Annotated in this window: 97 protein-coding genes, 1 pseudogene and 3 riboswitches (1 of these 101 only partly in view); of the genes and pseudogenes, 56 read left to right on the top strand and 42 right to left on the bottom strand. The window is 46.2% G+C overall.

What is annotated here, in order from left to right:
* Positions 1–79 precede the first annotated feature (79 nt).
* From AC58U0_RS02625 to AC58U0_RS02615, 3 genes are read left to right on the top strand one after another with little or no spacing between them, the layout of a single operon-like run.
* The gene (locus tag AC58U0_RS02625; RefSeq protein WP_497377493.1) at positions 80–1,030 is read left to right on the top strand and encodes an ABC transporter permease; all 951 of its coding nucleotides are present in this window, start codon (positions 80–82) and stop codon (positions 1,028–1,030) included.
* A gap of 49 nt (positions 1,031–1,079) precedes the next feature.
* A complete protein-coding gene (locus tag AC58U0_RS02620) occupies positions 1,080–1,955 on the top strand; it encodes a carbohydrate ABC transporter permease (RefSeq protein ID WP_497377492.1) in 876 nt (291 codons plus the stop codon).
* Positions 1,956–2,011: 56 nt separating this feature from the next.
* Positions 2,012–3,109: a glycoside hydrolase family 88/105 protein gene (locus AC58U0_RS02615; RefSeq protein ID WP_497377491.1), complete on the top strand. Its 1,098-nt coding sequence runs from the start codon at positions 2,012–2,014 to the stop codon at positions 3,107–3,109.
* A 68-nt stretch (positions 3,110–3,177) separates the two neighbouring features.
* Here AC58U0_RS02615 and AC58U0_RS02610 read toward each other — a convergent pair whose 3' ends face one another.
* Positions 3,178–4,302, bottom strand: a complete 1,125-nt coding sequence (locus AC58U0_RS02610) for a GerAB/ArcD/ProY family transporter (RefSeq protein WP_497377490.1) — start codon at positions 4,300–4,302, stop codon at positions 3,178–3,180.
* 416 nt (positions 4,303–4,718) lie between these two features.
* Here AC58U0_RS02610 and AC58U0_RS02605 point away from each other — a divergent pair, with 416 nt between their 5' ends.
* From AC58U0_RS02605 to AC58U0_RS02570, 8 genes and pseudogenes are all read left to right on the top strand, one after another.
* Positions 4,719–6,335 (top strand): spore germination protein, encoded by a 1,617-nt coding sequence (locus AC58U0_RS02605; RefSeq protein ID WP_497377489.1) that lies wholly within the window; start codon positions 4,719–4,721, stop codon positions 6,333–6,335.
* A gap of 26 nt (positions 6,336–6,361) precedes the next feature.
* Complete coding sequence (locus tag AC58U0_RS02600) at positions 6,362–7,588, top strand: Ger(x)C family spore germination protein (protein ID WP_497377487.1); 1,227 nt, start codon at positions 6,362–6,364, stop codon at positions 7,586–7,588.
* Positions 7,589–7,981: 393 nt separating this feature from the next.
* Positions 7,982–8,692, top strand: coding sequence for a metallophosphoesterase family protein (locus AC58U0_RS02595; protein WP_497377485.1), 711 nt, complete (start codon positions 7,982–7,984; stop codon positions 8,690–8,692).
* 129 nt (positions 8,693–8,821) lie between these two features.
* Positions 8,822–9,565 (top strand): annotated as a pseudogene (locus tag AC58U0_RS02590) (effector binding domain-containing protein); the annotation flags it as partial.
* 389 nt (positions 9,566–9,954) lie between these two features.
* On the top strand, positions 9,955–10,932 hold the full coding sequence (locus AC58U0_RS02585) for an ABC transporter permease (protein WP_497377484.1): 978 nt from the start codon (positions 9,955–9,957) through the stop codon (positions 10,930–10,932).
* A 3-nt stretch (positions 10,933–10,935) separates the two neighbouring features.
* A complete protein-coding gene (locus AC58U0_RS02580) occupies positions 10,936–11,832 on the top strand; it encodes a carbohydrate ABC transporter permease (protein WP_497377482.1) in 897 nt (298 codons plus the stop codon).
* Between the two features lie 64 nt (positions 11,833–11,896).
* Positions 11,897–13,495: an extracellular solute-binding protein gene (locus AC58U0_RS02575; protein ID WP_497377678.1), complete on the top strand. Its 1,599-nt coding sequence runs from the start codon at positions 11,897–11,899 to the stop codon at positions 13,493–13,495.
* Between the two features lie 17 nt (positions 13,496–13,512).
* On the top strand, positions 13,513–15,276 hold the full coding sequence (locus AC58U0_RS02570) for a DUF8769 domain-containing protein (RefSeq protein ID WP_497377481.1): 1,764 nt from the start codon (positions 13,513–13,515) through the stop codon (positions 15,274–15,276).
* A 25-nt stretch (positions 15,277–15,301) separates the two neighbouring features.
* Here the strand turns inward: AC58U0_RS02570 and AC58U0_RS02565 are convergent, their stop codons facing one another.
* Positions 15,302–16,369, bottom strand: a complete 1,068-nt coding sequence (locus AC58U0_RS02565) for a glycoside hydrolase family 88/105 protein (protein WP_497377480.1) — start codon at positions 16,367–16,369, stop codon at positions 15,302–15,304.
* A 130-nt stretch (positions 16,370–16,499) separates the two neighbouring features.
* Here AC58U0_RS02565 and AC58U0_RS02560 point away from each other — a divergent pair, with 130 nt between their 5' ends.
* Together AC58U0_RS02560 and AC58U0_RS02555 are read left to right on the top strand one after the other, a co-directional pair.
* Complete coding sequence (locus AC58U0_RS02560) at positions 16,500–17,423, top strand: AraC family transcriptional regulator (protein WP_497377479.1); 924 nt, start codon at positions 16,500–16,502, stop codon at positions 17,421–17,423.
* 177 nt (positions 17,424–17,600) lie between these two features.
* Positions 17,601–19,904, top strand: a complete 2,304-nt coding sequence (locus AC58U0_RS02555; RefSeq protein ID WP_497377478.1) for a helix-turn-helix domain-containing protein — start codon at positions 17,601–17,603, stop codon at positions 19,902–19,904.
* 49 nt (positions 19,905–19,953) lie between these two features.
* Here the strand turns inward: AC58U0_RS02555 and AC58U0_RS02550 are convergent, their stop codons facing one another.
* Positions 19,954–20,310: a DoxX family protein gene (locus AC58U0_RS02550; protein WP_497377477.1), complete on the bottom strand. Its 357-nt coding sequence runs from the start codon at positions 20,308–20,310 to the stop codon at positions 19,954–19,956.
* Position 20,311: 1 nt separating this feature from the next.
* The gene (locus AC58U0_RS02545) at positions 20,312–21,079 is read right to left on the bottom strand and encodes a DODA-type extradiol aromatic ring-opening family dioxygenase (protein ID WP_497377476.1); all 768 of its coding nucleotides are present in this window, start codon (positions 21,077–21,079) and stop codon (positions 20,312–20,314) included.
* Positions 21,080–21,258: 179 nt separating this feature from the next.
* Here AC58U0_RS02545 and catR point away from each other — a divergent pair, with 179 nt between their 5' ends.
* Positions 21,259–21,579, top strand: a complete 321-nt coding sequence (gene catR, locus AC58U0_RS02540; protein WP_057304017.1) for a catDE operon transcriptional regulator CatR — start codon at positions 21,259–21,261, stop codon at positions 21,577–21,579.
* A gap of 393 nt (positions 21,580–21,972) precedes the next feature.
* Here the strand turns inward: catR and AC58U0_RS02535 are convergent, their stop codons facing one another.
* Genes AC58U0_RS02535 through AC58U0_RS02525 form a run of 3 tightly spaced genes read right to left on the bottom strand, consistent with a single transcriptional unit; the run spans position 21,973 to position 23,190 of the window.
* Entirely contained in the window at positions 21,973–22,353 is a 381-nt protein-coding gene (locus AC58U0_RS02535; RefSeq protein WP_261302958.1) for an ArsR/SmtB family transcription factor, read from the bottom strand.
* 1 nt (position 22,354) lies between these two features.
* On the bottom strand, positions 22,355–22,780 hold the full coding sequence (locus AC58U0_RS02530; protein ID WP_497377475.1) for an SRPBCC family protein: 426 nt from the start codon (positions 22,778–22,780) through the stop codon (positions 22,355–22,357).
* 29 nt (positions 22,781–22,809) lie between these two features.
* Positions 22,810–23,190: a hypothetical protein gene (locus AC58U0_RS02525; RefSeq protein ID WP_497377474.1), complete on the bottom strand. Its 381-nt coding sequence runs from the start codon at positions 23,188–23,190 to the stop codon at positions 22,810–22,812.
* A 238-nt stretch (positions 23,191–23,428) separates the two neighbouring features.
* Here AC58U0_RS02525 and AC58U0_RS02520 point away from each other — a divergent pair, with 238 nt between their 5' ends.
* Together AC58U0_RS02520 and AC58U0_RS02515 are read left to right on the top strand one after the other, a co-directional pair.
* Positions 23,429–24,430, top strand: coding sequence for a Gfo/Idh/MocA family protein (locus AC58U0_RS02520; RefSeq protein WP_497377472.1), 1,002 nt, complete (start codon positions 23,429–23,431; stop codon positions 24,428–24,430).
* Positions 24,431–25,581: 1,151 nt separating this feature from the next.
* Positions 25,582–25,881, top strand: a complete 300-nt coding sequence (locus tag AC58U0_RS02515) for a hypothetical protein (protein ID WP_497377471.1) — start codon at positions 25,582–25,584, stop codon at positions 25,879–25,881.
* On the opposite strand, the gene AC58U0_RS02510 is transcribed toward AC58U0_RS02515, so the two are convergent.
* Positions 25,831–27,177 (bottom strand): APC family permease, encoded by a 1,347-nt coding sequence (locus AC58U0_RS02510; RefSeq protein ID WP_497377470.1) that lies wholly within the window; start codon positions 27,175–27,177, stop codon positions 25,831–25,833. The genes AC58U0_RS02515 and AC58U0_RS02510 overlap by 51 nt on opposite strands.
* Positions 27,178–27,269: 92 nt before the next feature.
* Positions 27,270–27,372: riboswitch (guanidine-I (ykkC/yxkD leader) on the bottom strand.
* A 191-nt stretch (positions 27,373–27,563) separates the two neighbouring features.
* Positions 27,564–27,662, top strand: a riboswitch (guanidine-I (ykkC/yxkD leader).
* A gap of 70 nt (positions 27,663–27,732) precedes the next feature.
* Here AC58U0_RS02510 and AC58U0_RS02505 point away from each other — a divergent pair.
* From AC58U0_RS02505 to AC58U0_RS02485, 5 genes are all read left to right on the top strand, one after another.
* Positions 27,733–28,455, top strand: coding sequence for an urea amidolyase associated protein UAAP1 (locus AC58U0_RS02505; protein WP_497377469.1), 723 nt, complete (start codon positions 27,733–27,735; stop codon positions 28,453–28,455).
* Positions 28,456–29,109 (top strand): urea amidolyase associated protein UAAP2, encoded by a 654-nt coding sequence (locus AC58U0_RS02500; RefSeq protein ID WP_497377468.1) that lies wholly within the window; start codon positions 28,456–28,458, stop codon positions 29,107–29,109. It abuts the gene before it with no gap.
* A gap of 57 nt (positions 29,110–29,166) precedes the next feature.
* Positions 29,167–32,787, top strand: coding sequence for an urea carboxylase (uca, locus tag AC58U0_RS02495; RefSeq protein WP_497377467.1), 3,621 nt, complete (start codon positions 29,167–29,169; stop codon positions 32,785–32,787).
* Positions 32,788–33,009: 222 nt separating this feature from the next.
* The gene (gene atzF / locus AC58U0_RS02490; protein ID WP_497377677.1) at positions 33,010–34,833 is read left to right on the top strand and encodes an allophanate hydrolase; all 1,824 of its coding nucleotides are present in this window, start codon (positions 33,010–33,012) and stop codon (positions 34,831–34,833) included.
* A gap of 665 nt (positions 34,834–35,498) precedes the next feature.
* Complete coding sequence (locus AC58U0_RS02485; protein WP_497377465.1) at positions 35,499–35,897, top strand: nucleoside hydrolase; 399 nt, start codon at positions 35,499–35,501, stop codon at positions 35,895–35,897.
* A 63-nt stretch (positions 35,898–35,960) separates the two neighbouring features.
* On the opposite strand, the gene AC58U0_RS02480 is transcribed toward AC58U0_RS02485, so the two are convergent.
* The 6 genes from AC58U0_RS02480 to AC58U0_RS02455 all read right to left on the bottom strand — a co-directional run bounded on the left by AC58U0_RS02480 (position 35,961) and on the right by AC58U0_RS02455 (position 43,079).
* Positions 35,961–37,157: an MFS transporter gene (locus AC58U0_RS02480; RefSeq protein WP_497377464.1), complete on the bottom strand. Its 1,197-nt coding sequence runs from the start codon at positions 37,155–37,157 to the stop codon at positions 35,961–35,963.
* Between the two features lie 133 nt (positions 37,158–37,290).
* Positions 37,291–37,572, bottom strand: coding sequence for an ArsR/SmtB family transcription factor (locus tag AC58U0_RS02475; protein WP_497377463.1), 282 nt, complete (start codon positions 37,570–37,572; stop codon positions 37,291–37,293).
* 286 nt (positions 37,573–37,858) lie between these two features.
* Positions 37,859–38,968 (bottom strand): ABC transporter substrate-binding protein, encoded by a 1,110-nt coding sequence (locus AC58U0_RS02470; protein WP_497377462.1) that lies wholly within the window; start codon positions 38,966–38,968, stop codon positions 37,859–37,861.
* A gap of 49 nt (positions 38,969–39,017) precedes the next feature.
* Complete coding sequence (locus AC58U0_RS02465; protein ID WP_497377460.1) at positions 39,018–40,181, bottom strand: amidohydrolase family protein; 1,164 nt, start codon at positions 40,179–40,181, stop codon at positions 39,018–39,020.
* 34 nt (positions 40,182–40,215) lie between these two features.
* Positions 40,216–41,808 carry a PucR family transcriptional regulator gene (locus AC58U0_RS02460; protein ID WP_497377459.1) on the bottom strand — a complete coding sequence of 531 codons (1,593 nt, stop codon included), beginning with the start codon at positions 41,806–41,808 and terminating at the stop codon, positions 40,216–40,218.
* A 17-nt stretch (positions 41,809–41,825) separates the two neighbouring features.
* On the bottom strand, positions 41,826–43,079 hold the full coding sequence (locus AC58U0_RS02455) for an amidohydrolase family protein (RefSeq protein WP_497377458.1): 1,254 nt from the start codon (positions 43,077–43,079) through the stop codon (positions 41,826–41,828).
* A gap of 578 nt (positions 43,080–43,657) precedes the next feature.
* On the opposite strand from AC58U0_RS02455, the gene AC58U0_RS02450 reads away from it, so the two are divergent.
* The 4 genes from AC58U0_RS02450 (at position 43,658) to AC58U0_RS02435 (ending at position 48,681) form a co-directional block, all read left to right on the top strand.
* Positions 43,658–46,333 (top strand): YhgE/Pip family protein, encoded by a 2,676-nt coding sequence (locus AC58U0_RS02450; RefSeq protein WP_497377457.1) that lies wholly within the window; start codon positions 43,658–43,660, stop codon positions 46,331–46,333.
* Positions 46,330–46,620, top strand: coding sequence for a hypothetical protein (locus AC58U0_RS02445; RefSeq protein WP_497377456.1), 291 nt, complete (start codon positions 46,330–46,332; stop codon positions 46,618–46,620). Before AC58U0_RS02450 ends, AC58U0_RS02445 begins: the two co-directional genes overlap by 4 nt.
* 208 nt (positions 46,621–46,828) lie before the next feature.
* Positions 46,829–47,503: a phosphatase PAP2 family protein gene (locus AC58U0_RS02440; protein ID WP_497377454.1), complete on the top strand. Its 675-nt coding sequence runs from the start codon at positions 46,829–46,831 to the stop codon at positions 47,501–47,503.
* Positions 47,500–48,681, top strand: coding sequence for an MGDG synthase family glycosyltransferase (locus AC58U0_RS02435; RefSeq protein ID WP_497377453.1), 1,182 nt, complete (start codon positions 47,500–47,502; stop codon positions 48,679–48,681). The genes AC58U0_RS02440 and AC58U0_RS02435 overlap by 4 nt, the downstream gene beginning before the upstream one ends.
* A 451-nt stretch (positions 48,682–49,132) precedes the next feature.
* Here AC58U0_RS02435 and AC58U0_RS02430 read toward each other — a convergent pair whose 3' ends face one another.
* A complete protein-coding gene (locus tag AC58U0_RS02430; RefSeq protein ID WP_497377452.1) occupies positions 49,133–50,041 on the bottom strand; it encodes an ArsR/SmtB family transcription factor in 909 nt (302 codons plus the stop codon).
* An 852-nt stretch (positions 50,042–50,893) separates the two neighbouring features.
* On the opposite strand from AC58U0_RS02430, the gene AC58U0_RS02425 reads away from it, so the two are divergent.
* Positions 50,894–51,118: a hypothetical protein gene (locus AC58U0_RS02425; protein WP_497377451.1), complete on the top strand. Its 225-nt coding sequence runs from the start codon at positions 50,894–50,896 to the stop codon at positions 51,116–51,118.
* 139 nt (positions 51,119–51,257) lie between these two features.
* Here the strand turns inward: AC58U0_RS02425 and AC58U0_RS02420 are convergent, their stop codons facing one another.
* Both AC58U0_RS02420 and AC58U0_RS02415 read right to left on the bottom strand, forming a co-directional pair.
* The gene (locus AC58U0_RS02420; protein ID WP_497377450.1) at positions 51,258–52,271 is read right to left on the bottom strand and encodes a LacI family DNA-binding transcriptional regulator; all 1,014 of its coding nucleotides are present in this window, start codon (positions 52,269–52,271) and stop codon (positions 51,258–51,260) included.
* Positions 52,272–52,401: 130 nt separating this feature from the next.
* Positions 52,402–52,989 (bottom strand): P-loop nucleotide/nucleoside kinase family protein, encoded by a 588-nt coding sequence (locus AC58U0_RS02415; protein WP_497377449.1) that lies wholly within the window; start codon positions 52,987–52,989, stop codon positions 52,402–52,404.
* Positions 52,990–53,188: 199 nt separating this feature from the next.
* Here AC58U0_RS02415 and AC58U0_RS02410 point away from each other — a divergent pair, with 199 nt between their 5' ends.
* The 10 genes from AC58U0_RS02410 to AC58U0_RS02365 all read left to right on the top strand — a co-directional run bounded on the left by AC58U0_RS02410 (position 53,189) and on the right by AC58U0_RS02365 (position 69,089).
* Complete coding sequence (locus tag AC58U0_RS02410; protein WP_497377447.1) at positions 53,189–54,415, top strand: serine hydrolase domain-containing protein; 1,227 nt, start codon at positions 53,189–53,191, stop codon at positions 54,413–54,415.
* 202 nt (positions 54,416–54,617) lie between these two features.
* Positions 54,618–55,250: an MSMEG_1061 family FMN-dependent PPOX-type flavoprotein gene (locus AC58U0_RS02405; RefSeq protein WP_497377446.1), complete on the top strand. Its 633-nt coding sequence runs from the start codon at positions 54,618–54,620 to the stop codon at positions 55,248–55,250.
* A 180-nt stretch (positions 55,251–55,430) separates the two neighbouring features.
* Positions 55,431–55,883, top strand: a complete 453-nt coding sequence (locus AC58U0_RS02400; protein WP_497377444.1) for a DUF4362 domain-containing protein — start codon at positions 55,431–55,433, stop codon at positions 55,881–55,883.
* Positions 55,884–55,991: 108 nt separating this feature from the next.
* Positions 55,992–57,437, top strand: a complete 1,446-nt coding sequence (locus tag AC58U0_RS02395; protein ID WP_497377443.1) for a DEAD/DEAH box helicase — start codon at positions 55,992–55,994, stop codon at positions 57,435–57,437.
* Between the two features lie 638 nt (positions 57,438–58,075).
* A complete protein-coding gene (locus AC58U0_RS02390) occupies positions 58,076–59,020 on the top strand; it encodes a carbohydrate ABC transporter permease (RefSeq protein WP_497377442.1) in 945 nt (314 codons plus the stop codon).
* Between the two features lie 20 nt (positions 59,021–59,040).
* Complete coding sequence (locus tag AC58U0_RS02385) at positions 59,041–59,868, top strand: carbohydrate ABC transporter permease (protein WP_497377440.1); 828 nt, start codon at positions 59,041–59,043, stop codon at positions 59,866–59,868.
* Positions 59,869–59,992: 124 nt separating this feature from the next.
* Positions 59,993–61,339, top strand: coding sequence for an ABC transporter substrate-binding protein (locus tag AC58U0_RS02380; protein WP_497377439.1), 1,347 nt, complete (start codon positions 59,993–59,995; stop codon positions 61,337–61,339).
* A 102-nt stretch (positions 61,340–61,441) separates the two neighbouring features.
* Positions 61,442–63,229, top strand: coding sequence for a cache domain-containing sensor histidine kinase (locus AC58U0_RS02375; protein ID WP_497377437.1), 1,788 nt, complete (start codon positions 61,442–61,444; stop codon positions 63,227–63,229).
* A 2-nt stretch (positions 63,230–63,231) separates the two neighbouring features.
* Complete coding sequence (locus AC58U0_RS02370; RefSeq protein WP_497377436.1) at positions 63,232–64,863, top strand: response regulator transcription factor; 1,632 nt, start codon at positions 63,232–63,234, stop codon at positions 64,861–64,863.
* 653 nt (positions 64,864–65,516) lie between these two features.
* On the top strand, positions 65,517–69,089 hold the full coding sequence (locus AC58U0_RS02365) for an OmpL47-type beta-barrel domain-containing protein (protein WP_497377435.1): 3,573 nt from the start codon (positions 65,517–65,519) through the stop codon (positions 69,087–69,089).
* A gap of 823 nt (positions 69,090–69,912) precedes the next feature.
* Here AC58U0_RS02365 and AC58U0_RS02360 read toward each other — a convergent pair.
* Positions 69,913–70,473, bottom strand: coding sequence for a hypothetical protein (locus tag AC58U0_RS02360; protein ID WP_497377434.1), 561 nt, complete (start codon positions 70,471–70,473; stop codon positions 69,913–69,915).
* A 353-nt stretch (positions 70,474–70,826) separates the two neighbouring features.
* On the opposite strand from AC58U0_RS02360, the gene AC58U0_RS02355 reads away from it, so the two are divergent.
* Positions 70,827–72,050, top strand: coding sequence for a multidrug effflux MFS transporter (locus AC58U0_RS02355; RefSeq protein WP_497377433.1), 1,224 nt, complete (start codon positions 70,827–70,829; stop codon positions 72,048–72,050).
* A gap of 84 nt (positions 72,051–72,134) precedes the next feature.
* Here AC58U0_RS02355 and AC58U0_RS02350 read toward each other — a convergent pair whose 3' ends face one another.
* The 3 genes from AC58U0_RS02350 to AC58U0_RS02340 all read right to left on the bottom strand — a co-directional run bounded on the left by AC58U0_RS02350 (position 72,135) and on the right by AC58U0_RS02340 (position 74,537).
* A complete protein-coding gene (locus AC58U0_RS02350; RefSeq protein WP_497377432.1) occupies positions 72,135–72,758 on the bottom strand; it encodes a DedA family protein in 624 nt (207 codons plus the stop codon).
* Between the two features lie 221 nt (positions 72,759–72,979).
* Complete coding sequence (locus AC58U0_RS02345) at positions 72,980–73,441, bottom strand: GNAT family N-acetyltransferase (protein ID WP_497377430.1); 462 nt, start codon at positions 73,439–73,441, stop codon at positions 72,980–72,982.
* Positions 73,442–73,586: 145 nt separating this feature from the next.
* Positions 73,587–74,537 carry a DNA-3-methyladenine glycosylase family protein gene (locus AC58U0_RS02340; protein ID WP_497377429.1) on the bottom strand — a complete coding sequence of 317 codons (951 nt, stop codon included), beginning with the start codon at positions 74,535–74,537 and terminating at the stop codon, positions 73,587–73,589.
* A gap of 155 nt (positions 74,538–74,692) precedes the next feature.
* On the opposite strand from AC58U0_RS02340, the gene AC58U0_RS02335 reads away from it, so the two are divergent.
* The 3 genes from AC58U0_RS02335 (at position 74,693) to AC58U0_RS02325 (ending at position 77,095) form a co-directional block, all read left to right on the top strand.
* Positions 74,693–75,235 (top strand): bifunctional transcriptional activator/DNA repair enzyme AdaA, encoded by a 543-nt coding sequence (locus AC58U0_RS02335; RefSeq protein ID WP_497377428.1) that lies wholly within the window; start codon positions 74,693–74,695, stop codon positions 75,233–75,235.
* Between the two features lie 23 nt (positions 75,236–75,258).
* Positions 75,259–75,996 carry a methylated-DNA--[protein]-cysteine S-methyltransferase gene (locus AC58U0_RS02330; protein ID WP_497377426.1) on the top strand — a complete coding sequence of 246 codons (738 nt, stop codon included), beginning with the start codon at positions 75,259–75,261 and terminating at the stop codon, positions 75,994–75,996.
* A 280-nt stretch (positions 75,997–76,276) separates the two neighbouring features.
* A complete protein-coding gene (locus AC58U0_RS02325) occupies positions 76,277–77,095 on the top strand; it encodes an SPL family radical SAM protein (protein WP_497377425.1) in 819 nt (272 codons plus the stop codon).
* 49 nt (positions 77,096–77,144) lie between these two features.
* Here AC58U0_RS02325 and AC58U0_RS02320 read toward each other — a convergent pair whose 3' ends face one another.
* A complete protein-coding gene (locus AC58U0_RS02320) occupies positions 77,145–78,086 on the bottom strand; it encodes a helix-turn-helix domain-containing protein (RefSeq protein WP_497377424.1) in 942 nt (313 codons plus the stop codon).
* A gap of 209 nt (positions 78,087–78,295) precedes the next feature.
* Here AC58U0_RS02320 and AC58U0_RS02315 point away from each other — a divergent pair, with 209 nt between their 5' ends.
* Positions 78,296–79,033, top strand: coding sequence for a ThuA domain-containing protein (locus AC58U0_RS02315; RefSeq protein WP_497377423.1), 738 nt, complete (start codon positions 78,296–78,298; stop codon positions 79,031–79,033).
* Between the two features lie 423 nt (positions 79,034–79,456).
* Here AC58U0_RS02315 and AC58U0_RS02310 read toward each other — a convergent pair whose 3' ends face one another.
* The 5 genes from AC58U0_RS02310 to AC58U0_RS02290 form a co-directional block, all read right to left on the bottom strand.
* Positions 79,457–79,615: a hypothetical protein gene (locus AC58U0_RS02310; RefSeq protein WP_171645050.1), complete on the bottom strand. Its 159-nt coding sequence runs from the start codon at positions 79,613–79,615 to the stop codon at positions 79,457–79,459.
* A 53-nt stretch (positions 79,616–79,668) separates the two neighbouring features.
* Complete coding sequence (locus AC58U0_RS02305; protein WP_047678053.1) at positions 79,669–80,001, bottom strand: winged helix-turn-helix transcriptional regulator; 333 nt, start codon at positions 79,999–80,001, stop codon at positions 79,669–79,671.
* 306 nt (positions 80,002–80,307) lie between these two features.
* A complete protein-coding gene (locus tag AC58U0_RS02300; RefSeq protein WP_497377422.1) occupies positions 80,308–81,876 on the bottom strand; it encodes a HAMP domain-containing sensor histidine kinase in 1,569 nt (522 codons plus the stop codon).
* Positions 81,873–82,568, bottom strand: a complete 696-nt coding sequence (locus tag AC58U0_RS02295; RefSeq protein ID WP_307563566.1) for a response regulator transcription factor — start codon at positions 82,566–82,568, stop codon at positions 81,873–81,875. The genes AC58U0_RS02300 and AC58U0_RS02295 overlap by 4 nt, the downstream gene beginning before the upstream one ends.
* Before the next feature lie 100 nt (positions 82,569–82,668).
* Positions 82,669–83,427, bottom strand: a complete 759-nt coding sequence (locus tag AC58U0_RS02290; RefSeq protein ID WP_497377421.1) for a hypothetical protein — start codon at positions 83,425–83,427, stop codon at positions 82,669–82,671.
* A gap of 302 nt (positions 83,428–83,729) precedes the next feature.
* Here AC58U0_RS02290 and AC58U0_RS02285 point away from each other — a divergent pair, with 302 nt between their 5' ends.
* On the top strand, positions 83,730–83,909 hold the full coding sequence (locus AC58U0_RS02285) for a Rieske (2Fe-2S) protein (protein ID WP_497377420.1): 180 nt from the start codon (positions 83,730–83,732) through the stop codon (positions 83,907–83,909).
* Between the two features lie 6 nt (positions 83,910–83,915).
* Here the strand turns inward: AC58U0_RS02285 and AC58U0_RS02280 are convergent, their stop codons facing one another.
* The 3 genes from AC58U0_RS02280 to AC58U0_RS02270 all read right to left on the bottom strand — a co-directional run bounded on the left by AC58U0_RS02280 (position 83,916) and on the right by AC58U0_RS02270 (position 85,916).
* Entirely contained in the window at positions 83,916–84,257 is a 342-nt protein-coding gene (locus tag AC58U0_RS02280) for a YrdB family protein (RefSeq protein WP_497377419.1), read from the bottom strand.
* A 141-nt stretch (positions 84,258–84,398) separates the two neighbouring features.
* Positions 84,399–85,241, bottom strand: coding sequence for an SDR family oxidoreductase (locus tag AC58U0_RS02275; RefSeq protein ID WP_497377418.1), 843 nt, complete (start codon positions 85,239–85,241; stop codon positions 84,399–84,401).
* A 261-nt stretch (positions 85,242–85,502) separates the two neighbouring features.
* Positions 85,503–85,916 carry a MarR family winged helix-turn-helix transcriptional regulator gene (locus tag AC58U0_RS02270; RefSeq protein WP_497377416.1) on the bottom strand — a complete coding sequence of 138 codons (414 nt, stop codon included), beginning with the start codon at positions 85,914–85,916 and terminating at the stop codon, positions 85,503–85,505.
* A 233-nt stretch (positions 85,917–86,149) separates the two neighbouring features.
* Between AC58U0_RS02270 and AC58U0_RS02265 the strand changes: the two genes are divergently transcribed.
* Positions 86,150–88,366: an ATP-binding protein gene (locus AC58U0_RS02265; protein WP_497377415.1), complete on the top strand. Its 2,217-nt coding sequence runs from the start codon at positions 86,150–86,152 to the stop codon at positions 88,364–88,366.
* Between the two features lie 2 nt (positions 88,367–88,368).
* Complete coding sequence (locus AC58U0_RS02260; RefSeq protein WP_497377413.1) at positions 88,369–89,073, top strand: response regulator transcription factor; 705 nt, start codon at positions 88,369–88,371, stop codon at positions 89,071–89,073.
* Between the two features lie 489 nt (positions 89,074–89,562).
* On the opposite strand, the gene AC58U0_RS02255 is transcribed toward AC58U0_RS02260, so the two are convergent.
* The 3 genes from AC58U0_RS02255 to AC58U0_RS02245 form a co-directional block, all read right to left on the bottom strand.
* The gene (locus AC58U0_RS02255) at positions 89,563–90,735 is read right to left on the bottom strand and encodes a YncE family protein (protein ID WP_497377412.1); all 1,173 of its coding nucleotides are present in this window, start codon (positions 90,733–90,735) and stop codon (positions 89,563–89,565) included.
* 97 nt (positions 90,736–90,832) lie between these two features.
* A complete protein-coding gene (locus AC58U0_RS02250; protein WP_497377410.1) occupies positions 90,833–92,308 on the bottom strand; it encodes an S-layer homology domain-containing protein in 1,476 nt (491 codons plus the stop codon).
* 248 nt (positions 92,309–92,556) lie between these two features.
* Positions 92,557–93,168 carry a biotin transporter BioY gene (locus AC58U0_RS02245; protein ID WP_497377409.1) on the bottom strand — a complete coding sequence of 204 codons (612 nt, stop codon included), beginning with the start codon at positions 93,166–93,168 and terminating at the stop codon, positions 92,557–92,559.
* Positions 93,169–93,286: 118 nt separating this feature from the next.
* Here AC58U0_RS02245 and AC58U0_RS02240 point away from each other — a divergent pair, with 118 nt between their 5' ends.
* The 4 genes from AC58U0_RS02240 to AC58U0_RS02225 all read left to right on the top strand — a co-directional run bounded on the left by AC58U0_RS02240 (position 93,287) and on the right by AC58U0_RS02225 (position 98,770).
* Positions 93,287–94,126, top strand: a complete 840-nt coding sequence (locus tag AC58U0_RS02240) for an ATP-binding cassette domain-containing protein (RefSeq protein WP_497377408.1) — start codon at positions 93,287–93,289, stop codon at positions 94,124–94,126.
* Positions 94,117–95,790 carry an ATP-binding cassette domain-containing protein gene (locus AC58U0_RS02235; RefSeq protein WP_497377407.1) on the top strand — a complete coding sequence of 558 codons (1,674 nt, stop codon included), beginning with the start codon at positions 94,117–94,119 and terminating at the stop codon, positions 95,788–95,790. The genes AC58U0_RS02240 and AC58U0_RS02235 overlap by 10 nt, the downstream gene beginning before the upstream one ends.
* A gap of 816 nt (positions 95,791–96,606) precedes the next feature.
* Positions 96,607–97,380: an EcsC family protein gene (locus tag AC58U0_RS02230; protein WP_497377406.1), complete on the top strand. Its 774-nt coding sequence runs from the start codon at positions 96,607–96,609 to the stop codon at positions 97,378–97,380.
* Between the two features lie 160 nt (positions 97,381–97,540).
* Positions 97,541–98,770 carry an NAD(P)/FAD-dependent oxidoreductase gene (locus tag AC58U0_RS02225; protein WP_497377405.1) on the top strand — a complete coding sequence of 410 codons (1,230 nt, stop codon included), beginning with the start codon at positions 97,541–97,543 and terminating at the stop codon, positions 98,768–98,770.
* A 424-nt stretch (positions 98,771–99,194) separates the two neighbouring features.
* Here the strand turns inward: AC58U0_RS02225 and AC58U0_RS02220 are convergent, their stop codons facing one another.
* Positions 99,195–100,766 (bottom strand): MDR family MFS transporter, encoded by a 1,572-nt coding sequence (locus AC58U0_RS02220; protein ID WP_497377403.1) that lies wholly within the window; start codon positions 100,764–100,766, stop codon positions 99,195–99,197.
* Positions 100,767–100,937: 171 nt separating this feature from the next.
* The gene (locus AC58U0_RS02215; RefSeq protein ID WP_497377402.1) at positions 100,938–101,966 is read right to left on the bottom strand and encodes an AraC family transcriptional regulator; all 1,029 of its coding nucleotides are present in this window, start codon (positions 101,964–101,966) and stop codon (positions 100,938–100,940) included.
* A 140-nt stretch (positions 101,967–102,106) separates the two neighbouring features.
* On the opposite strand from AC58U0_RS02215, the gene AC58U0_RS02210 reads away from it, so the two are divergent.
* Complete coding sequence (locus AC58U0_RS02210) at positions 102,107–102,688, top strand: NAD(P)H-dependent oxidoreductase (RefSeq protein WP_497377401.1); 582 nt, start codon at positions 102,107–102,109, stop codon at positions 102,686–102,688.
* A 154-nt stretch (positions 102,689–102,842) separates the two neighbouring features.
* Here the strand turns inward: AC58U0_RS02210 and AC58U0_RS02205 are convergent, their stop codons facing one another.
* From AC58U0_RS02205 to AC58U0_RS02195, 3 genes are read right to left on the bottom strand one after another with little or no spacing between them, the layout of a single operon-like run.
* Positions 102,843–103,919 carry a Ger(x)C family spore germination protein gene (locus tag AC58U0_RS02205; RefSeq protein WP_497377400.1) on the bottom strand — a complete coding sequence of 359 codons (1,077 nt, stop codon included), beginning with the start codon at positions 103,917–103,919 and terminating at the stop codon, positions 102,843–102,845.
* On the bottom strand, positions 103,916–104,995 hold the full coding sequence (locus AC58U0_RS02200; protein ID WP_497377399.1) for a GerAB/ArcD/ProY family transporter: 1,080 nt from the start codon (positions 104,993–104,995) through the stop codon (positions 103,916–103,918). The genes AC58U0_RS02205 and AC58U0_RS02200 overlap by 4 nt, the downstream gene beginning before the upstream one ends.
* Positions 104,988–106,325, bottom strand: a complete 1,338-nt coding sequence (locus AC58U0_RS02195) for a spore germination protein (RefSeq protein ID WP_497377398.1) — start codon at positions 106,323–106,325, stop codon at positions 104,988–104,990. The genes AC58U0_RS02200 and AC58U0_RS02195 overlap by 8 nt, the downstream gene beginning before the upstream one ends.
* Before the next feature lie 239 nt (positions 106,326–106,564).
* Here AC58U0_RS02195 and AC58U0_RS02190 point away from each other — a divergent pair, with 239 nt between their 5' ends.
* Positions 106,565–106,897: a hypothetical protein gene (locus AC58U0_RS02190; protein WP_497377397.1), complete on the top strand. Its 333-nt coding sequence runs from the start codon at positions 106,565–106,567 to the stop codon at positions 106,895–106,897.
* Between the two features lie 253 nt (positions 106,898–107,150).
* On the opposite strand, the gene AC58U0_RS02185 is transcribed toward AC58U0_RS02190, so the two are convergent.
* Both AC58U0_RS02185 and AC58U0_RS02180 read right to left on the bottom strand, forming a co-directional pair.
* Positions 107,151–107,486, bottom strand: a complete 336-nt coding sequence (locus AC58U0_RS02185; RefSeq protein WP_497377395.1) for a type II toxin-antitoxin system PemK/MazF family toxin — start codon at positions 107,484–107,486, stop codon at positions 107,151–107,153.
* Positions 107,483–107,752, bottom strand: coding sequence for an AbrB/MazE/SpoVT family DNA-binding domain-containing protein (locus AC58U0_RS02180; RefSeq protein WP_497377676.1), 270 nt, complete (start codon positions 107,750–107,752; stop codon positions 107,483–107,485). Before AC58U0_RS02180 ends, AC58U0_RS02185 begins: the two co-directional genes overlap by 4 nt.
* 298 nt (positions 107,753–108,050) lie before the next feature.
* Positions 108,051–108,200, top strand: a riboswitch (cyclic di-AMP (ydaO/yuaA leader).
* A 97-nt stretch (positions 108,201–108,297) separates the two neighbouring features.
* Here AC58U0_RS02180 and AC58U0_RS02175 point away from each other — a divergent pair.
* The 3 genes from AC58U0_RS02175 to AC58U0_RS02165 all read left to right on the top strand — a co-directional run bounded on the left by AC58U0_RS02175 (position 108,298) and on the right by AC58U0_RS02165 (position 111,463).
* The gene (locus AC58U0_RS02175; RefSeq protein ID WP_497377394.1) at positions 108,298–110,133 is read left to right on the top strand and encodes an APC family permease; all 1,836 of its coding nucleotides are present in this window, start codon (positions 108,298–108,300) and stop codon (positions 110,131–110,133) included.
* A 44-nt stretch (positions 110,134–110,177) separates the two neighbouring features.
* On the top strand, positions 110,178–110,438 hold the full coding sequence (locus AC58U0_RS02170; RefSeq protein ID WP_497377393.1) for a YqkE family protein: 261 nt from the start codon (positions 110,178–110,180) through the stop codon (positions 110,436–110,438).
* 116 nt (positions 110,439–110,554) lie between these two features.
* Entirely contained in the window at positions 110,555–111,463 is a 909-nt protein-coding gene (locus AC58U0_RS02165) for a polysaccharide deacetylase family protein (protein WP_497377391.1), read from the top strand.
* Between the two features lie 16 nt (positions 111,464–111,479).
* Here AC58U0_RS02165 and AC58U0_RS02160 read toward each other — a convergent pair whose 3' ends face one another.
* The gene (locus AC58U0_RS02160; protein WP_057304084.1) at positions 111,480–111,695 is read right to left on the bottom strand and encodes a hypothetical protein; all 216 of its coding nucleotides are present in this window, start codon (positions 111,693–111,695) and stop codon (positions 111,480–111,482) included.
* Between the two features lie 148 nt (positions 111,696–111,843).
* On the opposite strand from AC58U0_RS02160, the gene AC58U0_RS02155 reads away from it, so the two are divergent.
* From AC58U0_RS02155 to AC58U0_RS02145, 3 genes are all read left to right on the top strand, one after another.
* Entirely contained in the window at positions 111,844–113,256 is a 1,413-nt protein-coding gene (locus AC58U0_RS02155) for a hypothetical protein (RefSeq protein ID WP_497377389.1), read from the top strand.
* A gap of 593 nt (positions 113,257–113,849) precedes the next feature.
* Entirely contained in the window at positions 113,850–114,416 is a 567-nt protein-coding gene (locus tag AC58U0_RS02150; protein ID WP_497377388.1) for an NUDIX domain-containing protein, read from the top strand.
* Positions 114,417–114,472: 56 nt separating this feature from the next.
* On the top strand, positions 114,473–114,844 hold the full coding sequence (locus AC58U0_RS02145) for a DUF1284 domain-containing protein (RefSeq protein WP_497377386.1): 372 nt from the start codon (positions 114,473–114,475) through the stop codon (positions 114,842–114,844).
* 33 nt (positions 114,845–114,877) lie between these two features.
* Here the strand turns inward: AC58U0_RS02145 and AC58U0_RS02140 are convergent, their stop codons facing one another.
* Positions 114,878–115,343, bottom strand: partial view of an SOS response-associated peptidase gene (locus tag AC58U0_RS02140; RefSeq protein ID WP_497377385.1) — the 3' portion only. It continues 182 nt past the right edge of the window; only the last 466 of its 648 coding nucleotides appear in the window; the start codon falls outside the window, past its right edge; the stop codon is at positions 114,878–114,880.

The raw sequence follows: 115,343 nt of genomic DNA, 5'->3' as shown, positions 1-115,343 counted from the left end.
GTTGAATGCGGGAAGACTGCTGTGTCATCAGTAGCAGTCTTCTTGGTTTGAATGAATCGTTCGGAAAGGAAGAAACCGTATGCAGGAAGTGAATGTAGCACAACGTGTGGTGGCTAGGAAACAAAGCAGCGAACTGGGTAGACGACTCTGGAAAAACAAATGGATCTACGTCATGCTGCTGCCGGGAGTCTTATACTTTCTCGTTTTCAAATATATTCCCATGTACGGATTGATCATTTCATTTCAGAATTATAAACCGTTTAAAGGGATTAGCGGGAGTGAATGGGTTGGTTTAGAGCATTTTCGGCGTTTGTTTACAGAGCCCGATTTCTTGATTATTTTAAGCAATACGTTAATTTTATTTGTCATGAATCTCTTGTTTTATTTCCCGATTCCGATTCTTCTGGCGCTCATGCTGAATGAAGTCAAAGGGGATCTTTTCAAAAAAGTATTTCAAACGATCGTCTATCTGCCACACTTTATGTCCTGGGTTATTATTGTCTCGATCAGTTTCGTTATGCTGACGATGGACGGCGGAATTATCAACGATATTATTGAGTTTTTTGGATTTGAAAAGATCAATTTCTTGTTAGCTCCGGAATGGTTCAGACCGATCTATATTCTTCAAGTGATTTGGAGAGAAGCGGGTTGGGGTACGATTATTTATCTGGCGGCGATTGCTTCTATCGATCCTGGGTTGTATGAGGCTGCGCGTATGGATGGTGCAGGACGGATTAGACAAATGTGGCATATTACATTGCCTGCCATTCGAAGTGTCATCATTGTTTTGTTAATTTTGAAAATTGGTGCGGTTCTCGAACTCGGTTTTGAACATGTCTACTTGCTTCTCAACTCCATGAACCGAGATGTTGCTGAGATCATTGATACTTATGTATATACAGCAGGGTTAAAACAAGGGCAGTTCAGTTACAGTGCTGCTATCGGATTGTTCAAATCGTTTATTGGACTTGTGCTGGTTATGTTAGTTAACCGAATTGCCAAGAAGATGGGCGAAGAGGGCGTTTATTAATGCTTACGAAGTAAGTTTTGCTAAAGCAAAACTCTTAGGAGGTTCTACCATGGTAGAAGACACTACGCTAGGCGGCAGAATGTTTGGCATCATCAATTATTTGTTACTAACGATCATTGGTCTCATTACGCTTATTCCCTTTGTACACGTTGTAGCGGGTTCGTTTACGACCAGTGCGGAAATGGCTGCCAAGAAATTTGTCATTATTCCGACGGATTGGAGTTTAGAGGCCTATCGATTCATTTTCTCAACGAATACGATATTTAAAGCCATGGGTGTTTCGATTGGTACCACGCTTGCGGGAACGATCATCAGTATGTTTATCACAGCCTTGATGGCCTACGGTTTGTCCCGTAAAGACGTGGATGGAAGAAAAATCATTATGTTTCTTGTTGTGTTTACGATGTTGTTTCACGGCGGATTGGTTCCGACCTTCCTAGTTGTGAAGGAACTGGGGATGATCGACAGCTATGCGTCGTTGATTCTTCCTTCTGCGATTAGTGCCTTTAATTTAATTATTTTGAAAAATTTCTTTCAAAACATCCCAGAGGGACTCGAAGAGTCTGCTAAGATCGATGGCTGCAGTGACTTTGGTATTTTGTTCCGAATTGTACTGCCATTATCGATGCCTGCTATTGCAACCATCTCTTTGTTCTACGCCGTGACGTATTGGAACACTTACCTCAGCGCGATTCTTTACTTGAATGAGAGTGCGAAGTGGCCGATTCAGGTCCTCCTCAGACAAATTGTCGTGCTTGCCAGCGGGATGGATGTCAGTGCGGATTTGGATAGTGTCACACCGCCTCCTGCACAATCGATTAAGATGGCAGTTATCGTCGTTGCGACTTTACCGATCTTGTGTGTGTATCCGTTCTTGCAAAAGCACTTTGCTAAAGGGGCTATGATTGGCTCCATTAAGGGATAAGGAAGGAATTTCAATTAATCCGAAAATTTATTTAGACATAGAGAGGAAAATTCAATATGACTCATCATTTTGTAAAATCACCCATTGAATGGGCACGAGCTGCCTGCGATTCAATTATGAGCACGTACACGCCGATGGAGCTCCCGCCTGCTGAGCGCTGGCATTACCACCAAGGTGTTTTCTTATGTGGCATGGAAATGCTGTGGGAAGCTGAACAAGATGAACGCTATGACGCCTATATTCAGGCATATGTCGATGGTTTGATCGATGAACACGGCAATCTATATTTCGCACGGGATGAGCTGGATGCGGTTCAAGCGGGGCTTTTGTTGTTCCGATTGGAAAAACGGAACGGACAAAGCAAATACCGTATCGCTGCGGGTAAGCTGAGAAGCTTGCTGAATACGCTGAATCTCACTTCGGAGGGCGGTTACTGGCATAAAGATAAATATGCCTACAACATGTGGTTGGACGGTTTGTATATGGCAGGCGTCTTCTCATTGAAGTATGCGAATGCTTACGGAGATGATGCATTGCGCTCCACGGTGCTGCATCAAGAGAAACTGATGCGCAAATATATGAAAGATGAAGAGACAGGACTGTTGTACCATGCCTGGGACGAAAGCCGGAAGATGCCATGGGCGAATGCCGAGACCGGCTGTTCACCGGAATTTTGGGGCCGCTCACTCGGCTGGTATGGCCTAGCGGTTACACAATTCCTTGATGAGCTCCCAGCGGACGAACCAGGGCGTGAAGAGTTAGTTAAATCGCTGCGTGATTTCATTCATGCCTTGATTCGATATCAGGATGCGGAAAGCGGATTGTGGTATCAAATCGTTGATAAGGGTGATCAGCCGGATAACTGGCTGGAGACATCCTGTACCAATCTGTTCGTATACACGATTGCCAAAGCAATTAAGCACGGGGTTGTCGGCCAAGAATGTGTGGACGCAGCGGTGAAGGGATATGAAGGACTGATCCGAACACTGAAGTTCGACGAGCAGGAGCGGGTGATTCTGCCACTCATCTGTATCGGAACGTCAGCAGGCGATTATGAGAACTATGTGACTCGTCCGACTAGTGAGAACGATCTACATGGCGTTGGCACATTCGTGATGGCGTGTGTAGAAATGGAGTCACTCATGAAGTCCTAAGATTTGTGTTTAAGAGGCTGGACACAACTTCGTGTTCAGCCTTATTTTTCGTGAAACTTAGCAAATCGTTATTGCCTTTGCCGCAATGTAGGACCACTGTGGGATAGTACCTTTTGGTGATAATATGCCATAATCAGCAACAAACTGGGTATTACAAACTGCAATGGGAGATGTAGATAGGTCATGTCAAATTTTAATCCTACCGCTAGGTGTTCTGCATATGTTTTAACCATGATATGACCAAGAGGGACAATGATCGCACCAAGCGGAATAAGAACGAAGTGATGGTTCTTCAAATTTAATAATTGGGCTGTCCCAACCGAGGCGCCATAGATGTAGATACCTACTTTAAAGAAGCCCCCTGCTACCATTAGCATGATAACCACAGCATCGACCCGCTCGAGAAAATCCGCTACGGAGACCATTCGTATCGCCGATAATAGAGGATAATTTAACATACCGTACAATTGAGGCCCTAGAACGGAGATCATACCTAATATATTAAAGGATAATAAAATGCCTGCTGTCAAAACTGCGGCCATCGCTACTTTTTTAAGCTTCACATTGTCTTTTAACGCTGGCCAAACCATGGTAAATACAACCAATTCCCCAAAGGGCAGGCTAGTCTGATATGGAAATGATTCTTTCCAGACTTTGTTTATTCCTGAACCCAACATAGGTGTAAGGTGCTTCATGTCAACAACCCCTGATATATAAACGACCATCCATGTACTCATGGATATGATCAAAATAACGGGAAATACCAATTCCGCCATACGTCCAAACACTTCAATGCCACCGCGGAGCGTATAAATAATAACGGCTACAAAACTTGCAAGTATAAAAATACTTGGAGTTCCAACCAAAATTGTAGAAATCATAAGTTCGGAGAAATCTCGACTGATCCTCGCAGCTTGAGAGGTAAAATAAATAATATAAGTGATACATAATGGATATCCAATAAACTTACCCATAAGTTGTTGAATGATCTGAATCAATGAATGACCTGGATAATACTCGGATAATTTGGTGAAGACGGAGATTAAAATACATCCAAACACCATGCCTATTAATACGGTTAGCCAAGCATCTTGTTTAGCTTCCGCTCCTAATGAGAAAATAATAGCACTCCCGATTTCAAAAGCTAACATAAGAAGAAAGAGTTGTTTGATACTTATTTTCTCCGGTTGCATACCGGCCTCACCACCTTTCCTGCGAATTAGATATCATTATTAACGTTCATTATCTTTTTTAAACGAAATATTGTTTATGGTTTAGGTATCGTTTACCTCAAATTGTCAAAAGATAGGAAGATAGAAATGGAATAGAACAGCTCGCGTGTCAGAGGAGAAATGATGAAGAAGTTTCGTAATCTGTGTTTTGGCATCGTACTCATCGCTTTCATCGGATGGTGTTTATATTTTTACTTACATGAAGTTTCGTCTAAATTTTTGGGCCGTACAAATTTTTATACGTTCACTGTTTTGGAGATGCTGTTGGCTGCAATGGGAGCTTTCTACATGTTCGCTACGGTTATTATGTCAGTAGGTTATCTTTTCTTTGTGGTGGTCAAAAAATTAAAGGCTAAGTAGTGAGGGGGGAGGGTGGCATGGAAAAAGGAAAGTTAGGTTGGTTGAAAAGTTTAGTGGCTTCTAAACGAAAGCACACGAACTATCCCGAACAATCATCTACAATCCTCACGGCACCTTTGAAAAATGATGTGCTTAGCACGAATCTTTTACAGAATGTAGAACAATTGAAAATGATCTTTGATCGTTCTTCTGATATTGTGTTTAGGGATTTTCAAGTGGGTGAGACTCACAAGGGGACGCTTCTCTTTTTAGATGGCCTAGTCAACATGAAATTGATTGACGATGATGTTATGAAACCTCTGATGGAGTATGGGAAAAACCAGTTTGCACAAGCCAATCTTCGTTATGAGGACATGCAGATTTTGCTTCGGAATCAAGTTATTTCTGCTGCGCAGATAAGCAGTGGAACTAATTTCCAAGATGTAATAGATCACGTATTGTCTGGGGATACCGCATTGATTCTTGACGGCACAGGACAGGCTTTATTCATCAGTGCGAGAGAATGGGAGTCCCGATCGGTTGAAGAACCGGCGACCGAAGCTGTGATCCGCGGCCCTAGGGACGGGTTTACAGAAAACCTGCGGACCAATACCAGTCTCATTCGCAGGAGATTGAAAACCCCTCAGCTGAAAATGGAAGCGATGAAAGTAGGACGGTTATCGAAAACCGAGATCGTCATTACTTACTTGGATCGCATTGCTGATGAATCACTAGTGGCGGAAGTCCGTGAAAGAATCGGCAGGATTGACATCGATGCGATTCTGGAAAGCGGATATATCGAGGAATTAATTGAAGACAATCCGCGGTCCATTTTCCCTCAGGTGCAGAGCACGGAACGACCGGATAAAATCGTTGGCAACATATTGGAAGGGAAAGTAGCGATTATTATCGATAATACGCCTTTTGCCCTGTACGTTCCGGTAACTTTTTATGAAATGCTGCAGGCGAGCGAAGATTATTATGGGCGTTTTATGATTTCGACGGCGATCCGTTGGATCCGCTTTTTGTTTCTGGTGATCGCCTTGTTTTTGCCATCTCTCTATATTGCTCTATTAACATTTCATCAGGAAATGGTTCCGTCAACCCTGTTATACAGTGTGGCTTCCTCCCGTGAAACGGTCCCCTTTCCAGCTATTATCGAAGCTTTGCTGATGGAAATATCCTTTGAAGGGTTGCGGGAAGCCGGTGTGCGTTTACCTAGACCTGTAGGACAGTCGGTGAGTATTGTTGGAGCTTTGGTAATTGGTCAGGCCGCTGTTATGGCCGGCATTGTTTCCGCCCCGATGGTTATTGTCGTATCCATCACGGGAATCGCTTCATTTATCATTCCCAGCTTCAGTCAGGCGGTCGCAATCAGATTGCTGCGTTTTCCCATGATGTTTTTAGCCGGGTCGCTGGGATTATACGGAATATTATTAGGGATGTTGTTCATTATGAGCCATATGTGCCGCCTTCGTTCGTTCGGCATACCCTATTTGTCACCTTTAGCCCCGCTGCATTTTGGTGATTTTAAAGATGTACTTGTTCGGGTGCCTTGGTGGAGCATGACGGAGCGTCCGGAAGAGAATGCCAAAAGTAATCCACAGCGAATGAAAAGATCATTGCGTCCCCGACAGCCGAACAACAAGGAGTAGGATTTTCTAGGGAAGGGTAATGTTGGATGAGAACACGAATTTTATTGGTTTTGATCCTTCTGATGATGCCGATTCTTTCGGGCTGCTGGAGCCGGATAGAAGTCAACGACCTAGCCTTTGTGACCGCGGCAGGAATCGATAAGATGGAGGATGGTAAAATCCGTTTAGCACTGCAGGTCGCTATTCCGCGAATGTTAGGCGCTGCAGGTCAAGGGGGCTCTAGCGGGGAGATAGGTATAGGAGCTAAAGCTGTATGGGTCACTTCAGAAAAGGGGGAATCGATTCTGGATGCCTATCGAAGACTCCAGGAGAAACTGCCGCGCCGCATTTTCTTTTCTCACAGCGGTATTATCGTTATTGGCGAACAAATGGCTCGAGACGGAGTTTCTCCGATACTCGATTTTTTTATTAGACAACGGGAAGCGCGAATGCGCAGTTACATACTTTTTACCAAGGGAGAAGCTTTAAAGATTCTGAAGTTTATCCCCAAACTCGAAAAAATACCATCGGAAGTCATGAGGGAGGAAGTGAAACAGCACATTGGCGTAAGGATAAATCTAAAGGAGTTTGTCCATATGCTTGTAACAGAAGGCGTGGAACCGATTGCTGCCGAAATGGAAATTGTATCTTCGAATTTAATGAATGAAGAGGATTCAAAGGCACCATCTGTGTCGAATATAGAAACCAACCTGTCGCTCAATGGATCCGCGATATTCAAAAAGGATAAATTAATTGGCTGGATGAATGACCTAGAGACGAGAGGGGTTCTCTGGCTTCGCAAGGAAATGAAAACCGGTGTTGTCACGGTAAACATTCCGAAGGAAAAGGGAAATGGAAAAATCAGTGTTTTAATACTGAAGGCCAAGACCCAAATCACTCCGATTCTTAAGGGTGGAGAAATAACCATGGAAGTGAAAGTAAGTGCTGAGAATGATCTTTATGAGAATAACTCGAAATTGGATGTAAGTGATCCAAAAGTAATTCATTTTGTGGAAAAAGAATTGGAAGAGGATCTCAAAAAAAGAATTCAGTTGGTACTTGATATGGCACAGAAAAAATTTAAATCAGACATTTTCGGATTTGGAGTCGCTGTCGAACGGAAATATCCAAAAGCGTGGAAAAGTAAGTTTAATAAGCAATGGGAGGAGGATTTTCCCAAGCTTAAAGTCAATATCATTACTGATTTGACGGTAAACCGTACAGGTTTAACGAATAAACCTTTAATTTTGAAAGAGAAGGAGTCCGAAAGTTAATGAAAGTCATCCTGATTGTAGTTCTTTTTGTACTACTTGCTTCTCGAGATGTGCCCGGAATGAGGAACAAAAAGTATCGTAAAGATCTGCTTATATACAGTTTTTTGATGATGATAGGGATGACCTTGAGTTTTCTTGCTGTTTTCCATGTTTACCTTCCGATCTGGCCGCATAGTTAAAAGGAGTATCGTACATCAATAGCACAAGAAGTTGAATGAGGGGGCGTCCATCAGGACGTCCTTTTCATGTTTCTTACGTTAGTTGAATGATAATTAAGGAATCCAGAATAAACCAAACTATGATAAAATAAAACCTAATTCATAGAAATACGCATAGATTCAGAGTTTGCTAGGGAGCGGATTTGCAGGAGCGCGCCATCAGGAGGTACAGGATATGAAAAGAACGTTAGCCGTAAGCGATATACATGGCTGTGTGGATGAATTCAAGCAATTACTCGATAAAGTAAATTTCAATGCCGAAGAAGACCAGCTCGTGCTGCTTGGTGATTACGTGGATCGGGGGCCGCAAAGTCGGGAAACCGTGGAATTCGTTATGCATTTGGTGCGCGAAAAGGGAGCGATTGCGCTCAAAGGGAATCATGACCAACGTTTTGTAGATGTTCTGGGGGACGTAGATTCATTGACGGAAATGAAGTTTTTTGAACATGGAGGCATCCAAACATTTAAAAGCTTCTGCGGGGCCGAGGATCTTGACTTGAAGCAATCGAAAGAACGAATCCGAGCAAAGTTCAGCGATCATATTTCATTTCTAAATAATCTTCCATACTATCACGAGGACGAGACTCACATTTATGTTCATGCTGGGCTTAATCCTGCATTTTTGGATTGGAAAACCCAACCAGAAAGGGACTTTTTATGGATTCGAGCTCCTTTTGTTCAGCAGCGAACCGTTGTAAAAAAAACAGTCGTTTTTGGGCATACGCCGGCTAAGGATATTCACGGAAAAGCAGATGTTTGGTTCGATCGTGATAAGATCGGCATTGATGGCGGATGTGCATACGGCTTGCAAATCAATTGTCTGGAAATCAAGGGCAGAAATCAGTACAAGACCTATTCGGTTGCTTCCAAAGGGAGTTGGAAATAAGCGATGGGATCGCATCGGGCGAGTCCTTTAGCAAGAAAGATCAAGAAGCGTTATTCTAAATAGCTTACACTTTGTTTAGAATGCTGGAGGGGGCAACCGATGGACACCGATTACTTTGTGCAGATTCAGAAGATCGCACATACGGAGAAGAAGTTAATCGATATTGCCCTCGACAATGGGTTCCAGTCCCACGAGAATTTCACTCGAGCATTTAAAAAAGTTTTTGAACGTACGCCGATTGCTTGCCGTAAACAAGGTATATTGACGCCAGTTTATGCGAAAGTGAATGTGCTGCAAAGAAAATTCAACCCAAAGCGGAGAGACTTTGAGCTACGCTCAAAGATCCCTATATTAGGAGGAATTCGAATGGAATATCAAGTGAAGACGAAGCCTGCTTTTAAACTGATTGGCTATGAACTGAAAACGACTAGCAAAGAGGGAAGAAACCTTCGTGAAATCCCTGCATTCTGGGGCTCGTATCTACAGGAGGGCAAGGGGAATCGCATTCCCAATCGCGTACATGCAGATTTACAAGTTGAGTTGGGCATTTGTACGGATTTTAACATGGAGACTGGGGATTTTTGTTATATCATCGGAATGGAGGCCACAGGTTTCGAAGGAGTGCCAGCCGATCTGGTGAGCCGTGAATTTCCGGAGGCAAGGTATGCGGTGTTTACAACACCGAAGGTGACACAGGATCAATTTTCTGCATCCATTCAGAGCACGTGGAAGTCCATTTTCGAAGAGTGGTTTCCTCATTCCGGCTATGAACATGCAGGTGGCGCAGAGTTCGAATTGTATGATGAACGCTGTAACCCATCCAAACAGGAGCTCATCCAAATGGACATTTATATTCCGATTAAGGAAAAATAGAGCACCCTGCTTGTAACAAATAGGAATCATTTGTAATCAAAATGACATCTGGTTTTCATCTGGTTTTAAGGTTCGGGGCCTATACTGAAATTCGACCCCCTTTTTAAATATATATACTTGAAGACCCGCAGCCCGTTGCTGTGGGTCTCTTTTTTTGCGTCTGGGTTTGGAGACTGGGCTTCACGGAAACCAAGGTAAAACGACTTCGTTACCGTATTGATTAGTTGCGGTCACCTTAGGAAAATGAACCTAGTTTAAGTAAGGTGACAGGGCAATTGTTAAGAAAAGACAGCAGAGCAAAACGTGTCTATTTGCAAGTAAGCAGTGGCAGGATACGATGATATCGCCGGCACAACAGCAGGCTCACATTTGGAAAGGGTGAACACAACATGGAGGAAAGAGTGACCGGCTTACATAAGAAGCTAAGCCAGCGGAAGCCAATTCCAACCAAGCCGATTCCGTCCACATTCCGAGGCCGCTTGATACGGGATCGACATTTGTATCTGATGCTTCTGCCTGTGATTGGATTTTATCTGCTATTTAAATATGCTCCGATGGCTGGCGAGATTATTGCCTTCAAGGACTATCGATTCGCCGACGGCATCTTCGGCAGCAAGTTTGTAGGGCTTAAACACTTCACAAGCTTATTCCAAAGCATCGATTTCTGGAGAGTATTAAGAAATACGTTGCTGCTTAATGTGTACAGCCTTGTTTTTGGATTTCCGGTGCCGATACTACTCGCGCTTCTGCTTAATGAAGTACGCAAAGAATGGTACAAGCGGACCGTTCAGAATCTGCTCTACTTGCCCCATTTCATCTCATGGGTTGTCCTTGGGGGTATCTTCATTGCTATGCTTTCACCAAGCACGGGTGTTGTCAATTTGGTGCTGACGAAGGTGTTTGGCATCGAACCTATTTATTTCATGGCTAGCTCCGGCTGGTGGCCTGTTGCTTATACTTTATCTGGCATATGGCGGGAAGCGGGCTGGGGCACAATTCTTTATCTGGCTGCAATGGCCTCGATTGATCCGCAGCTGTATGAGGCGGCCAAGATGGATGGCGCATCGAAGCTTCGTCAGATTTGGCATATTACATTGCCGGGCATTCGCAGCACAATAGCTATCCTGCTCGTTCTCCGAATGGGGCAGATGATGGATGTGGGGCTTGAGCAGACACTGGTTCTGCAGAATATGTCCGTCTTGGATGTTGCGGATGTAATTAGCACATACGTGTACCGTGTCGGTTTGCAGAATATGAACTACAGCTATACAACGGCTTTAGGGTTGTTCCAATCCGCAGTGGGTTTGATACTGGTCGTTGGCGTAAACAGATTGACTCGAGCGTTTGGAGAACGGGGGTTATGGTAAGCGATGCAAAGTTTATCTAAAAAGCAATCCCTCGTAACCCGTCTAGGGACATCAGCAAATTATGCGATACTCGGTTTTCTTTCGTTAATTGCCTTATACCCGTTCTGGTATGAGGTTGTATCGTCCTTCAGCAGCAGCAGGGCTATTACAGCGGGTGAAGTGACGTTGTGGCCGGTCGAATTCAATGCGGAGGCCTATAAGCGTCTTTTTCAGGATGGACAGCTCTTTGTAGCGATGTGGAATACGGTGCTGGTAACCATAGTCGGCACAGCGCTCAATATGATACTTACTTTACTGGCTGCGTATCCGCTTTCCAGACGAAGACTGATGGGGCGTAATGGGCTGCTTATTTTCATCACCTTCACCATGTTGTTCGTTTCGGGGGTAATCCCGAATTTTATACTCGTTAAATCATTAGGACTTATGGATACCTATTGGGCGTTATGGCTTCCCTCATTAATCAGTACGTACAACATGTTTGTGATGAAAACGTTCATGGAAGGCTTGCCGGAGGAAGTGGAGGAATCAGCGTCTATTGACGGCGCGGGGGATTGGCGAATTCTGGTTCAAATCATTTTGCCATTATGCAAACCGATCATAGCTGCTATCTCACTCTTTTATGCCGTAGGATGGTGGAATTCATACTTCAATGTATTGCTGTATGTTACCAAAACAACCAAGCAAACCTTAACGCTCAAGCTCTATCAAATGATCCTGCAGGTGGATCAAAATCTACTGGATCGTGCATCCGGCAGCGAGGGTGTTGCGGAGATGACGCTTACTCCCGAAGGGATTAAAGCGGCAGCGATTGTCATTGCAGTCACGCCCATTCTGGTCGTGTACCCGTTCTTACAGAAGCATTTTGTCAAAGGTGTCTTGATTGGATCGGTCAAAGGCTGATATCTTAGGGCAAATAGTCCTTGATATATACCACACAATATTTAGGGGGATGGAACCATTGAAAATGACTAAACATGCGTGGAAACCAGTTCTTGCAGCAAGTATGTCTTTAGCAGTATTAGCTGCTTGTAGTACGAATACGACTAAAGAGGGGAGCAGCTCAGCAAAGCCTCAAGGAAGTGCAGCAGCTACGGTAACAGCGGCCGGTCCGAAGAAAGAAATCAGCATTTCCGCTTTTGATCGTGGAACAGTAGCCGCAGAGGAAGGCAGTTACGAGAGCAACCGTTGGACAAAGTGGATGAATGAGAATTCGCCGGCTAAGGTAACCTGGGTGCCAGTTCCTCGTGCGCAGGCTCAACAAAAGCTGAGTACCTTAGTAGCTTCCGGGAGCGCACCTGATCTCATTTGGGAGTATGACCGCAACTATATTGCGCAATTGGCTAACCAAGGTGCCATTCAACCGGTAGATAGTTTTATCGAGAAATATAGCAAGACTTTGAAAAAGTATCTGCAGGAGCATCCTGAGCTTAAATCAGCTTCGACGATTAACGGCAAGATGTATGCGGTCACAAGCAGCAGAAGTATAGATGGGATTGCCAACCACGGGATGTGGATTCGTCAGGATTGGCTAGATAAGCTGGGCTTGAAGGCGCCGACGACAACGGAAGAATTGATCGAGGTGGCTAAGAAGTTTAAGGAATCAGACCCGGACGGTAACGGTAAAGCAGATACAGTGCCTATTGTGTTTAATGGCAACGGTGTGCAAATCATTAGAGCTCTCTTTTTCGTGAATGAGAATCAGTGGTATTTGGAAGAGGGCAAGCTCAAGTTTGGCAGAACGTTGGATCGTTACAAGGATTCTGTTGCCTATCAGAAAACATTATTCGATCAAGGCTTGCTGGATAAGGAGTATATCACGGATAGCAACTTCCAGCGCGCACGTCAAATGTTGACTACTGGCAAGGCAGGTATTTATTTTGCTGGTTGGGATATTCAGAACGAATTCATGGATCTCAAGAAGAACGTACCGGATGCCAAGATGGTTCCATTGGAACCAGTAGCTAGTAAATATGGAAGAAACGGCTTGTACCAGGAGCTTCCGGCGAATATTCTAGTAGCCTTTAACAGTAAAATGAAAGAGGATAAAATCGAATCAGCCGTTAAATTCCTCGATTGGATGATGGAGAAAGGCGATATGGCGATGAAGTTCGGCGAGGAAAACGTCCATCACAAGCTAGTGGATGGTGTTATTCCGCAAAAAATCGACGCTGATAAATTCCGTAAGGAAGTTGGCTACGCTGCTGAGTATGCGATTGTAACTGATTTCAGTCTGAAAGCCGAGTGGTTCCCGGTCATGGCTGCTCAGGATGCGCTCTCCCAGGAATATGCCAAATTGAAGACACAGTCGCTAGGTGTGGCACTCAAAAACAAATATCGAAGAGACATAGCTTTTAGCCCGGATATTCCGGAAGTAAGCCAACTGATCGCCACTTTCCATCCGATTGCTACGCAAATTGAGGTGAAAGCCGTAACTGGAGGCAGTGCATCAACCCCAGAGGCTGCTATGGAAGAGTCGCGTAAAGAGTGGAAGCGACTTGGCGGAGACAATGTGGAGAAGCTTGCACAGGAGTGGTATGAGAAGAATAAAGAGTTCTTGAAATAAGGAGGAATTTTTCCGGCATGAGCGTAAAAGAGACTATTCTTGATCATAAAGCACTGTTGATAAAAGCAATCACAGCCAAAGAAAGCGAGTACGATTCTCAGATCTATATGCTTCGTCGGCCTTTTCATAGCCCGGGGTATCATACTACGCTAACGGCGAAAGATCACCCGACGACTCATCCGACTTATCAATCGCTGCTCTATGCAGTCGGCTTGCTGAATACGGAAATGAAGGAATATGAACAGAGGGCCTATGATATCATTGGCCGTCTGTTATCCTTGCAGGATCGCAATCCGCTAAGTGATACTTATGGGATATGGCCTTGGTTTTATGAAGAGCCGCTTACACAGATGGCTCCTCCTGATTGGAACTGGGCAGACTTTTGCGGTAAAGAGCTGCTTCTTGCGGTACTGCGTCACGGTCATAAGCTGCCTGAAGCGCTGAAAGATCAGATTCGCGAATCGGTAAGCTTTGCATGCGACGCGATCATCAAGCGGAATGTAGGACCGCACTATACGAATATTGCGATTATGGGGGCATTTGTGACCTTAATCGCTGGTGAGCTGTATGAACGGAAGGATTATGCTGATTATGGGCTGGAAAGGTTGGAGAAGCTGCAGCAATATACAGCAAATCTAGGGACCTTCCAAGAATTCAACAGTCCTACCTATTCTGTCATTGCCATTGTAGAGCTGTCTAAAATTCGTGAGTATTCCCTCAACTCTCGCGCGAAGGACGTAACTGCTGAATTGTTAGACATGGTCTGGCGAATGGTGGTGGAGCATTATCATCCGGTCTCCCAGCAATGGGCTGGTCCGCACAGCCGCAGCTACAGTACCTTACTGACGAATAAGGCTAAATCCTTCCTGCAAGTCGCTACCGATAACAAGCTGGTTTTCTTTGCCTCTGATGATTTGGATTATGATGCGGAGTGGTTTGGCAGCAGAATCCAATGTCCGAAACAATATGTTGAACAATTTACACGAGTTGAGGTACGTGATCTTAAGCAGCCTTATTATCGCAATGAGGAGACTGGATTCGTGAAATGGGCGGAGACTTACATCACGCCGCAATATGCGATCGGAGTGTTTAGGAAAGAGATCATGTGGAATCAAACAAGGGGGATGGTCGCTTATTTTGATAATGGTGGGCAGCCCACTTATTTGCAAATGCGCTGCTTACATGATGGGTACGATTATTGCTCAGCTGTTCTCAGCGTTGCAGCGAGCCGCAGCCATCTGTTGTTAGGCGTAAACTTTCTGACGAACGGCGGGGATACACACCCAAATCTGGATCGTATTCAAGGTCGTATAGAGGCAACGGATTTCCGGATTCGAATGGAATTTGGCGGTTGCTTGGAGCGTATGAACATTGAGCAGGAAGGCGCTGTGGCGCAAGTGCAGATCAATGGACTGCCACTGCGCTTCGAAAGCTTGTATGCTGCCTTTGAGAGTACTGGAGAGAACCAACTGCGCTGCGGCGACAAAAGCGTATCCTCCGCTACCGCTGGTTGGCACTGGGAATGGAACAAGCTGGGAGACACCTATGGACTAGATCTGGTTATTTACGCAGGCGAGCGGCAAAGCATAGACTTCCAAGCTATGGACAAAGCTGCGTTCTTATTCTCGTTAGCTATAGGTGACTCGGTGAACGAATTGCCTCTGATTGTCATTGAAGAAGAAGCTGAGCACGTGACAGCAAGGCAGGATGACAATCGTGCTGACAGTTCGCAGCAACAACTGTCGATTTCCTTGAAGCCGAATGACAAGCATCCGAACTAAGGAGGCAAAAAAAGGAGCTCGCCAATTAAATGGCGGTCTCCTTCCTTTTTTCAAGCATTTCGGAGAGCAGCATTAGCACTAATCCCTGTCCATAAAGCGTTGGATAACATGGAATTGTGTTATAAGCTTCAATCGTCGGCATAACAGGTGTTCCGCCCGACACGCCGGTTACTTCCCCGCTAGGCAGAACTTTTGATAGAATACATTCAGCAGCGCGATAGGCTGCTTCTTTGGTGGATGCGTCCAACAAACCGCGTTTCACGGCTAGTAGAATGCCGCAAGCGATACCGGCGCTGCCTGAAGTCTCTGGATAGTAATCAGGTTGATCCATGACGGTGGCCCATAGGCCATCTGCTTGTTGATAACGGATGAGTCCTTGCATCATAGCACGGTAGCGCTCTAAAGTTTCTTCGGGTACTTGAGTGAGGCCTTCGAGTTCTTGCAGGATCATCGGCGTTGCGACTGCGATCCATGCGTTAGCTCTAGTCCAGCGTGCAGCGGACATATGATCCTGGGCAATGCAGTTCCAACCGTGGAACAACACACCTGATCTTTCGTCCTGAAGCAGCCGCAAGTGAAGGTCAAGCTGGTTGACAGCTTCTTGCGCATAGGCGGTTTCACCGGTAAGGCGGGCAAGTCGCGCTAGGAACAGATCAGCCATGAAGATCGTGTCAGCCCATACCTGCTCCGGGAAGCTGGCATTTTCGGTAACGGTATGCTCGAAGGCACCTTCCCTTGTACGAGGAGCTTCAGTTAGCATCCACTTCCCGATGCGCTCGGCAGTTTCCAGGAAGACGGGGTCCTTCGTGTGGCCATAAAGAGCAGGAAATATGGCGAAGGGGGCCATGGAGTTAATGACCTTCAGATGCTCCGATTTATGCATGTTTTGGCGTGCCCATAAGGTCAGATGATCCAGGATCTCCTGTTTTTGCGTGCTTTCATAATAAGCTAGTATCGATATAACACCGACACCGGGCACCCAGTCCCAATGATGAATATCCAACCCCCAATTTCCTGAATGATCAGATAGCATGTAACCATAAATTTGGCTCGCGGTTTGTTCGAGATGAGCAGATGCAAGTGTAGTTGGCATGTCATATTCCTCCTTGAAAGAGTAGTGGCATAAGTTCACTATACTATGCAGGATGACCGTGAGGCTTGGCGTATGCTCTTATTGACTTGGGGTATTGTCTACGAAATAGAACCGAAGGAAGTGAAGGACTGTGAGCGGGGTGAAATCGGAAAACATAGAACTGGTGGAGCAGCCTGATGCCATTGGAGCGTCAATAGATGAGTGGACGAATCTGACACTCTCTGCCTTTCCCGTTCATTGTTTGTATCGAACGACGAGCTTGTACCAGCGCAGCTTCCATTCGCATAGCGGATTCGAATTTTATTTATGTATACAAGGCAGCGGCAAATATATTGCCGGTGAACGGATTCATACACTAGGACCGGGAAGCTTCACGGTTGTAAGGCCTATGGCCATGCATAGATCCCGCCCGGATATAGAAGTACCCTTTCATCGCTATGTCCTTGCCGTGGAGAAAAGCTATCTGGAGGGGCTGTACGAGCGAGATGGGCAAATAGCCGCTTGGATCGAGCAGTGGCTTCCAGAGACGGGCAGCGATTCCCTTCATGTCCAATTAAATGCCCGGCAATTGCTGGGCTTGCAGGAAACGCTTAGTCAATTGGAGCGGGAAATCCGGGAGCAGCAGCCGGGATATCCCCTTGCTGTGAAAGGGCTTCTGCTGCATATGTTTACTCAGTTAGGCCGTTATCAGACGGAGAGAGGAATTGTTCAGCCGGGATCGGAAGACCGGAAGAGGGTCGTCGAAAGCATACTGAGCTATATGATGGAGCATTTCCAGGAACCTTTGCGTATAGAGGATTTGTGCGGACAGTTTCACCTTTCGCGATCCTATCTTTGTAGAATTTTCAAACAGGATACAGGGGTCTCCGTCAATGAGTTTCTAGTTGCTTACCGTATCAACAAAGCGAAGGAGTGCTTGCAGGGAAGCGATCTGCCCATAACGGAGGTTGCAGCTTCTGTAGGGTTTCAGGATATTTCCCATTTTTGCCATACGTTCAAAAGATTGACGGAGTTAACGGCAAGCGGATATCGGAATCTGCACCATTCCATATAATTGAGTCCGTTAAATTGCACGATTGCAGCATGGGATCGAAAGAAATGCCACCTCCGACAAAAACTGTCTATTGTGATTTTAACTGCATTTGATAAGGTTAGTTCATTATTCCCCTCCAGGGCAACTGTAGTAATGGTACAATTGAAACAAAACAATGCGACCGAGCGGAGGTCCACCATGAGAACCAGCATATCCGGAAAAGCCATGATGATATATGGTATTGTATTCCTCTTCATCATCGCCCTGACCTTCTGGTTGTCCTATGCCGGCACCGTGGGCAGGCTGCAGAAGGACTTGCAGGATGCTAATCTTGCGCTGCTGAAGCAGGTTGATTCCAAGATAGAGGCTGCCTTTCGCCAGACGGAGAAGGATCTGCTCTCTATGGCCGAAGGGCTGGAATTTGTTTATTTTATGAATAACAGCTACAGTGATGACGGTCACAGATATAGCATCTACTACACATTGACAAACAGATTGAGGGAATTTATTTCAAATAATCCGAATTATTCCTCAGTCTTTGCGTATTCACATATCAGTGGCGACTTAATGACAGAGGAAACCTATTTAAAGCAAGCTTCGTCAGAGTTCAATTGGTTGGCCCAGTACCTGGATATGCCTGAATATTTTAAGTGGCTATCGACTCAGAAGGTATGGGATGGTCATGAGACCCAAGATGTGATTACCTTGGTCCGCAGCTTTCCTAGCCTTAGCAGTCCTGGCTTCAGGAAGGGTCTAATGGCTATAAGCATCAAAGAGGCTCAGTTGTCTCAGATGATTAAAGCGATCTACGAGGATGGCCACGCTGGTCAATTTTTCATTCTGGATGCGGAAGGAAATGTCGTCACTCATGATGATAAGAACCAGCTATACCGCAACATGAAGTCGCTGCCGTATATAGAGACGATATTAAGGGATCCAGACAGCGGATCCTTCAATGTGAAGCTGGACGGGATTCAGGAGTCAGTTTTTTACCGGACGAGCGAATACACAGGTTGGAAATTTGTCAGCATAATGCCGGAGTCCACGGTATTTGAGCCGATCAAGGTTACACGCAACCTGCTGCTCACTTTTGCCGTCGTGATGTTCTTTTTGGCATTGGCTGCATTATTTTATGTGAACCGCTGGACCTTTAAGCCGTTGGATCGTTTGGCAGGTAAGCTGTCCGGCGTGAACAAGCGTAGAGGGCAGGGAGCAGAGAGTATAGGACTCAGAAACCTGGAGCTTATATTCGATGAGATGGTTACAGACCGTGAGCACTTGGAACAGCATGTCAGGGATTCGAAGCCTATGCTCAAGTGGAAGATCATGATGGATGTATTGAACGGCAACCGTTCCGATTTCCATGCGATGTATCATCATTTGGAATTTTTGGGGATTCACATGTATTCGGAGCGCTTTATCGTGTGCACGGCTGAGATAGGCAAGGAGGGAGAACAGCTTGCCCCGCGGGACGAAACGTTGTACACCTATATGTTCTGCAATGTCGCGGAGGAGCTAATTCGAACCGAGCATGCGGGTTTGGCCATTGATTTGGGTGGTGGCCGGGCGGCTGTTCTTCTCAGCTTCGCAGAAGGTGATGCGGAGCAAAATCATTTGAGAACATTAGTCATACTTGAACTCATCCTTGATATCATGAAGAGGCAGTTTGGCTTAAGCGTAACGGTCGGAGTCGGCAAATGCCGCATGGAGATGAAAGAGATACCGAGCTCCTTCGATGAATCGCAGAAGGCGCTTCATTATAAGATGATCTTCGGCAAGCATTCAGTCATATCGGTAGACGACTTGCAGCCGCCGGACCGACAGGATTATTACAAACTTAGCCGGATGATCGATCCGGTGATGGAAGCCATGAGGCAAACAGATCGCGTCAAGATGCTCGCATACTTATCGGATACATTCCGTGAAGCGGTTGCGAGCAATCTTCCTCCGGAGCTGATCAGGCAGCTGTGCTACGATCTTGTGATGAAATCTTTGCAAACCGTCAAAGCCATTGGGATTGAGCCGGAAATATCGATGGGTTCCCTAAGCAGCTTCTATGACCGGATCGGGAAATGTGAGAACTGGAAGGATGCGGAGCGGCTAGTCGGAGATACGCTCGAAGGCTTGGTTTCACAAATTGAGGAAAAGCGCAATCAACGTGGGAAAAATGAGACGATCGAGCGAATGCTGGACTATATCCGAGAGCATTATCAGGAGTATGATCTGTCCTTAGACCGGTTGGCGGAAATGTTTCATCTCACTCCGCCTTACATCAGCAGACTGTTTAAGGATCACACGGAAAGCAATTTTATTGATTACATGATCGAGATTCGCATTAAAGCGGCAATGGAACTTTTGAAAGATAAGTCTATTAAAGTTAATGACGTTTCGGGAGCAGTCGGATATGCAAATACGAGAAGCTTCCTGCGCACCTTCAAAAAATATACAGGCTTAACGCCAACGGAGTATCGGGAACACATGTCGAAGCCTGTACCTTCGTAAGTCGCAAATAACGGGTATCACCTGCCGTCTGGTTGGGATACCCGTTTGTTTATGCGCGTTTGGAATGCCTTAGTACAACAATTAATGCCAGTATGAGAAAAATAAGCGGTAATGCCGCGGTGCTCATACCTTGACCTGATCGGACATGAGTTAGCATGGCGCCGGCCATTATAACTACAATAGTGCCAGCGGAGAAAAATGCGATGCGCGGCTTCCAGAAGCCAATAATTAGCCCAATCCCAGCCAATAATTCAATGGCTCCAACGACATACATGGCGTTTAAACCATACCCATAGGTTACTGTAAAAGCTTCCGCCTGCATGGGATTAGTGGATAATTTCAAAAGGCCAAACATTAAAAACGCTGCTGCCAGCAAACCTTGAAATAGGCGAGTCGTCCATTTCATATTAAAAAGAGACCGAAAGATAGCTGAGCGAGCCGACTTCATAGCTGTGATGAATCACTTGAACGGGACGTTCTGGGTCACCGCTGCCCATTGTAATAAAGAGCGGAATGAAATGCTCTGGTCTTGGGACAGCCATTCGAGCGTTCGGGGCTAAAGTGGCGTAGTCGAACAGCGCCTCCAAGTTCTGCGTTTGCATATTCTGAATGAGCCATTCGTCGAAATCAACAGCCCAAGCATCTGGCTCTTTGGCATCCCAATTGAGAGCTCGCAAGTTATGCACAGTAGCACCGCTTCCGATAATCAGGATATCCTCCTGATCGAGGCCGCGCAGTGCTTCGCCGATGCGATACTGCTCTGCAGGCGGCAAGTACGGATTGACGGACACTTGAATGACTGGGCATTCTGGTGATGGAAACATCCGTAATAGCGGAACCCAAGAGCCGTGGTCAAGCCCGCGCTGTGAATCCAAATTCACAGGGATACCTTTCGCTGTGAAACGGTCAGCGATCATTCGAGCTAGCTCCACATCCCCTTTGGCAGGATATTTGATTTGAAACAGTTCATCCGGGAAGCCGCGGAAATCGTAAATGGTGTCGTATACGTCATTGGTGGACGAAATAGTGAGTACCTCTGTTTCCCAATGAGCCGTGAAGATGACAATAGCTTTCGGGGAAAGCTTCTTGCCATAGTCGAGCAGGAATTGCGTGCAAGCTGTATCTTGAATAGCCATCATGGGAGATCCATGCCCTACAAATATAGGTGAAATCATGATAAAAACACTCCTTCAGAAATTACTTTTCTTCAAATTACTTAAATTCACTTAGTTACTTTATGTAACTGATATTACGTCAAAATATTAGTTTCGTCAAGTAACTAAATTACTTTTTGTAACCTTGTATATCCATGTCAACTTACTCTATAATAAATAGACATATAGAGGTGATAAATATGGAACGCAACTTATTGTGTCCTCGTTTCGAGAAAGCTGTAGAAATCCTCAGCAAGCGCTGGACATCGCTTATCGTTTTTCAATTACTATCAGGCCCGCAGCGGTTCATAAATATCGATCAGGCACTTCCGAATTTGAGCGGCAAGGTATTGTCGGAGCGACTGAAGGAGCTTGAGCATGAAGGTATCGTTAAGAGGGTAGTATTCCCAGAAAGTCCCGTTCGTATCGAGTATTCACTAACAGATAAAGGGTTGGCGTTGGCTCCGATTTTCGGTGAGATTACGAAATGGTCACAAGAGTGGCTGCCTGTTCAGGAGTAGGAAGTGCAAAAAAAAAGGTCATCCAACCTGTGGAATCAGCAGGGTAGATGTCTTTTTCGAGTAAGCGCGTGGTTCATTATGCGAATAAGGTAACTAAAGTTGCTTATTTTTCTTAATAGCCCCAGTTATGAGTGCTTAAGCAAGTTAGGCGTGCTTATTGTTGGCTAATACACCCTGGAAGTCTTTGTTTATTAGCTAATAAGCATGTCCTGAGGTCTTATATGACGAGATGCACTAATATTAGAATGAATAAACAAGCTGAACTTGCTTATTCATCTCTAGCTAAACTGCTTTTCGTAGAAGGCTCGGTTAGCTCCGATTTGTAATTCCCCCTAAAGTATACAGACCGCTCATCTCCTAGTGGAGAGAGAGCGGTCTGTATACTTTATTTTATTATTCGTGTTTCGTAGGATCGACTAATTCCAAAGCGGATAAAGCATTTCCGCCTTCCTCATCGTCCGATTCAACGAACCGTTTGAGCACATTTAACTTGTTTTCCCAATAGCGTTCATAATAGGATAGCCAACGCTTCAACTCCATAAGCGGTTCCGCCTCCAGCCTGTATCGGGTCTCGCGGCCGACTTTGCGTTCTTTCACCAACCCGGCATCAGCCAAAATGCGAAGATGCTTGGACACTGCGGTGCGGCTCATCGGGAAATGGCCGGAGATAACCGTTACAGGCATCTCTTGATCGCCGAGCAGCTGCAACACCTGACGGCGGGTAGGATCGGCGATCGCTTGAAAGACGTCATGCTTCTGCGAGGGGACTGCCATCTTAAGCCTCGACGTGAGCAGCCAGTTTCTTCGCCAAGCCAACCCAGCCCATTGACATGGTCTCGCGAACAACCGCGTGAGGTTGACCGAATTCCGTAACTTTATCCGCATCCCAGCCGGAGTGGATGAGAGTGAACTCCGTTTTGCCTTCTAAATCAGTCAATTCGAAAGTCAGAGACCAATCCTTGCCCCAAGCGAAAGACAAACGGTTCGGCGGGTCGAGCTCGGTTACTTTACAAGGGGATTTGCCAAAAGGTCCTGCTTCCAAGTGAAATTCATAGCCAACCTCTGGCTTGAAGTCATTGGGCATGAGCCAAGCTGCGATGCCATCAGAAGTTGCTACGGCATTCCAAACCTTTTGAATCGGTGCGTTAAAAACAAGTGTTTGCTTGATATCCGGCAATGTGCCTTGAGTCTGATTTTCCATAAATAAAAAGCCTCCAATAATTAATTTTTTTAGGATTTCGTTTTTACTTTACTCTTATGACGCAAACGCAGGGCCGACCATTTATCGTCCACCGCAACATTGCTTACAAGACGATAGTCCGTTTTCTCATCCATCAACTTCCACAGAATGTCACGGTTAATGTCGGTTTTCACCTTCGAGCTTTGCTTCGGATAGGTTATCCAGAACACAGCCTCTTCGTTCAAAAGGGCAATCGCTTTAGGTGCCCACTCTTCCACCTCAGCGGCATTGTTAACAAAAAGCTGAACAAAATCGTAGGTCCCATTCGGCACCTCATTATCCTCAATGCCAAGCTTATAGCCTTCAGGTGCCTGAAGAACGAGAGCTCGTCCTTGCTTGTAGCGCAGCTTCTTCAGCAATTCGTCCTGCATCGTAAGTCATTCCTTCCTATATGTCCTTTTCGTATTGTATCCAAAAGACTAGGTTTTCTAAAGGCATTTACAATACGAAACCAGATGGTTACACAAAGGATTATACGAAACCTTTTGGTTTCGTGTCAAGGGGGGGTATTAAGGGGGAATGCTGACTTAATGTTTCTGTTCTCTTTTTCAACAACTCTGAAATCATGGTATAGTTATCAAAAACAAGAGTGGAATAAAGGAGAACGATATGATACGTTTTGCTGTTATTGGAACCAACTGGATTACGGAAGAATTCATTCATGCTGCCCGCGAAACGGGGGAATTCGCCTTAACTGCCGTATACTCGCGTACAGAGGAGAAAGCTGCAGAATTCGCTCAGAAATTTGAGGTTTCTCATATCTATACAAGCCTAGAAACGTTTGCGCAAAGTAAGGAATTCGACGCAGTTTATATCGCGAGTCCGAACTCGTTTCACGCTGAATACGCGATACTTTGTATGAATCATGGCAAGCATGTCATCTGCGAAAAGCCTGCAGCATCCAATACCGCTGAGCTCTCAGCGATGATTAAAGCCGCACAAAGTAATAAAGTGGTGTTCATGGAAGCTCTCAAGTCCACACTGCTTCCTAATTTCAAGGCGATACAAGATAATTTACATAAGCTGGGGAAAATCCGCCGTTATTTTGCGAGCTATTGCCAATATTCCTCTCGGTATGATGCATATAAGCAGGGAACGGTCCTGAATGCTTTCAATCCCGCTTTTTCCAATGGCTCGATCATGGATTTAGGTGTTTATTGTATTTATCCGTTGGCGGTGCTTTTTGGCGCTCCTGAACGTGTACAAGCAAGCGGAGTCCTGCTGGAGTCGGGTGTAGATGGGGAGGGCAGCCTGCTGCTGAGCTACAATGAGATGGATGCGGTTATCATGCACTCCAAAATTTCGAGCTCCTACCTGCCTGCGGAGATTCAGGGTGAGCATGCGACGATGGTCATCGATAAAATCAACACGCCTGAAAAAGTTGAAATCCGCTACCGAGATGGTTCTGTGGAAGATCTAACGCGGGATCAAGCTGTAAGAACGATGCGATATGAAGCGGAAGAATTTATCCGGCTTATTAAAAGTGGAACATTGGAGTCCACGACGAACTCACATGCGAATTCCAGCATAGCCATGGCCATTATGGATGAGGCTAGAAGGCAGATGGGGCTTGTTTTCCCTGCGGATCGTAAGGCGGGACAGTTCGAATAAGTAAGGTAGTGAACCTTCCTTGCAAATAAATCAAAGCATGCCAAAGCACCACTCCGCTGCTAGTGTGGAAAGAATAACGGTTTACGCCGTTTTTGTGCAAGAGTGGCTATCAGGGTTGAGTAAGTTCGATACAGGCAAGCGATGTAAAGTGTGCTACAGGCAAGCGAAGTAAAGTGTGCTACAGGCATGCGAAGTTGTACTTTGTACAACAATAAGCAAGATAATCGTCGTTATCGTATCAATTGTTGCAGAAAATACAACATTTCCTCCCGGAATTAGCTCAATTGGGTGAAATACGGCGAAAATGTTGTACAACATACAACAACAGCAGCTTGTTGTGAAGAAATCGCCGAAATTGTTGTACGTTGTACAACTTTTGCCCATTAAAGCCGGTAAAGATTGAAATATAGAAAAACAAAATCAATCACAGAGTAAAATTCGTTTATTCATAGTCTCATTCATCAACACCGAGCTCCGAACGCCAAACACCAAACGCCAAACGCCAAACACCAACTTCAGCACCAGCACTAAAGCTGATACCCACAACAATTCATTCCCTACTCGCGGTTGCTTCACTTCTCCCTAATACCATCCTCTAATATGTTCAAATGTTGTCTCATAAGTAGCTACAACTACAAATGGGACAACCCTTTTTTCACAGATAAGAATTTATATGTTTTGGGGTGAGCGTAGCTTATCCCTTATTTATCTGAGTTGGGATTAAGGTCGAAATGCCTGGACTTGAGGGATTTGATTGGATGATATCCAATGATGTCTCATGACATTGGCGGTTGGGGTTAGTTTCATTGGATTTATACAGTGGAATATGTGGATATGGCTCTGAAGAGCTCGTTTTGGAGCATTCTGTTGGATTGACTCCAATGAAATGGGGTAACTAAGGTGAATGAGCTCGATTTGATTGTATTTTATCCAATGGAGCAAATGAGGGGAGATTGTCAATTATGCCCATGAACAAGATATTAACCGTAGGGAAATTGAAGTAGCGCTATCTCGTGGACCGGATCTCGGAGTATCTGAGGCTCATTGGGCCGTATGCCGAGATGCAGATGATAGAGGTTCCGGACGACAAGGCACTGGAGAACATGAGCCCTGCTAAGGTACTTGTGAAGTAGGGCTAGCAGCTGGCCTTCGTGATCGGCGGATCGCTAGTTATTGAGCGAGTTGCTGAGCCGTGTGTGGATACTGCCGCACCAGCTGATGCGGTTGGTGCTGGTGGAGCAGGCTTAATGAGTGATACGGATAATAGCGATGAACCATACAATAAGCAAGGCAATTTGTTGGATAAAATTGTATCGAAACAAGGATATGAATATAAGCAGATGCGCGTTAAACCTAAAAAGGACCGTCAGGATGATTCTTTCCTGACGGTTTTTATCATTCTATTCCAGAGACCCGGAAGGACTCCTTCCCGTGATGATAGGCCTTTTTGACGCTGATAACATGCGTTCCGAACGCTTTCGAATCAAATGATACATAATGCCAGCGAGGAGCCATACGCCTCCCATCCATAGGGCATCTTTGTCGATCAGAGACAGTAGATAGCCAATGAACCCGGCGCCGATCAACGGCATGACGAGAAAGAGGAACGTTTGCTTCGGCGAGCGCTGCTTGTCTTTGATGTATTTTTGAGCAATAACGGAGATGTTTACAAAGAAGAAGGCCGTCAATGCTCCGAAATTCACGAATTTCACAGCATTATCTAGCGATATAACAAGAGCGAGCAGAGAGACGACGCTGACGATCACGATGTTGGTAACAGGTGTGTTGAACTTAGGATGAAGGGAACCGAACACCCGCTTAGGAAGAACGGAATCGCGCCCCATTACAAAGAGGAGACGAGAAACGCTAGTTACTGATGATAAGCCTTGGGTGAAAATAGCGAGTATAAGCACGGTGATGAAGACAGAGCTAAGCGCGGCTCCGCCGACGAGCTTCACGATCTCGAAACCAGCTGAATCGATATCGACGAAGGTTAAATGTGGATAAACCAGCTGTGTCAGGAAAGACGGCACCAAGTATAGAATACTGGCTGCAATGATGATGATCATAATGGCCCGAGGGATCGTTTTCTCGGAGTTTTTGGTTTCTTCCGACATGGTTGTGACCGTGTCAAATCCCAAAAATGAGAAGCAGATCATCGAAGCTCCAGCAAGAATGGTGGAGAAGGGGACTTCGGTTTGCAGGAATGGCTGCAGGGGATGAACGTCCCCAGTGATACTGCGGAAAAGGAAAAAACAGAAAACCGCGATAAAAAGAATCTGAATCCAGACGAACAGCTTGCTGATATTTGCAGAAAACTTAATGCCAATAATATTTACGATGCCGAGGACGATATTGAGCCCAATGATCCAGACATACGCCGGAATGGACGGGAATTGTGCGTGAAGATAGATGCCGAAGGTAAGGCAGGCAATGATGGGGGAGAAGAAGTAGTCAAGAAGAAGGGCCCAGCCGACCAGGAAACCTAAGTAGGGATGGATGCTTTTCTTCGTATAGGTGTAAGCGGAGCCTGATGTGGGAAAAGATTTGGACATAACTCCATAGCTGTAAGCGGTGAAGAAGATGGCAACGAAAGCAAGCAGGTAAGCCTGCGTCAGCATACCGTGTGCATTCTCATAAGCAATGCCATAGATGGAGAAATAAATCATAGGCGTCATCCATGCCAGCCCCATGTAAACGACTTGAGACAGGTTTAAAGATTTGCGCAGTGTGATTTCTGATTTCATGATGTTGACACTCCCTTATCCTTGTTTTCTGGTGATCGTCCCGGGCGGGGCGTATATGCAAAAAAGCCAAGGAGATATCTATGAAACAGATATCCTCCCGGGCTTTTATCCCTCCGTGAACACAGGGTTAGCTGTGCGTTTTCTCTTGGTCCAGACCGAGCTGCTTGCACTCGCGGAACCCTAGAAAACCATGTATGTGATGAATCATTACTTACCTATTAGTGAAAATGGCGTTTTACTTGATCGTGTTAGATATTAGCTTTGTGTGTAAGTTAATATAACACATAGTTAATCTCATGAGAAGTATTTTTGATAAAACAAGGAATTAATCTAGAAGTTATTGACACATATCATCAACGATGTTATGTTTAGTAACACAAACGAATACGATTGTTTACTAGGGTTCCGCCGGTTATAACCGGGCTGGTCCGAGAGTAAACCGCTCTTGTATAAGGGCGCCACGGAAGGATAAAAACCTGGGAGATATCACCAAGACATTTGAGTCTTGTGATGTCTCCCTTTTTGTTTAACGACATGGCGAAGGAGATGGGTAGCATGGACAACATTTGGAGTAAAACAATAGGGCCGGGCGGCAAGTGGTCAGGAGCGATTGGTAGAGGGAAGTTGATTCGTTTTACGGCGCTGGAGGCGGGCGCGAATGTGTCTATACAAGTGTTCCACGCGAAGGATCTTACGGAGCGCTACAATATGCCGGATACGCTGAAAGCCCAGCATACAGCCCATTTGACACGTGGAAACGTACTGATGAGTGATAATGGCCGAGCATTAGTGAGCATTGTAGAGGACAGTATAGGTTGGCATGATCCGTTTAGCGGATACACAAGCCGTACGGCTACGGATGCCAAGTACGGGACGACGAATTTCCAAGAGCAGCGGAATGAGTGGCTGCGGAGCGGACAAGAGAACTTTGCGGTAGAGCTGGTACGTAATGGCCTTAGCATGCGCGATATGATGCCGGTTGTGAATTTATTTTCCAAAGTGTTTTGTGATGACGATGGGGATATGCATTTCAGCAGCACTCACTGCCCTGCAGGAGCGACGGTTACGCTGCGTACGGAACTAGATTGCTTGCTCGTCTTATCGAACACACCGAACCCGCTTGACCCAAGAACAACGTATCCATCCGTACCTGTCAAAATGGAGGTGCTTTCCGCATCGCCTGTGGGTGAAGATGATTATTGCTTGAATTATCGCCCTGAAAATCGCCGAGCTTTTGAAAATACATGGGAATATCACACGCTGTTAGGAGGAAATTAAATGGCTGTTTTTAATCGAGTAGAAAGCCCTCGCCTCACCCGGGATGCCATCTATAGCGAAGTTATTCAAGCGGGAGACGGTTGGATGCGCGTTTTGAAGCCAGGACAAGTGCTGCGCATTGTCGATCTAGAAGGGAATCAGGCGGCTGATACGCTATTTTATGATGCGGAGAATCCGGAAGATCATTATAGTGCAGTCGCGACGATTGCAGGCCAAAGCAATATTTATCTCAGCACAGGCTCTGTCCTTCGGGCAGAATCTGGTAAGGAATTGCTCAAAATCGTAGCCGACACCTGCGGGCGCCATGATACGGTCGGGGGTTCGTGCTCAGCACAAAGCAACACAGTACGCTACTCGCACGATAAATTGTCCATGCATAATTGTCGGGATACGTTTATGCTCCAGCTTGCTCAGCACGAAAGCGGAGCGTATACGAAGCGGGATTTGGCACCCAATATTAATTTCTTTATGAATGTGCCCGTCACACCTGATGGTGGATTGAAGTTCGATGATGGTGTTTCCGCTCCGGGTTGCTATGTAGAGGTCCAGTCGCTAGGCAGCTCTATGGTGCTTATAAGCAACTGTCCGCAGCTTAATAATCCTTGTAACGCCTATAATCCGACACCGATTCAGGTTCTTATTTGGGAGAAGTAAGTTCCTTTGCTTAAGAGGAGATAGATGGTCTACGAAATTCGAAGGGGTGTGGATACGATGTTTACTAAAGTGCTGATTGCTAATCGTGGCGCTATCGCTGTGCGCATTGAGCGTACTTTACGCAAGCTCGGGGTTGCGTCCGTTGCTGTATATACAGGGGCAGATCAAGATAGTTTACATGTGGATGGTGCGGATGAAGCTGTTCTGATCGGGGAAGGACCGGCGAAGGAAAGCTATTTGAATACAGAGTTGATTTTGAAAACAGCGCTGGAAACCGGTGTGCAAGCGATTCATCCCGGTTACGGCTTTCTGAGTGAAAATGCCGACTTCGCTCGTGCTTGCCGTGAGAATGGCATTGTGTTTATCGGCCCTACACCTGAACAAATGAAAATGTTCGGACTCAAACATTCTGCGCGGGAAATCGCTGAAAGGGCCGGCGTACCGATGCTGCCCGGAACACCGTTGATTACAGAGCTGGATGAGGCATTAGTTGAAGCTGCGCGTATTGGTTACCCTGTTATTCTCAAAAGCACAGCAGGTGGCGGCGGCATTGGGATGCGTGTCTGCGCAGATGAGGCTACTTTAAGAGCTGCTTATGATGGCGTACGTCATTTGGCAGAGACGAATTTCAAAAACGGCGGTATGTTTCTTGAAAAATATATCGCGAGAGCGCGTCACGTTGAGGTACAAATTTTCGGGAATGACTTCGGTGAAGTCGTTACGCTGGGTGAGCGGGATTGTTCCATTCAGCGTCGTAACCAGAAGGTCATTGAAGAAAGTCCGGCTCCAAGTCTGTCAGATGAAGTGCGTGAGGCGATGTTCGCTTCGGCGAAGCGTCTTGCTGCTGAAGTGGGCTATCGCAGTGCGGGTACCGTGGAATATCTTTATGACCCGGAAACGTGTGAGTTTTATTTCCTTGAGGTCAACACCAGACTGCAGGTTGAGCACGGTGTGACGGAAGAAGTGCTGGGCATTGACCTTGTCGAGTGGATGGTGCTTGAAGCGGCTAATGAGCTTACAAATATTCAATCGCTTATCCGTAAGCCGGTAGGGCACAGCATTCAGGCGCGGATTTATGCGGAGGACTGCCTCCAGCAGTTCCGTCCGAGTGCAGGGCAGTTGGATCGTGCTGTATTTTCGGATAAAGCAAGGAATGAGACGTGGGTTCGTGATGGTCTTACGGTCACAACCCTTTACGATCCGATGCTGGCTAAAATCATTATCCACGGTGTAGACCGTTTGGACGCCATTCGTAAATTGATCGAAGCGTTAGCGGAAACGCGCATGTATGGAATTACAACGAATCTGCAGTATTTGCAGGCTCTTCTTCAAGAGAAAGATTGCGTAGACGGGAACGTCTTCACGCAATTGTTGAATACGTTTGAGCCCGTGGAACGGGCTCTGGAAGTTATAGACGGCGGGATCCAAACCACTGTTCAGGACTTCCCCGGCCGCATCCGTCACTGGGATGTAGGTGTGCCGCCTTGCGGACCGATGGATCCGCTATCGTTCCGTATCGGCAACAAGCTGCTTGGCAACGCTGACGATGCCTGCGGATTGGAAATGACGCTGCGCGGAGGTTCTTATAAGTTCCGCAGCGACATGTGGTTCTGCGTCACTGGCGCAGATATGCAAGCGGAGCTGGACGGAACGGCTATTGTAATGTATAAGCCGATGTTTGCGGCTCGCGGTCAAGTGTTGAGCTTCGGCGAGGCGAAAGAAGGCATGCGTACTTATCTTCTAATCGGCGGCGGCTTGGATATGCCGAAAATTCTCGGCAGCTCCTCCACATTTACGTTGGGAGGCTTCGGTGGTCATGGCGGTCGAGCGCTGCGTACGGGAGATGTGCTGGGTGTGAATGAAGGCGGAAGTCCAGTTCAAGAGGCGGCAGAGCTTGATCTGGAGCATCGTCCTGTGATGACGCGAAAGTGGACGATCGGTGTGATCCCTGGACCTCATTGTACAGGTGAGTTTTTACATGCGGAGTACTTGGATCAATTGACGGAAACGAGCTGGGAAGTTCATTTTAACTCCTCAAGGACAGGGGTTCGTTTGAAAGGGCCTGCTCCGCTGTGGACGCGTGAAGACGGCGGGGAAGCGGGACTTCATCCATCCAATATTCACGATAATGCGTATGCTGTCGGTACGCTGGATTTGACTGGGGATATGCCTATTCTTCTGGGACCTGATGGCCCGAGTCTTGGCGGTTTCGTGTGTCCGGTGACGACGGCGTCGGCTGAATTTTGGAAGCTGGGTCAGCTTCATCCGGGTGATACCATTCGATTCCACTTGCTGACACTTCCAGAAGCAGAAGCTTTGCGCGATCTACAGGAAATCAATTTGCGTGCGATTGGTGAGGGGGATTTCGGACGGCTCGTGCTTGTACAGCCTCCTGTTGTTAATGAAGAGATTACGCCGGAGTATCCGCGTCTTTTTCATGAAACAGCTAATCGCAGATTTCCAATTACGATCCGCTGTTGTGGCGATCAGAATTTACTCGTTGAGTATGGCGAGCTTGAACTGGATTTGCTGCTGCGTTTCCAAGTGCAGGCTTTGATGCAAGCGATTGTGGAAAGCGGCTCGATTCCGGTGCTTGATTTAACGCCAGGGATTCGGTCCTTGCAAATTCACATCGACCCTTCGCAAATAACGGTAAGTGAAGCGTGTAAGAAAGTTGTTGAGATTGATGCAGCATTGCCTCCATTGGAAGAGTTCCGCGTACCATCGCGTATTGTTCGTTTACCGCTTTCTTGGGATGACCCGGCGACACAGCTGGCAATTCAGCGTTATCAACAAGGGGTGCGTCCAGATGCGCCTTGGTGTCCGAGCAACTTAGAATTCATTCAACGCATTAATGGTTTAGAGACAATTGATGATGTTAAAAAGATTGTTTATGACGCTAATTATTTGGTGCTTGGATTAGGTGACGTGTATTTGGGGGCTCCTGTAGCTACGCCTGTCGACCCGCGTCATCGCCTAGTTACAACGAAATATAACCCGGCACGAACATGGACACCGGAAAATGCCGTTGGTATCGGCGGTGCATACATGTGTGTGTATGGGATGGAAGGCCCGGGCGGTTATCAATTCGTAGGGCGTACCATTCAAATGTGGAATCGCCTGCGCTCAACGGAAAGCTTCAAGGCGGGTAAACCTTGGTTATTAAGGTTTTTTGATCAAATCCAATTCTACGAGGTCAGCGCTGAGGAATTGCTTCAATTACGTGAAGACTTCCCGAGAGGCCGATATGAAGCAGATATTCAAGAAACGACCTTTGATTTAGGAGAATATTTGCAATTCTTAAGCTCCATTGAAGAGAGTACGGAAACTTTCCGTAAGCAGCAGCAAATGGCTTTCAAAGAAGAGCGCGAGAGTTGGAAGGCGAAGGGATTGGCTGAGTACGTTTCCGAACAGGAGACTGTCAATGAAGGACCAGAGGATGAGCTGCCGGCAGGGACTGTTGCTGTACGCGGAATTATGCCGGGAAGCGTGTGGAAACTTCTTGTATCTCAGGGTGAACAAGTGAAGAAGGGTGATCAATTGGCAATTCTGGAAAGTATGAAAATGGAGTTCCCGCAGCATGCGCCTTGTGATGGATTTGTTTCTATGATTCAAGTGAAGCCAGGAGATCAAGTTCATGCAGGACAGTTGATTCTCGGTATTGCACAATCTGCTTAAGGAGAGAGGTGTCTGTAGATGGCTGAGACGAACAAGGTGGAAAAGATCGAACAGAATGAGATGAATGGAAAGAACGGAAAGAATGAAGAGAGCCGAAGGAATGAAAAGAATGAAAAGAATGAAAAGAATGAAAAGAATGAAAAGAATGAAAAGAATGAAAAGAATGAAAAGAATGGGGAGAATGAAAAGAATGGAAATAATGAAAAAAATGGGAAGATAAAGATGATTGAAGTGCCGAAGGAGTTAAGTATCTCTTGGCTCCGGGAAAAGTATCGGAATCTTGTATTGACTCCGCACGAAGTGATAGCGGCCATTGTGCAGCGATCTTCGGATGATGCGGGTATGAATATCTGGATTACACCGCCGACGATGGATGTCATTCAGCCTTATTTGGAAAGATTAAAATCGGTTTCTATGGCTGATGCGCCGCTGTGGGGAATTCCGTTTGCGATCAAGGATAACATTGATCTGGCTGGGGTGCCGACGACAGCTGGCTGCGCGGAGTATGCATACACGCCGTCGGAACACTCAGGCGTCGTGGAAAGATTGATTGCCGCAGGAGCGATTCCGGTCGGCAAGACGAACTTGGACCAATTCGCGACGGGGCTTGTCGGCGCGAGAAGTCCTTACGGTGACGCGCATAACGCGCTTCGCCCGGAATTAATCAGCGGCGGCTCGAGCTCCGGCTCAGCCGTCTCGGTTGCTCGCGGTCAAGCCGCGTTCTCGCTTGGCACAGACACGGCAGGCTCGGGACGCGTGCCTGCTGCTCTCAATCGATTGGTTGGCTATAAGCCGAGTCTCGGAGCTTGGCCGACCAAAGGGGTAGTGCCTGCCTGTGCGAGTTTAGACTGTGTAACCGTCTTCGCGCACAGCTTGGATGACGCGCTCGCCGTAGACGGCGTAGTGCGCGGGCTTCACGCGGATGACCCTTGGTCATGCAGTGTAACAAGGGAAGCGGCTAAGCTTCCGGCCAAAGTTTTTCTGCCGGAAGGTGAGTTAGGTTTTTATGGTCCGTATGCTTCGGAATACCGAGATGCATGGGATGCTGCTGTTGAGAAATTAAAGGGATTAAGCGTTAAATTGAACATCCCGGTTGAATATATTGATGTTACGTTGTTCGCCGAAGCGGCGGCAATTCTGTATGAAGGCCCATGGGTGGCCGAGCGATGGGCGGCCTTGGGCAGCTTCATCGAAGCGAATCCGGGCATCGCGTACCCCGTCACGGAAAAGATCCTCCGCTCGGGCTCCGCTGCCGAGTACGATGCCGCATCTGTGTTCCATGCGATGCATAAGCTGCAAGAGTTCAAGCTGGAAGCTCGCAAACTGCTGAAGGATGCCGTGCTTGTCATGCCTACCTGCGGGGGGACGTGGACGCGCGAGCAAGTTCTTGCTGACCCGATTAGCACGAATCGGGATATGGGACGCTACACAAATCATTGCAATCTGCTTGATTTGTGCGGGGTTGCTGTGCCGGCGGGTGATGCGGCACCGCAGACCCCTTTTGGCATCACGTTCTTCGCGCTTGCTGAAGAGGAGAGCTTGATCTGCGGCGCAGCCGAGCTGTTCGTGGCGGGTGCTGTTGACGCCGAACTGGAAGCGGCTGCTGAAGCGAGTGCGCCGCGTGTTGCGGGCTCGGCGGCGGAAGAGGTTGCCGTGGCAGCGGCGCCGACGACGCTAGTCGCGGTCTGTGGCTTACACATGCGCGGCTACCCGCTGGAGAAGCAAATGCTAGGCTGTGGAGCGCGGTTCATCCGTGAGGATGAGACCGCAGCGAAGTACAGCCTGGTGAAGCTGCCAACCACGCCGGCGAAGCCGGGGCTGGTCAAGCAGCAGCAGGGCGGCGCAGCCATCCTGCTGGAGGTTTGGGAAATGCCGCTGGAGGCATTCGGCGGCTTTGCTGCAGCGATCCCAGCTCCGCTGGGGATCGGGAAGGTTGAGCTCCGGGACGGCACGGAAGTCCCGGGCTTCGTTTGCGAAGCTTACGCGGCCGCGGGCGCGGAAGATGTAACAGCTTTGCGCACATGGCGCAAAGTGGTGCCTTTGTAACGGGCAAGTTGCGCCTACCAGCTGCTGAGTTTTGGCACGACTCTGAAGTGAATGCCAACACGTATCCAAAAGGACTTCCCCATTAGGGGAGGTCCTTTTGGGGCAGAGTTGTTCTTAACGGAACGACAAACCTCTAAAGTGGATGAAATGAGCTGAAAATTGAATTAGCGGAACGTGGAGGCGTTATCCGATGGAATTTGAGCTATTCGAAGCTAAAAACAACGCAATAGCGTCACTACGTTCCTCATATACTTGAATTAGAACAAAATTCGGGTAAATAGCGTCACTACGTTCCTCATGTGCTTGAATTAGAACGAAATCTAGGTAAATAGCGTCATTATGTTCCTCATGTGCTTGAATTAGGACAAATTCAGGTAAATAGCGTCACTACGTTCCTCATGTGCTTGAATTAGAACAAATTCAGGTAAATAGCGTCACTACGTTCCTCATGTGCTTGAATAAGAACATAATTCAGGTAAATAGCGTTTAGCGTCATTACGTTCCTCGTATACTTAAATGGCGTCACTACGGCGTAAATAACGTCTCCCGCTCTGCTCTTTATCGCATGTTGTATAAACCGCGTTCATAAAATAGAAAGGATGTTATGAGTTTGAAGGGGGATGCAATGATAAATAACGTATTGTTTTTCTCCGATATGGGGGTCGATGACGCTGTCGCTCTTATGTATGCTAGCTTTACGAAACTATAAGGCTATTGTGACGCAAAATATGAGTGATTCAATCAACAGGGTGGGAAAGGTGCCCCTCTTTAAATCAATTTTTGATGTTTATTACGATTTTTATAAGACATCTATGCCCCAACTTCAAGGTGCCCCGACGCATGACTTACTTCCCATGATGGCTCTTGTTAATCGACATATGTTCCAGTGGATGAGTCGACCGGTTCATGTTGTTACCCAAGAAGGAATCACGAGGGGGCAAAGTGTTGCCGATTTTCGACCCAATGCCACCGCCCAGCCGAATACAATAAGGATAGCGCTAGATTTGGACTATAGACAGTTTTATTGGAATTTTATGACTAACATGACAGATAAAAAAGGATAATCAATAGCTCCATAAGGGCTTGATTATCCTTTTTCTTTTTCTAATGCTGCCTCTAGATATTTCTTATGCTCTTTGTAACGGCTCAACTGGAGATTCAGCAGTAGCCTTGCTTCCTACGCTTGATCTTCTAAAAGATAAGATTGTAATGACCATGGCAATCCCGACGCCGATCGCTCCAATCCAAGTAACGGACGCCAAAGATATCTGACCAACTACGACGCCGCCAACGCCGGCACCAGCTGCCATGGCAAGCTGCATAACCGAGCTGTTAAGGCTGAGCATAATGCCTGAAGATTCGGGGGCTAATGTAACTAAATTATATTGCTGCGTAGGTCCGGACGACCAAGCGGCGAAGGACCACAAGATCAGCAAAGGAAATACGACGCTTGGTGAGTGTGCGGCTAAAGTTAACAAAATAAGGGTGATGACATGCAACAGCATACCCGATGTTAATGTTCGCTTAACTCCCCATCGATCCGTGCTGTAGCCCCCGAGCTTGGAGCCGATAAGGCTCGCTATACCGAATGCAAACAAGGCGGTACTTAGCGTTTTCTCACCCATACCGGTAATCGTTAAAAGATAGGGCGAAATGTACGTATAAGCGATTGAATAGCCGCCCAGCCAAAAGAAACTAACCGACAAGGCCATAGCTATTTTTGGATTTTTCAACAGAGCCAATTGTTTACGCAGCGGTATAGCCGCCTCTCCCTGTAAGGAAGGGATAGTTAGGGCGATAACGACCATTGCTGCTAGGCCAAGGGCGCCGATTCCGCCAAACACCATTTTCCAATCATATGAAGCGGCAATCATTCTGCCCAGCGGGACCCCGACGATCAAAGAGGCAGTGAAGCCCATAATGACAGTTGCGATCGCACTGGCCTGTCTTCCTTGAGGAGCAATCATGGCCGCGATGCTCAATGAGGTTACAACGACGACCCCGGCTCCAAGAGCCATCAAGACTCGAGCGCTGACGAACAGTCCGAATCCTGGCATGACAAAGGCCAATCCATTAGCAATGACGAATAAACCAAGCGCATAGAGGAGTAGTTTGCGCCGGTCCCAACCTGAGGTTAAGGCCATGATGATCGGAGTTCCGATCGCGTAGACGAGTGAGAAAACAGTAATCAGTTGACCTGCAGCCACTAATGAAATATCCATCGAGCTCGATATTTTATCCAGAATTCCCGCTATAATGAACTCGGATGTTCCGACTAAAAAACTAAGGAGTGCTAAGATGTAAATTTTCCATGTTTTTGACACTTTGAAAACCTCTTTCGTTTATATTTTTATATTTCTAGATTCATTGAAATATGAATTAAAAAAAATATATTTGCAGCAGTTATGAGTAGATATTTTTATATTTCTAAATATGTAGAAATATAAAGCGAAAAAATTAATTAAGCAAATAAGGTACGAATTTTTTAGCGTTTTCCCAATTCACGGTGAAGTATACGAAAGTTCCTTTTTTTTGGGAGTCCAGCAGCCCGCAGTCTGTTAATTGTTTCAAATGATGAGACAGTGTGGATAAGGCCACTGATTCCAAGCGGTTTTCAAGTTCTGCGGGGCATAAATTACTTTCTTTGATCAGGATCTCAAAAATTTTGTAGCGAGTAGGTTCGCCTAACGCTTTATGAACTTTCACCGCTTGCTTGGCTTCCAAACTGACATCAACCATCGTAGATTGCTCCTTTCTGTTGTTTCTATATTTATCGAAATAAGAATATCATGCCTCTGTGTAAAAGTAAATACCTGCGCGTTTTGCCTTGCAACCAGCGCAGTGGGCTTGTGCCGCTACATGCAATGCGACGAGAAAGAATGGACTGAGAAGCAGCTTTGTGCGTGAGAGCGCGGAAACCGAACTTTCAATTTGTGTGAACAGAAATAGGCTCGGAAACCGAGCCTAAAGTGCGCGAAATCCGTGATGCGGTCGGAAAGGTAGGCTGAGAAGCCGTTTTCCAATACTACTTAGCCATCAAAAACTCATTCGTATATAAATCCTTGACCGGGATGTCGTCCTTAATCATGCCGGCTTCTTTCATCTGGCTTACGAGTGTTTTCCAACGATCTTCGGACATATAGCCAACGCCGTGAGTTTTGGCGTCACCGCCGAAGATAAAATCTTTCGCAACAGCTTGCGCATCCTTCAAGTGTTCCACGTCGTAATCTTTGTTTACTCCGTTGAGTGCATTGTTCACTTCATCAGCATGAGCATAATAGTAGTCCCAGCCCTCGGTTGTTGCTTTTAAGTATCTTTTGATCAAATCTGGATTCTTTTTGATGAAGTCATCGGTTGCTATGACGACGTTGCCGTAGGGGTTATAGCCAAGGTCGGCATTGAGGAACCAAGCGACGTCGACACCTTGCTTTTTCAGGACGTAAGGTTCATTGGTAGCAAAGCCTTGCGTGATGGAGTCTTTATCTGCGCTAAAGCCAGCGAGGGAGCCAGTGTAATTTTGAACTTGGACTTTATCGAGTTTATATTTGTAGCTGATGTATTGCCAGAAGGGGAAACCTACAGCTGTGTATACTTTGCGCCCGTTCAAGTCTTCGATTTTCTTAATACCGGAGTCTTTGTGGTAGATGAGGTTCTGTGGATTGGTCTGCAAGTTGGCATAAATCACTTTAACTGGTATGCCTTCTTTGCGTGCTAGTACGACTTCGTCGGCATTAGCCATGGCGAATTGCACCTTACCTGAAGCGACTAGCTGAATGTTGGATACTTGTGGCCCGCCTTGCTGCAGAGTGACGTCTAGGCCTGCTTTCTCGTAAAAATGTGCGACCTGCGCGGCATAGTGTCCGCCCATTTCCGGTTGTGCGAACCAGCTCATCGCTTGGGTGACTTTATCTGGTTGCTTAGAAGCTGTTGTGGCCTTGGAGCTCTCTGCTGGCACAGTTCCGCTAGTTGATGTTGTTGTAGTTGCGGTTGTTGAACTTGTACCGGCTGTTGTACTTGTTGTTGCCGTTGAAGTTGAACCAGCTGTTGAAGCTTTATTGCTCGTTCCGCAAGCTGTGAGAAGGATGACCATGGCGATGGCGGCTGTACTGACCTTTGTTGTCTCCAGTAATTTCATTGAAATCTCCCCATTCTCTCTCGGTTATTTGCACTCTTAAAGTTACCTTTTAAATCTTCCAAGCACTCTGCAGTTGTCTCCCAGCAACTGGCACACCTCGAACGCTGACGATCTCACGTGGAGGGGCGGCAGCTACCGCATGCTCAGCATTTATCGCGTCAAGCAATATGAAATCTGCAGGGTCTCCTATCTGGAAAGCTGCTGCCGTGGAACCTAAGTAAGGATAAACGGAACGCAGCCGCTCATCGTCATTCCAGTGGTTCATGTCCGCCATTCTTCGGCCTCTAGCAAGTTGGTCGGTAAAGCCGAAGGGTGTCCAAGCATCCAAACCGGTATGGTCGGAGCCAACGTAGACTCTCACACCTTGCGAGGTTAATTGCGCTACGCGGGGCATCGCTGAATCGATAGGGACGCTGGTGATAATAGCAATGTCCAACGCGGCTAGCCGCTCAGCAACCGCCAAGGATTCAGCTTCTGACACTTGGCCTAGGCAATAAGCGTGACTGACCGCGACTTTGCCCCTTTTACCGCTTTGCTCGGTGTAGTCCATAATGCGCTCTAAGGTGAACAGACCCAGATGCCCGGGATCGTGCAAGTGAATATCGACTTCCGCGTCATGAGCGACACATAGCTCGAATATGGCACTCAAGCAGGCTTCGATATCCCGGTCAACGCCTGCGGGGTCAACGCCCCCAACGATAGATGCCCCTTCTTCGAGAGCTTGCTTGATGAGGCTAACCGACTGTGAACGGATTAATCCTTGTTGAGGGAAAGCAACGATTTCTATGTCCATCCTGCTTTTGAACTCTTCCTGCAGCCCTCGAACCATCTCCAAATGCGTCAGTCCAATCTCAGGATCGATGTCTACATGGACACGAAGTCTTGTAGTTCCGAAGGTCAGCATTTGCTGTAAAATGGCGCGCGCACGCTCCTTCTGCCCGCTTTTCATAGGCGCAAGCAGATCCTTTTCCATTTGAAATTGTTTGAATAATGAATCGACCTTTCCTCGTGAAATCCACTCTCGATCCGGGAAGGCTTTGTCCAAATGCACATGATAATCTTTAAAAGTAGGTAGCATCAGCATCCCTTGCGCGTTCCAGGTAATTTTCTCCCGCTCACTCGTTCCGGGAACGATTTGGGCAATGACGCCTTGGTCCAAATAGATGTCGTGCAGGCCTCCGTTAACATGAACGTTACTTAACCACTGCCCCATGAATGCTGCTCCTTTCATCCTAGCTCCAACTCTGCTAGTGCTTGCTAGTTTGCAAATAGTTTCGGAAAAGAAAGGCCAATTTTAAGCGCAGTACATCACTCATTTTTTTGAAGTCCATCTGCAGGATGTCAGCGATTTTCTCAAGTCGATAAGAGACTGTATTGCGATGAATGAATAAAAGTCGGCTCGTTTCATTAATGGAACCGTCATATTCGAGGTAAACTTCGAGCGTTAAAGCCAGCTCCTGATCAATATGCTTGTTATTGCCGTAGATGGGTTCTAGAACGTAATTGTAGTAGCTGCGCATCGCTTCCTCAGAAAGGTGCTGGAACAAAGAGAAGAGCTCGATAGATTCATGATGCAAAACGGTTTGGTTCATACGCAGCCTGTGGGCCACGCGGCTAGTTTCCAGACATTCATTATAGGCGTCGTACACCAGCTCCGGATGAGCCTTGGCTCGACTAACCCAGCAATTCAAGCCTGAAACGGAAGTTCTTGTTGTTAAGCTAGATAGGCAGGTTGTAAGGGCGGCGATGAATTCTTTCTTATGGAACAACTGCTCCTCCGGTAAGGCGAAGATCGAAAGCAATCCATCGGCGATATAGAGGTGCTCAGACTCATAATGCTGCATCATGGGGTGATAAATGAGCTCCTGACGCACTTCATTCAACAGCCTTTTGGCAGTTGGATGCTCGGGTGGGACTGTTGTGAACACGCACTGATAAGTGCTGGAAAGCACACTGAAGTGATAGCTCTTGCAGCTTTTGATAAAATCATGAAAGGAAAGCTCTCTCCCGAAAAAGTCCGTAAACACTTGACTAAGCGCATGCTGCCGAGAGGGATCCTTGCTCTTTTGAATATCCAAACCAAGATGATACGTTAATATTTCGGCCGCTTGGTGAAATAAGGCTTCCTCTTCTTTGAGCGTGAGCGGAGAATTCAGATACACTTTGAAAAAACCGGTGCAGCCTTGAGGGTCCATCAAAGGAATGCGAAAGCACCGCGTATCTCCGAAACCCTCCCATTGCACGGTTTTGTGCCATGGCCACTGATGCAGCAGGATTTCTTCCGCCCACGAGGTGTTATGAAATAAGACATTTCCACTGTGTCCGAACACGGCAATGGGCTGCCCCAAAATACCCGAAATCATATGAAAAATATCCGACGATTCCTTATGTCGCAGTGCAAACTGCATGAGCTGCTTTTGTTTTTCCAGAATGGTTTGCAGTTTTTTGGTCGTTTTGGAGTGTTCGGCGTTGAAGAGGGCATCCATCTGATCGGAAAAGGTGAATTCATACGGCAGCTCAAGAATGGGGATATCTAATCGATTCGCTTCATCGAACAATTCCTGTGGAATTTGAGCCCAGTAGCGGCCTACCTTGATGCCGAGGCCAGCGCCGCCGCGCTCGTCTAACATGCGTAATAGTGTTAAAGCCACTTCCAGGTGGTCCTTCATGGCGAAGGCGGTGGTAAACAGCATCTCGCCAGACTTGACCCAATCGCCGGCATCGGGAGCATCCATCACATTGACGGATCTTAAAATCCGGGACACGCCTTTCTGCCCAGCGACCAGCTTCGCATGAGATAACGGGTAAATCGTTAGCGCTTCTTCGACGGTCAGATGCATCAGGATCCCACCTTTCTTTAATAAAGGGCCGCATTCTCATGGTAAAAGGTTGTTTGCTTCACAGTGGAAGCGACCAGCTTGCCTTTCTTCCATACGTACCGCCTAGGGGCGCGTTCGTAGACAACACTTCGTAGGTCAAATGCATCACATAAGACAAGATCTGCGTATGCACCAACTTTTAAGCCATAATCATCGATCAAAAGGGCTTGTGCGGCGCGAGTTGTTGCCATCTGGGCGATCGTGATCACGTCCTGTTTGGAACCCATGTAGGCGGTTTGGGCGAGAAGTAGTCCTGTATCCAGGGGGTCCGCGGTGCCGAAGGGGGTGAAAGGGTTTTGAATATTATTGCTTCCAAAGATGACATTAGCGCCTTGCTCTAATAGTAAGGAGACAGGAGTTAATCCGCGGCGGGGGCGATGATCGTCACCTCGGCCGTTTAAATAGAGATCTGTTGCTGGCAAACACATGACGTGAATACCGGCATCTGCAATTGACTTGCAAATTTCTTTGGCTTGCTCGTAAGGGAGGGATCCTAGAGATGTGAGGTGTCCAACGCTGACGCGCCCCTGCATGCCGTACTCGTGCGTCATTCGAATGATCGTGAGAATCGCCAGCATCTGCGGGTCGTCGGAGAAATCCACGTGCAAATCCAGAGGCTTATTGAAGGTATGAGCTAAGTTGAAAACAATACTCAGATGTTTTTCGAGATCCGGATCTTGGTACGTAATGCCGCCGACCACATCGGCTCCATCCTGTAAGGCTGTTCTCAACAGTTCTTCTGTACCTGGCTGTTTAATGATACCTTCTTGAGGAAAAGCGACGATCTGTAAGGTTAGGGCGTCGTGATAACGCTCTTTCAGCTCCAACATGACTTCGAGGCCGATGAGGTTAACGATAGGGTCAATCTCTACGTGACAACGCATGTGTGTTACACCGTGAGCTATCGCTTGTTGAATCACTTGTACAGAGCGTGTCTCAATATCTTCTTTCGTGAACGTGCGTTTCAGCTCCAAGGTCGATGCCATGGCTTCCTGTATCGTGAGGGCTTCATCTTTCATTTGATTTAACAAAAAAGCTTTATCCAGATGGATGTGCGGTTCTATGAATCCAGGGAGTAGTACGCGTCCGTGTGCTTCTATGATGTTTCCTCCGCGGTAGGAGTCAGGCTGATGCTCACTCAGGAAAACAATCCTTCCCGATTGAATACCGACATCCATGAATGTGCTGAAATGAGGATTAGAGAAACCTTGGATGATCAAATCTGGCTCCATGCCGCTTCACCTCGTGACTGTGTTAATTAATCTAACGTTTAAAATTGATTTGTTAAGTGAATTATAGGTCCGTTATGTGAAATAGGTCAATTTAATGTCAGGATAATTGTATATTTTAATAAAATAAGTCCTGAAATTGTGATTTTGTAAATTTGAATGTAGGAATAACTCACATATCATCCCTCTTTTCTCGTTTTAAAATAGAGCTCTCTTACGGGAATTCTGTTCTTCAAACCGTCATCTTTCCAACCTGCAATCTGACCTCAGTTCTTTGTCCCTCTTTTTACGGCTTCATGCTGATCATTTCGAGCTTATCCACAAAGTTACCCACAATATCAACATGTCCACAGAGCAGGCTGTGTATAATAAATCAGACATTCTATGCACATATCCACAGGACAAGTTACCCACAGCTAAGACGGCTTCTAACACGGAGAAGAACTCCTGCAAATTGACGCTATTGAGCGGATTCAGGGTATTTTCTTGGATGGTTTTCCCTTGTATGGCAAGTAGGTGTATGGTAACTTAGGTGCAAGGTTACATTAACTACCATATGGTTAAAAAGTTGTGGAGGTATTATGAAGAAAATTTTGAGCATTTATTTAACGGATCTTAGGAACTTGTGGAAAGTGCCCACAGGTCTTTTTCTTATGATTGCACTATCCATTTTACCGTCTGTGTATGCCTGGATTAATCTAGAGGCGATGTGGGATCCCTATGCCAATACGTCTGGTATCAAAATTGCTGTAACAAGCAAAGACCAAGGGGCAGTTGTCGAGGATAAATCCATTAATATCGGTAATGAAGTTGTGGATAATTTGAAAAATAATCATTCCCTAGGTTGGACGTTTGTGAACGAGCAGGAGGCTCTGAACGGTGTTGAGCGAGGGGATTATTACGCAAGTTTGATCATTCCGGACGATTTTTCGCGAAAAATAACGAGTATTGTGGATGGATCGATGGAAAAGCCGGAGATTTTATATACAGTAAATGAGAAAATCAATGCGGTTGCGCCCAAAATTACGAGCAAAGGCGCTTCCAGTGTGACTGCGCAAATCAGCGAAAATTTTATTAAAACGGTGAGCACGTCTGTTTTGACGCGAATGAAAGAGCTCGGTATCGATTTGGAGAAAGAGCTGCCGACAATTCGGAATATGGAGTCAAGGATCTTTGAGTTGGAAAAGCGCTTGCCGGAGATTACAGCTATGGGAGATAAGGCGCTTGAGATTGAGCAGAAGCTGCCCGAAATCAAGGAGAAGGGGCAGAAAATCGTTGAGCTAGAGAAACGGATTCCCGAAATAGATCGAGCCGGAGATACGATTCTAAAAATTGAAGAGCGATGGCCAAAGATTGAATCTGCTGCGCAAGAAGTACTGGTCATTCAGCAGAAACTGCCGGAGATCCAGCGGGCCGCTGATCGTATCGCAGAACTGGATCAGAACTTCGGCAAGGTCGAAGAGGCTCTAAACACAGCGATTGATAAATCACGCAAGGCGGACGAAATAGTTACCGCGGCGTTAAACACTCTGCCTAAAATAGAGGCCATTGCTGCGCAAGGTGGTGCGTTTGCAACCCAATTGGCCAGCTTTTTACAAAATAATGATGCGGCGTTCCAAGCGCTTATCCCTGTCGTGAAGCAGAATTTGATCTTGCTTCAGCAAACTGCCGATGCGGTAACTCAGCTTACTGGCTTGCTCCAGGATGCTAATCTTGATCCGCAGAAAGCTTTGGCTGCTATAGGGCTGCTCACGGATCGCCTTACTGCGGGAGTGGCAGTCATCGACCGAACAGTTGACCTGCTTACGCGTTTGAACACTTACTTACCGAATGGCCCGCTTACCGATTCCATAGACCGTTTGAACAGTGTTAAAACCAAGTTCAATAACCAACTTCAAACGTTAAGTAAGATCCAATCGGCCATTCAGCGCGGGGAGAAGCCTGCGAAAGACCTTGTGGATAATTTGAACACATTGTCCAAAGAGGCGAGCAGCGCATTAGGCAATATCTTGTCGCGCTATGACTCGGAAATTGTTCCTAACATCACCAAAGCACTGGATCAGATGAAATCTATCGCCCAAAATTCAGCTGCTGTGCTGCAGACACTGCAGTCCCAATTGCCGAACATCAAAGAGATCTTAGTGGACGCGCAGAGCGGCATTCATTTCGCACAAACTCAGCTCGATATGCTGCAAAAGGATCTGCCGAATATCCGCGCGAAGGTACATGAAGCGTCAACGACCCTTCAGACCAAAATGAATGAGTTCACCAACGCAATCAATGAAGCCGCGCCGTTCGTTCGCAATGATCTTCCCAAAGTCGAGCAAAAGCTGCATGAGGCAGCAGACTTTGTGCGCAATGATTTGCCGGCAGCTGAGGATGAAATCCGTAAATTATCTGATCTGTACCAGACGAAATTTCCGGAGGTCGAGAGTGCCGTTCATTTAGCGGCCAACCTTGTGCGCAACGATCTGCCAGCATTTGAGGTGGCAGTCCGCAAGGCTGCGGATCAAATCCGTAAGGTAGAAGGCGGGGGTAGTATCGAAGAAATTCTGCGACTGCTGCAAAATGATATTCAGAAGCAAAGCGATTTCCTCGCGAATCCTGTGCTGATTAAAGAAGATAGGCGCTTCCCTATTCCGAACTATGGTTCGGCGATGTCGCCCTTTTATACAACGCTATCCCTGTGGGTAGGCGCTATGCTGCTTGTTTCGATGATGCGAGTAGATGTGGATAACCCGGACGGCCTGCTGAAGCCGCACCATATCTACTTTGGACGTATGCTCATCTTTCTGACGGTTGGATGTCTCCAAGCCATTATCGTCACGCTCGGCGATATGTACCTCCTGGGCACATATGTTGTGGATAAGTTTTGGTTCATTATCTTTGCCATTCTCATCAGCAAAGTGTTCATAACCATCACGTATACATTGGTCTCCGTATTCGGGAACATTGGCAAAGGAATTGCGATCATCTTCCTTGTGCTTCAGTTTTCCAGCTCTGGAGGAACTTTTCCGGTTAGCACAGCATCGCCTTTTTTCCAAAAACTTAACCCGCTCGTGCCGTTCACTTATGCGGTAGGTGTCATGCGCGAGGCGGTTGGAGGCATGCTGCTCTCCGTGGTGCTTAGGGATGTGTTCTACCTCTGCGTGTTCATTGCGATTTGCTACGTCATTGCTCTGGCGCTGAAAAAGCCGCTTAGCGGCTATACGAAGAAAGTTGCGGAAAAAGCGAAGCAGACGAAGCTGATTTCATGAAGATAGTTAGACGGCTGAGCGTGCGCTATCTTTTTCTAAAAAAGAAAGGGGATGAATGGGTAAACCCGCTTTGCGCACCTTCCAAAAAGCTTGCCGACGCATCCAAAGAGCTCGACTACTTGAAAGATAAAGAGGTCCCCTTGAATGAGGCTATTGCTACAACAGAATCTTTCTTAGGAGACAATACGTCCAATCGCTGGATTATCATCGCCATCTTTGTTGGTTTGATCGGGGCTATCTTATATAGAATTCTACGTTATAGGAAACGATTTAACAGAAATAAATAAGCATTTACTTGCTTCACTAGCCTTTTCAGACTTGTGCATAGTCACAGGTCTTTTCTGTGCATTTTTCCTTTTTGCAAAAATAGAACTTAGACTTTGGTCTAGGTTTTTTCGCGACCTTTGGCTAACGAAAGACAGTACCTTAGTGCGTTAAGAAGTTAGTAGATCTCTTTTATAATGAAGATAACGTAAAGGAGAGCGAGGAATTGATGTGAAAAAAACTTCGTGGTGGTCGTATATAATGGCTTGCAGCGGCTTGCTATTGATCCCCCTAGTGGGTCTCATCTACATTCATCTGAATCAGGCGGACGGGGTGGCTTACAGCCTAGTTACTGATTTGGATCGGCAAATTCCGTTTATGAAGAGCTTCGTTATACCTTACCTGTCTTGGTATGGGTTTCTGTTGGTTGGGTTCTTATATTTGGCTTATAAGGATCGCAGCATGTACTATAAAACACTTTTTCAGTTCATAATGGGTCTTCTCCTGTGCTATGGGGTATATGCTATATATCAGACGACTGTTCCTCGGCCGGAGCTAACCGGAAGCGATTGGCTGCTGCGGATGGTACAGTGGGTGTATCGCTCAGATCAACCGTTTAACTGTTTCCCAAGTACGCATGTGTTAACTTCGTATTTAATGATGAAAGCCTATTTAAGATCAACAACTATATTTTGGCCCTATAAAATAGCTGTTACGAGCATGTCACTGCTCATTATTGTATCGACGCTGCTCGTAAAGCAGCATGTTCTTCTGGATATCGTAGGTGCTGTACTGGTTTCAGAGGGTGTCGTGTACGTTGTGGAACGTTTTAGAATTAGTTTGCTGAAAGATTCGGTGGCTGTGAATACGCAGCAGCGAAAGTTAGAAGGGGGACTTAGAAGATGAAACGTAGGGACAAACTATTAATCCTAACAGGCAGCCTAGGGGACGGGCATAATAAAGCAGCGCAAGCGATTCTGGAAGCTGCACGGTTTTATAAACCGGATGTGGACGTGAAAGTGGTTGATTTCCTAGAGTGGACGCATCCTTACCTGCATTCGGTGGGCAAATACTGCTATATGCAGTGGGTGAAAAGTCTGCCTTCGGTTTACGGGTATTTGTACCGCAAGACGCGAGAGGATAATACATTGTCCCATATGTTCAAAAAGATGAAATCGTTCAGCACCGATAGGATGCTGGAACTGCTGGACGAAGAGGAGCCGACGGAAGTGGTGTGCACCTTTCCAGGAGCGGCAGCGGCGATGTCGTACTTAAAATGTAATGGACTGACCACGGTGCCTACTGTGACAGTGATGACCGATTATACAGATCACAGTTACTGGGTTCATCCCGGTACGGATCGTTATCTGGTTGGTGCCGAGCATGTGAAGCAATCACTTCTGCGTTACCGGATTCCGGAACAACGTATTATGGTGACGGGTATTCCGATTCGAAGGCCTTTCACACAAACGTATGATCGTAACGAGCTTCGTGATAAGCATGGTTTGCATCGTGATATGCCTACTGTACTGGTAATGGGCGGCGGGCATGGTTTGATTGGCAAGCAGTTCAAGTCTGTGCTGCAATCAGATGATTTGGCGGTGCCGGTGCAGTTTGTATTCGTATGCGGACGCAACGAGAAGCTGAAACAGCAGTTAGAGGAGGAGTTAGGGGGCGAAAAAACGCGTCATCGCGTGATGGTAACAGGATTCGTGGACCATGTCCACGAGCTGATGGCTTTATCCGATCTGATCGTAACGAAGCCGGGAGGACTCACCGTATCTGAGGCGCTCGCACTCGAGCTACCGATGATGCTGTACAAGCCGATACCTGGTCAAGAGCAGGATAATGCGGCATTTCTTGTTGGCCTTGGAGCGGCGATTGAAGTGAAGAATGCCGTGGAGCTGAAAAGACAGTTGCTTGAGGTTATCGCCAACCAGTCTTTGCTAGTAAGACTTAAAAAGAATGCCAAGCTTAGTCAGCAGAACCCAGATGCTCTTCACGCGCTGAATGCGATATTGGATACTCACCACCATTTCATCCCTGCACTAGATGGCCTGCAGCTAGCCTATGCAAATGTGTGATGCATTGGGCCATCAACAACGAATGTAAAGTTAGTATTGTTTTGGGAGTCCCTTTGTCCCTCTTTTTCCCCTTCGAAAAGCACCGTACTTTGGCTCAAAATGTACAGGTGCTTTTTTGCTGTCAAGTTTGGTGTCAATTTGAGGATTGCGGAGATTTTTCTGGTTTAAATCTGTAGATAGGGGATTTACTTGACAAGCCGTTGTTGTCAACGTAAGTGGGAAACCCAGTGAAAATGGACGGTTGGCTGCTGCCGCTACTTGCGCTTCGCGCCGGACCGTGGCCAGCCCCGAGGTCGGCGCCATTGCCAGTACCACGTCCGGAACCATGACCGGCGCTAAGGCCAGTGCCGTGTCTGGCACCACGGCCGGTACCAGGGCAGTACCGTGGCCAGTACCGTGGCCAGTACCACGGCCCAACGCCGCGCACTTGAGGCTCATAAACTATACGATCCTATTTATCCTCATGCATCGTGACCACGATGTCTTGCTCGTAATTTCCAAATTGCTTGCCGAACAAAGTGATGCCGCCGCAGTTTGTTGAGTCTTCTAAGGATGCAATTCGAAATTGGATGTCTTTTGCAAAAGAAATATTTAAGTCTTGGATGGTAATGTCAGAAATCTTCGTTCCGTCCAAGAAAGAGCCTTGCGGATTGACGGTGATGATTTTCAAAAGACCGTGCTGAGTGAAACCATTTCCCCACCAATCCGGGGATAGCACGCCTCTTTGCTTGCCAAAATCACCAGGACTCGTCCACTGACCTAGGGGAGTTTCGTTGATAAAAAAAGAAATATCGGATGGCCAATTCTCGTTAAACCCCGGGGCCTCCGAACAGATTTCAAAAGAAATTTCCATCGAGCGAAGCTTCTGATTGCTGTGAAAAAAGTTAGGAATTCTATATTCGACATAGCCGCTCCCGAACCAGAGGATGCCGGCATGCACATGCTGGGGGTCCGCGAAATATCTGGGGTCATCAATGACACCAATGATTTGCGTAGGCGAAGCCAGGCCACACGTAGGCCTCACTTCGAAAGATGAGTATTGGCCAACCGGAATTGAAATCGTATTTGTCGGATGTTCATATGGTCTCTTTGCTTTGAACTGAAGTGTCGCAAGCTCGAGCTGTAGATAACATACTTTCTGTGTCCCACGAACACCTGTCATACTTTCGGACGTAACAATTCCGGCTTGTTCTAGCTTCTGTATATGCTTAGTCACAATAGCGGATGAAATCTCCAGGCGCTGTGATAATTGCTTGATGTTCAAAGGTTCTTCACCCAGCAGCTCAATGATTTTCACTCGCGTCTCCGAGGAGAAACATTCTAGGAAGTACATATTTTTGGTCGAAACCTCTATTTGCATAGTGGAACCTCATTCTTATGTTTTTATTCATTGTATAACTTGAAGGTTAATTAAACAACGTTAAAACAGTATTTAAACAGCGTGTTCTACTCAACTTGCACTACATTGTTGCATTTCGTGGGTCTTAGCAGAGTACTGCGACGTTTTGCTCAATTCCGATGCCTAACTCAGATCCTTCCACTCGCCAGAATGATGTATTTTGTGCAACAATTCGCCGGTTTCCTTGGACAAATTGGCTTTTTGTTGTACTGCATAAAACAATTTGGTGGGAATCGCTCAGAAATAGGCGACTTAAGCTCAAATTGTTGTACGAAATACAACAGTTGCAAGCTACAGTGGCGTGAGGCAGATGTATTGTTGCACTAAATACAACTTGGACTATCGTGAACTCGGAAATCAATTATCGGGTCCAAACTGGTGGTGGAAACCCAACTGCTAGATGCTAAGTAAAGTTATCCGAATTGATGTGTGTTTGAGCAGCGGATGCTCAATATCATTGTCCCCAACTGGTGGTTGATACCCGACAGTGAGACCGAGTAGTGGAAATGAGACGAATACTTGTTGAGTCTGTGCATCATTGCTAAGTACGAATGCATCAGACTTAAGCGACTAAATCAAATTCTGCCACGCTCCCTCCTTCAGCTTATAGTAACAGGTATATTTACCGCCTGTTATTGAGCGCAGGAGGCCCTTTTCGACTAAACAATATAGCCATTTACGTGCTGTACGAAAATTTACGTCACTATTCAGGATGATGTCTTTGGGACGAATCGGCTTGCCTAGGTTTACTGCTAACCTAAGGACTTCCTTTTCTTCTGGAGAGATGGAAGTGGCTGCTAAATTGCGGAGGAGATGGGGGCCGATGACCAGCTGGAGCAGCATCCGGCATACTTCGGGCCGGTTCTGGATATCGTCGAAGGAGAAATGAATCATTGTCCACCCCATTCCAGTAAGGAATGTATCTCGGTTCAGAGCGTAACTGAATTTCTCGCGGTCCATATCTTTGATATGGCTTTGATAGCCGTCGCACTCAATGTCAAAACGACCGAATGGGGTGAGGTAAACGCCTCCTTATAAAAGAATAAAAAACGCCCTTGCGCCACATGGCTCAAGGACGTTCTTCGTCTAGCAAACATTATAACATTTTCTTGTAGATAAGTGAAAAGACTCTTGCAGAGAGTGTAAGTATTCACTAACAGGGTATCTTTTTAATTTTCTATCCCAGCGCTTTACAAGAATCGCGCTCAATGAGTTTTCCATAGATGGAAATCTTCGCAGGGCTTCCGCCGAAGTCAATTTTGCGAATGAGAAAATCCACGGCTTCATAGCCGAGCTGTTCCCTCTGCACCTGGATCGTCGTTAAGCGAGGAGCGATCATTTGAGCTGCTTCAATGTCGCCAAACCCAACAACAGAGATATCCTCTGGCACCTTGTAGCCTTTGGAAATAAGGGTCTGGATGAAGGAAATCGCAATGCGATCATCCGCACAAAACCAGGCTGTTGGCATGGAAGTCATCGCATCGAGATGATCTGCTAACTGGGCAGGGGTGGAATTTTGCTCCTCCAGCGGTGAGAGATTGACGATACGGTGATTCATATCGATTGCCAGCTCTGCATCGGACATAGCATTTTGGTACCCGGACCAGCGTTCTTTGAAGCTCTTCGACGTACTAATCGCACCGATAAAACCAATCTCTTTGTGACCATTGTCAATAAGATGGGTGACGATTTTGTAAGCCTCCTCGGCATTCGCTGTCACAACGGCGTCAAGCTGTAAGCTGTCGTAATAGTGATCCACCGTAACGAGGGGAATCCCCAAGTCAAAAAGCATTCGAACATAATTAAGGTGAAGAACACCAACTAGGAGTATGCCTTGAAACTCTATTTCATGATAAAGCTCCGGCAGGTTGAGTTGATCCTCCATTTCTTGTGTGACACCGCAGATAATGGCGTTGTAGCCATTATCTTTGGCTCTTTTTTCTATGGACCAGAACACTTCGTAGTAGAAGATTTTATCATTCCGAATGTTTTCAGGGATTAAGACGAGCAGGTTGCCGCGTTTCTTTTTCGTTTTTGTATCTGTTCGGTAGTTCAACTGATTAGCTGCTTCGAAAATACGATAGCGTAATTCTTCGCTGACGCCAGCTTTATTATTAAGAGCCAAGGAGACGGCATTCTTGGAAATGCCCAACTTATCGGCAATGTCTTGCATGGAGGTTTTCGAGTTCATTTATGTATGGCCCCTTGAGAAGTATGTAGATCCTGTTTGTATTCTATAATTACAGCAGTCCATTTGTAAAGGTAAATCAATTAATTTATTGCTTTACAAAAAAACATTGTCAATGTTGTTATCTAGAGCATTAGTTTCTATTAATGAATTCCTCAAGTACATCTAACTTTACAGATGAAAGCGGCCCTGAATTATCGAAATAGAGAATCGAAGAGGGATCAATTACCCATTTGATTTCTCTGAGAACGAGCGACTGGCTAAAATGCTTCCAGTTGTCCAGCTTCCAAACATCCAAAGCGGATCCTCTAGTTCGAATCCGTTCTTGGTAGGCATTCTCGCTTTGTAAATAGACAAAAACAACCCTAACGCACACATCGTTAATCGTAGCACCAATATTCGAAAGTTCCTTTTCCAGCCATAGTGGATCTGCCAGTTCTTTGGTGAAAGGTCCGACTACTATGGCATCCAATCCTAGCTCGAGATTCTCAAGTGCTGCGTCCATCGTTATGCGGTATCCCAAATCGCGACAGTATGTCTTGTATGTGGGGGAATCCCGGTCGTTCGGGTCTTGTCCGGCAAGGGTCATGATCACTTCTGCCGCTGGTCGGAGAAGCGTATCCATATCCAGAAAAGCTCCGCCGTGCTTGCGTGCCCATGCTTTGGCGAGTGTCGTTTTCCCTGCACCGGCAGGACCTATGAAAAATATGAGTTTTCGCATGCCTAACCTCCGAATAATGATTCCCTTTAAGGGGATTTGTACGAATATTGTAACATATGGGGCTCAAATCACATGAAATTCAGCAAACGTTCAGCTAATATTAAGGTTCTATTAAGGTTTAAGCCATATTTACTTCACACTTATAAAGTAAAATACATAGCACAGGGGGCTAAAAACCATACTGGAAGGAAAGATAGAGATGAATAATAAAAATAAACCACTTGTCGGAAGTGGAAATAAAACAGCAGCCCTTTCTTTGTCAGCAACTGGAACCCAAAATAAACAAGTTCATATTTTGAGCAAATCGATTCCACAAATGACCATCACTTCTGATAGTATTTCTGAAAAAAGGGCTAATGATTGGCCTACCCAAGTTTGGAAAACGTCTACACCAGAGGCGCAAGGGATGAACTCGGCTGGGCTAGCCAAAATGCTCGAAGTTTTTCGCGACCAGCAGGTACATAGTGTGGCGGTTATTCGTAACGGACATTTGGTTGCTGAAGCTTATAATGAGAGTACCCAAGCTGATTTGCCGCAAGATGTGAAGTCCGTGACCAAAAGTGTGACGTCCGCCTTGATCGGTATTGCCTTGTCTGAGCGTAAGCTGATAAGTCTGGATCAGAGGCTTGCTGCTTTTTTTCCTGAGTTAGAAAGTGATCCGCTGAAGTCAAAGATCATGTTAAAGCATTTGCTTAACATGACCTCGGGGCTAGCGTGGAACAATGAAAATGAACAATCCTCAACCGAAATGATGTACTCATCGGACTGGGTGCAAAATGTGCTGGAACGTCCGGCTAAGAATCAGCCTGGTGCAGTATTTAACTACAGCAATGGTGATGCGCATCTACTGTCTGCTGTACTGCAAAAGGTAACGGGTGAGTCCATGTTTGACTATGCCAAATCCCGCCTGTTCGAGCCGCTAGGCATAACAGATGTAAACTGGAATCATGATCCTGGCGGCTGTACGATTGGGGCTTGGGCTCTGGCTTTAACGTTAAGAGACATGGCCAAAATTGGCTATCTGTATCTGAAGGAAGGCCAATGGGAAGACAAGACCATTTTTCCGAAGTCATGGGTCCGGGAGTCTGTGACTAAGCGCATATTCCTCAATTACAGTAATGGTACACAAGGCGGTTACGGCTATTATTGGTGGTCCAAGCCTTTGGCTCAGGGGCTAGTCAGAGGAAGCAAAAAGCAGCATGAAGTGTTCTATGCATCTGGTTCAGGCGGAAGACGCATATTTGTTGTCCCTGATCTGCAATTAGTCGTTGCAGCTACTGCGCATTCGGCGGATGTGGACATGCCGGAAAATCTGCTGAACCATGTGGTTCAAGCGATTAGATCGGATAAGCCGATTCAAGAGAATTCGGATGCTTTTGCTGGGTTGGGTCAGGCTATTGAGGCTTTTAAGTTGGGATTAGAGTAGTAGATAAAGCTATAATAGAAATAATGAAGGAGCTGCCGTGGCAGCTCCTTTTTGCTTTTGCAAATTAAGTGAGTGGTAGTCGTAAAAGTTCAGGGATATAATGGAATTAATTGAATTTATAATTTAGGGTTAAAAGTTATAAGAAATCGGTGCAAATCAGATTTATAAGCATTAATAACTACAAAAGAATTGAGGACAATATATGAAAGCTCCTTTTAAGGAAATTTTAAAATCGGAAGATGAAATCAGAGAACTAATAGGCTTTCCAAGTGATCTTGTAAAGCAAAAAGTAATTAACAGTCTAGATAAACATTGTCAGGATTTAATAGGTTTATCACCTTTATTATTTTTATCGACTTCAGATGAGCATGGTTATTGTGATGTTTCACCAAGAGGAGATGCTCCCGGTTCGGTACTTGTTCTTAATGAAAGATATTTTGTTATTCCAGAAAGACCTGGGAACCGCAGGATTGATTCACTAAGAAATATATTATCGAATCCTCATGTTGGAATCATCTTTATCATTCCTGGGCTGGAAGAAACATTAAGAATTAATGGGCGAGCATTTGTGATTAAAGATGAAGGAATTCTAAAGCAGATGAGAGCTAAAGAAAAATACCCTTTATTAGGAATTGGAGTAGAAGTTGAAGAATGCTTCATTCATTGTGCTAAAGCATTCAAACGTTCTGGTATTTGGGATAGTAAGTCTTGGCCAGTAGAGGACTCTTTACCATCAATTCCAAGAATATTGTCAGAACATGTGAATTCAACACAATATACCATTGAAGTAATCACTAAGGGATTACAAGAGAGCTATGAGAAGAGACTGTATTAAACTCAAGAAGCGCTTCAGTTTATAGAGCAATATAACATATATTTTGAAGATAATTTAAAATAATATGAGGTGGAACTATGCTGGATGAATTCACGAAGAAACGATTGGAAAATGTATGGAAATAAAGATTGCGAAAGTTTGAAGACCCGCGACAATGCATTTATAGAACTGAGGTAAACCATGAGGAGAATGATTTGTCTTATTCTTTCTGTATTCGTACTATCAGGTTGTCATACATACACTCTTCAAGACGCAAAGAAGAATGGGGATATTATTGTAGGTCATCTGGGGCCAACGAACTTTGAAAAGATTGATTCTTTTATTACAGATTTTGATAAGCATAAAGCATCTAAACTTAGAATTACTAGTTACTCAGTGGAAGGGGATCCAATATTGAGCGATCTCTCTTATGATGGGAAGCAAATTAATTATATTTTTGATAACTCAAGAGATAAACATGGTGGGAAACAAAAAGGGAAAGATACAACCCCGTGCAATAATATTGAAAAGAGAAGTGTAACGAGAGAGGACAGTACAAAAGGATTTGAATATATCTTAACGGGTTGTAAGGAGATTATTGGTTTCCACTCGGGCGATAAAAATGAAATTTTCTTAATGTTTAAAGCGCAATAATTGTTTCGTGGTCTGCATCCTTCAAGCTCCCTCAAAGGGGCTTTTTTTTGTTCCCGAGGCAAGATGTAGTAATATAGGAAGAACAGCAAGAAGAAGGGGAGTTTATTCGTGGGGATAAGAAGTTTTACGGATTATAATTTGAGTGAAGATATCGTACGGGCGCTTCAAAGCTTAGGATACGAGCAGCCGACAGATGTGCAGAATGAAGTGATTCCTATCGCGCTGCAGGAGAAGGATCTCACGGTTAAGTCACGAACGGGAAGCGGGAAGACGGCGGCGTTCGGCATACCGATTTGTGAATTGGTGGAGTGGGAAGAGAACAGGCCGCAGGCGCTGATTTTGACACCGACGAGAGAGTTGGCCGACCAAGTGAAGCAGGATATCACGAATATCGGGAGATTCAAGCGGATTAAAGCGGTGGCTCTGTATGGGAAGCAGCCTTTTGCCAAGCAGAAGATTGAGCTGCACCAGAAGTGCCATGTTGTTGTTGGGACGCCTGGCCGCGTGCTTGATCATATTCAGAAAGGGACGCTGGACCTGGAACGGCTGAAATATCTAGTCATTGATGAAGCGGATGAGATGCTGCGGATGGGCTTCATTGAGCAGGTGGGAGCGATTATTGATGAGCTGCCGACGGATCGCATGACGATGTTATTTTCGGCAACTCTCCCGAATGATGTGGAACAATTATGCCATCGATACATGCATAACCCTATTGATATTGAGATTCAAACGCCGGAGGCGTCCAAGGTTCAGATTGAGCATTCTATCATAACAGTTCGTGAAAACGATAAGTTTAATGTGCTTAAGGATGTTTTCGTGGTGGAGAATCCCGATAATTGCATCATTTTCTGCCGGACGCAAGAGCATGTCGACTACTTATTTAGACAGTTGGATCAGCTAGACTATCCGTGCGACAAAATCCACGGTGGTATGATACAGGATGATCGATTCCTTGTCATGAATGCTTTTAAAAGAGGGGAATTCCGTTTCTTAATTGCCACGGATGTCGCGGCGCGAGGGATTGATGTGGAGGATATCACGCATGTCATTAACTACGATCTTCCGCTTGAAAAAGAAAGCTATGTCCACCGAATCGGAAGAACCGGACGTGCAGGGAAAACAGGCAAGGCGATTACGTTTGTTACGCCAAATGAGGACAAGTTTCTAGCTGATATTGAAGGCTATCTAGGATTCGAAATACCGAGAAAAGACGCTCCAACGGTGGAAGAGGTTGCTCTTGGACAACCGGCTTTTGATCAGAAAATGCAGGCCACACCTGTCATTAAGAGAGATAAAAGTGACCAACTGAATAAGGGAATCATGAAGCTCTATTTTAACGGTGGCAAAAAGAAAAAGATTCGGGCTGTAGACTTTGTGGGAACTCTGGCCAAAATTGAAGGTGTGACGGCTGACGATATTGGTATCATTACGATTCAGGATAATGTTTCGTATGTGGATATTTTGAATGGTAAGGGCCCGCTGGTGCTCAAAATCATGAAGAATACGACGATTAAAGGCAAGCTGCTCAAGGTGCATGAAGCGAATAAGTAGATTTACGATCCGATTAGCCTCTTAGGCTTATCGGATTTTTTGCCGTTTGAGGAATGACCACCGCCATGCGGCGGTGCTACAACGCGCTCTCAGAATTCGCGCGCAAGGGGAAAAGGGGGATTGGGAGGCTGGCCCGATGGCCTTATCTCGGTCTATAGGAGCGAAAGTTGTACAACGTACAACAATTTCGGAGGTTTCACCGCCCCTAAGTTGCTGATGTTGTATTCTGTACAACAATTCAGCCTCATTTCCTTCAAAAAAGCTGCTTTTGGGAGAAAATGTTGTATTTTCTGCAACAATCGCAGGGATAACGCGGATTAGCCAGCTTATTGTTGTACAGCATACAATATTGCTTGCAGAGCAGAATTGTATTGATCAAATATGGCTTGAGCCCAAAAGGGGGAGAAGGAGGAGCCTACGCTCTTTGCTGGATAATGCTTAAAGTGTGCAACTTAACTTGCTCCGCATCGATCGAGACAAATGGCTCATTCTTTAGAACAGCGTAAGACATTCATCCTTGTATCCCCGCCAAATTGCATCCCACAGGTTAAAATTTTACCCAAAGGGGTCAATTAATTGACTTACCGATCCTTCTCCACCAAGGTAGACTAGAGAAAACACGACGTGGGGTGAATTTCATGGCTACCAAAATACATGCACAAGCAGGCACTATTCCATCCGTACAAGTGAAGCGGAAGCGGTCCATGCAGCAGGTGCGAGAGGATCTGGTCGGATACGCATTCGTCAGTCCCATGATACTTGGATTGTTTATCTTTACCTTATTTCCAATCGTAGCGTCCTTTTTTCTAAGTTTTACGAATTGGAACTTTGTTGCCGGATTTTCTAAAGTGAAATTTCTCGGCTTAGATAACTTTGTTAAGCTTGTTCATGACTCAGTCTTTCTTTTATCCCTTAAAAATAACCTGATTCTTATGATTGTCGTGCCGTTAACCTTGATCTCTTCGCTCGTTCTGGCGGTTATCATCGATAAGAAAATTCATTTTAAAGACCTATTTAAAGTTATTTATTTCATTCCTTATATTTCGAGTGTTGTTGCTGTAGCTATCGTGTTTCAGGTGCTATTTCACCCAACCTATGGACCGATTAATCAGATATTAATCGACTGGGGGATGGCGAATCCGCCCAAATGGCTAGCTGATCCGGATTTTGCTTTATATTGTGTGATGGGACTTATGATCTGGGTGAGTATCGGATATAACATGATTATATTTATGGCCGGTCTTCAGTCGATTCCGAACGATCTTTATGAGGCAGCGGACATTGACGGGGCATCCAAGTTAAAGCAATTTTTTAGCATAACCGTGCCGCTCCTATCACCAACTACTTTCTTCTTACTTGTAACAGGCATTATAGGGACATTTAAAGCGTTCGATGTTATTTCCGTTCTAACAGGCGGCGGTCCTGCGAATTCAACTAGTGTAGTCGTATATCGTTTGTATGAAACAGCTTTCGTTAATCTACAATCCGGGTATGCCTCCGCTATGGCTATTGTGCTGCTGGTGTTTGTCCTCCTGATTACACTCGTTCAGTGGTTTGGACAACGTAGATGGGTCAATTACTAGAGAAGAAGGAGGAGTGACCGATGGACAAGTTTAAAAATGTGAAAAAAACGCTGCTAACTATCCTCATGTTTATCATAGGCATAGTGTTCATGTCTCCCTTCTTATGGATGATATCCGCATCTATGAAGCCGGAAGCAGATGTATTTCTATATCCCATTCAGTGGATCCCGAAGCATTGGAATTTGATTGAAAATTATAAGGCGGTTTGGTCGACGAAGTTCTCCTTGTATTATTGGAATTCTATCAAGGTTTCGGTCTTAACTACGGCGCTTTCCGTCCTGCTTTCTGCCATGGCAGCCTATGCCTTCTCGAAGATCAAGTTTCGCGGCCGTCATGTGCTTTTTATTCTCGTGCTGGCGATCTATATGATCCCCAGTCAAGCGATACTCGTTCCGCAGTTTCTATTGTTCCGCTGGATGGGCTTGTTCGATAGTCACTTTGGTTTAATTTTGCTTGGCTCCTTCAGTGTTCTCGGGACTTTCATGCTGCGCCAGTTCTATATGGGCATTCATGATGAGTTTATCGAGTCTGCGCGCATGGATGGAGCGGGTCATGTTCGAATTTTCTTCTCTATTTGTACACCGCTTGTACGACCGGCGATCGCGACATATGCGATTCTGCGTTTTATCTGGACATGGAACGACTACCAGAACCCGCTCATTTTCTTAAGAACGAAAGATTTATTCACACTGCCTCTTGGCATCCGATCCTTCGCTGATTTGAATGGAGAGTTCTACTCCCTTATTATGGCTGCTTCTGTATCGGCAATCGTACCTTTACTTATCATTTTCATCATTGGTCAAAAACAAGTTATCGAGGGAATCTCGATGGGTGGGGTTAAAGGCTAAAGGTTAAAAGGTCAAAAAATGAGTGCATGAGGTTAAAATAGTGCCTCGTGTGCTCCAAACAAGTTTGTTACGATCGATCATGTAAAGGTTTTCAAAATAACGAATACAACTTGGAGGGGTTCCTATGAAAAAGAGTTTATTAGTACTAAGCGGTGTCCTAGCAATCAGCACTGCATTAGCAGGCTGTGGCAAAGGAGATACACCAGCAGCGGATACAGGTAAAGAAGCGGCAAGTGCGGCTCCTAAAGCTCCGGTTACAATTAAAGTACAAGGCTGGTACACCGAGGCTCAAGGGAACTGGAACGCGACTGTTGAAGCTTACAATAAAACGCACCCGAACGTAAAAGTTGTTTATGAAAGCATGTCCGAGAAGGGCGATTCCCAAGAAGGGATGAAAAAGCTTGATCTATTAGCCGCTTCCGGTGAGCAAATGGACGTTGTTATGTACTCAAGCGCACCCGAATTCGCTCAACGCATAGGAGCAGGTATCTTGGAGCCGCTTGATGATTATTTGAAGAAAGATAACATTGTTGTTAAAGATGAATATAAACTTGATCCAGTCGTAAACGGCAAATATTATGCTCTGCCCGGTAAAATGGCTGAATGGTTTGTTCTATTGAACAAAGATAAATTGGATGAAGCGAAACTGCCTGTGCCAACAGAGTGGACCTGGGATGATTATGCGGAGTATGCTAAGAAATTGACCAAGGGTGAAGGCGCAGCCAAGCAGTACGGATCCTACTTCCATACATGGAAAGAATACGCGGAATTAGCACTGAACAGCGACACGGATAACGCTTACCTAGTGAAACCTGACGGTACACAGAATATCGATAATCCAAAGGTTCGTTTCTCCCTCGATTTACGTAACAAAATGGAAAATGCGGACAAAACATCCGTTCCTTACTTTGAAGTTGTATCGCAGAAAATGGCTTACCGTGACGTTTTCTATGCTGGTAAAACAGCGATGTTAGCAACAGGTAACTGGATGGTAGGAGAACTGGCGCTGAATGCGAAATTTAAGACAGTGTTTGCTCCATATCCGAAGTACGACGCGAAAGATGCGAACGGTCTAACGATTGGAGGCGCGGACTTCGTCGGTGTCGCAGCAAATTCCAAGAATAAGCAGGCGGCATATGACTTTGTGAAATGGTATACGACCGAAGGAATTCAAACACAGGGTCTGTTCTTCTCTGGTTGGAAGAAGGCCGATTTGGCTAAGAATGTAGATTCGATTCTGAAAAATGGTAAACCAGAACAAGCTGCCATGATCGATAAGGATTCATTGCTAGCTACGTTGAAAGTAAATAAAGCAACGAAGCTTGTTATTCCTCCAACATATGCGCTGCAACAAGAGAAGGAATTCTTAACGCAAGTTGAGCTGTTCTTGACAGGCAAGCAGGATCTGGAGAAGACGATTCAAACGGCAAAAACGAAAATTGAAGATATCCGTAAGAGCAATGCCAAGTAGTAATTAACGAACCGTGCACCATTCCTGATATAATTGAAAGAGGAGGCCTAGGGCTCCTCTTTTTCCCATTTCATCGATTCAACCGAAAGGCAGGAGAGTGCAGTGCCGAGCTGGCTTCGTACCTTATCACTACGCAATAAATTGGTGCTGACGATTCTGATTTGTCTCGTTCTCCCTTCCATCGTTTCCATGAACGTCTCCAGTCTGCTAACACGGGATGCTGTGAGGTCGCAAGTGGCTGATAACTCGCAGGAATCGATGCGGATCGTCAATCAAATCGTAAACGGACAAATGAAAAATATGCTTTATGTGATGAATTTCATTCAATTTGATGAGGATCTGCAGCCTTCTATTCGAGAGTTAGGCCGGGCAAATGACCAGACGGATAAAGGGGATGTCTTGGCTAGCAAACAAACGATAATCAAGAAAATGACAACGGTCATCAATTCATTTGGTAATTTGTACGTCACACTTCTTTTGCCCAATGGTGAATATGTGGCTTCGTATTCAACCTTTGCTTTTAACCCGAATGAATTCCTGCAAAAAAGTTGGTTTAGCGATGTGGAAAAGGCGTCCGGCTATAATGTCAAATGGATAGGCGCTGAACCCAATTATAGTCAAGCAACCAATCAACCTTATTTATTGGCGGCAGCAAAACCGCTACGTACAAATGGACTAACGTACGGTTATGTGGTTGTTGGGCTGGAATTAAGTACAATTCAACAGTTATTTGATCAATATAAAAATAATGAATCGATGGTCATTGTTGACGGTCAGGGGCGTATTCTGGTTGATAAAGACTCCACCACCATCGGCCATCCGTTTCCTTACTATGATCAGCTTCCGGCACAGGATGGATCTTCTTTTGTAAAGGTAGATGGAGAAGATTACATATTGCATAGCAATCATTTAACACCCGAATGGAAGCTTGTTAATATGAGTCCTTATAAAAGCGCTGCCCACAAAATTGAGTCGTTCCGAAAGACTGATTTTCTGATTCAGTTATTCTTTTTAATCCTATTCGCTGTAGTGCTCCTTTATATGGTGCGTACGCTTACCAAACCGATTGCGCGGCTTGTCCAAACCGTAGTCCGAATTGAATCGGGTCAACTGAGTGAGCGATCCAACATCAGCGGGGGAGATGAAGTAGGGCGGCTTGGTTATGTATTCGACCGAATGATCGACCGTATTGAACGGATGTTAGAAGAGAACCGCCGCGAACAAGAGCTAAAGCGTAAGGCGGAACTAGCGATGCTGCAGGCGCAAATTAATCCGCATTTTTTATTTAACGTACTTAATTCAATTCGTCTGAAAATCATGATGAAAGGTGATTCTGAGAATGCGGAGCTGATCAGTTCGTTGTCATCTCTATTACGGATGACGATCAACCGCAACAATGAATACATTTCGCTGCATGAGGAGATTGAGATTAACGAGCATTATATTCGACTTTTAAATTCTCGGCACGGTGATCGGGTACAACTGCAGATTTCTGCAGCTTCAGACACCCTTCTTTTTGAAATACCTCGGTTTTTATTACAACCGCTAATTGAGAATGCTTATATACATGGGCTTAAAAGTAAGTCAGGGGAAATTACCATAGCCTCGAGGATTTGTGAGGATGGGAGGTTGCAAGTGGAGGTTAGAGATTCGGGTGTCGGAATGCCCCCTGAACGTTTAGCAGCACTTCGCAATCATTTGGATGTCGTTCCTACCCAGCAAATTCAAGAAACTAGCAGCCCATCCTTGTCAGGCATCGGTATACACAATGTATTTGAACGGCTTCGTTTAATATATGGTCATCGTTTCGATTACGAAATCGAAAGCGGACCAGATCAGGGAACGCAGATTGTGCTGCGATTTCCTCAACAGGCAGGAAAGGAGGGTTAACCATGTACTCTGTTATTATTGTGGATGATGATTTACCTGTGCTTGAATTTCTGAAGGCTTCAATTAAGTGGGCAGAATTAGGGTATACGTTGACGGGCGCTTACGAGAATCCATTGGATGCGCTCGAAGCAGGACGCCAGGAAAAGACGGATGTGCTCATCAGCGATATTGGCATGCCTGGCATGAATGGGCTGGAGCTCATTGGGCATCTGCGTGAGGTTCATCCTCACGTGAAGGCCGTCATTCTATCCTGTCACGATGATTTTCACTATGCGCAAACAGCGATGAAGCTGTCGGTAAGCGAATATATCTTGAAGGAAACGATGAATGTTGGCAATATTTCCGAGTTGCTGGGAAGGCTGAAGGAACAGCTGGACGCGGAGGTCCAAGTATTGTCGAAGAGCCGCAAACTCGAGAAGGAGGCTTATCAACACCGCGGGGCGACCAAGCGTCAATTTATCCGCAGTACGGTGAATGAGCCCTTGTTTGATGCGGAAGAGTGGACGCTGAAAGCAGAAGGATTCGGTATTCGACTTGGAAAACAAGGCGTACTACCAGTCTTTGGTTACGCGAATCGTGTGAAGGAGGCAGACAATCGCTTTCAATCCAAGGATCTGTTTGAATACACCATCCAGAATATTGTGGAAGAGCTGCTTGTCGATCAGAAGGAGACAGCGCTTTTCACTTATGATACCGGAGAATTTGTTTTGTTGTTTCCACATTATTCAGAGCTTCACGTCAACAACAGCCTGAAAGTGGAGCAGACACTAAGACAGCTGCAAAGCAGCTTGCAGCAATACACGAAGCTTTCATTTACCTTTCTAACGGGAAGTCCAGTCAAAGATGCACGATCCTTGAAAGACCAGTTGATTCGAATGGTCGAAGGGAAGAATCTGCGATTTTATTTGCCGGAGTCATCTATCATTAAATTGAGTCATGTCAGAGATGAATTCGGGGACGGAGGGTTGCTCCTCGCACAGTACTCGGAAGCACTTGATGAGTTTCGTAGTGTCGTTTTCGATGAACGATTGGATATGATCGATGGGTTTGTCTCGAGGTGGATAGATTTTATCCAATATAACCGGTTTCGCCCGATGGAAGTAAAGGAATGGCTGCTGAAGATGATTCTCGACGTACGGATGCGCCTCAAGTCGCTGCAGCATTACCAGTCAACCTTCTCTTCGGAGCTCTTGCATCATGATGTTCATGAATTGTCGTCCCTCCGTGAGCTTGAGCTATGGCTCAAAGATTACCTTCAGCAGGCTATTCAATGGGCAGGCCAGGTATATCGCGAGTCTCACAACCGTGAAATTCTAGAGTGTCAACGCTTCGTATATAATCATCTGCATATGAAAATATCCCTCGAAGATGCAGCCACCTTTCTTCATCTGCATCCAAGCTATTTAAGCCGATTGTTCAAACGGGAAACCGGGGAGAATTTCATTGAATACGTTACACGGCTGAAGATGGAAAAAGCGAAGGAGCTTTTGGAAATTACCGACAAGAGTATTGAACAAATTTCCGATATGCTGGGTTACGAGAATAAGAATTATTTCGGTAAGCTGTTCAAAGCGCATACAGGATTTGTGCCGAATGCTTATCGTGGACAAACGAAAGCGAATCAGCCGTCTTAGCTATCGGAACCGGAATTTCTTGAGGCGTCGATGCTATTTGGACGGAAAACACTTGAAATCATGGGGGGAAAGGAACGTAGATGCTTTATTTGACCGAAAACATCCGAAATCTGGAGGAAGAGGAACTAGGGGGCATTATTTCGCGGTTTTTGCTTTTGGATCGTTCTTTTTTGATCAAATAGCGCCCTCACGTTCCTCTTATTCGATTTTATGCGCAGATTTCCGGAAATAGCGGCGCTACGTTCCGTTAGCTAGAGGTCGGGTGACTTTCCTTGCCCATAATATGCTTATAAAAGGCAGTGGCATACAAAAAACGGAGACAGTTGGTCAAGCAGATATAACCTGCCGTTCTGCTGTCTTTTCAATTTTTAGGGAAAGCCTTACTAACAGCTTCCTCTGTATATCATTGAAAGCGATTACAAATGAATCGAGTGATATTCATGAACAATCCTGCTCGACTGCTAGTGAAGTTTGCATAGGTTGCGAATTAAGAAATTGTAAACCTACACAAACGTCCTTATCTTTACAAAAAAATATCACTATCCCCTTTTAAATCATGGTAAAATTTAGGAGTATATTTGGGCTTGTCTGTCCATAAAGCCTCTGCTTATGAAGAAATTTTTTGACTCAGCAAATGCTAAGGAGGAATTGTAATGAGTAGGCTAGCAGGATGGAAAGCAAAACTTTTGAAAACAACACTTGCCGTAACAATCGCGTTACCGTTTCAAGTATTGGCCACAAGCAGTTGGCAAGCTGTTATGGCGGAAGGACCGAGTGATCCGGCTCCATTCATTGAAGCCAAAGTAGTTAATGAAAATGCAGGCAAGAAGGTTCTTTTCGACAATACGCATGAACAAACCGCTGGAGCGGCCGATTGGGTAATTGATGGAGCCTTCTCAGATTTTGCCAATGCTTTAGCGAATAATGGTTATTACGTGAAAGAGCTGCGCAAAACGACACCCATTACGTTGAGTGATTTGAGTGGTTACGATGTATTCGTCGTTGCAGAATCGAATGTTCCCTATAAGACGAGTGAGCAGGCTGCTTTGGAGCAATATGTGCAGGGAGGCGGCAGTATCTTCTTCATCGGAGATCACTACAATGCAGACCGCAATAAGAACCGTTGGGACGGTTCGGAAGTATTCAATGGCTACCGCAGAGGCGCATGGACGAACCCGGCTAGCGGCATGAACGCAGAGGAGACCGCCTCATCAGCCATGCAGGACGTAGCTAGTTCGGATTGGTTGGCTACACAGTTCGGTTTGCGTTTCCGCTATAACGCTTTGGGAGATATTACGGCGAATCAGATAGTAGAGCCAGAGCAAGCTTTCGGGATTACCAGCGGTGTCTCAACAGTGGCTATGCATGCAGGTTCAACGCTAGCCATTCTTGATCCGACAAAGGCGAAGGGGATTGTGTACCTGCCGCAAACGAGCGATGCTTGGGCGAATGCAGTTGATCAAGGTGTATATAACGGAGGCGGTATTGCCGAAGGCCCTTATGTGGCTGTTGCAAAAGCAGGTGCAGGAAAGGCTGGATTTATCGGCGATTCCTCACCGGTTGAAGATGCGACACCGAAATATGTCCGCGAGGATACAGGTGCGAAGAAGACGACCTATGACGGTTTTAAAGAGCAGAACGATGGTGTGCTGCTTGTAAATATGGTGAACTGGCTCTCGAAGAAAGAAAGCTATACAAGCTTATCTCAGGTTAGCGGCTTGCAGTTGGATCAACCAACGGCGCTGCTGCCTTTTGAAGATCCGGCTGCGTCAACGGAACCGCAGCCAGAGCCTTGGGCTGCGCCAAACGCAGGCTACAAATGGTATGACCGCAGCACGTTTAAAGCGGGCTCATACGGCGGACCTACGGCAACAGCCAGTGCTGCTTACAGCTTTGTGCATCAAGCGACACTACCCAATGCAGTGGACTTCCCCGTGCGGGTAGTTGTGGATAACCTGCCTGCGTCTACGACTGTAGCGGGGTTCAGTGTAGGTATATATTTGGTCACCGGAGGCGCTCAAATTGCCATGATTCAAAATGCAGACGGCACATGGCCTGCTGCATACGGGTACAGCTCCGCGTTTAGCGTGACCTCAGATATTAACGGACATGCTACAAAAGATTTGAAGGTTCGAATTAAGCCGGGAACGACGGCAGCGGCCAACTTGAGGCTGCGTCAAAACGGAACGAACTTGAAGACCGAAGGCGTTACGCTTGGCAACGTTCCGGCTGAACCATTACCAGAAGAGCAGAATCCGATTCCGGCAAAGATCACCGTCGCTGAGGCACGGGGGAAAGCTTCTGGAACATTGGTGACAGTTGAGGGCGTTGTAACTACGGAACCTGGATCTTTTGGCGGGCAATCTTTCTACTTGCAGGATGCTACCGGCGGTATGTATGTGTTCCAGAGCTTGAGTGGATTTCATCTTGGAGATACCGTGAAGGTGACAGCTTCGACCGCAGTATTTAACACAGAGTTCGAGTTGACGGATCCAGTGGAAATTACCAAAACAGGAGTCGCTGCTGTGCCTACACCAGCTGTTGTATCGGCTGTAACTAGCGATAATCAAGGGCAGCTGGTTGAGCTCAGCAATGTAACTATCAATAATATCATTAGTGCTGCACCGACTGGCTCTTTTGAATTTGATGCGGTTAACGGAGCGGTGAGCAATCATGTTCGGGTCGATGCACGGACTGGATTAACACAAAGCACGTTCCCTTATCAGGCAGGTAAAACCGTGAATATCCAAGGTGTCGCTGCCATTTTCAAAGGTGTATTCCAATTGAAACCAAGAGGATTGAGCGACTTCACCGCAGTGGCTGACACAGTGGCACCTGTGACGACGGCGGCATTGTCGAGTGATCCAAATAGCGAGGGCTGGTATAAAGAAGACGTGACGGTTACATTGACGGCTGTGGATGAATCAGCGGGTGCGATAGGGACCGAATACAGTATCAATGGTGGAACAGCAACTGCTTACACTGCACCCATTGTCATTCAAAACGAAGGAACGAGTACGATCGGATATTTCTCTACAGATGCTGCAGGAAATGTGGAAGCGGCAAAATCTTTACAGGTGAAATTAGATAAAACAGCACCCGTTGCTGTTTTGACGGAGTCCGGTCACGCTGTGGCAAATGTAACAGATGCGGATACCCTGAGATTCGATTTGAACAGTACAGATGCACACTCCGGTGTGGCGACGCAGACGTTGACTTTGGATGGCGCTGTGATTAACAGCGGTCAAACGTTTGCCGCAGGCAGTCTAGCACTAGGGGCACATACGGTGCAATACAGTGTAGTGGATGCAGCAGGCAATTTAGTGCAATCGACACAAACATTCAACGTTAGTGCGAGCGTTACATTCAGTCAAGCTACCCTTGCTGCTGACGCGGTGTCACTGAAACCGGGTGAAACGACGGCTACTCACCTTACAGGTACATTAAGCAATGGAGCGCCTGCTGATCTTAGCGGTGCTGTAGTTGCCTACAACACAAGTAATGGAGCGGTAGTTGCTGTTGATGCAGCAGGTAAAGTTAGCGCTTTGGCAGAAGGTACTGCACAAATTACAGCTAGCGTCACACTGAATGGAAAAACAGTACCAACCAACGCTGTGTCTATTACGGTTGTGAAGCCGTTGTCGGTTGGGGTGCCAGGTAAACCAGTTTTGTCAGATAACAGTGGTCATGCAACTGGATTAAAAGATGGTAACTACACAGTCACAATGAACATGTGGTGGGGGAATAACGGTTCCGTGTTTAAGCTATACGAAAATGGCGTACTCATCAGTACGCAAACATTAACTGACGCGTCTCCAGCAGCGCAAGTGGCTAAAGTAGATGTGAAAGGCAAAGCGAACGGTACTTACACCTATACAAGTGAACTTATTAATTCTTTCGGAACAACAGCTAGCAGTCCACTTGTGGTCAAGATTACAGACGCATTGCCAGGTAAACCGGTACTATCTCAAGATAATTGGGATGGAGACGGCAACTACAAGGTGACGATGAACATGTGGTGGGGCACCAACGCTACCGAGTATCGCCTATACGAAAATGGCATTTTGATCGAAACCAAGAGCTTGAATGCAGCTTCTCCAAGTGCACAAAGCGCGGTGTCGACGATTGCTGGCAGAGCCATTGGCGTGTATGAGTACCGCAGCGAATTGGTCAATGCGGGTGGTGTCACTTCGAGTGAGAAGATTACGGTGAAAGTAACGAAGTAAGTAATCAAGCAAGTAACAAAGTAAGTAGCTAATTAAGAAAAAAGTAAGTAACTAAGTTAGAGTTGAAGTAAGTAGTAACGAAGTAACAGAGGACGTCCTAGAAAAAGGGCCTTTAACGATTCCGGCTGGAGTTGTTGGAGGCTCTTTTTTTGTCTGAGTTGGGGGGAGGGAGAGGCCAGTAACAAAGCTTACCCCGACTCCAGTAAATCACCCGCCAGTAGCTAGAATTAAAGTCCAGCAACCCCATTCCCAACCCGTAATTTCCACGCATATCATCTCTAATAGTCAGCTTCCGAGAGTCTACAGTAACAGATGCAGAAAGTGCAGCAATTTATGAGTTATTTACCGATATGAGTAGATAAGATGCATTTAGTACATCAAATCTCAGCGATATAGCTGATGTTTGAATTAATTGGCTGAATTAGCTGCACTTTTTGCATGTTTTCTCATGAAATCGTCGGTAGAAATGAAATTAGCTGCACTTTTTGCATCAAAAGATGTTATCTCTGTCCCGAGTCCGGAGTGCCTACTACAATGTTCGTCCTCATGTTCATCTCATCTGCATTTACATCTACATTTGATTGACCATCTACAACCTCATACCAAACAAAGCCCCATATCTAACCTTATATATATCCTCATACCCATCCCCGTTTACAGGTAAAGAGCAAGCTACTCCAAGTAATCTAATAAATCTACACACGAGCTAATATTTGGTGGGGTGTCCTTTAGTTTCTCCACGCGTGACTACATTAGTATAATTACAAGCAGCTCTTCCGCAAACGAGTGTTCATCGAGCGATCAATCAAATACTCTGAGCCTGCTAGTCTACAAAATCCATGACCCCACGTGCGAGTTCGTATTGGACGACTCTGCCACCTACGGTTCGGCTTATTGGAGTTAGCCATCCTTTGGTGTGGAGGTATTGAAGAAGCCGCACGGCTGTTCGATGGTTTATTGCAAAATGTTTTTTAACATCTACGGGGCGTATGGGTCTAGCTAGCTGGTGGAGCAGTCGGATGACTTCTTTTTCAGCTAGTATCGCTCGGTTCGTAGGGGAGGGGGCAGACTGATAGCGGCTCAAGAGCATGAGGAGCAGGGTGATACATAGCTCTGGGCGAAGAGCAACATCATCGTAAGCGAAGGAGACGACTCGAAAGCCAAGGGCTTGTAGAAATATTTCTCGGTTTAACTCTTCGCAATATCGTTTGCGATCCATGTCCTGCACATGGGGGCCGAAGCCCTTGATTTCCCAAATGAATTTCACGTCACCGGATAGATAAGCAAAATCCCCGAAATACGAGCGTCCTCTCCAATCTATAACTTCATATTCAGGGTGCAAATTCTCAAAATGCCCAATTAGCGGAAACCAGACTTGTTCCAAGAAAAGTGCCTCCGCATGATGATGCCCGCGTTCAAGCCTTCCTTTACGTTCTCCGGATCTGCGGGAGATATGGGAGTCTATAAAGGCCTAGTGCTTCTCGTGAAAATGTAAACGATTCATACTTACAGCTCCTCTTCGGTATAAATAAAAAAAACGCCCCTGATTCATCAAAGATGAATAGGGACGTTCTTCGTCACTTTAGCACTTATTATAGTCGAAAGGTGAATAGTTGGCTATACCGGCTCTAAGTTTGTTCTTTCCGCTTCGCACACCTTTGTAAAAGTTACCTACTAGACAAAATCACATCTCGATGGTAGCGTAAATTTACTACGAATGAAAGTTTGTGATACGTGATGTCCAATCCTTTTGCTTCCCAAACGAGACTATCTGTAAGCCGTTCAAACCGTTTATGGATCGTGCTCGTACTCGGTTCACTGGCGTCTTTCGGCCCGCTCTCACTCGATATGTACTTACCCGCGCTGCCTGTGCTCGCGAATGATCTTCATACCACCACCTCACTGGCACAAATGAGTTTAACTGCCTGCATGCTCGGCCTATCGATCGGTCAGCTTATCGCCGGTTCGGTGAGTGATGTGCGCGGAAGGCGAATGCCACTCCTGATTGGGCTCGTTGTTTATGCGATTTCCTCGGTCCTATGCATGTTTTCGCCAACGATCTGGGTATTTCTGGGTCTGCGTTTCGTTCAAGGCATGGCTGGCGCAGCTGGCATCGTCATCTCCCGTGCGATTGTTCGCGATATGTATGAAGGTGTGGAGCTGACGAAATTTTTTGCCCTTCTAATGTTGGTCAATGGGGCTGCGCCTATACTTGCTCCCATCGTAGGTGGACAAATTTTGCAATTCACCTCATGGCGTGGCGTCTTCCTTGTTTTGAGCCTGATCGGTGTGGTTATGCTCTTTGCTACTGTGCTCGGCTTGAAGGAAACACACCCGCTAGAGCGTCGTTCTAAAGGCGGTCTCACCAACACGCTTCGAACGTTTGGCGGTCTGCTTACAGACCGTATGTTCATGGGCTATGCGTTAACGCAAGGACTCGTATTTGCCGGCATGTTCGCTTATATTTCGGGGTCTCCGTTCGTGCTGCAGGATATTTTTGGCGTTTCCCCGCAAATATTCAGTCTTTGCTTCGCGATTAACGGTATGGGTGTTATCATAGCCGGTCAAATCACGGGCAAGTTAGCAGGTAAAGTAAGCAATCATCGATTGCTAGCAGGTGGGCTTGCCATTGCCGCTTTCGGCGGTTTGTTACTTTTCATTTCTACCCTTATCGGGGCAGGGTTATATGCGATTTTGGTGGCTTTTTTCTTCATCGTTTCTAGCGTAGGACCTGTCTCTGTGGCAACTTCCTCCCTAGCTCTTCAAAATCAAGGGAAAACAGCAGGCAGCGCGGCAGCATTGTTAGGTTTGCTTTCTTTTATCATAGGAGGCCTAGTTGCTCCGTTGGTCGGTATTGGCGGCAGCCAAACCGCGGTTCCGTTAGGCATTATCATAGCTGTGATGGAAATAGGAGCGATCCTAAGTTTTATTTTACTCACCCGTAAAAAGGCAGCGGCATAATAAATCAAATAAAGGTTGCCTCTTCGATCTTACTAAGACCGATGGGGCAACCTTTTCGTATATAAAGGGATTTAGGTAATTGCGTTATTGAGGCTTTTGCAGCCCCGTTTTCAAACGAATACGCCATTTTACAAGTAATAAAATAGCTACTCCAATACACAATCCGATCAAGGTGTAAATCAAAAACTTTTCAACCCACATAAAAATGAGAAGCCACTGATCACCGAAAAGGTAACCAATACCGAAAAATACTACCATCCATAAAGCTGAGCCTGTGAAGGCGAATAAAGCAAAAATTCGGTATGGAACGCGGATGATGCCTACAAAATAAAAGATAAACTGTCTGATTCCCGGTATGAAATAACTGAAAAGCAGCAATTTGTTTCCGTACTTCGCGTAATACTCTCTGGACTTATCCAGGTGTGCGGGTTTCAAAAACAGGAATTTTCCATAACGTTCGATCAGAGGCGTGCCCAGTCTATATCCGATCCAATAGGTAATCGTCATGCCTATCATAGTTCCGACCCAAGCCGCAACCATGGCTAAGAACCAATGAAGCACCCCTTTATAAGCTAAAAAACCTGTATACGTCATCGTTGTATTTCCCGGAGGGATCGGAAGTGCAATAGCGTCTAATGGCAGACCGATCAACAATACCCAATAGCCATATTGTGCAAATAATTGTTCAATTAGTCCCATGAATTTCATGACATATGCACTCCTTGTAACCAAAAAAGAGAATATTAGTATTAGATGTTTGCTTAGTATACTACTTCAAGTAAAGCCATGAACCGTTTGAAAGTCAAGTTTTGACCAAGACCTAAGTCTAGTTATTGGTGCTTAAAGAGAGGACAGATAAAACCATAGCAATAAATAAAGGCTGCCGCTTTCGATCATAAAAGACCCGAAGGGACAACCTTTTTCTCGCATTAGGCGATTTCTTTTTGATAGAGAATCACATTGAAACCATCAATAACAGCAGGGCCCTGCAAAATATAACCATTTTTCTCAAAAAGCTTCTGAGCGCCGAATTGATTGGATAGTGTATCTAAAATTAGCTGTTTCATACCGAGTTCTTTGGCTCTATGTTCCAAGCGGTCTAAGAGCATTTGACCATAGCCTTTTTGCTGAAAGCTGGGATGTACGCGTAATCGCTTGATTTCGGCTTTGTTGTTGTCGAGGATTTTTAAACCTCCCATGGCAAAAACGGTGCCATTCTCACCTGTACCTACCAGGAATTCCCCGCCTGATTGCAAATATTGCTCATCAATATGTAGGATATCGTGATAGTGCTGATGAGTAGGTTCTACTTTTGCTTCCGAGATGACTAATAAATGAATTCTCCAAACATCGTCATGATCTAGCGTAGAATAGCGTCGAATTTGTATCATAGAATCTCTCCTCTTTGTTCTTGCTATAAATGTAATATAAACTAACGTAAAATCGATAACAAATCACGTTTTCTTATATAGAACCATAGAAAAACAAATAAATGCGAGAAATACATAACATATACATTACATCAATTAAGAGATATCAATACAATACACGCCATAAGTAAAAAGTTGCGTAAGCTTCCCATCCATTCCATCCTTCTGCAAGCTGTTGAATATGGGGAATTGTCGGCTTCTGATCTAAGCCAAGGACATGCTTCAGAGCGTTGTGCAAGCCAACGTCGGCAAGAGGGAAAGCAGCGGGGTTCCGCAAGCAGCGCATCAGCACATAATTGGCCGTCCACGGACCGATGCCGCGAATATTTAACAGCTCTTTCTCCATTTCTGCAAAATCGTTCCGCCTCAGCAGCTCCTCTTTAACAAGCAGCCCCTCAGCCATCAACTTGGCGACGCCAATTAAGTATTCAGCCTTTTTACCCGTGAACTGTAAGGCAGTCAAGGCATCAGGCGTGAGCTCGGCGATTCGCTCTGGTGTAGGAAACGCCCAGTACGTCCGTCCTTTCCAGTCTAGCCGTGTACCGAAGGTTTCAACAAGACGTCTTTTGAGCGTATAGGCAAAAGTCAGGTTGATTTGCTGTCCGATAATGCCCCAACTCATCGCTTCGAATAGATCCGGGATCCCCATCACGCGCAGCCCATAAAAGTCCTGAGTGACTTGCTTCAGCAAGGGATCATCCTCGGCTAACTCGTAGAAAGGCGTAAGGTCGGTGCCTAGGTCAAACCACTCCCACACATAACGAGCCACGTCTTCACGAATGGAGGGGGTAAGAGAACCGCCTGGACTATGGATAAGTTGAATGCGCAGCCGCGAATTATCCTCACTGTTGACAGCGATTAGCACATGGTTATCCCCAACCAGAAGCAGCTTGTAAATAGCTAAGTTATCCACATGGAATAGGCATTCATTGATTGACCGGGATAAGTAACCGAGATTTTGCTCATATCGAAAAGGGTCAGGAAGCGGCAGTGTAAGGGAACTCGTCTGCTCGTACCATTTTAGGATAGAAGGGTCAAAGGATTGAAGATGTGGCATGTTAAGTTCTCCTCGTATCTGATAAAGTTTCTTCCTCTATTATCGCTGAAGTCGGCTTTCGTAATCTTGCTTTCTCATCTCCCTTCCCTTACAAGAGCAGCATGGTTTGGGTATACTGAGCTAGTAGGGAAATGGAGCTGAGAGGAGCGGTAGTCATGCAAGAACGGTTTTGGAAAGCGATTGTTGCGAATGATGCGGCTTATGATGGTACGTTTTATTATGCGGTGACCACAACTGGGATCTTCTGCAGGCCATCTTGCAAATCAAGGGTGCCTAAAAGGGAGAATGTCCGGATTTTTGGAAACCGCCAAGCGGCTTTCTTAGAAAATTACCGTCCCTGCAAAAGGTGCAGGCCAGACGGCGTGAGGCTGCCTGATGAAGAATGGGTGTCGCTCATGACAGCTCACATCGATGAACATTATGCCGAGCCGCTGACGCTGACGATCCTGGCAGATCACTTTTATGCGAGTGTCTATCATCTGCAAAGGACTTTCAAACGCCTGCAGGGAATGACACCTCTAACATATCTTCAACAGGTTCGCATCGAAACGGCCAAGCGGCTGCTTTTAGAAACGAATGCTCCTGTGAGTGCGATTGGTGTTCAAGTGGGGATTCCGAATGCGGCACATTTTGCCACGATGTTTCAAAAAAAGACCGGTTTTTCGCCTACGGAATTCCGTCAAATAAAATCAATTTAAACATAACCGAGGAGGGATTGAAGATGCAAACTATGCGGGAGAAGTCAGAGGAACAAACTATGCAGGTGAAGTTAGAGATGCAAACCAAGCGGGCGAAGTCAGAGATGCAAGCCGAACGGGTGAAGTCAGAGATGCAAGCCGAACGGGTGAAGTCAGAGATGCAAGCCATGCGGGAGAAGTCAGGGACGCAAACCAAGCGGGTGAAGTCAGAGATGCAAGCCAAACCGACCAAGTCGCTCTACTGGGGAGTCGTTCGTTTGTTGGAGAATAACTTTTTGATGGCGGCTACGGATGAGGGGCTTTGCTATTTACAATTTCATGAGGCAGATCCTGCAGGCGGTGTAGATGAGAGTGCTTGGTTGGAATTAGTGAAATGGGCTCGTGCTCAGCTGCCTGAGCCTAACTGGGTAGAGGATGCAGAGAAACTGCAGCCCTATATCCATCAATTAGAGGAGTACTTGAAGGGACTACGCACGACATTTACATTACCGTTGGATCTGCGTGGTACTGCTTTTCAGCAGTCGGTGTGGCGTGTGCTTCATGAGATTCCACATGGGGAAACGTTTAGTTATTCACAGGTAGCCCAAGCGTTAGATAAAATGAGTGCAGTTAGAGCCGTAGGCACTGCCATTGGGGCTAACCCCGTTCTCATCGTGGTGCCGTGTCATCGGGTTGTGGGGAAGGATGGGTCGCTAACTGGTTACCGCGGCGGACTTCGGAATAAGGAGAAGCTGTTGTTGTTGGAGAGAGCAGGATTGTGATTGGATGTGGCTGCAGATACGCTAATCCATTGGAGTTTTTACAGTACTTTTTAAATCAGGCATGCAGAAAACCGATTCTATTGGAGTAAATCCAATTAAAACTCATAGAAACGGCAATTTTCATAGAAAATAATAAATCTCATTGGATTACCTCCAATGAAAATAAAAAACTAGAGGCAAATAAGAGATTACATTGTATTTTCTCCAATGTAATAGAGGAAATTAGATTGTCTACGTTGTCGCTCGAGGAGATGATCTCGAAAGGGATGGAGGTGAGTCTATGAAGAGTAACGTAAACCGGAAGACAGCGAAACAGCTGCTCACGAAAGCAAGCGGCTTTCTTAAGGGGTACACACACACGCTAAACCCCTATACCGGCTGCTCCTTCGCCTGTTCCTACTGCTACGTGAGGCAGATGCCGGTCGCATTATTCCGCAGCGATGCATGGGGGGATTGGGTTGATGTAAAAGAAAATGCGGCCGCGCTTCTAGCGAAGGAGCTGGCCAAAGCGAAGAGCAAAGGGCCGGTAACGATCTTCATGTCATCGGCCACGGATCCTTATCAGCCGATCGAACATAAGGAGCGAATCACTCGTTCGCTCCTTGAGGTGATGTCCGCGAATCCGCCGGACTTCTTATTCGTACAGACCCGCAGCCCGCTCGTGATACGGGATGCGGACCTATTAAAGCTGCTCGGCGAACGCGTAAGAGTCAGCATGACGGTCGAGACTGACCGCGAGGATATACGCCGAGCGTTCACGCCGTCCGCGCCGCCGATTCCGGCGCGGCTAAATGCCCTCCGCGAGCTCGCAGCTCGCGGCATACCGGTGCAGGCCACGATAGCGCCAGCGCTGCCGAGCTCGGAGCATTTCGCCGAGCTGCTTGCGGGCATCGTGGATCGGGTGTGCATCGACGATTACTTCATGGGCGATGGCAGCGGGGGCAAGCGCACGGAACGCATCGGCGTGCGCGCGATCTATGACGCGCTGGAGCTGCCAGACTGGTACAGTCGGGATGCGTACGAGCGCGTGCGCGAACAGCTCCTGCGGCATTTCCCGCAGGAGCGTGTGTTTGTCAGCCAACAAGGCTTCCTGCCTTGATGGCTATAACAAAGCCTCCTGCGGATTTCCCATGGAGGCTATAAGTGCGCTAGTCTGCTTGCGCAAGCAGAGGCGTCAGCCCTGATTGACTACGCATGCGTTGTTTAAATTCTTTAGGCGAGCATTGGTTATGGCGCTTAAACAGCTTGTAGAACTGCGCCATATTCAGTATGCCTACTTCAAAGCTTACTTCCATAATGCTGAGGTCCCCTGTGAGAAGGAGGCGCTCGGCTTTTTTGATCCGCTTGTAATTAACGTAATCGACGAAGGATATCCCCATCACCTTTTTGAAATACTTAATAAAGTAATGATAGCTCAAATTGAGCACACTGCACATGTCTTCGACCGAAATCCGTTCGCTCAGATGCTCGTCGATAAAGTCTAATGCCGGACGCACGCGAGAAATGCCGGAGTCCTCGGCAAGAGCCGAGAAATCTCGGTTGTCATTGCGCAGCATTAAAAGTAAGAGATTTTTGATCGCTGCACTGATCGCCAACTCGTACCCAATCTTGCGGGATTGCGACTCTTCGTAAATCTGCATGATGAGGTTGTAAGCAGCTTGCTTGACGGCTGCATTGCCTTGAAACAGCTCATTAAACTGCTCAAGTGGATGAGTCAGCTCCGAGAAGCAGTGCAGGTAGGGCATGGTGCTAAGGTCGAAATGCTGTTTTAGATCAATCTGAAAAACGATCTGTCTCAAGGCATCCGCCGAATGCTTATACGTACGATGAGGCTGGGAAGAGCCCAAGACCATGACATCCCCAGGCGCCATCACCGTAAAATCGTGCTTCGTTTGGATGCCGAGTTGACCTTCTATGACCACAAGAAATTCAACTTGCATATGTGAATGCCAACGCCAAGGAGTAGGAGGCCCGAATTGCGGGGTGTCAGAATTCATTTCCCAAATTTTCAAAAAGAGCAAAGGGTTCTGATAGATGACTTCTTCATTAACAATTTCGGTAAAGGTGCTAGAGCTATGTATAGGGTCCATGGATATGTATACCTCACTACTGTGAAAGACATTTTTGAATACGTAAAAAGTAGCGGAACGTAAGGTTTATCAGTAATGAGTATATCATTGTTTGAGAGGGAAGGACACTATTGAATAAGAATTAGGCAGGATCTTGCCTTTATTTTCGGCGAGGGAGTGACTATACTCAAAAGTATGAATGAATACGCTACCCTGGAGGGAATAAGAAGATGAGTCAGAAGCTTAGAGTAACGGTTTGGAACGAGTTCCGTCATGAAAAAGAAAACGAAGTCGTACGCGCAGCGTATCCAGATGGTATCCATACGGCGATTGGTGAAGGGTTGAGCGGAGCAGTTGATGTCACGTATGCGACATTAGATGATGCTGAGCACGGCTTGTCCGAAGAAGTTTTGAATAACACAGATGTCCTCATCTGGTGGGGACATAAGGCGCATGACGAAGTGCAGGACGAGATCGTAGACCGCGTTCAAAAGCGTGTATGGCAAGGTATGGGTCTTATCGTGCTGCATTCCGGACACTTCTCCAAAGTGTTCAAAAAGCTAATGGGCACTTCTTGTGACCTCAAATGGCGTGAAGCTGACGAGAAGGAACGTCTTTGGGTCGTTGCTCCGGGTCATCCTATCGTTGAAGGCATCGGCGAGTACATCGATCTTGAAGCAGAGGAAATGTACGGTGAGCACTTTGATATTCCTCAGCCGGACGAGCTGATCATGGTTTCTTGGTTCGAAGGCGGCGAAGTTTTCCGCAGCGGCTGCACATTCAACCGCGGCAACGGGAAGATTTTCTACTTCCGTCCTGGACACGAGACATACCGTACTTACTACAATGAGCAAATCCGCCGCGTTATCAGCAATGCGGTTCACTGGGCGGCTCCATCTACACGTGAGTATCCGAAATACGGTAACCACAAGCCGCTTGAAGAGATCAAAGCAAAAGTCAAAGCTTAATTGTGATGTGATAGGAATGCTCCCGGTTATCGGGGGCATTTTTTACGTTGCGATGGTTGCACGTATCCATGAGGACTTCCGCCATCAGGGTAGGGGACTAGAGCGAGGTCCTTTTTTGGCAGAGCTATCTTAACGGAAAGACAAGCCGCTAAAGTGGATGAAATGTCTTTTACACCTCGGAAACCAGAGAATAGCAGCTCTTCGTTCCGCGAAAATGGGAAATGAACCGTTTCGAGCAAAATAAGGTCTCTACGTTCCTCTCATTTGTATGAAAGCGTGCCAATTCCACGTAATTAGCGGCGCTACGTTTGTAATAATGATCCTACCTTAGGCAGTAGATTGTAAATATCCGTAGAGCGGCTGCCCCCAACTAAAAAAACCATCCTGTCGGATGGATATCCCCTGGATGGTCTTCTGCATCGTTTATTTCTTTATAAGATTCAACTTAAGAGCCTGCTCTTCCGTTAAAATAAATTCCTCCTGAGGCCATATCTCCTCATCTTTATCTCTCCCGAAGAGACGAAGTATCTCTGCCCAGACCCCTTTTTCCATGGCTTCCGAAGCTGAAATCATGATCTTCAAAGCAAACACCTCCTGGGATTAGTTACTTGTATCACCTTAACTCAGTGATCAAACTAATACGTTAGTATTGGAGCCATATCTTTTTCTTTCATATGATGCTCCCCCCAGGCACACATAGCATCGAGAATGGGTTTGAATGACCAACCATAATCGGTTAAAGAGTAGACCACTTTCGGCGGCACTTGATCATAGCTTGTTCTTTTCACCATTCCGTCTTGCTCCAACTCGCGTAGCTGTTGAGTAAGCATCTTCTGGGTAATGTCTGGCATTAACCTTTTTAGCTCGCTTGTTCGTTTGTCCCCTTTGTCCAAATGACACAAAATGACGACCTTCCATTTACCACCGATCACATCAAGTGTGGCTTCAACTGGAACATTATAGGCCATAGTCGTGAACCTCCTTTTGAATAATAAAGGTACTTTATAGTATCTATCTACCTTAAATGTATCTATGCTACTTGAAAGTGCGTACTTATCAAAAAGTTCGTATACAAATATAATAGCACTCAGAGCCGAAATGTTAAAGTGTAAAGCCGTGCACTTCAATTATAAACTAGGAGAATATCATGAGCCAATCATTCGTGCAGTCTGCCTCTAATCATAATCGTGCCATTTCATTGAGCTTCCGTGGAACAATAGAAGAAAGCACAAGCGATCAGGAATCGGTTCCCTGTTGCTTGTGCCTTTTTGTCCTTATGAAACTTTTGGGACGCTAGATTTGTCCGCATGTTTTCCTGGCTCGATATGAAAGGATACGCCATCTCTCTGGTTCACCGCGCGAACGGCCATGCCATGATGGTCCATAATTTGTTTCACGATGGCGAGGCCAAGTCCGAATTGGCCATCGCCACCGGAGCGGAAGGGCTCAAAAAGGCTATCCGCTATGGCTTGATCAAGAAGGGGGCCGTCATTACTTATACAAAACTCAGATAAAGAGGGTTGCCCTTTCGTTGCATTCGCATTCTCGAGTGACAGTGATTTGACCAGGATGCGAATGCAGCTTTTGGCATAGCGGAGCTGGTTATCGAGCATGTTTTCCAAGGCGATTTTCCACTGTTCCTGATCACCGATTAGTGTAGTGTGAGGAGCGAGATCCATCTCCCATTTGATTTCAGGACGACGATACCGCAGCCGCTCAACCACATCTTCAATGACATCATTGATCTCAAAAAGTTGAAAAGGCTTCTCTCGGGCGGTCAAATAGTTCAGCTTATTCAGCAGCAGCAGGTCGCGAATCCGCTTCTCCAGCCGCTCTCCCTCTTTCATAATAACGCCAACGCTTTCATTGAGGGTTCCCTTCGGATAAACGCCGTCTTGTATGGATTGCGCATAGCTGCGAATCACCATCACAGGCGTCTTCAGCTCGTGTGACGTATGCTGCAGGAAGAACTGCTGCGCCCGATCCTGGCGCACTAACCGCTGCCGCATGGATTCAATTGCTTTGGCTAGCCGGCCAATCTCATCCTTGCGGCTTGTTGTGATAGGCTCATGCCAGTCACGTTCAGCCATCCGCCCGACATGGCGCTCCATCTGAACGAGTGGACGTGTGAAATAGCGAGCTATTCCCAGACAGGGGAGCCAGCTAATGACGATAAGACCTACCATCAGCAGCATGAGCCGGCCAAACATCGTCATCACAAGATCGTTGCGATAATTTCCCCAAGCATACGAGACGATGAAGTTGGGCTTCGTTAGATCACCTTCTTTGCGAATCACATAGAAGATACTTTTGTTCTCAATATTCCGCGTATATTTCTCTACGGGCAGCTGTTGTGCGAAGGCATCTTTCTCCATAGCCGTCACAAAAGGCTCGCTAATGGTAGCGCTCGAAGCCCATGTTTGATTGCTGGCAGCAGTACCGCTTATCATGAAATGCTGAATCGCGGGTCCGCTAAATGTAGCTTGAAGAGGAGCAGTTGCCCGTATCGCCATAGTTGAATTAGGGAGGATGTTGTTGCCTTCATTGAGGTCCATTTTCGGTACGACCATAATTCGCTTGTCCATAGGTATACCCTGTATAATACCGGAGGCCTGTAGTTGAATGGTTGGCTCCACGGGGGTTGCAAATGTCGCCGCTTTGGTGCTTTCCACACGAAGACCGCTCTGTGTATCGAGTAAAATATCATACAGCTGCTCAGTGAAAAATCCCTTCAGTGTCCAAGGAAGCAGGATGGCGAGCAGTGTAAAAATCAGAAGTGTTAAGGAGGCGAATGCTCCCCATAATTTGACCGCAAGAGGCCAATTTCCCAGACGCATTCTCATGCTTTCACCATCCTATATCCGTAACCATATACGGTTTCAAGTCGCAATTCCGGCAGTTTCCGGCGTAATCTTCTTACCAAATCGTCGACGACGCGATCCGTACCGAAGTAATCGATGCCCCAGACAGCGGTAAGCACCTGCTGACGTTCAAGCACCTGACCATGGTGATTCACCAGGTAAAGCAGCAGCTCGAATTCCTTCGACGTAAGCTCCGGGTTCGTTCCATCGGCGTCGGTCACGATGCGGCCTTGCTCATCGATCAGATAGGGTCCAACGGTCAGTTTCACGCGGCGTTCTTGGGCGGCTGTGAGGGATCCGCCAAGTCGCTCCCCATAGACGCGTTCAAGCAATTTACGTGTGCGTATCACGAGTTCCCGCGGTAAAAAAGGCTTGGCCAGATAGTCATCACTGCCTAGCTCCAGACCAATAATCCGATCGATATCTGCATCCCGCGCGGAGATAAAGATAACAGGCTGCATCGGTTGATCCGCCTTGATTTCCCGCATCAATTGATAACCATCCACGCCGGGCAGCATAATATCGAGGACCCACAAGTCCGGCCGCTCCGAGATTGCCTCTCGGGCTGATGTTCCGTCGGGGAACGAGCGCACTTGCCACCCCTCTTTCTCTAAATATGCTGCCAGGACGCCTCTTAAATCCTCTTCATCTTCTACTAGATAGATGTGATACATGTGCATAATCTCCTACTTTCCTGACTACATAGGGAAAAAGTGGAGCCGATCCGCTTAAAAATGCGGTCGGTTCCACTAGATTCAAATAGCTAAACAATCTTTATTTCTCAGCTGGTGCTGGAATTTCTGTTTTCAATTTCTTCGTCAACTCGCGAAGATCTTCGGTTTGCTTCACATAATCCTTCAACAATTCAGGCAATAAGCTTTTAATCGCCGCGGCATCATCAGCTTCCACCGCTTCTGTTAATTTCTGCTGGCGTTTGAAAGATTCGGGTAGCTCCGCTTTCATTATATCACCAGCCACAGCACCCTCAAGTGGAAGTGCTTGGGTAACCAGTTGCTTGATCATGATATCTTTGGTAGGCGGCGTTATTTTACCCTCTGAATCGATGGCAACAGAAGGAAGGGCAGGCACGGCAGTAACGGAAGCTGGGAACTCTTCTAATTGAAGGGCGTCGTCTTCAGTCAGGACTTTCTCATCTGTTTTACCGGTCACAGCATCCTTCTTAATGATCACTTTTTTAGCAAAAGTAGGCTTTGGAAACTCATTTTCTACCTGTTTGCGATCTTCCAACGCTTTCTTCCAGTCGGATAAAGTTTCTGGTGCATAGGTACTGGCAAGCAGCTTCCAGTAGTTTCGCTCATGCGATGGCTGCATCAGTAGACCTGAGCTAGCACTAGTCGTACGGAACGCCATGACTGGTTTGCTGCCTTCAGGTTGTGAGATTTGAATGCCTTGGATCAATTTCGTTTCTTTGTTCGTGTCTGCTGCGGATGCAGTTACGGCTCCGAATGCGATAGTTGCGATTACGGCTAGCAAGCTAGTTTGAGCTGCGCGTTTTTTCCATTGTGTTTTCATTTTAGAAAACTCCTCTCGATATATGTAGCTTGTAGGGAATGTTATTCATTTCCCTTACACCCTTACTGTACCGAAAGATTATGGACATCCTATCGCAACATTGTGGGAAATTATGTGTAGAAGCTTATGGATTGCGATAAAAACGGTTAAGATGGGAGTATTCAACATTTTGCTAGGAGGATTAGGATGAAGGAAATTGAACTGGGTCTGAAAGAGCGATTCAAAGATCTACCCGCAGAAGTTGAGATTGAAAACCAAAAGTACTGGATTTTGAAAACGATGAACCTGACAGCTATCGCTTAGTGTCGCGCAAATGTCCGCATGCTGGGGGATTGGTAGAAGAGGAAGGTGGGGAACTGGTATGTCCCTTACATGGTTGGGAATTCGATTCTCATACAGGTGTGTGTCTGAATGTGCCTTCGAAAAGTCTAAACGCGTTTACCGTTATTGTAAAAGATGGGCTGCTCGTCGCCCAAATGTGACTAGATTTATTGATCCCAGAGTAACTTCAGAATGCGATGAAGAATGTAAAAAAGAGCGAAACAAATTGCGAGAGAATGTTTGGCAGTTACATAAAGGGCTATAATGGCAACTGCGAAAATAACGAGTTCGATGAAAAATTGAAGAGGCTGAGAGACGGTTATTGAAGCTTTCGGTGAAACGAACATACCCCATAGGATGGCTGCAAGCAGCGGAGTGCCAATGCCCAGAACGCCTTTGAGCCACCCTCCTTTGCCAACTTGAAATCCCCAATAACTAAGGGAAGCAAGGATGCAAAGTTCTAACAAAAAACGTAAGCCCAAATTGGCGGCCTTCATCATGATCATCATGATAACAACACTCCCCTTCAAGGATAAACTAATTATAATAATATATTAACTAATGACGTTAGTTTATGCAATCTTTTTTCAGAATTTAAAAATACCACTGCAGAACGTTTTTACGTTCCGAAGTGGTATTTGGTTTGATTTTTACCTATTCAAATGCAGTTTACGTGTGTTGAGCATGCCGTCCAGACCCGTGGGATCTTGACTCACTTTATATTGGACGAAAGCTTCCGCAGCCTCCGATGTTCGAATACGCAATGGCTTCGGATCCAACTCCGTGACTAATTTCACCATCACCTCTGCAACTGATTCTGACGTTTGAGGCACCGAATTTCGCTTGGTGAAGGTGTCCAAATACTGTGTAATCATCGGCTTATATTCATCCTCTAAAATGCCGCCGGTTTTTTGAACGTGACCGAGGACGGTGCTGTTAAAATTGGTTGCAATCGCGCCGGGCTCAAGCAGCGTAACATCGATATTAAATGTCGGCTTGTAGTAGGTAGCTAAACTTTCTAACAAGCCCTCAACGGCAAATTTAGCCGCGCAATAAATCTCATTAAAGGGTTGCCCGACCAAGCCGCCAACACTTGTTGTTGCAATCAGATGTCCAGCATCGGACTTGCGAAGCAGCGGAAGCCCTGCACGAATCGTATGCATAACTCCGTACACATTCGTATCAAAAACGTTATGAATCTCCTCCATCGTCGCTTGCCCCAAGGCTCTCAAAAATCCAAAACCAGCGTTACAGAACAAAACGTCAAGGTGACCGTGGTTCTTTTCGATTACGGCAAACGCATGTTCCATCGATTCAGGACTGGTGACTTCCATTTCGATAAAATGAAGATTAGTCTGATTGCCGTATTTCTCTTGATCACGTTCTACGTTGCGCGTTCCTGCGTAAACCGTCCAACCAAGCTCAGAAAATTGCCTTGCAGTAGCTAATCCTATGCCGGATGAGGCTCCGGTAATCGCCATAATTTTATTCATTCAAAACACTCCTTTTGTGTTTATTCCTTAAACTGTTTATTAACTAAACAATATAATGTTTAAACGTATTAGTCAAGATGGAAATGAGAAAACCTCTACCCTCGGCCATTCAAAGATGAGCGACCGCGTTTAGCGAGGAGAGACTTTGGTCTACGACCAAAGATCCCTATATTATGTTTTATCGCCAATAAGAAAGCGGTTTTCGTGATCCGAAACTTATACCTTCTTATATGATGAAAAATCCCAACAGGAACGTTGGGATTATAGCGGTAATTTTTCTAAAAGCTGTTTGAGTGAAGCCAATTCATCCTTGGAGTAGGGGGTGAATAGCTGTTCGATTTTGTTATTATACGCATCTAAAATACTTATTATCAGTTCATTTCCTTTATCCGTCATTTGAACGAGCTGGCTTCTGCGACTAGTGGGATGCGGCTTGCGTATGACCAAACCCTGCAATTCTAATTTATCTAACAGCTGAGTGATAGCGCCTCTGGTTAACCCGAATTCATTGGAGATATCCACAGCGATGCATTCAGGATGTTTGCGCAGATACTCCATGACATACATCATAATCGGTGAAATCTGAAAGTGAGGCAGCACCTGCATCAAATAGGAGGAGATGACATTTTTTATTTCGCGAAATTTGGTCGTAATCAATTCTTGATCATTTTCCATAGGGAGCCGCCCTTTTTGTTTAGTTTCTATACATTATAACAAAAAAGTGACCCACGGCAACGGGCCGCAGGTCTAAGTATATATTTTAAAGGGGGGTCGAACTTTATTATAGGCTTAGTTCATTAAAATCAGATGAATTTCAGATTTCATTTTCATTACATTTTTGCAAATGGTAAAATAGAGCTAATGAAACACATCCAAGAATAGTGTTGCTGGAGCGGAGGAACCATGTTTTGAAACATTATTCTATGCGATCGCATTTGACCATAACTTTCGCTATTATGGCGATGATTCCGATTCTAATTCTAGGCAGTTTTCAAGTTTCTCAAATTACCCATATTACGCAAGAGTCCAATCAGAATCAGCGGCAGACCACCTATCGACTGGGGGATGCCGTCCAAGATTACATGTACTATCATCGAAATGCGGTTGAAACGTTGGCTGCCACAATTACAGCATCGGACGCCACCTTCCGAACGCGCGAGAGTTTAACGCTGAAGCTGCAATCGCTGCAAGAAAATTTGGCTGGCTTCACGGGTATCTATGTTGTAGATCAAAATGGCATCATCAAAGCGACTCATACGGCAGCGAATGCTTCACTCATTGGCGCCGATGTCAAGGAGCGAGATTACACCAAACGTGTGCAAACCGCACAAAAGACCATCATATCCTCCTTATTCCGGGGACCAGAAAGTTTGAATCAACCGGCGGTCGCGATTGCTGTACCGGTATATAAAGGAAATAAGCAAGCTGATGGCTTTGTGCTCGCCGTGCTCGAACTGGCTCCCATTAAGGAGCTTGTTACCAAATATGATTACGGCAAAGAAGCGTATCCAGTTGTTCTGGATCACGCAGGGAAGCCCATCTATCATCCGAACGCAGCGCTGACTGAATCCATGGCGGATTTATCGAAGGAGCCTGTTGCCGAAGATGCCCGAGTCCAGCGGCAGGGGGAAGGAACTTATCAATTAAGCACCTCCACGCATAAAGAACAGATTACTTACAAAGCCATTCCTGAAATCGATTGGATTGTGTGGGTAAGTAAGTCTAAAGCCGCAGTTAATGCTGCTTTCATCGAATCTCTCCGTATCACGATATTGCTGCTGGTATTCACGCTTATTTTGACCGTATTGCTGGGCAGTTTTCTGGCGAAACGGCTGAATGGAACCATTCATGCCTTGGTTGGTTACACGCAGCGTCTTGCAGGAGGCACCTTCGCCAAACCGGATAGCAAGGTTGTTCCTCAAGGCTCACCTCTGGAACTTCAATTACTGGCTGATCATTTCTTCCGGATGGCTGAGCAGATTAAGGAAAATCAAGGAGCGCTTCTGCAGCTCAACAGCGAGCTTGAGAATCGTGTTGAGGAACGAACCCAGCGGCTACAGGACGAGCATGCGACCTTGAATGCCGTTCTGGAAAGCATGTCCGATGCGGTTGTCCTGATCGACGTGAAGCATAATGTTGTGTATGCCAATCATCGGATGGCCGAAATCTTCGCAATTCCAATGTCGGAGTTGGGGGCAATGAATGAGGCTGCGCTGTTTGAAAGGATTGCTCTTTTGCTGCCCGAACGTCAAGATGAACTCCAGATGCTTACTGCTGAACCGAGGGTGCAGGGTGCTTTTACGGTGAAATCCGAGCATGGCAAAGAACGCTTTATGATGGTTTCAGCGTTTCAAGTGGCTAGAGAAGGGCGAGTTTTTGGCCGCGGCTATGTGTGGCGTGATATGACCAAGGAGCATGAAATCGATGCGCTTAAGAATGATCTGATTTCCCTTGCATCCCATGAGTTTAAAACACCAATCACAAGTATACGCGGAGGTGTTGAGACGCTGCTTCGTGTGGATGCCCAGTGGGAAGAAAGCTTTAAACAGGAGCTGCTGGAGGGGATTCATGAGGACATTGGGCGCATTCAGGATCTGATCGATGAGTGGTTGGATATCTCGAAGATCGAATCGGGCGCTATGCGGATCAATCCGCAGCCACTCCGGCTGGAAGCAGTTGTAGAAAGTGCCAAGAGAAGGCTGCCACAGCAGGCGAATTATGAGCATACCCAATTCGAGGTAGATTTAGCGGATCAGACTCCGCTGGTCTATGCAGACAAGCTGCGGATGGAGCAAGTTCTGGTGAACTTATTCACGAACGCGGTTCGATATAATGAGCAGCATCCTGTTATTCGGATTACGGCTCATGTCGATGAGCGCTATGTTCATCTGGAAGTTCAAGATAATGGCATCGGAATCTCAGATGAGCATGTGGATAAAATATTTGACCGCTTCTACCGAGTTGATGTGTCATCCAGCCGTCAAACGGGCGGGACCGGACTCGGACTCGCGATCTGCAAAGGGATCATGCAAGCGCACGGCGGAGAGATCCGCGTAGTGAGCAAACCTGGTGAGGGAAGTACATTTATCCTCTCCATACCGAGGTTCCAAGGGAAGGAGAGCTGAAAGTGAACAAGAAGAAAATTATGATCGTCGATGATGAGCCGAAAATCGTGCGATTCGTTGCAGCGAACCTCAAATCGTTAGATTATGAAACATTGGCCTGCCAGAGCGGCGCTGAGGCGTTAGAGAAGGTTGAAGGATTTGATCCGGATTTGATTTTACTTGATCTGATGATGCCGGGCATGGACGGATTCGACGTTCTCAAAAGGCTGCGCTCCTACTCCAGTGTGCCAGTCATCATGCTGACCGCACGGAGCAACGGGGCGGATAAAGTGCAAGGACTTAACCTAGGAGCGGACGATTATTTGACGAAGCCGTTCTCGTTAGATGAGCTATTCGCCCGTGTGAACGCCGTGCTTCGCCGGATGGATGGGCGAATGGCAACACCTGTCTCAACGAGCGAGATCATGCTTGGACCCGTGACGGCTAATCTAGCTCAGCGTCGAATCTGGCTGGGAGATACTGAGGTTAAGTTTACGGAGACCGAGTATAACTTGTTTGCTCTGCTCTTGCAGCATGCGGGCAAAGTTATGACCCATGAACAGCTGCTGAGTGAAATCTGGGGAAGTGAATACCGCGATGAAGTTGAATATTTGCGGGTCACGATAGCGAGAATTCGCCAAAAGATTAAGAGTCTTGCAGAGGGACAAGAAATTATGGAGATTATTGTAACCTACCCTGGGGTGGGCTACATGGCGAAGCATGAATGATGGAATGAGAGCATGCATGCGTGCGTGTGGCAGCGGGATAAGTAAATTTCCATTAAGCAAGATCACATAGCAAAAGCCCCTTGCCCGTTATCAGGTAAGGGGCTTTTGGTTTCGCATCACATGCAAAATAAGCTGAGAGTGCCGAAATGGACTTCTGAGTGTCGGAAAAGTTACACGTCAGCGGCTGAAACGATGTTTTTTATCGCAAAAGTAGGTGTTTTGCGTTAAGAGGACACCTAAGTGATGTAAAACATCATAAAATAGTGTCTGAAGGCCATCATTTTGATGATAAAGCCGCTGAGACGATGATTTTCATCATTAAAGTTTATTTATGTTGTGATCGGCATCAAATAAGAGTCTCTGGAGACTCCTATTTCCCACCATTAGCTACTTTTTCTCGAAATAGAAGCTACTAGGGGCTCTTATTTCCGCGCAATAATCCAGATTCTTTCAAGCTGGCATGAGACTATTTAACGATGAAAAATCACCTCACCGGCTCAGCAGCTGCACATCCAGAGGGTAATCAGGGATCTCGAAGTCGCGGACTGCGCCAGACTCCAAGTCAACAACGGTCATGCCGTTCCAACCGGTATCGGCATAAGTAACCCCGCCTGTGAGGTAGGCGTAACGACCGTCTGCGCTGGTGGCGACCATTTGGTGCATACGTGCCAGAGGAATGATTTTCTCGGTATGCGCAGCTATGTCGAGCACGGTTAAGTTAGGCTTGCCGGTTGCGCTGCCGGCAGCGCCGATGCCGACGATGAGCAGCTGCTTGCCGTCAGGTGTGAGGGCAACGCCTTCCTGATGCGTGTTGCCAGTTAAAGGCTTCGTCTCATACTTGCCGCTGACAGGGTCAAGAACGACAAGGCCGCGGCCTTGGTAAGGCAAGAGTAGACGGCCATCGGAACGAACCGCCGCATAATGGGGCTTCTCGAAGCCGCCACGACCATAAGGAGCTACGTCAAGGGTGCGAGCTTTGTTAGTAGCTAGATCGATAGCCGTTACGGAGTAAGAATCATGGTCGATGCTGTAAACTTCACGGCCATCGAGGCTGGTAACGACATCGAACGGTCGGATTCCGATGGAGACACTGCCTGTCATGGAGAGATTGGCCGTGTCCATGATTTCTAATTGGCTTTTGCTTCTGCTGGGTAAGTAAACACCTACGTAGACAAATCGACCGTCAGGTGAAACAGCGATGCCCATGCCACCGGGGCGATATTCGCCATATTGCGGCTTACCTACAGCTGATTGGTAGGGAACTAGGGCAACGCGTTTACGCAATTGGGTATCCACCACTGCGATACCTTCCGCTGTTGATACATAGGCGCGATGATTCGGTCCTTCCGCAATAGCAAAAGGAGATTGACCGACGATGAGTTTCTCGAAGCTGCCGGAAGTAGGATTTAAGAAAGATATATAGTCACTCTTGGAATGTGTAACCATCAAAGTGGTTTCGGAAGCATCAGGCGGAGTGATATTTGTTGGTTTTGGACTAACGGCAGGTGTTGTTGAAGGTACTGAAGGTGTAGGTGCAGGTGCTGCCGTTGCTCCGATGTTGGAGCCAACTGCCGCGTCGGGACGCGACCCGCAGCCTATTAATAGAAGAAGCAGCGTGAGCGGAGTCAATATTGTCAGGAATGAAAGGTTTTTACGTAACATGGGAATTCACCTCTAATTTGTGGGATGGGAATAATAATAGAACGAGAGCACCTCATTTAAGGTACCCTCGGATCTCTTTATCTTTTTAGTGTGAAGATTATTTGGTTAAAGTCAAAGTGACGCCTGTTGCAGTTGACCATTTACCCACTGGAGCAACGGTATAAGAAGTGCCAGGAACGAGTTGAACGTTATTAAGAAGAGCGAAAGTACCTACAGCGCCTTTACGTGAAGTCAGCGTGTATTCCGCAGTTAACACCGTACCGTCAGTTGCGGTAAGTGTAACACGGCGAGAGACGAAAATTTCATCCTTAGGATCTTGCGAAAGTGTGACGGCAATCGTCTTCGTATCAACCGCAGCAGCGGATTGGATAGTAAGCGGTTCGATTTCTTTGGCTGTAAAAGTTGGATTCGCGAGAGTAGCCCAGTCTGCCGAAACGGTATATTTGACACCGGCTTTGAACGTTTCGCCGTTAGGTAGAATAAACTTAGGTGCTTGTCGGCCATCGGTTGCTTGTGTGAATGGCAAGTAGTTCGCTGTCATTGTTGCGCCACCCTCAGGGGTAATTTGCACCTGACGGTTACGCATGGACGAAAGAATTTGATACGTTTTGCCGTTGTAGGTGTTGTTCTCGTCAACGATGAATGAGCCTGGGCGGCTTTTGCTGTAAGCTGCAATCACATAACCGTAATCAGCAACACCATCAGCCAAATGGGATTCAACTTCAAACAAATCATTAGCTACTTGCGCCGTGGATTTCAATGCGATTTTTTCCGTACTCGCTGTGAAAGTACCAGCAGGCTTACCTTTATAAGTCAGCGTGTAAGTTGTCCCGGCTTTTTGGGTAGGAACTGGAACGATGTAGGTGGATTTGGAACCTGTTTTTAACCGTGGAACATTATTGATCACCAGGCCGTTGTCAAAAACAAAGTTTTTGGACGCTTGATCCAGTTCCAATTCTGCCGCGGGAATCGGTGCTGAGAAAGTAACTTGCAGTGTTATGGCATTCAAGGCTTGGAGCTTAGTCACTTGAATAGGCGCTAATTGCTGCGCTTCAAAGATAAGAAGAGCGGCTTGACCGCGCGTCACTTGGTTGCCTGTGATAGATGCAAAGCTTGGCAGCTTTTCAACCGCTGTTTTATCGATTTTTAACACGTTAGCAATCACGTCTGCAAGTTGATCCGAAGAGATGGGTTGACCTCCCCGGAATTGTCCGGAAACCTCTTTCATCACACCTAAAGATTCAAGGGCAACCGCATAGGAATAGAACCAATCACCTTTCGTTACATCGTTAAAATGGTTGGTTGCGGCTGGGTCTATGCTTACATGAAGCGCTAGTGCGACCATTTTGGCAACCTCTGCGCGAGTTACAGTCTGATTGGGTTTGAAGGTGTTGTTCTCATATCCGGATACAACTTGCTGCTGCGCTAATTGTTCGATCGCTGTTTGAACTTGAGCTGTGTTGGCAGAATCCGTGAAAGGACTTGCTGCTAGTGCATTGAAAGGAAGAATTGCTGATAAACCTACAGTTGCTGTGATCGTTAATGCAGCTAATGTCTTTTTACTGTTTTTCATATATAACACTCCTATTCGATGATGTTTGATTGCGCTGTTGTTGCATCGTGCTGCTGTCTACAAGAACTAGCTTACACGTCAGGGCATTACAATCGAATAAAAATTACGTGCTGCACATTACAAAATCGTAAAAAATTTGATATCCCCGCTCGAAAAGCAATATAAAAAAATGGCCTTACAGCCGTAAAAGATTTGAGTATGTGCTCAGATCTTCTGCGGCTGTAAGGCCGTTGTTCGTTTTCAGAGTCTTAAACGCTAAGATCTGTAGGACTAGTACTTTTAACAATGCTGTGTGAAGAGGAGCCCGTAAGTCTTTGCGGGGGGAATACTTGGCGAACAGGAGCAATGATGAGCGCTGCAACTACAGCTTTGATGGCATCTCCTGGTAAGAATGGATAGCACGCCGCTGCCATGGCTTTGGCAAATGTATAGGTAGGCACTTTGTACATTAACCAAGGAACTCCGGCCAGATACAGAATGAGAGAGCCGAATACTTCAAGGACTAAGAAGGCGGCGATGTAACCCATGATGCCACTCATCCGAATACGAGGCAAAATAAGACCGATAAGCATAGCTGAAAAAGGCCAAATCATAATGAAGCCGCCAGTAGGTCCGAGGACGACGCCTAAACCGCCATTCCCGTGAAGCAGAGGAAAGCCGATGGCTGTGAGGATGACAACGAGTGCCATACTAAGGAAACCATAGCGTGCTCCCAGAAGTCCGCCGGCAAGCATAACCGCCAGAGTTTGCAATGTAATAGGCACGGGTGTCATAGGAAGAGAAATTTTGGCAAAGCTGAATAAAACGAGAATAGCGGCAAATAGTGCACTAAAAACAACGCCGCGAAGAGTGAGTTTCATATTGTTCATCGCTCCTGTTTCTGTTATTGTAAATGTATTGTCAACCAATTCGATCAATATTGGTTAACAATTCAGATGATAGCACATCTTTTGTGAAAGTGAAAGGAACATTTTACATATGGCAAACAGTGAGATTTTAGCCTCAATGGAGAAAGCCTCCGTTATTTATCGAACAGAATCTGGAGAAGGAAGGCAAGTGTGGTCCGATGTCTCCATGGATATTCATCAGGGTGAGTGGATTGTAGTCATAGGACCCAATGGCAGCGGCAAAAGCACACTAGCCAGCGTATTACTGGGCTTAGGTCCGCTCTCTGGTGGGCAGTTCGTACATAAGCAAGACCAGAATTGGCTAACTCGGGGTGTATTGCAAATACCGGATGCCCAGTTTGTTGGAGACACGGTTCAGGAAGAGCTGGACTACCTGCCGAATGGGCAAAATTTAAGCACAGAATCGCGTAAAGAATGGTACATGGAAACCTTGTCTGCTGTTGGATTGACGATCCCGATCGAGCGGGCGCTTAACACGTTATCCGGTGGGCAAAAGCAGTTGGTGAATCTCGCAGCAGCGCTTGCTGCTCATCCAACGATCCTTGTTTTAGATGAGCCGACCGCAATGTTAGACCCTGCTGCAAGGAAGGAAGTGCGCCAAGCTGTAAGGGAAGCGCATAAGCGGGGGACGACGATTGTGTGGATTACCCATCGTTTGGAAGAGTTGGCGGATGCTACGCGCGTCGTTGGTTTTGGAGAGGGACGGATAACTTTTGATGGGGAGCCGAGAGCGTTTTTGTATGGGGAAGGGGGAGAATTGCGGGGTATGACACCTTGTATGGAGTTAGGGTTTGATCCGCCTTTTGTGGTTAAGACTGCCATTGGTCTGATGCAGCAAGGCTGTCAGCTTGACCTCCTCCCGATAGATATGGAAGAGTTGGCTAAGGCGGTGTCGTCCTTATGTCCATAGCTCTGCAGGACATCCGGATAGATGCTCCGGATGACTCTAACAATCAACTGCTGAAAGATATCAGCTTCAACTTGTCGGATGGATCGCTAACCTTATTGATTGGTCATACGGGTTCTGGAAAATCAACACTGCTGCAGGTCATGGCCGGAATTCTGGAACCAACCTTAGGAATGATGACCCTTGATGAGCAGCCATTATGGCACAAACGAAAAGTAGACCAAGCCCATCTCCTTCGTCTAGGTCTAATATTTCAATTCCCCGAGCAGCAGTTATTCGCTCGCAGTGTACGCCAAGAATTCGCGTACTCCTTGCGTCCTTACCGCCTCGGGGCGGACGAACGCGAGCGCCGCATTCGCGCCGCTTGCGCTGATCTCGATCCACGCGGCGTCATCGCCATGGATCGGTCGCCTTTTTCGCTGAGCGGCGGCGAGCAGCGCCGGCTCGCGCTGGCGACAACGTTCGCCACTGCGCCGGACTGGCTCCTCATGGATGAGCCAACTGCCGGCTTAGAGGCGGCAGCCGTCCGCGAATTGCTGCGCATCATTCGCGCGCGCGAGCGTGGCGGCTGCGTCATCGCCACGCACGACCTGGACACGTTCTTTCCGCTAGCGGACCGTGTCCTCGTTCTAGACCGCGGCGCGCTCGTCTTCGACGGCACGCCTTCAGAGCTTTGCCGCGCGCCGGAGGTGCTGACGCGCGCGGGGGTAGGCCTCCCGAGCTGCGTGGAGGCCGCTATAGAGCTGGCGCGCTATGGCATCGCCATCGCGCCGGACCGGCTCACGCCGGAGCTTGCCGCTCCGGCGATCGCAGAGGCGCTGCGCGAACGCGGCAGCGGCAGCCCTAGGCCGGCGCCGCAAGCGGCAGCGCCGAGCCCGCAGGCCACGCGCGAAGCTGGCGTGGCCTCGAAGCCGCCGCAGGCCGCGTGGCTGCGGGTCGACCCGCGCGCGAAGTGGCTGCTCTACCTGCTGCTCGTCATCGGGACGATGCAGCAGCGGCAGTGGAGCGGCCTCGCGGCATCCATGCTGCTCCTCAGCCTCGCGTTTCTCGGCCTCCCGCGATCCGTCCTTCGCGGCAGCATGAAGATCGCCCTGCCATTCCTGATCTTCATGTTCATTTCGATCCTTCTGGCAGGGCTAGACTGGTCAACCGCTGAAGGGCAATTTCCGCTTGGTTTCTCGGCGGAGCGTGGCTGGAGCACGGCACTCACGTTAACACGTTTGTTTCTCGTTCTCATGGCAGGTTATTGGCTAGCCGTCACGACGCCTTATGGTCAGCTCGTGCAAGGGCTTAATTGGGCCTTGAAATATTTCCGCAAATTTAAGCTTCCTGTTGAATCTTTTTCATTGGCCGTCTCCTTGATTTTCCGCTTCATTCCGCTCATCTTGCGGGAGTGGCAGCAGTTCTCAGCCATCGTAAGAGCTAGAGGCAAAGCATCAATCCGACCGGGTACTGTTCGTTCACGAGATATCCCGGCGCTGGTCGTCCCTTTGCTGCTCGCTATGTTTCATAAAGCTGAGCAAATGACCATTGCGATGGAACTGAAAAAAATCGACGGCAAACAGCTGCTGCTGAGGAAAAACACGTTACAGTGGCGAGGTATGGACACCATTCTCGTTGTCACGGGAATTCTTAGTTTTGCATTACTTATGTATATGCAATCATAAAGACGGGGGGCTGTCCCAAAAGTGCTCGCATGTTTGAGCATGTCCCAAATTTAAACAAAAGAACCTCCAATTCCACACTACTAAAGTGGGAGATGGAGATTCTTTTTACATATGAATCTGATTCTAAGTGGGGGCTGAAAAATCATAAATTGACTTTTGGGACAGCCCCTTTGTTCTTCTTGATAGATTTTGGGATAGGGGGTAAGAGGGTAAGACGAGAGCTTCCCCCTATTTAGCATGGTTTGCTATGGATTTTACTGAACTGAGTGAGGTTGCGGACACATGCATAATCTTTCGGTGATTGACTATAATTGCCTGGTTGTTGCAAAGCGCAATAACCTAAAACCAGTGCACAAGCTGGAAAGATATTTTTCATCGTTACAGTCGCGAGGGGAAGTGAGAACGTGTCTGTAACGATGTTTTGTATTCTTACAAATGAGAAAAAAGCAGTTTTATGCGCTGTGCACAAGCTGGAAAGATATTTTTCATCGTTACAGTCACGAGGGGTGTGTGGAATCGTGTCTGTAACCATATATTTCATCTTTACAGACGAGAAGATGGCGGATTGGGATCTAAACGAGCGAGTGAAATCAAAGAGAAGTTCGTTCCCCATGCGCAAGCGTAGGCTTTAGACAAGAACCTGGCCATCGACCAGGTTTTATTTGCTGCGCTTCACGCTGAGCTCCTCGCTGCGCTTCACGCTGGGCTACTCGCTGCGCTTGCCGATTCACACTCCCCGTCACTCACCCCGTCATCTTGAGACCAATCGCCCCGTATACTATACTTAGTTGAAGAACAGAGATGGCGGTGACGAGAATGGAAACAGCGTACACAATCTACGAGCAGCAAATGTTAAAAAAGCTGAAACGCTGGGAAATCCGGCAGCAAAGGGTTCCCAACCTGATGGAAAGAGCCTCCAAATCTGTTCAAACCAGCATCAATAATTTGATTCCTGATAAGGTTCATAAGACAATAACCGCGACCGTCAAAGGAATCGTGCAAACGACCCTATTCGGGATGAATTACATCCCCAAAAACGACCCGCTATACGGTGTTTCCTTAGCAGATAGCGATGCCAAAGCGGAGGAATTATTATCCCTATATAAAAAGATCGCCGCAGCAGAAGGAGCAGGTACGGGAGCGGGTGGAATTTTGCTAGGACTGGCGGATTTCCCTATTTTGATCGGCATTAAATTGAAATTTCTATTTGAGCTGGCGCATGCGTACGGCTACTCAACGAAAGATTACCGGGAGCGGTTGTTCATTCTCTATGTGTTTCAGCTGGCCTTCTCCAGTCCGAATAAGAAGCCGGGTCTTCTTCATACCATTAAGAATTGGCATACCATTTCTCATTCCTTTCCACCGGCTGAGGACTACATGAATCAAGTGGATTGGCAGCAGCTGCAGCAGGAATACCGGGATACGATTGATTTTCGTAAAATGCTTCAGCTCGTTCCCGGCATCGGGGCGGTGGTGGGCGCTTGGGCCAACTTTGGTTTGCTGGAGGAGCTCGGCGTGGCAGGAATGAACTGTTTTCGCTTGCGCAGATTACATGATAAAGCGGAGAGCGGCGGCGTCGAATCCAAATAAAACGCTTATTGTTCAAAAACTGGTCAAATTTATAGTGATTTTCGATGAGAAATAGCATATTATAAAAGAAAGAGTCGTTCATCGGCTCATCTTATAAAAGTATGTGATATTTTTCACAATTATATGTGATTTATTTCACAAATCGGAGGAGAGGATTTCAATGAGCAAACCGAAAGTGGTTATTCTTGGCGCAGGTTACGGTGGTCTGGTCACAGCCATTAGGCTTCAGAAGCGGATGAAAGCAAGTGAGATGGATGTTACCTTGGTGAACAAACATGATTATCACTATATGACGACGCATCTGCATATGCCGGCTGCCGGTACCGATCATCACGATAATGCCCGTGTGGCGATTGCGGATTTGATTGATGAGCGCAAGATTCATTTTGTGAAATCAACGGTAAGTCAAATTTTGCCCGAGGAAAAGAGGGTTGTGCTCGGCGATAGCGACCTCTCCTACGATTATCTAGTTATTGGGCTGGGGAGTGAGACCGAGACATTCGGCATTCCTGGGATGAATGAATATGCGATGTCGATTAAGAGCATTAACAGCGTGCGCTTTATTCGCCAGCACATTGAATATATGTTTGCCAAGTCGAAAATGGAGCCAAAGAGGAAAGAGTATCTCACCTTTGTGGTTGGGGGCGCCGGCTTCACTGGAACAGAGTTTGTGGGGGAATTGGCGGATCGGATCCCTGTGCTGAGCAGGACCTATGACGTCGACCCGTCCGCTGTGCAAATTATAAATATCGAAGCCTCTCCATCGGCGCTGCCTCCAGGTTTACCGGAAGATCTTGTCGAATACGGCATGGAAGTCATGCGCCGCAAAGGTGTTCAGTATAAACTATCCACACCAATTAAGGAGTGTACGCCGGATGGCGTTATTCTAGGCAATGGCGAGTTCATTCGTGCAGGCACTGTTGTTTGGTCGGGAGGCATTCGCGGGAATTCCTTGATACAACAAGCAGGATTCGATGTACAGCGGGGAAGGGTCAAAGTTGACGAATGCTTGCGTTCTTACCAGTATCCGGATGTATTTATTACAGGTGATTGCTCCATTGTGATGAGCCCTGAGGGGACGCCTTATCCTGCGAATGCCCAGATTGCCGTTCAGCAAGGCTACAACGTAGCGAGAAATCTTCTATCTGCCGTTCGCGGCCGTGACCTTAAGCCCTTCGCATACGATTTCAAAGGGACTGTGGCATCCTTGGGCAGAGGAGAGGCAGTGGGCTTACTCAAAGTGAAGAAAGTCAGAGGCAAATTCGCCGCTCTCCTGAAAAAGGTCATCGATGCTCGCTATTTATATCTCATTGGCGGCATCCCACTCATATGGAAAAAAATGATTTTCAAACAAAAAACAACAGCGCGCAATTATCACGTGCCGAATTAAATAAGACGAAAAGCAAAAACTGGATTGAGAAGATCAGAAATTAATCTGATTATCTCTCCAGTTTTTTTCTTGACCCCAGAACATTTTTGGCGGGTTAGGGAGAGTCCAAACTTCCCCCTTATTAGTTAGCTATTGATTTTGCTGAGCTGAGTAAGATTGTGGAGACATGCATAATCATTTGGTAAGTGACTTTGTGCTTTTGCTGTAAATTGTTTATTTGTTCGTTGGTTTGTTTATGGGCAAATGGGGGAATTAGAAAGGCAAGTTGTACAACATACAACATTACACGCATAAGTATTGTTTCAACATATACATCCTGGGCCTAACATGCTGTGCAACAACGGTTGCACGCACCAGTTCAAGGACGGCGTAAGCCGTTCATTTTGCCATGTATTTCAGTCGTATATTTCTGCCATGTATTCTGTCATGTATTTCTAGTCAGAGCTTCTTTGGTAGTCAGCACGTCTTTTGCAGTTAAAGCCTCTTCTGTCAGCACGTCTTTTGTACTCAAAGCTTCTTCCGCATTCGTCAGCACTTCTTTTCTCATGAACCAGCAAGCTATGAAAGCTACAATGGCGAAAATGATGCCTATTGCAAAAATGTGTTGGAACGCCTCTGTAAATACCATTTTGATCTGCAGCAGTAAGTCTGCTGAGAGCCCCTGCGGGATGCCGCCATTTAGGATTGTCGCGGCAGTTCCTTCAGGGAATTGGTCCGATAATCCCGATAAACCTCTGGCGATATTTCTTGAAAGCAAACTTCCGAAGATACTGAATCCTAGCGTGGTACCAATGGCCTGGAACAACTGAACCGTTGCAACCCCGACTCCGCTGTGTTCCTGCGCAACGGATTCCTGCACGATCAGATTGTCTGAACCGAAGAGAACGCCGATCCCAAGTCCCAAAATGAAGAACCCCGCGATAATGTAGATAACTGTTGTATCAACCTGTATGCGAGATAGCAGGACATAGCTTACGATCGGGAAGATGAACGATACGAGGAAGAGCTTCTTGTAAGCAACCTTCGTTATGAGATTACCGCAGAGAATACTCGCGGGAATCGCTCCCGCCATGAAGGCCAGCGACAAATAACCGGATGAGGTGGGTGACATTCCCATGACATTCTGCGCGAAAAATGGGAATCCCGACATGCCTCCCATGACACCAAGCATGGTTAGGAACACGATACAGGACAATACGACGACGGACCGATTTCTGAAGAGAACAAGCGGAATGATCGGCTCCTTGGCCTTCGATTCGATTCGGATAAAAAGTATGGTAAGAGCTGCGAATAGCGCCAATAAGCCGATAATAACGGGGGACGACCACGTATAGCCCTTGATGTCGATCAAAACCGGAGCTAGAAGAAGTGAGAGCATGGCAAGAACGAGTGTAAAGGCTCCTGCCCAGTCAATGGATTTTTTCTCGGTGCTGGCCGTTTCACGCAAGCCTTTGGAAACGATAAAGGCAGCGATAAGTCCTATAGGAATGTTGATCAGAAAGATCCAATGCCAGCTCACATTGCTTACGAAATACCCGCCTATCGTAGGTCCGATCAGCTGTGGCAGAATCAATAACGGACCGACAAGGCTCTGGACCTTGGCTCGCTGCTCCAGCGGAAATGTATCGCCAATGATAATCATGGCCAAAGGCATGAGTCCACCAGCTCCGATTCCTTGAACGCCTCTTCCGATTAGCAGTGTGGTCATCGAGTCAGCGAGCCCACTGATGATGGATCCGATCATAAATAGGGCGACACAGCTTAAATAAATCTTCTTGCGGCCATAAATATCGGCAAGCTTGCCGAAGATCGGCATGAACATCGTAATCGAGAGCATGTAAATCCCGGCTACCCAGCCGTAAAGTGTCATGCCGTGCAGATCACGAATAATGGTCGGTAGAGCTGTCGATACGACGGTTTGATCCAACTCAGAGAATACCAGGCCTAACAGCAGCCCGATTAGAACTAATGTCTTGTTGTTTCCTTGCTTTTTCATGATTACACCTCATCTTTAATTAAACTCCTCAACGCTTCTCTAAGTATAGATATTCAAGGAGTTTCACTCATCGGACGCAAGCTTTAAAAAGCTCTCGGTCTGGCGATGTATTTTTTAAACATTGGATAACGTAAAAAAAGCCCCTTCGGGCTTTCATGGTTTTGGATGTAATCATAGTTGAAGATGTTTCAATAAATCCATCCTATACTGCCTTGGTGTTACCCCTGTCCACTTCTTAAAAGCACTTTGAAAGGCACTTGGCTCTGAGAAGTGAAGAAGGTAAGCAACTTCTCCTATTTTATATTCCGGTTTAGCCAAATAACCAACAGCAAGCTCTCTCCGAGCTCGATTCATGATATCTTGATAGGTTGTGTTTTCCTGCTTTAACCTTGCCTGAATACTTCTAATACTCATTTTGAAAGCCATCGACGTCTCTTTTAAGCTTGGAAAAGGCATCGGCATGTCCTTCATGATCCAATTGTATAATTGGTCGGAAAATGTTCGACCTTGCATGAGTCTGTGTCTGGTTTCCTCCGCGAAAGCCTCGAAGGTCCCCAATAGCTTTGCGTCCGCTAATAAAATGGGGTATTCCAGAATGTCCTTGCTTATACGAATTGCATTCGAATCCTTACCAAACTGCGGCTTGACTCCCAGTACGGATGTATACGCGTCAATCTCCGTGGAGAGAGAATGGGTGAAATGCACTTCTTTTAAAGAAATATTTCTGCAGCTTAGCCTTATCATCAAATGGTATAAAGAACTAGCCATATCCTCTATGCAGTGTCGGGCCGGTTGCTTGTGAGGACGATTGTAGGACAACCCGATGATAACGTCATTCTCTTCTATGTGCCAATTGATATTGTATCCATCACATACGATCATATTATATTTTTGAAAAGCAGCTAAGCCTTGACCGATAGTTTTTGAGTGAAGCATCACATATCCTAGAATCCCCAAATCAGAAACTTCTATGTTCTGTCCCTGATGTAATCCGAACATGTCATCCGATGTGATCGCAGCGGCTAATTCCGTCAAACGTTCGAAATCCTCCTCCGACAACCGAGCTTCGGTGTCTAGAAGAATGGACTCATCTATATTTGCTCTTTTGCAAAAATCGTCTTTGTTATGTCCCTTGAACACAATCGCTTTGATAATCGGATAAACAAGGGATACAGATAACCCTGTGTAGTTTGGTAACAAATCCCGGGACCTCCATTCTGCACATAAGAATAAGATTTTGGCATGTTTGATCATACTTTTCTAGATCCAAATGGCTTATTCTTACTTTAACACGCACAGTGATCAAAGATGAATAAAAAAAGTCACGAGGAGGCAGGAATATGCAACCAAACATAGCCATTATTAATGGACATCCCTTTGCCAAGAGCTATTGCACAGCGTTATCGGAGGCCTACAAGAAAGGTGCAATCGCTAGCGGCTCGGAGGTACGCAGCATTCATATAGGCTCTTTGTCTTTTGAACCGAATTTGAAATACGGCTACCATCAACGGCTGGAGTTAGAAGAGGATTTGCTTACGGCTCAAGAGACGATTCGTTGGGCGGATCATCTGGTGTTCGTATATCCGATATGGTGGGGAACGGTCCCAGCGATCCTAAAGGGGTTCATCGATCGTGTATTTCTACCAGGCTTCGCCTATCGGAATCGCCCCAATTCCATGTTCTGGGACAAATTATTGAGTGGGAAGTCTGCTCGTCTCATAGTAACCATGGACACACCTTCCTGGTACTATCGTTGGGTGTACAAACAAGCAGGGCATCATGTCATGAAGCGTGGGACCTTGCAATTCAGTGGAGTCAATCCCGTCAAGATTACAGAAATAACTCCCGTTAAGTCTTCAACGGATAAACAGCGTGAAAAATGGCTGGCAGATGTTGAAAAGTTAGGTTTGAAGCGTTCATAGAAATGGAAAAAGACTGAAAAAATGCAGCTTGGCAGCTGTGTTTTTCAGTAGAAAGTATAAGTTTTATTACACTTCGCGTCATCAGTCTTGACAAACGCGCTCGTCCCAGAAGGACGACGGAGTCGTTTATCCTTGGTCGTTTCTGCCTTTATGTTCACGAATCAACCGTATTAAATTTTAAATTCCCGCTATTTCTAATATTCACCTCTACATTTAATGTGATTTTGAGGCGTGGATACCACGACTCTCTCCATTTCTTTAGTTGATCACGAGAAAGATCATTACGGAAATATTGTCCGTAACCAAATAAATCCGATTGATTTTCTTGCAGTTTGGCAAGCATCGCTGTAGCTCGCTTTATCAACAAGTTTTTGAGTTCTTCATTAATCAGTTCTTTACTGGAATTACCCTTCGTCTCCAAAAGCATGCCAATGACCTTCATATCCGTTTCCACTTGCGGTGTATCGCCGTCCCAATGATGATGATGTGTAAAATCCACGTCGATAAGAAGCACACTGGCATGCGCCATTACTTCTACATTAGCCCCCTGATAATCACCTTTCATAATGTTGTATATTAGCGTATCATCCGATGAAATCGTTCCTACCATAACTCCCCGACGCATGATGGCGGAACCATCTAACTTAAACATCGTACGCTCTCCAGGTTTAATGATAGGAAGAGCATAGTCTTCCGTATGTGAATAAACCCCTCGAAACGCTTCCCATAAGTACACAATAGAAGTATTGGGGGTCCAGCCAGCCAGCTTGTTGAAAAAATCATAGCTCGCTGTGCCCCCATCTGCTCCGCCTTGCTCTTTTTTGTTTAACATTTCGATTAAATCACCTCTATACACAGCAACCAGCGCTTTAGGTGCAATATCATGAGACCTAATAGCATATTCAAGCACTTCTTTTATACCAAGCTTAGCGGTTCTTTCATCAATCATCAGAAGTTTGAGATGCAGTAAATCAATACTGCTTTCTACATTTCCACGCATCCGATCCAAGGCTTCACTGATCGTTGAGGCTTCACCAGTTATGATTCGTGGCGTCATATTAGTTGAATCAACTTGAGGCACTCGAAGTCCCACTCTATACGTTTTTGCATCTGTTTGACTTATAGCCATCGCTACAGGCAGTATCCTTTTATTAATATCCTTATTGTCCCAACAGCCCGATAACAGGGATATAGCTAGGAGTGCTAAGACTGAACGAAATATGTATGTCATCCTTGGTTAACTCGCCTCCTTTGCAGCGCGCCAATAATCCCAATTAAGACTGGAAAGACCAAGATACTATAAGCTCGGAGCCCAGTATCCAGCCAGATTAGGTGTTCTGTTTCATACCAATCTGGAATCAGAAAACTAAGAAAGTAGGCAATTAGTGTAATAATTACACTCAGCCACTTATTGGATAAGGGAACAACGGTGCTCCGTAACATCTCAGCTATGATCCAAATTAAAACCGCACTATAAACAATTAGAAAAGCAATCGTAGAAGTTGTGTAAAAAAGCGTCATTCTCTCGAATATGGACCAGCTCATATCAATCGTATCCATTCCTGTGTGAAGAGGGAATTGGAATTGAATGACAGTCTCTTGTCCGAAAATGAGAAGGGGGATATAAACGGATGCCAAATATAAAGGAAACAAGCCAGCAATCAAAAGGATGAATACCTTGCGGCTGCGCGCGACATTTCGAAAAAAAGGGTGAATCATACCCAAAAATAAAAAACCGGAAAAAGCAAAAAAACTGGAATAATAAGCAGGATGCTTCAAAAAATCAAAGTTAGTGTTCCATATTGGCGATGCATTACGTATATCGAAATTTGTCACGGAGCTGCTGATTGCTATAAAAATCCAAGGTATGAACAAAAGCGAGATAATGACACTTGTTCTGAGCACAGTCTTGATACCACACCAGGCTGCAAACAAGCTCAAGAAGATGAAACAGAGTAAAGCCCCTATCGGCGTTTTTGGTAAAAATACGATGGTCATCATTTCTGAATAGATCCTAGATATTAATACCAGAGTTGCAAGGAAATATACCATGATTGGAATTAAAAGGATTCTTGATAGCCATGGGCCCAATACTTGTTTGCAAATCTGAACGATCGTCATGTTAGGAAAAGTTGAAAGTCCCCTTAGATATATCCACGTCATAGCTACTTCAAATAGGCAGCTTAATAGTATAGCTTCCCAATGACCGTTGCTTGTCGATTCAAATATTTTCTCAGGATATACAAAGAATATCAGCGCGAAATGTACAGTGATGAATGTTAGATAGACGGATATTTTATTAACCATCCTGGGGACCTTCCTTTACATTTACATTGACGTAGGCGACTTCAAATGTCGTGATAGAGGCCATATAGATGGATAGCCAAATGATTCCGCCAATCGTACCGAGAACACCAAAAATGGCGCTAAATACGATCAAAACATATTTTGATATTCGAATAAACAAGGCATTTTGTACCCCGTTCAATGTAAAATTCGCCAAAGCGGAAGCTGCCAAAACAATAATGAATAGATTACTTACCAATTTTGCGCTTACAACGGCTTGCCCGAGAATAATTCCACCTACTGTTGTTATCGAGGGACCTATACTTTTGGGAAGGCGAATACTCGCTTCAATGAGCATTTCTAGAACAATTAGCATAAAAATGACTTCCAAAAAGGCCGGATAAGGTACCCCTTCACGGCTCTGAGCAACCGACAAGGCTAGCTGGATTCTCAATACCTCTGGATTCACAGAGACCAAAGATACATATAGAGCAGGTAAGACTAAAGCGATAAACATGCCGATAAACCGAAGCATACGAATGGTAATCATTGTAATCTTGGGGAAGTTACGATCGGAGTTCAAGCACCAGAGATCTGTAATAATAACTGGCATAACAAAAGCGTACGGAAGTCCTTCGATAAACAGGATAACACGGCCATTTTTCAAATGGTCTGCGGCTTCCGCCGGCCGCTCGGAAGTTAGACAAGGGGAAATAAGGCTGAAATTTCCTGCTCCTAAAACTTTAATGATTTCTTGCAAATGTTTAAATTCCCTTGCTTTATTTGCCTCTAGCTTCTTCATTAAGGATGAAAGCAGCTTACGATTAACAGAGTCGGATAAATAAGCTAAGGTGGTTCTTTTTGGTTGTTTTGTCCCCATCATCATGGTATTCATGGTTAGTGTAGGGGATCTTAGCTCATCGCGGATCAGCGCCATATTGATGTCCAAATCCTCATTAAATGCCCCAAAGGAAGACTCAATCACATTTTCATTTTGTGGAACATTTATCGTTCTCTTAATCGTTGACGGAACGGGCTCGATAACAAAATTTTTTATAGGGTTATCGAGTAAATAAATAACTAAATTACCCTCCAGTAAGTTGTTCATCTGCATGTCGTAAGAAGCGTTTAATTGGCCATTCAATAGGCTTATTTGCTGAAGCCAATCACTGATTGGACTGGACTCCATCCAAGATAATAATTGATTCGTTTGTGCTAGGTTAACAAAGGGGCGAAAATAACAAAATACAACTTCCTGACCCAAAAGTTGCTTTCGTTCCATCACAAAATCACTATTTGATTCAAATTGAAGCTTAAGTCTGTGCATATCATTTGTTTCTGTTTGATTCATGTTATATCACCTGAGAGTAGGTTTCCTTGGATGGAGGAAGTTTATTCCTTGGTAATTTGATTGGGAAGAAGGAGCTGCCGGGGAAGCAACGATTTACATTGACGTTTTCCAAATTATGGATTATACTCGGATGGGTTAGTACCAGGTACTAATTTTGGAGGAAATTACTAGGTGACCAATTTGCCCAAGGCATTGTCGTTGAAGAGCTTTGAAAATCCAAAATGAAAGAAGATGCAAATTTGGAAATTAACTCTCGCCGTAAGAAGCTTTTGGCTGTTTATGCTGTCATTATTATCATTTTTTGCTTTCTTGCCGTTCCAGTTGATTATTACCTATTATCGAATAGCTCGTTTCCTTTTCCTGAAAAACAAGGTTATCAATCGATCTGGGTATCCAGGTTGGATGTTTCCTTTCAAACATCAAAGGGTGTGTATTCGAGTATAAGTTATAATGTGAAAATAAATGCGGTAAAGGCGTGGCTTCAGATTTTTGGCATAACCGTTTTGTTTAGTGTTGTCTATGTGATTCTTGGTTCTGACAAAAAGGATGATTCAAATAAATTGGAGAATTAGAGAGGCAAGTTGTACTGCGTACAACAATTTCCTTCATTTCTGCTTGGAAAGCTCAGAATGTTGTACAAAGTACAACTTTGCACGGATGTGTATATGAATGTCTCAGCATTACCTCTCTTGGGTGTAGCTTGCTTTGTACAAATCCATCCAAACTAGTTCCCCTCGTGCTGAAGTGGTCAAATCATTTCGTTTCCTTCAAGTTAATCGAATAAGCATAAATAAAAGCCCTTTCGAAAATCTCGAGGGCTTTTATTTATGCCAAAATGGATCGTGTATTCCGAAGGATGTTTCTCATAAAATCGGAATCAACTGGAACGCTTGCGATGATTTTTATTTTACGCTTTTTTACGTCTAAACTTTTCAACTGATGCGTGAGGACGGCACCAGTGAAAGGAAGTCCCTCTGGAAGTGGCACTTCAAAAGCGTAATCCTTTGTTTGGTTGGTTATTGGACAAACGAATGCAAAGCCAGTTAGCTGATTAAAATCTACTTCAGATAATACAATTGCGGGACGACGACCAGCTTGTTCTCGCCCAGCTTGTGGGTCAAAATCCATCCAAATTAGATCCCCGCGTGCTGGGATTATCAAATCAATTCGTCTCCTTCAACACCAAAATCTATTTCTTCATGACGTGGTGAATTCGGCTTAATTTTGGATAGAAGCGTAGTTAGATGATTGCGCAGTTCCTCGTTTGTTTCTTGTGGCTTAACTACGGGTCGAAGAAGGATCTCGTTATCAGCAGTCACCATAATTTGCAATTCTGCGCCTTCCTCAAGGTTAAGAAGCTTCAAGAATTGATTAGGAATACGGACTGCGCTGCTGTTACCCCATTTACTAAGCGTGGCAGTTGTCATTAGAATCCATTCCTTTCCATTATTGTTCTCCAATTATATCGCACTCCTTGCAATGTGTATATACATATGATATACATTAAGCGTTTATTTGATACTATCAATAGCACCATGCCTAGTGGTGCTAGTAGCCAAATGTTTAAAAAACCACGATGTAATAAGAGAATGGAAGTAAATCAATGAATCGTATGATTGTAAGCGTATTATTGAGTGAATGAAGTGGTTGGAGTTATCTTTTTAAGTTTTTTCAATCCTTTACTATGCTGCAAGAAGAGAGTAGTATTCAACTCGTACGTTACAGTTGAATATTTCGCTTAATTTTCTGATTAGAAAAGCGGGGGAACCACAAGTTTCATGGGGTGAGTAAAGGTGTTTAAGTATGACATCATTTAGGGCGATTCTCGCGGCCCGAACCCGACAGCTAACCTCGTAAGCGACCGTGGGAAGGAGAACATGTGTATAAACACAAGGTCTATCCTTGTGTTTTTTTGCGTCCTAAAACGCAAGTTTATGTCAGATAATAGGTTTAATTGGGGGAACTAACACGAATGACAAGCGATTCATTGAAAAAAATTATGTTTGGCAAGCCGCTTAAATCCAGCGAAATGGAATCCGAAAAAATGCAGGTTTGGAAAGCACTACCGATCCTATCCTCGGATGCCTTATCGTCAGTTGCCTACGGGACTGAGCAGATTCTTTTAGAACTCGCGACTGTTGGTATTGCCGCTTTTGCGTTCTCTTTGCCCATTGCGATATCCATTATTGCTCTGATAATGCTGCTAGTTTTGAGCTATAGACAAGTGATAGAGGCCTACCCGCAAGGTGGCGGAGCGTATATGGTTTCCAAAGAAAACCTAGGTATGGTTTGGGGCAGGCTGACTGGGGTTTCGCTGCTTATTGACTATACACTTACCGTTGCCGTTTCGATCTCAGCCGGTGTGCAGGCGATTACGTCAGCTTTTCCATCAGCGGTGCCGTACATTGTACCGATTACTTTAGTTCTTGTGTGGATCATGGTTTGGCTTAATTTACGAGGAACTTCGGAATCAGGTACGATTTTCGCTATTCCAACGTACTTTTTTATTCTATGTATTTTAGTGCTAGTGGGCAAAGGCATATACGATATGCTGACGGGATCCATTAATACGCATCCCATAGCGTTTGCTCCGAGCTCAATGACGAGCTCATTAACGTTATTCGTTCTTTTAAAAGCATTTTCCTCCGGTTGTTCAGCCGTGACGGGAATCGAGGCCATCTCCGATGCCGTTCCGCATTTTCGCTCACCATCCGTGAAAAACGCGAAGCGCACGTTAGTATCCTTAGGGACACTTTTGGCTATCGTGTTTGGCGGCGTAACGGTGTTAGCTCTGGGTTATGGTATTGTACCTGATCCTAATGGCCATACATCTGTATTATCGATGGTGACAGAGCAGGCTTTTGGTCGTGGGGCGATGTACTACGCAACTCAAATTGGAACCATGCTCATTCTGGTTTTGGCTGCTAATACTAGCTTCAACGGCTTTCCAATCTTAGCATCCATCATGGCACAGGATAAAAACTTCCCGCGTATGTTCTCCTTCCGAGGAGACCGACTTTCATTCCACTATGGTATTATCACACTTGGTGTGCTTGCCAGTATTCTTCTGATTGGTTTCAAAGGTAAGACCGATGCACTCATTCCTCTATATGCGATTGGCGTGTTTTTATCTTTTACACTTGCGCAAGGCGGCTTGGTTCGTAAATGGTTGAGAGAGCGAGTGAAAGGTTGGATCGGAAAGCTGCTCATCAATGGTTTAGGCGGGATCGTTTCTCTTGCTGTTTTACTCATATTTTCCATCACTAAATTTACCGAAGGTGCGTGGATTGTTATTATTATAACCCCGCTGCTGCTTTGGTTAATTACGAAAATTAGTCATCACTACGATGATGTAGCGAAGCAATTGCGTATTGATATAACGATTGAGCGGGTTTGCACGAAGGAGCCTTTGATTATTGTGCCTGTGGCGGGCATTCATCGGGTTGTGGCACAGTCCTTGAACTATGCGAAATCGTTGTCTCCAAACGTGATTGCCTTCTATGTTTCGTTCTCTGATGAAGATGAAGAATTGATGCAGGAGAAGTGGGATAAGTGGGATCCGGGCATTCGATTGGTTATTTTTAAATCACGTTATCGGACTATACTGAAGCCTCTTGCTGAATTTATTGAGAGAATTGACACGCACGTTTCCGAGAAACAAAACATTATGGTCATTCTACCGCAATTTATGCCGAAAAAATGGTGGCACCGACTGCTTCATAACCAGTCTGCTGCACGCATTCGTTCGAAGCTGCAAGCTGATAAAGATATCGTCGTGGCGACAGTACCGTATCATTTGCACGAGTAGAAGTGTACAATAATAGGGAGAAACTGAACTGAGGTGAACCCGTTATGGCTAAGAAAAAATGGTCGTCTACTCCTGCTGTTACCAGCATGCAAGATAAACCTGCAACACTTAAGGATTTACTGCGCCCTGAAATACTTGAGGGACTCAAAGCGCAGGCTGATGCCATGAAAGCAGAGGAACAAGCGAAGAAAGACGCAGAGAGAGCGAAGGCGGAAGCTGCTCGCAAAGCAGAAGAAAAACGGCTTGAGAATGATTTTGGACATCTGCTGAGTAAGAGCAGTCTGGATTGGCGTAAACACAAATGAGGGAGCGCACAGTGTGCCTCCTTTTCTTTCTTTTCGTAATGATAGCGTTGTCATCCTGTGAGATGGGCAATAGGGAGGCAGCTCAAGGGACTGCAGAAGTAAATGGTGCACCGACAGTGACAACAGTATCAACGCCACCAACAACTTCAATACCAACACCAATAGAAACACCAATAACAACAGGAATATCAAAAGAGATACCGATAGAAACACCAAAAGAGACCACGGCGGCACCAGCCCCAACAGCAATGGATAGACCGACGATACCATCGGCGGCTTCAAGCGACCTGAGTTCATCGCCTAGTCCGGATTTTGTGACTTTGGAAAAGACCTTGACCCAGCGTTACGGAAACGCTAAACCTAAGAAATGGGGCGAAAATGTCCCTGGTGTTCGGACACATCTTACTACCAAGGAACAAGTGATTGCGCTGACTTTTGACGCATGTGGGGGAAAGGAGGGCAGTGGGTACGATGAGAAGCTGATCGACTATTTGATCAAGGAGAACATCCCTGCTACCTTATTTATCAATGCGAGATGGATAACGGCCAATAAAGACATATTTGCCAAATTAGCCGCAAACCCGCTGTTTGAGATTGAAAATCATGGGACCGAGCATCGGCCCTTGTCCGTAAACGGCAGGTTGGCCTATGGTATCGCGGGAACCAAGAATGTGAACGATATTATTCATGAAGTGAAAGACAATGCTGACCAGATCGAGAAGCTGACTGGGCGGCGCCCTTTATTTTTTCGTTCCGGCACAGCCTATTATGATGATATTGCTGCAGAAGTTGTTCATGATTTAGGCTTTCAGTTGGCTGGATACAATGTACTCGGCGACGCTGGAGCGACTTTTAACACGGATCAGGTATTCAAAGCGCTGTTAAAAGCCCGAAGCGGTTCTATCGTACTAGCTCATATGAACCACCCGGAGAAGGATACCGCAGAAGGTATTATGAAAGCTATTCCTGAGCTTCAAAAAGCGGGCTACCGCTTCGTTCTATTAACTTCTTATACATTAAACTAAGCGATAGCTGCAGCAGCTATCGTTTTTTCATTTCAAAAAATTCACAAGCCTCTCGATCATAATACGTCAAATCACTAACACGAGTTTGTACGACTACTGTTTTTTCACTGAAACGCAATACAACCGCATTCGAATCCACAATGTGATCATCTTTGAAAACACGGACGACAGCCTGTCTTTCAACAGCATCTTGAAAATCTGTATCCGTTACTAAGCGTTGATTTCTAGCCATCCTCGGCATTCCCCTAACTTGGTTAAAATAGTTCTTCTATTGTACCACAAGGTGCCGCTTAACCCGAATTCACACGAACTCCTCCGCCCAGCCTAGCATACAATGTAGCACCAAATGCTGTATGGGCAGAGAGGATGCGTGATCTAGGGTGGTCATTCAATTATTACCGATTCATTGGGTCTATTTAGTATTTATCGGTTTTATTCTTACCCTTTTAATCAAGCGAAGAGACACAACGATGATTTGTGTGGTTGGTATTTTCGCGCTTGGCTTGCTGGCAACGGAAACGTTGAGCGGCTCCGTTTCTGGTATTTTCAACAGCTTCATTTATGCGACCAAAGAGCTGATGGGGACCATTATGATTATCTCTATTATTGTAGCGATGAGCCGTGTGCTCATTCGAACAGGGATAAATGAAACCATGGTCGCTCCGCTAACCCGCTTTATGCGAACGCCTGCTTTAGCTTTCTGGGGTATCGGTATCATTATGATGGTGACGTCATGGTTTTTCTGGCCGTCTCCCGGTGTCGCGCTCATTGGTGCTGTTCTGTTGCCTGTGGCCGTCCGTGTTGGTCTGCCAGCACTAGGTGCAGCTATGGCGATGAACTTATTCGGACATGGGATTGCGCTTTCGGGGGATTACATTATACAGGGAGCTCCTAAATTAACAGCAGATGCAGCTGGATTACCAGTGACTGCCGTCATGGAGGCAAGCATTCCGCTGGTTATCGTGATGGGGCTTGTCACGACGATCACCGCTTTTTGGATGATGCGGCGCGATATGAAGAACGGAACGTGGCGGAATGGCCTAGTAGCGAGTGGTCCAGGAGATAGTGGCTCACTTATTTCAGCTGTCGGGCAGGCTAAAGTTAATCTAGCGCCGAATCTGAAGAAAACTCTGGCGGTTATGATTCCTTTGCTCTTCGCTTTAGATGTCATTGCGATGTTCGTGCTTAATCTGCAAGGGGGAGATGCGACAGCTCTCGTTGGAGGCACCGCCGTATTCATTCTCATTGCGGTGACACTGTTCGCGCATCGGAATCAAGGACTAGAACAGACGACTTCTTACCTCATCGAAGGTTTTGTATTCGGTTTCAAAGTATTCGGCCCCGTGATCCCGATAGCCGCTTTCTTCTATCTAGGCGACTCCGCCTTCACGGAGCTGTTCGGCAAAATACTTCCACAAGGCTCGCATGGGATCGTGAACGATCTGGGTGTAGCACTTGCGGGGCAAGTGCCGCTGAACGGCGCGGTCGGCGCCGTGACGCTCACCGTCGTAGGCGCCATTACGGGCCTAGACGGCTCGGGCTTCTCCGGCATCTCTCTTGCAGGCTCGATTGCGCAGCTATTCGCAACCGCCATTGGCTCCGGCGCGGCTGTGCTCACAGCGCTCGGGCAAGTGGCCGCCATCTGGGTCGGCGGCGGCACGTTGATTCCATGGGCGCTGATTCCGGCAGCGGCCATCTGCGGCGTGAGTCCGTTCGAGCTGGCGCGACGGAATCTGCTGCCTGTGCTCATCGGCCTCGCGGTGACGACGGTTGTGGCGATGTTTTTGGTGTAGTAAGATGCGGCATCTTGCCCGTCAAACTAGTTGTAACAGTAAAATCTGCCACCCGCACCGACCAACTGACCAACTGACCAACTGACCAACTCACCAACCAAACCACCCAAGCCAACCAACCACCCCGTTCTGTCAACCGCACCCCGCCACCCTCTGGGCTCCTCCATAGGGTGGCGGGTTTTTCTTTCGCCAGCCGAATCCGCGAAATAAGAGTCTCCAAAGACTCTTATTTCCGTATAAACTTACCAAAAAGTAAAAATAGAAGTCCCTAGGACCTCTTATTTGCTCAGATTCTCTCGAATCCCAACAAATTCTGCCTAATAAGAGTCCCTAGAACCTCTTATTTCCACTTGAAGTCCACCAAATGCCTAAATAGCAGCCCCTAGGAGCTCTTATTTACTCAGAGCCACCTCGTTTCCTAATTCAGCGATATCGCAAGACAAGTGCAGGAAGTATCTACAAATTTCCATACAATGAACGGAAAACGTACGGGATCGGATTTGCCTATAGTCCACTTTAAGCAGTAAGCTTACATACAGTAAACTTGAATGGAAGTTGGAACTCAAGACTATAGAAAGTTGGAGATGAGATAGATGGAAGCCAAGTTTTGTATGACCTGCGGAGCCGCTTTGGAGTCGCGCGATGTGGATGGCACAATAAGAAGAGCTTGTACGGAGTGCAGCTTTGTTCATTGGGGTAACTATAGCATCGGTGTAGGCGCACTCGTGATGAAGGATGAGAAGATGCTGCTTGTACGCAGGGCACAGGAGCCAGGGAAAGGCCGATGGACCAACCCGGGTGGTTATATTGAGCAGCATGAGCTGATCCAAGATACGATTGAGCGCGAAGTGTTGGAAGAAAGCGGAGTCAAAGCGGTTGTCACTCGCCTAGTAGCCGTGCGCGATTTGCCTAGAAGCATACATAATCTATACATTGCATTTGAAATGGATTACATCAGCGGCGAGCCTCAGCCAGACGGCGTGGAGGTCGACGCAGCAGGATTTTACAGCTTGGCTGAGATGGAATCGATGAATGTGGCGGATTTTACACGCTGGCTCATTGATGTTGCCCTACATTCCAAAACCACTGGTCTCGTCGAAGATAAAGATCCAATCATCAAAATGGAAGGGTACGGATTGTACCGTGTCCCTAGAATATGAACAAAGCGATCCAGCTTCGCGGACATCACTTACTTTGCCTCTTAGGATACAGAGGGATGGGTTACTCGAAAGAATTTTGCGAAAATATGACGACCGTCTACGAAGAATTGCGTCAAAAGCCCGAAACGATGATCCGCATTGTTCTTGGACCTGATGATCTTTGTGCAGCTTTCCCGAAGGATCAAGAAGCGCATTGTGAAAATAGGACCGTCTATCAGCACGATGCAGAAATCATCACCAAGCTTGGCTTGCAAGTGGAAATGGAGTTGAGCTGGTCGGAGATTTGCGGGCAAGTGGCCGACCTAGTGAAGCCGAGCGACATTGGTCACCTATGTGCCACATGCCGTTGGGAGCCTTATGGTGTTTGTGCGGAAGGTGTGCGATTGATCGGGGAGGGTGGCGACTTGCCGCCCATCATTACCAAATAAGAGGGCTTGCGTGTAGACGCAGCCCTCTCTTTTTCATACAAAAACACTGACATCCGAACCGTTTTCCAGCTTCTCTTCAGGGGACGACAATACATTTGCAACCATAAGCAGATCATCTACAGGTCGAAGGATAGATCTGAGGAGTCTGCTGTCTTTCATCTCTGGCTGCAGCCACATCTCTGCCTGATCCTGGTCGAGTATCGCAGGCATTCTGCGTTGATAAGGAGAAACGAGTGAGTTCGCTTCTGTCATGAGCATCATGCACGTACGAAGCTCCTCTTCACCAGATGGAGCCCGCCAGACATCATACAGCCCCGCGATGCCAAAAGTGCCGCTGCGCATTTTGAACTTAATCCACTCTGTCTCTTTTCCCTCCGTCACGCTAATATAAAATCCACTGCAAGGAATGATACAGCGCTGTTTTCTGACGATACGCTCGAAGACGACATTGGTGAAGATCGAATCGCGGTCCCCGCATACGGCATCTTTTGCCCAGAAC

The organism is Paenibacillus sp. J31P190 (assembly GCF_059692075.1).
The sequence above is the reverse complement of the archived record's forward strand: the minus strand, read 5'-3'. Positions and strand labels throughout refer to the sequence as shown.

Bases quoted from the DNA above. Each gene is read 5' to 3' on its own strand.
- AC58U0_RS02625 (WP_497377493.1), top strand. From the start codon at position 80: ATGCAGGAAGTGAATGTAGCACAACGTGTGGTGGCTAGGAAACAAAGC.
- AC58U0_RS02620 (WP_497377492.1), top strand. From the start codon at position 1,080: ATGGTAGAAGACACTACGCTAGGCGGCAGAATGTTTGGCATCATCAAT.
- AC58U0_RS02615 (WP_497377491.1), top strand. From the start codon at position 2,012: ATGACTCATCATTTTGTAAAATCACCCATTGAATGGGCACGAGCTGCC.
- AC58U0_RS02610 (WP_497377490.1), bottom strand. From the start codon at position 4,302: ATGCAACCGGAGAAAATAAGTATCAAACAACTCTTTCTTCTTATGTTA.
- AC58U0_RS02605 (WP_497377489.1), top strand. From the start codon at position 4,719: ATGGAAAAAGGAAAGTTAGGTTGGTTGAAAAGTTTAGTGGCTTCTAAA.
- AC58U0_RS02600 (WP_497377487.1), top strand. From the start codon at position 6,362: ATGAGAACACGAATTTTATTGGTTTTGATCCTTCTGATGATGCCGATT.
- AC58U0_RS02595 (WP_497377485.1), top strand. From the start codon at position 7,982: ATGAAAAGAACGTTAGCCGTAAGCGATATACATGGCTGTGTGGATGAA.
- AC58U0_RS02585 (WP_497377484.1), top strand. From the start codon at position 9,955: ATGGAGGAAAGAGTGACCGGCTTACATAAGAAGCTAAGCCAGCGGAAG.
- AC58U0_RS02580 (WP_497377482.1), top strand. From the start codon at position 10,936: ATGCAAAGTTTATCTAAAAAGCAATCCCTCGTAACCCGTCTAGGGACA.
- AC58U0_RS02575 (WP_497377678.1), top strand. From the start codon at position 11,897: ATGACTAAACATGCGTGGAAACCAGTTCTTGCAGCAAGTATGTCTTTA.
- AC58U0_RS02570 (WP_497377481.1), top strand. From the start codon at position 13,513: ATGAGCGTAAAAGAGACTATTCTTGATCATAAAGCACTGTTGATAAAA.
- AC58U0_RS02565 (WP_497377480.1), bottom strand. From the start codon at position 16,369: ATGCCAACTACACTTGCATCTGCTCATCTCGAACAAACCGCGAGCCAA.
- AC58U0_RS02555 (WP_497377478.1), top strand. From the start codon at position 17,601: ATGAGAACCAGCATATCCGGAAAAGCCATGATGATATATGGTATTGTA.
- AC58U0_RS02550 (WP_497377477.1), bottom strand. From the start codon at position 20,310: ATGAAATGGACGACTCGCCTATTTCAAGGTTTGCTGGCAGCAGCGTTT.
- AC58U0_RS02545 (WP_497377476.1), bottom strand. From the start codon at position 21,079: ATGATTTCACCTATATTTGTAGGGCATGGATCTCCCATGATGGCTATT.
- catR (WP_057304017.1), top strand. From the start codon at position 21,259: ATGGAACGCAACTTATTGTGTCCTCGTTTCGAGAAAGCTGTAGAAATC.
- AC58U0_RS02535 (WP_261302958.1), bottom strand. From the start codon at position 22,353: ATGGCAGTCCCCTCGCAGAAGCATGACGTCTTTCAAGCGATCGCCGAT.
- AC58U0_RS02530 (WP_497377475.1), bottom strand. From the start codon at position 22,780: ATGGAAAATCAGACTCAAGGCACATTGCCGGATATCAAGCAAACACTT.
- AC58U0_RS02525 (WP_497377474.1), bottom strand. From the start codon at position 23,190: ATGCAGGACGAATTGCTGAAGAAGCTGCGCTACAAGCAAGGACGAGCT.
- AC58U0_RS02520 (WP_497377472.1), top strand. From the start codon at position 23,429: ATGATACGTTTTGCTGTTATTGGAACCAACTGGATTACGGAAGAATTC.
- AC58U0_RS02510 (WP_497377470.1), bottom strand. From the start codon at position 27,177: ATGAAATCAGAAATCACACTGCGCAAATCTTTAAACCTGTCTCAAGTC.
- AC58U0_RS02505 (WP_497377469.1), top strand. From the start codon at position 27,733: ATGGACAACATTTGGAGTAAAACAATAGGGCCGGGCGGCAAGTGGTCA.
- AC58U0_RS02500 (WP_497377468.1), top strand. From the start codon at position 28,456: ATGGCTGTTTTTAATCGAGTAGAAAGCCCTCGCCTCACCCGGGATGCC.
- uca (WP_497377467.1), top strand. From the start codon at position 29,167: ATGTTTACTAAAGTGCTGATTGCTAATCGTGGCGCTATCGCTGTGCGC.
- atzF (WP_497377677.1), top strand. From the start codon at position 33,010: ATGATTGAAGTGCCGAAGGAGTTAAGTATCTCTTGGCTCCGGGAAAAG.
- AC58U0_RS02485 (WP_497377465.1), top strand. From the start codon at position 35,499: ATGACGCTGTCGCTCTTATGTATGCTAGCTTTACGAAACTATAAGGCT.
- AC58U0_RS02475 (WP_497377463.1), bottom strand. From the start codon at position 37,572: ATGGTTGATGTCAGTTTGGAAGCCAAGCAAGCGGTGAAAGTTCATAAA.
- AC58U0_RS02470 (WP_497377462.1), bottom strand. From the start codon at position 38,968: ATGAAATTACTGGAGACAACAAAGGTCAGTACAGCCGCCATCGCCATG.
- AC58U0_RS02465 (WP_497377460.1), bottom strand. From the start codon at position 40,181: ATGGGGCAGTGGTTAAGTAACGTTCATGTTAACGGAGGCCTGCACGAC.
- AC58U0_RS02460 (WP_497377459.1), bottom strand. From the start codon at position 41,808: ATGCATCTGACCGTCGAAGAAGCGCTAACGATTTACCCGTTATCTCAT.
- AC58U0_RS02455 (WP_497377458.1), bottom strand. From the start codon at position 43,079: ATGGAGCCAGATTTGATCATCCAAGGTTTCTCTAATCCTCATTTCAGC.
- AC58U0_RS02450 (WP_497377457.1), top strand. From the start codon at position 43,658: ATGAAGAAAATTTTGAGCATTTATTTAACGGATCTTAGGAACTTGTGG.
- AC58U0_RS02445 (WP_497377456.1), top strand. From the start codon at position 46,330: ATGAAGATAGTTAGACGGCTGAGCGTGCGCTATCTTTTTCTAAAAAAG.
- AC58U0_RS02435 (WP_497377453.1), top strand. From the start codon at position 47,500: ATGAAACGTAGGGACAAACTATTAATCCTAACAGGCAGCCTAGGGGAC.
- AC58U0_RS02430 (WP_497377452.1), bottom strand. From the start codon at position 50,041: ATGCAAATAGAGGTTTCGACCAAAAATATGTACTTCCTAGAATGTTTC.
- AC58U0_RS02425 (WP_497377451.1), top strand. From the start codon at position 50,894: ATGGGGGCCGATGACCAGCTGGAGCAGCATCCGGCATACTTCGGGCCG.
- AC58U0_RS02420 (WP_497377450.1), bottom strand. From the start codon at position 52,271: ATGAACTCGAAAACCTCCATGCAAGACATTGCCGATAAGTTGGGCATT.
- AC58U0_RS02415 (WP_497377449.1), bottom strand. From the start codon at position 52,989: ATGCGAAAACTCATATTTTTCATAGGTCCTGCCGGTGCAGGGAAAACG.
- AC58U0_RS02410 (WP_497377447.1), top strand. From the start codon at position 53,189: ATGAATAATAAAAATAAACCACTTGTCGGAAGTGGAAATAAAACAGCA.
- AC58U0_RS02405 (WP_497377446.1), top strand. From the start codon at position 54,618: ATGAAAGCTCCTTTTAAGGAAATTTTAAAATCGGAAGATGAAATCAGA.
- AC58U0_RS02400 (WP_497377444.1), top strand. From the start codon at position 55,431: ATGAGGAGAATGATTTGTCTTATTCTTTCTGTATTCGTACTATCAGGT.
- AC58U0_RS02390 (WP_497377442.1), top strand. From the start codon at position 58,076: ATGGCTACCAAAATACATGCACAAGCAGGCACTATTCCATCCGTACAA.
- AC58U0_RS02385 (WP_497377440.1), top strand. From the start codon at position 59,041: ATGGACAAGTTTAAAAATGTGAAAAAAACGCTGCTAACTATCCTCATG.
- AC58U0_RS02380 (WP_497377439.1), top strand. From the start codon at position 59,993: ATGAAAAAGAGTTTATTAGTACTAAGCGGTGTCCTAGCAATCAGCACT.
- AC58U0_RS02370 (WP_497377436.1), top strand. From the start codon at position 63,232: ATGTACTCTGTTATTATTGTGGATGATGATTTACCTGTGCTTGAATTT.
- AC58U0_RS02365 (WP_497377435.1), top strand. From the start codon at position 65,517: ATGAGTAGGCTAGCAGGATGGAAAGCAAAACTTTTGAAAACAACACTT.
- AC58U0_RS02355 (WP_497377433.1), top strand. From the start codon at position 70,827: ATGTCCAATCCTTTTGCTTCCCAAACGAGACTATCTGTAAGCCGTTCA.
- AC58U0_RS02350 (WP_497377432.1), bottom strand. From the start codon at position 72,758: ATGAAATTCATGGGACTAATTGAACAATTATTTGCACAATATGGCTAT.
- AC58U0_RS02345 (WP_497377430.1), bottom strand. From the start codon at position 73,441: ATGATACAAATTCGACGCTATTCTACGCTAGATCATGACGATGTTTGG.
- AC58U0_RS02340 (WP_497377429.1), bottom strand. From the start codon at position 74,537: ATGCCACATCTTCAATCCTTTGACCCTTCTATCCTAAAATGGTACGAG.
- AC58U0_RS02335 (WP_497377428.1), top strand. From the start codon at position 74,693: ATGCAAGAACGGTTTTGGAAAGCGATTGTTGCGAATGATGCGGCTTAT.
- AC58U0_RS02330 (WP_497377426.1), top strand. From the start codon at position 75,259: ATGCAAACTATGCGGGAGAAGTCAGAGGAACAAACTATGCAGGTGAAG.
- AC58U0_RS02325 (WP_497377425.1), top strand. From the start codon at position 76,277: ATGAAGAGTAACGTAAACCGGAAGACAGCGAAACAGCTGCTCACGAAA.
- AC58U0_RS02320 (WP_497377424.1), bottom strand. From the start codon at position 78,086: ATGGACCCTATACATAGCTCTAGCACCTTTACCGAAATTGTTAATGAA.
- AC58U0_RS02315 (WP_497377423.1), top strand. From the start codon at position 78,296: ATGAGTCAGAAGCTTAGAGTAACGGTTTGGAACGAGTTCCGTCATGAA.
- AC58U0_RS02305 (WP_047678053.1), bottom strand. From the start codon at position 80,001: ATGGCCTATAATGTTCCAGTTGAAGCCACACTTGATGTGATCGGTGGT.
- AC58U0_RS02300 (WP_497377422.1), bottom strand. From the start codon at position 81,876: ATGAGAATGCGTCTGGGAAATTGGCCTCTTGCGGTCAAATTATGGGGA.
- AC58U0_RS02295 (WP_307563566.1), bottom strand. From the start codon at position 82,568: ATGTATCACATCTATCTAGTAGAAGATGAAGAGGATTTAAGAGGCGTC.
- AC58U0_RS02290 (WP_497377421.1), bottom strand. From the start codon at position 83,427: ATGAAAACACAATGGAAAAAACGCGCAGCTCAAACTAGCTTGCTAGCC.
- AC58U0_RS02280 (WP_497377419.1), bottom strand. From the start codon at position 84,257: ATGATGATCATGATGAAGGCCGCCAATTTGGGCTTACGTTTTTTGTTA.
- AC58U0_RS02275 (WP_497377418.1), bottom strand. From the start codon at position 85,241: ATGAATAAAATTATGGCGATTACCGGAGCCTCATCCGGCATAGGATTA.
- AC58U0_RS02270 (WP_497377416.1), bottom strand. From the start codon at position 85,916: ATGGAAAATGATCAAGAATTGATTACGACCAAATTTCGCGAAATAAAA.
- AC58U0_RS02255 (WP_497377412.1), bottom strand. From the start codon at position 90,735: ATGTTACGTAAAAACCTTTCATTCCTGACAATATTGACTCCGCTCACG.
- AC58U0_RS02250 (WP_497377410.1), bottom strand. From the start codon at position 92,308: ATGAAAAACAGTAAAAAGACATTAGCTGCATTAACGATCACAGCAACT.
- AC58U0_RS02245 (WP_497377409.1), bottom strand. From the start codon at position 93,168: ATGAAACTCACTCTTCGCGGCGTTGTTTTTAGTGCACTATTTGCCGCT.
- AC58U0_RS02240 (WP_497377408.1), top strand. From the start codon at position 93,287: ATGGCAAACAGTGAGATTTTAGCCTCAATGGAGAAAGCCTCCGTTATT.
- AC58U0_RS02235 (WP_497377407.1), top strand. From the start codon at position 94,117: ATGTCCATAGCTCTGCAGGACATCCGGATAGATGCTCCGGATGACTCT.
- AC58U0_RS02230 (WP_497377406.1), top strand. From the start codon at position 96,607: ATGGAAACAGCGTACACAATCTACGAGCAGCAAATGTTAAAAAAGCTG.
- AC58U0_RS02225 (WP_497377405.1), top strand. From the start codon at position 97,541: ATGAGCAAACCGAAAGTGGTTATTCTTGGCGCAGGTTACGGTGGTCTG.
- AC58U0_RS02220 (WP_497377403.1), bottom strand. From the start codon at position 100,766: ATGAAAAAGCAAGGAAACAACAAGACATTAGTTCTAATCGGGCTGCTG.
- AC58U0_RS02210 (WP_497377401.1), top strand. From the start codon at position 102,107: ATGCAACCAAACATAGCCATTATTAATGGACATCCCTTTGCCAAGAGC.
- AC58U0_RS02205 (WP_497377400.1), bottom strand. From the start codon at position 103,919: ATGACATACATATTTCGTTCAGTCTTAGCACTCCTAGCTATATCCCTG.
- AC58U0_RS02200 (WP_497377399.1), bottom strand. From the start codon at position 104,995: ATGGTTAATAAAATATCCGTCTATCTAACATTCATCACTGTACATTTC.
- AC58U0_RS02195 (WP_497377398.1), bottom strand. From the start codon at position 106,325: ATGAATCAAACAGAAACAAATGATATGCACAGACTTAAGCTTCAATTT.
- AC58U0_RS02180 (WP_497377676.1), bottom strand. From the start codon at position 107,752: ATGACAACTGCCACGCTTAGTAAATGGGGTAACAGCAGCGCAGTCCGT.
- AC58U0_RS02175 (WP_497377394.1), top strand. From the start codon at position 108,298: ATGACAAGCGATTCATTGAAAAAAATTATGTTTGGCAAGCCGCTTAAA.
- AC58U0_RS02170 (WP_497377393.1), top strand. From the start codon at position 110,178: ATGGCTAAGAAAAAATGGTCGTCTACTCCTGCTGTTACCAGCATGCAA.
- AC58U0_RS02160 (WP_057304084.1), bottom strand. From the start codon at position 111,695: ATGGCTAGAAATCAACGCTTAGTAACGGATACAGATTTTCAAGATGCT.
- AC58U0_RS02150 (WP_497377388.1), top strand. From the start codon at position 113,850: ATGGAAGCCAAGTTTTGTATGACCTGCGGAGCCGCTTTGGAGTCGCGC.
- AC58U0_RS02145 (WP_497377386.1), top strand. From the start codon at position 114,473: ATGGGTTACTCGAAAGAATTTTGCGAAAATATGACGACCGTCTACGAA.